General features: G+C 70.3%; 100 protein-coding genes, 2 tRNA genes and 1 riboswitch (2 of these 103 only partly in view). Of the genes, 57 read left to right on the plus strand and 45 right to left on the minus strand.

Annotated elements, in window-relative coordinates; translation table 11 throughout:
* Positions 1-260, plus strand: partial view of a bifunctional DNA primase/polymerase gene (locus ACFW47_RS09325; RefSeq protein ID WP_386305357.1) — the end only. 613 nt of this gene lie to the left of the window's left edge; 260 of the gene's 873 nt are visible here — the last part of the coding sequence; the start codon falls outside the window, past its left edge; the stop codon is at positions 258-260.
* A gap of 28 nt (positions 261-288) precedes the next feature.
* Here the strand turns inward: ACFW47_RS09325 and ACFW47_RS09330 are convergent, their stop codons facing one another.
* The 6 genes from ACFW47_RS09330 to ACFW47_RS09355 form a co-directional block, all read right to left on the minus strand.
* On the minus strand, positions 289-597 hold the full coding sequence (locus ACFW47_RS09330; RefSeq protein WP_386305359.1) for a hypothetical protein: 309 nt from the start codon (positions 595-597) through the stop codon (positions 289-291).
* Between the two features lie 39 nt (positions 598-636).
* Positions 637-1,314, minus strand: coding sequence for a DJ-1/PfpI family protein (locus ACFW47_RS09335; RefSeq protein WP_386305361.1), 678 nt, complete (start codon positions 1,312-1,314; stop codon positions 637-639).
* A gap of 184 nt (positions 1,315-1,498) precedes the next feature.
* A tRNA-Ser gene (locus tag ACFW47_RS09340) sits at positions 1,499-1,585 on the minus strand.
* A 135-nt stretch (positions 1,586-1,720) separates the two neighbouring features.
* The gene (locus ACFW47_RS09345) at positions 1,721-2,110 is read right to left on the minus strand and encodes a hypothetical protein (protein WP_386305363.1); all 390 of its coding nucleotides are present in this window, start codon (positions 2,108-2,110) and stop codon (positions 1,721-1,723) included.
* 102 nt (positions 2,111-2,212) lie between these two features.
* On the minus strand, positions 2,213-2,623 hold the full coding sequence (locus ACFW47_RS09350) for a VOC family protein (protein WP_386305365.1): 411 nt from the start codon (positions 2,621-2,623) through the stop codon (positions 2,213-2,215).
* A 150-nt stretch (positions 2,624-2,773) separates the two neighbouring features.
* On the minus strand, positions 2,774-4,315 hold the full coding sequence (locus ACFW47_RS09355) for a S1C family serine protease (protein WP_386305367.1): 1,542 nt from the start codon (positions 4,313-4,315) through the stop codon (positions 2,774-2,776).
* Positions 4,316-4,622: 307 nt separating this feature from the next.
* Here ACFW47_RS09355 and ACFW47_RS09360 point away from each other — a divergent pair, with 307 nt between their 5' ends.
* The 3 genes from ACFW47_RS09360 (at position 4,623) to ACFW47_RS09370 (ending at position 7,666) form a co-directional block, all read left to right on the plus strand.
* Positions 4,623-5,450 carry a glycerophosphodiester phosphodiesterase gene (locus tag ACFW47_RS09360; protein WP_386305369.1) on the plus strand — a complete coding sequence of 276 codons (828 nt, stop codon included), beginning with the start codon at positions 4,623-4,625 and terminating at the stop codon, positions 5,448-5,450.
* Positions 5,451-5,723: 273 nt separating this feature from the next.
* Positions 5,724-6,275 carry an ATP-binding protein gene (locus ACFW47_RS09365; RefSeq protein ID WP_383284860.1) on the plus strand — a complete coding sequence of 184 codons (552 nt, stop codon included), beginning with the start codon at positions 5,724-5,726 and terminating at the stop codon, positions 6,273-6,275.
* Positions 6,276-6,700: 425 nt separating this feature from the next.
* On the plus strand, positions 6,701-7,666 hold the full coding sequence (locus ACFW47_RS09370) for a DUF5926 family protein (RefSeq protein ID WP_386305371.1): 966 nt from the start codon (positions 6,701-6,703) through the stop codon (positions 7,664-7,666).
* Between the two features lie 246 nt (positions 7,667-7,912).
* Here the strand turns inward: ACFW47_RS09370 and ACFW47_RS09375 are convergent, their stop codons facing one another.
* Both ACFW47_RS09375 and ACFW47_RS09380 read right to left on the minus strand, forming a co-directional pair.
* Positions 7,913-8,725, minus strand: coding sequence for a hypothetical protein (locus ACFW47_RS09375; protein WP_386305373.1), 813 nt, complete (start codon positions 8,723-8,725; stop codon positions 7,913-7,915).
* Positions 8,726-8,781: 56 nt separating this feature from the next.
* A complete protein-coding gene (locus ACFW47_RS09380) occupies positions 8,782-9,447 on the minus strand; it encodes a bifunctional DNA primase/polymerase (RefSeq protein WP_386280271.1) in 666 nt (221 codons plus the stop codon).
* Positions 9,448-10,096: 649 nt separating this feature from the next.
* Between ACFW47_RS09380 and ACFW47_RS09385 the strand changes: the two genes are divergently transcribed.
* Positions 10,097-11,584, plus strand: a complete 1,488-nt coding sequence (locus ACFW47_RS09385; RefSeq protein WP_386305375.1) for a PP2C family protein-serine/threonine phosphatase — start codon at positions 10,097-10,099, stop codon at positions 11,582-11,584.
* 132 nt (positions 11,585-11,716) lie between these two features.
* Complete coding sequence (locus ACFW47_RS09390; RefSeq protein WP_386305377.1) at positions 11,717-13,201, plus strand: aminopeptidase P family protein; 1,485 nt, start codon at positions 11,717-11,719, stop codon at positions 13,199-13,201.
* Positions 13,202-13,267: 66 nt separating this feature from the next.
* Here ACFW47_RS09390 and ACFW47_RS09395 read toward each other — a convergent pair whose 3' ends face one another.
* The gene (locus ACFW47_RS09395) at positions 13,268-13,729 is read right to left on the minus strand and encodes an ATP-binding protein (RefSeq protein ID WP_386280265.1); all 462 of its coding nucleotides are present in this window, start codon (positions 13,727-13,729) and stop codon (positions 13,268-13,270) included.
* A 284-nt stretch (positions 13,730-14,013) separates the two neighbouring features.
* Between ACFW47_RS09395 and ACFW47_RS09400 the strand changes: the two genes are divergently transcribed.
* From ACFW47_RS09400 to ACFW47_RS09440, 9 genes are all read left to right on the plus strand, one after another.
* Entirely contained in the window at positions 14,014-14,853 is an 840-nt protein-coding gene (locus ACFW47_RS09400) for a hypothetical protein (RefSeq protein ID WP_386280263.1), read from the plus strand.
* Between the two features lie 136 nt (positions 14,854-14,989).
* Entirely contained in the window at positions 14,990-15,742 is a 753-nt protein-coding gene (locus ACFW47_RS09405; protein WP_386280261.1) for a YcnI family protein, read from the plus strand.
* 126 nt (positions 15,743-15,868) lie between these two features.
* Complete coding sequence (locus ACFW47_RS09410; RefSeq protein WP_386280259.1) at positions 15,869-16,519, plus strand: SCO family protein; 651 nt, start codon at positions 15,869-15,871, stop codon at positions 16,517-16,519.
* Entirely contained in the window at positions 16,516-17,025 is a 510-nt protein-coding gene (locus ACFW47_RS09415; RefSeq protein ID WP_386305379.1) for a copper chaperone PCu(A)C, read from the plus strand. Before ACFW47_RS09410 ends, ACFW47_RS09415 begins: the two co-directional genes overlap by 4 nt.
* 13 nt (positions 17,026-17,038) lie before the next feature.
* Complete coding sequence (locus ACFW47_RS09420; protein WP_386305381.1) at positions 17,039-19,009, plus strand: copper resistance CopC/CopD family protein; 1,971 nt, start codon at positions 17,039-17,041, stop codon at positions 19,007-19,009.
* An 8-nt stretch (positions 19,010-19,017) separates the two neighbouring features.
* On the plus strand, positions 19,018-20,340 hold the full coding sequence (efeB, locus tag ACFW47_RS09425; protein WP_386305383.1) for an iron uptake transporter deferrochelatase/peroxidase subunit: 1,323 nt from the start codon (positions 19,018-19,020) through the stop codon (positions 20,338-20,340).
* 80 nt (positions 20,341-20,420) lie between these two features.
* The gene (gene pheA, locus ACFW47_RS09430; RefSeq protein WP_386280249.1) at positions 20,421-21,353 is read left to right on the plus strand and encodes a prephenate dehydratase; all 933 of its coding nucleotides are present in this window, start codon (positions 20,421-20,423) and stop codon (positions 21,351-21,353) included.
* A gap of 570 nt (positions 21,354-21,923) precedes the next feature.
* The gene (gene serS, locus ACFW47_RS09435) at positions 21,924-23,201 is read left to right on the plus strand and encodes a serine--tRNA ligase (protein WP_386305385.1); all 1,278 of its coding nucleotides are present in this window, start codon (positions 21,924-21,926) and stop codon (positions 23,199-23,201) included.
* Positions 23,198-24,043 carry an HAD family hydrolase gene (locus ACFW47_RS09440; protein ID WP_386280245.1) on the plus strand — a complete coding sequence of 282 codons (846 nt, stop codon included), beginning with the start codon at positions 23,198-23,200 and terminating at the stop codon, positions 24,041-24,043. Before serS ends, ACFW47_RS09440 begins: the two co-directional genes overlap by 4 nt.
* A gap of 545 nt (positions 24,044-24,588) precedes the next feature.
* Here ACFW47_RS09440 and ACFW47_RS09445 read toward each other — a convergent pair.
* From ACFW47_RS09445 to ACFW47_RS09460, 4 genes are read right to left on the minus strand one after another with little or no spacing between them, the layout of a single operon-like run.
* Positions 24,589-25,308, minus strand: a complete 720-nt coding sequence (locus tag ACFW47_RS09445) for an ABC transporter permease subunit (protein ID WP_217248429.1) — start codon at positions 25,306-25,308, stop codon at positions 24,589-24,591.
* An 11-nt stretch (positions 25,309-25,319) separates the two neighbouring features.
* On the minus strand, positions 25,320-26,231 hold the full coding sequence (locus tag ACFW47_RS09450; RefSeq protein ID WP_073725991.1) for an ABC transporter ATP-binding protein: 912 nt from the start codon (positions 26,229-26,231) through the stop codon (positions 25,320-25,322).
* Positions 26,228-27,136, minus strand: coding sequence for an ABC transporter permease (locus tag ACFW47_RS09455; RefSeq protein WP_386280242.1), 909 nt, complete (start codon positions 27,134-27,136; stop codon positions 26,228-26,230). Before ACFW47_RS09455 ends, ACFW47_RS09450 begins: the two co-directional genes overlap by 4 nt.
* Positions 27,126-28,088 (minus strand): ABC transporter ATP-binding protein, encoded by a 963-nt coding sequence (locus ACFW47_RS09460; RefSeq protein WP_386280339.1) that lies wholly within the window; start codon positions 28,086-28,088, stop codon positions 27,126-27,128. Before ACFW47_RS09460 ends, ACFW47_RS09455 begins: the two co-directional genes overlap by 11 nt.
* Positions 28,089-28,301: 213 nt before the next feature.
* Between ACFW47_RS09460 and ACFW47_RS09465 the strand changes: the two genes are divergently transcribed.
* The 5 genes from ACFW47_RS09465 (at position 28,302) to ACFW47_RS09485 (ending at position 33,097) form a co-directional block, all read left to right on the plus strand.
* A complete protein-coding gene (locus ACFW47_RS09465; protein ID WP_386305387.1) occupies positions 28,302-30,053 on the plus strand; it encodes an SDR family oxidoreductase in 1,752 nt (583 codons plus the stop codon).
* Between the two features lie 122 nt (positions 30,054-30,175).
* Positions 30,176-30,739, plus strand: coding sequence for an RNA 2'-phosphotransferase (locus tag ACFW47_RS09470; protein WP_386305389.1), 564 nt, complete (start codon positions 30,176-30,178; stop codon positions 30,737-30,739).
* 6 nt (positions 30,740-30,745) lie between these two features.
* A complete protein-coding gene (locus tag ACFW47_RS09475; protein WP_386280236.1) occupies positions 30,746-31,204 on the plus strand; it encodes a hypothetical protein in 459 nt (152 codons plus the stop codon).
* A 51-nt stretch (positions 31,205-31,255) separates the two neighbouring features.
* The gene (locus tag ACFW47_RS09480) at positions 31,256-32,161 is read left to right on the plus strand and encodes an LLM class flavin-dependent oxidoreductase (protein ID WP_386280234.1); all 906 of its coding nucleotides are present in this window, start codon (positions 31,256-31,258) and stop codon (positions 32,159-32,161) included.
* A gap of 48 nt (positions 32,162-32,209) precedes the next feature.
* Positions 32,210-33,097 carry an HAD family hydrolase gene (locus tag ACFW47_RS09485; protein ID WP_386280232.1) on the plus strand — a complete coding sequence of 296 codons (888 nt, stop codon included), beginning with the start codon at positions 32,210-32,212 and terminating at the stop codon, positions 33,095-33,097.
* A 24-nt stretch (positions 33,098-33,121) separates the two neighbouring features.
* Here the strand turns inward: ACFW47_RS09485 and ACFW47_RS09490 are convergent, their stop codons facing one another.
* The 5 genes from ACFW47_RS09490 to ACFW47_RS09510 all read right to left on the minus strand — a co-directional run bounded on the left by ACFW47_RS09490 (position 33,122) and on the right by ACFW47_RS09510 (position 42,197).
* Positions 33,122-34,165 carry a peptidoglycan DD-metalloendopeptidase family protein gene (locus tag ACFW47_RS09490; protein ID WP_386305391.1) on the minus strand — a complete coding sequence of 348 codons (1,044 nt, stop codon included), beginning with the start codon at positions 34,163-34,165 and terminating at the stop codon, positions 33,122-33,124.
* Between the two features lie 122 nt (positions 34,166-34,287).
* Positions 34,288-35,970 carry a GAF domain-containing protein gene (locus tag ACFW47_RS09495; RefSeq protein WP_386305393.1) on the minus strand — a complete coding sequence of 561 codons (1,683 nt, stop codon included), beginning with the start codon at positions 35,968-35,970 and terminating at the stop codon, positions 34,288-34,290.
* A 114-nt stretch (positions 35,971-36,084) separates the two neighbouring features.
* The gene (gene cydD, locus ACFW47_RS09500) at positions 36,085-39,588 is read right to left on the minus strand and encodes a thiol reductant ABC exporter subunit CydD (RefSeq protein ID WP_386305395.1); all 3,504 of its coding nucleotides are present in this window, start codon (positions 39,586-39,588) and stop codon (positions 36,085-36,087) included.
* Positions 39,589-39,666: 78 nt separating this feature from the next.
* Positions 39,667-40,671 (minus strand): cytochrome d ubiquinol oxidase subunit II, encoded by a 1,005-nt coding sequence (gene cydB / locus ACFW47_RS09505; RefSeq protein ID WP_386280224.1) that lies wholly within the window; start codon positions 40,669-40,671, stop codon positions 39,667-39,669.
* Between the two features lie 20 nt (positions 40,672-40,691).
* Positions 40,692-42,197: a cytochrome ubiquinol oxidase subunit I gene (locus ACFW47_RS09510; protein WP_386305397.1), complete on the minus strand. Its 1,506-nt coding sequence runs from the start codon at positions 42,195-42,197 to the stop codon at positions 40,692-40,694.
* Positions 42,198-42,403: 206 nt separating this feature from the next.
* On the opposite strand from ACFW47_RS09510, the gene ACFW47_RS09515 reads away from it, so the two are divergent.
* The gene (locus ACFW47_RS09515; protein ID WP_386280220.1) at positions 42,404-42,778 is read left to right on the plus strand and encodes a cyclophilin-like fold protein; all 375 of its coding nucleotides are present in this window, start codon (positions 42,404-42,406) and stop codon (positions 42,776-42,778) included.
* Positions 42,779-42,831: 53 nt separating this feature from the next.
* Here ACFW47_RS09515 and hisC read toward each other — a convergent pair whose 3' ends face one another.
* Positions 42,832-43,911 (minus strand): histidinol-phosphate transaminase, encoded by a 1,080-nt coding sequence (gene hisC, locus ACFW47_RS09520; protein WP_386305398.1) that lies wholly within the window; start codon positions 43,909-43,911, stop codon positions 42,832-42,834.
* 401 nt (positions 43,912-44,312) lie between these two features.
* Between hisC and ACFW47_RS09525 the strand changes: the two genes are divergently transcribed.
* The 3 genes from ACFW47_RS09525 to ACFW47_RS09535 all read left to right on the plus strand — a co-directional run bounded on the left by ACFW47_RS09525 (position 44,313) and on the right by ACFW47_RS09535 (position 47,793).
* Positions 44,313-45,425 carry a LacI family DNA-binding transcriptional regulator gene (locus ACFW47_RS09525; protein ID WP_073726019.1) on the plus strand — a complete coding sequence of 371 codons (1,113 nt, stop codon included), beginning with the start codon at positions 44,313-44,315 and terminating at the stop codon, positions 45,423-45,425.
* Positions 45,426-45,637: 212 nt separating this feature from the next.
* Complete coding sequence (locus tag ACFW47_RS09530; protein ID WP_386280216.1) at positions 45,638-46,744, plus strand: metallophosphoesterase family protein; 1,107 nt, start codon at positions 45,638-45,640, stop codon at positions 46,742-46,744.
* A gap of 182 nt (positions 46,745-46,926) precedes the next feature.
* A complete protein-coding gene (locus ACFW47_RS09535) occupies positions 46,927-47,793 on the plus strand; it encodes a hypothetical protein (protein WP_386305400.1) in 867 nt (288 codons plus the stop codon).
* A gap of 61 nt (positions 47,794-47,854) precedes the next feature.
* On the opposite strand, the gene thiC is transcribed toward ACFW47_RS09535, so the two are convergent.
* Positions 47,855-49,666 (minus strand): phosphomethylpyrimidine synthase ThiC, encoded by a 1,812-nt coding sequence (gene thiC, locus ACFW47_RS09540; protein ID WP_386280212.1) that lies wholly within the window; start codon positions 49,664-49,666, stop codon positions 47,855-47,857.
* A riboswitch (TPP riboswitch) is annotated at positions 49,659-49,848 on the minus strand. It overlaps the preceding gene by 8 nt.
* 71 nt (positions 49,849-49,919) lie before the next feature.
* Here thiC and ACFW47_RS09545 point away from each other — a divergent pair.
* Positions 49,920-51,464, plus strand: coding sequence for a YibE/F family protein (locus ACFW47_RS09545; protein ID WP_386305402.1), 1,545 nt, complete (start codon positions 49,920-49,922; stop codon positions 51,462-51,464).
* Between the two features lie 64 nt (positions 51,465-51,528).
* Here the strand turns inward: ACFW47_RS09545 and ACFW47_RS09550 are convergent, their stop codons facing one another.
* The 4 genes from ACFW47_RS09550 to ACFW47_RS09565 all read right to left on the minus strand — a co-directional run bounded on the left by ACFW47_RS09550 (position 51,529) and on the right by ACFW47_RS09565 (position 53,811).
* On the minus strand, positions 51,529-51,966 hold the full coding sequence (locus tag ACFW47_RS09550) for an SsgA family sporulation/cell division regulator (RefSeq protein ID WP_386305404.1): 438 nt from the start codon (positions 51,964-51,966) through the stop codon (positions 51,529-51,531).
* 98 nt (positions 51,967-52,064) lie between these two features.
* A complete protein-coding gene (locus ACFW47_RS09555) occupies positions 52,065-52,808 on the minus strand; it encodes an IclR family transcriptional regulator (RefSeq protein WP_386280204.1) in 744 nt (247 codons plus the stop codon).
* 298 nt (positions 52,809-53,106) lie between these two features.
* Positions 53,107-53,319: a DUF5326 family protein gene (locus tag ACFW47_RS09560; RefSeq protein WP_030042262.1), complete on the minus strand. Its 213-nt coding sequence runs from the start codon at positions 53,317-53,319 to the stop codon at positions 53,107-53,109.
* Positions 53,320-53,493: 174 nt separating this feature from the next.
* Positions 53,494-53,811 (minus strand): cupin domain-containing protein, encoded by a 318-nt coding sequence (locus ACFW47_RS09565; protein WP_043382483.1) that lies wholly within the window; start codon positions 53,809-53,811, stop codon positions 53,494-53,496.
* Between the two features lie 59 nt (positions 53,812-53,870).
* Between ACFW47_RS09565 and ACFW47_RS09570 the strand changes: the two genes are divergently transcribed.
* The 6 genes from ACFW47_RS09570 (at position 53,871) to ACFW47_RS09595 (ending at position 58,562) form a co-directional block, all read left to right on the plus strand.
* The gene (locus ACFW47_RS09570; RefSeq protein ID WP_386280201.1) at positions 53,871-54,248 is read left to right on the plus strand and encodes a phage holin family protein; all 378 of its coding nucleotides are present in this window, start codon (positions 53,871-53,873) and stop codon (positions 54,246-54,248) included.
* 4 nt (positions 54,249-54,252) lie between these two features.
* Complete coding sequence (locus ACFW47_RS09575; protein ID WP_386305406.1) at positions 54,253-54,747, plus strand: low molecular weight protein-tyrosine-phosphatase; 495 nt, start codon at positions 54,253-54,255, stop codon at positions 54,745-54,747.
* Positions 54,744-55,922 (plus strand): cystathionine gamma-lyase, encoded by a 1,179-nt coding sequence (locus ACFW47_RS09580; protein ID WP_386305408.1) that lies wholly within the window; start codon positions 54,744-54,746, stop codon positions 55,920-55,922. Before ACFW47_RS09575 ends, ACFW47_RS09580 begins: the two co-directional genes overlap by 4 nt.
* 229 nt (positions 55,923-56,151) lie before the next feature.
* A complete protein-coding gene (locus ACFW47_RS09585; protein ID WP_386280194.1) occupies positions 56,152-57,057 on the plus strand; it encodes a LysR family transcriptional regulator in 906 nt (301 codons plus the stop codon).
* Positions 57,058-57,124: 67 nt separating this feature from the next.
* A complete protein-coding gene (locus ACFW47_RS09590) occupies positions 57,125-57,607 on the plus strand; it encodes an NUDIX domain-containing protein (protein WP_386280192.1) in 483 nt (160 codons plus the stop codon).
* Positions 57,608-57,695: 88 nt separating this feature from the next.
* On the plus strand, positions 57,696-58,562 hold the full coding sequence (locus ACFW47_RS09595) for a GNAT family N-acetyltransferase (RefSeq protein WP_386280190.1): 867 nt from the start codon (positions 57,696-57,698) through the stop codon (positions 58,560-58,562).
* Positions 58,563-58,633: 71 nt separating this feature from the next.
* Here the strand turns inward: ACFW47_RS09595 and ACFW47_RS09600 are convergent, their stop codons facing one another.
* Entirely contained in the window at positions 58,634-59,053 is a 420-nt protein-coding gene (locus tag ACFW47_RS09600) for a heme-binding protein (RefSeq protein WP_386280187.1), read from the minus strand.
* A 113-nt stretch (positions 59,054-59,166) separates the two neighbouring features.
* The gene (locus ACFW47_RS09605; RefSeq protein WP_386305410.1) at positions 59,167-60,378 is read right to left on the minus strand and encodes an MFS transporter; all 1,212 of its coding nucleotides are present in this window, start codon (positions 60,376-60,378) and stop codon (positions 59,167-59,169) included.
* 139 nt (positions 60,379-60,517) lie between these two features.
* On the opposite strand from ACFW47_RS09605, the gene ACFW47_RS09610 reads away from it, so the two are divergent.
* Both ACFW47_RS09610 and ACFW47_RS09615 read left to right on the plus strand, forming a co-directional pair.
* Positions 60,518-60,982 carry a MarR family winged helix-turn-helix transcriptional regulator gene (locus ACFW47_RS09610; RefSeq protein WP_386280182.1) on the plus strand — a complete coding sequence of 155 codons (465 nt, stop codon included), beginning with the start codon at positions 60,518-60,520 and terminating at the stop codon, positions 60,980-60,982.
* Positions 60,983-61,005: 23 nt separating this feature from the next.
* The gene (locus ACFW47_RS09615; protein ID WP_386280180.1) at positions 61,006-61,458 is read left to right on the plus strand and encodes a GNAT family N-acetyltransferase; all 453 of its coding nucleotides are present in this window, start codon (positions 61,006-61,008) and stop codon (positions 61,456-61,458) included.
* A gap of 56 nt (positions 61,459-61,514) precedes the next feature.
* Here the strand turns inward: ACFW47_RS09615 and ACFW47_RS09620 are convergent, their stop codons facing one another.
* Both ACFW47_RS09620 and dnaB read right to left on the minus strand, forming a co-directional pair.
* Complete coding sequence (locus ACFW47_RS09620) at positions 61,515-62,900, minus strand: serine hydrolase domain-containing protein (protein ID WP_386305412.1); 1,386 nt, start codon at positions 62,898-62,900, stop codon at positions 61,515-61,517.
* Between the two features lie 60 nt (positions 62,901-62,960).
* A complete protein-coding gene (dnaB, locus tag ACFW47_RS09625; protein ID WP_386280176.1) occupies positions 62,961-64,439 on the minus strand; it encodes a replicative DNA helicase in 1,479 nt (492 codons plus the stop codon).
* A 458-nt stretch (positions 64,440-64,897) separates the two neighbouring features.
* Between dnaB and ACFW47_RS09630 the strand changes: the two genes are divergently transcribed.
* Complete coding sequence (locus ACFW47_RS09630; RefSeq protein ID WP_386280174.1) at positions 64,898-66,235, plus strand: MATE family efflux transporter; 1,338 nt, start codon at positions 64,898-64,900, stop codon at positions 66,233-66,235.
* Positions 66,236-66,379: 144 nt separating this feature from the next.
* On the opposite strand, the gene rplI is transcribed toward ACFW47_RS09630, so the two are convergent.
* The 4 genes from rplI to rpsF all read right to left on the minus strand — a co-directional run bounded on the left by rplI (position 66,380) and on the right by rpsF (position 68,083).
* Entirely contained in the window at positions 66,380-66,826 is a 447-nt protein-coding gene (gene rplI / locus ACFW47_RS09635) for a 50S ribosomal protein L9 (RefSeq protein WP_003975023.1), read from the minus strand.
* 18 nt (positions 66,827-66,844) lie between these two features.
* On the minus strand, positions 66,845-67,081 hold the full coding sequence (rpsR, locus tag ACFW47_RS09640; RefSeq protein ID WP_003949403.1) for a 30S ribosomal protein S18: 237 nt from the start codon (positions 67,079-67,081) through the stop codon (positions 66,845-66,847).
* Between the two features lie 42 nt (positions 67,082-67,123).
* Positions 67,124-67,714 carry a single-stranded DNA-binding protein gene (locus ACFW47_RS09645; RefSeq protein WP_386280171.1) on the minus strand — a complete coding sequence of 197 codons (591 nt, stop codon included), beginning with the start codon at positions 67,712-67,714 and terminating at the stop codon, positions 67,124-67,126.
* Between the two features lie 78 nt (positions 67,715-67,792).
* A complete protein-coding gene (gene rpsF / locus ACFW47_RS09650; protein ID WP_003975025.1) occupies positions 67,793-68,083 on the minus strand; it encodes a 30S ribosomal protein S6 in 291 nt (96 codons plus the stop codon).
* Positions 68,084-68,358: 275 nt separating this feature from the next.
* On the opposite strand from rpsF, the gene ACFW47_RS09655 reads away from it, so the two are divergent.
* The 3 genes from ACFW47_RS09655 to ACFW47_RS09665 all read left to right on the plus strand — a co-directional run bounded on the left by ACFW47_RS09655 (position 68,359) and on the right by ACFW47_RS09665 (position 71,012).
* Positions 68,359-68,664: a hypothetical protein gene (locus tag ACFW47_RS09655; protein WP_019324684.1), complete on the plus strand. Its 306-nt coding sequence runs from the start codon at positions 68,359-68,361 to the stop codon at positions 68,662-68,664.
* Between the two features lie 137 nt (positions 68,665-68,801).
* A complete protein-coding gene (femX, locus tag ACFW47_RS09660) occupies positions 68,802-69,923 on the plus strand; it encodes a peptidoglycan bridge formation glycyltransferase FemX (protein WP_272586442.1) in 1,122 nt (373 codons plus the stop codon).
* Positions 69,924-69,980: 57 nt separating this feature from the next.
* Positions 69,981-71,012, plus strand: a complete 1,032-nt coding sequence (locus ACFW47_RS09665) for an alanine racemase (RefSeq protein ID WP_386280168.1) — start codon at positions 69,981-69,983, stop codon at positions 71,010-71,012.
* 48 nt (positions 71,013-71,060) lie between these two features.
* Here the strand turns inward: ACFW47_RS09665 and ACFW47_RS09670 are convergent, their stop codons facing one another.
* Positions 71,061-72,569 (minus strand): glycosyltransferase family 87 protein, encoded by a 1,509-nt coding sequence (locus tag ACFW47_RS09670; protein ID WP_386305414.1) that lies wholly within the window; start codon positions 72,567-72,569, stop codon positions 71,061-71,063.
* 120 nt (positions 72,570-72,689) lie between these two features.
* Entirely contained in the window at positions 72,690-75,068 is a 2,379-nt protein-coding gene (locus ACFW47_RS09675; RefSeq protein WP_386305415.1) for a transglycosylase domain-containing protein, read from the minus strand.
* Positions 75,069-75,732: 664 nt separating this feature from the next.
* Between ACFW47_RS09675 and ACFW47_RS09680 the strand changes: the two genes are divergently transcribed.
* The 4 genes from ACFW47_RS09680 to ACFW47_RS09695 all read left to right on the plus strand — a co-directional run bounded on the left by ACFW47_RS09680 (position 75,733) and on the right by ACFW47_RS09695 (position 79,492).
* On the plus strand, positions 75,733-76,410 hold the full coding sequence (locus ACFW47_RS09680; protein ID WP_019324689.1) for a PadR family transcriptional regulator: 678 nt from the start codon (positions 75,733-75,735) through the stop codon (positions 76,408-76,410).
* A gap of 44 nt (positions 76,411-76,454) precedes the next feature.
* Positions 76,455-77,537, plus strand: coding sequence for an inositol-3-phosphate synthase (locus tag ACFW47_RS09685; protein ID WP_382718246.1), 1,083 nt, complete (start codon positions 76,455-76,457; stop codon positions 77,535-77,537).
* Between the two features lie 78 nt (positions 77,538-77,615).
* The gene (locus ACFW47_RS09690; RefSeq protein ID WP_386280161.1) at positions 77,616-78,875 is read left to right on the plus strand and encodes an MFS transporter; all 1,260 of its coding nucleotides are present in this window, start codon (positions 77,616-77,618) and stop codon (positions 78,873-78,875) included.
* Between the two features lie 122 nt (positions 78,876-78,997).
* Positions 78,998-79,492: a hypothetical protein gene (locus ACFW47_RS09695; protein WP_386280159.1), complete on the plus strand. Its 495-nt coding sequence runs from the start codon at positions 78,998-79,000 to the stop codon at positions 79,490-79,492.
* A gap of 67 nt (positions 79,493-79,559) precedes the next feature.
* On the opposite strand, the gene ACFW47_RS09700 is transcribed toward ACFW47_RS09695, so the two are convergent.
* A complete protein-coding gene (locus ACFW47_RS09700; RefSeq protein ID WP_386305417.1) occupies positions 79,560-81,029 on the minus strand; it encodes a CCA tRNA nucleotidyltransferase in 1,470 nt (489 codons plus the stop codon).
* Positions 81,030-81,253: 224 nt separating this feature from the next.
* On the opposite strand from ACFW47_RS09700, the gene ACFW47_RS09705 reads away from it, so the two are divergent.
* The 7 genes from ACFW47_RS09705 to trxA all read left to right on the plus strand — a co-directional run bounded on the left by ACFW47_RS09705 (position 81,254) and on the right by trxA (position 91,091).
* Positions 81,254-83,650 carry a DUF6049 family protein gene (locus tag ACFW47_RS09705; RefSeq protein ID WP_386305418.1) on the plus strand — a complete coding sequence of 799 codons (2,397 nt, stop codon included), beginning with the start codon at positions 81,254-81,256 and terminating at the stop codon, positions 83,648-83,650.
* A 43-nt stretch (positions 83,651-83,693) separates the two neighbouring features.
* Positions 83,694-86,081 (plus strand): murein biosynthesis integral membrane protein MurJ, encoded by a 2,388-nt coding sequence (gene murJ, locus ACFW47_RS09710; protein WP_386280150.1) that lies wholly within the window; start codon positions 83,694-83,696, stop codon positions 86,079-86,081.
* 139 nt (positions 86,082-86,220) lie between these two features.
* Positions 86,221-87,936 carry a protein kinase family protein gene (locus ACFW47_RS09715; RefSeq protein ID WP_386280147.1) on the plus strand — a complete coding sequence of 572 codons (1,716 nt, stop codon included), beginning with the start codon at positions 86,221-86,223 and terminating at the stop codon, positions 87,934-87,936.
* A gap of 30 nt (positions 87,937-87,966) precedes the next feature.
* Positions 87,967-88,728, plus strand: coding sequence for an RNA polymerase sigma factor SigM (gene sigM, locus ACFW47_RS09720; protein ID WP_386305419.1), 762 nt, complete (start codon positions 87,967-87,969; stop codon positions 88,726-88,728).
* A 17-nt stretch (positions 88,729-88,745) separates the two neighbouring features.
* The gene (locus tag ACFW47_RS09725) at positions 88,746-89,597 is read left to right on the plus strand and encodes an anti-sigma factor family protein (RefSeq protein WP_386305659.1); all 852 of its coding nucleotides are present in this window, start codon (positions 88,746-88,748) and stop codon (positions 89,595-89,597) included.
* A 151-nt stretch (positions 89,598-89,748) separates the two neighbouring features.
* The gene (trxB, locus tag ACFW47_RS09730) at positions 89,749-90,717 is read left to right on the plus strand and encodes a thioredoxin-disulfide reductase (RefSeq protein WP_386280143.1); all 969 of its coding nucleotides are present in this window, start codon (positions 89,749-89,751) and stop codon (positions 90,715-90,717) included.
* A gap of 41 nt (positions 90,718-90,758) precedes the next feature.
* The gene (trxA, locus tag ACFW47_RS09735) at positions 90,759-91,091 is read left to right on the plus strand and encodes a thioredoxin (RefSeq protein ID WP_143641354.1); all 333 of its coding nucleotides are present in this window, start codon (positions 90,759-90,761) and stop codon (positions 91,089-91,091) included.
* 81 nt (positions 91,092-91,172) lie between these two features.
* Here the strand turns inward: trxA and ACFW47_RS09740 are convergent, their stop codons facing one another.
* The 9 genes from ACFW47_RS09740 to rpmH form a co-directional block, all read right to left on the minus strand.
* Positions 91,173-91,790 (minus strand): GNAT family N-acetyltransferase, encoded by a 618-nt coding sequence (locus ACFW47_RS09740; protein ID WP_386280141.1) that lies wholly within the window; start codon positions 91,788-91,790, stop codon positions 91,173-91,175.
* Positions 91,791-92,118: 328 nt separating this feature from the next.
* On the minus strand, positions 92,119-93,219 hold the full coding sequence (locus ACFW47_RS09745; RefSeq protein WP_386305421.1) for a ParB/RepB/Spo0J family partition protein: 1,101 nt from the start codon (positions 93,217-93,219) through the stop codon (positions 92,119-92,121).
* Positions 93,216-94,289, minus strand: coding sequence for a ParA family protein (locus tag ACFW47_RS09750; protein WP_272591281.1), 1,074 nt, complete (start codon positions 94,287-94,289; stop codon positions 93,216-93,218). The genes ACFW47_RS09745 and ACFW47_RS09750 overlap by 4 nt, the downstream gene beginning before the upstream one ends.
* Positions 94,290-94,537: 248 nt before the next feature.
* On the minus strand, positions 94,538-95,257 hold the full coding sequence (gene rsmG, locus ACFW47_RS09755; RefSeq protein ID WP_384478663.1) for a 16S rRNA (guanine(527)-N(7))-methyltransferase RsmG: 720 nt from the start codon (positions 95,255-95,257) through the stop codon (positions 94,538-94,540).
* 126 nt (positions 95,258-95,383) lie between these two features.
* On the minus strand, positions 95,384-95,896 hold the full coding sequence (locus ACFW47_RS09760) for a protein jag (RefSeq protein WP_386280134.1): 513 nt from the start codon (positions 95,894-95,896) through the stop codon (positions 95,384-95,386).
* Between the two features lie 15 nt (positions 95,897-95,911).
* The gene (gene yidC / locus ACFW47_RS09765; RefSeq protein ID WP_386280132.1) at positions 95,912-97,204 is read right to left on the minus strand and encodes a membrane protein insertase YidC; all 1,293 of its coding nucleotides are present in this window, start codon (positions 97,202-97,204) and stop codon (positions 95,912-95,914) included.
* Positions 97,205-97,207: 3 nt separating this feature from the next.
* The gene (gene yidD / locus ACFW47_RS09770) at positions 97,208-97,582 is read right to left on the minus strand and encodes a membrane protein insertion efficiency factor YidD (protein WP_073726111.1); all 375 of its coding nucleotides are present in this window, start codon (positions 97,580-97,582) and stop codon (positions 97,208-97,210) included.
* Entirely contained in the window at positions 97,579-97,950 is a 372-nt protein-coding gene (rnpA, locus tag ACFW47_RS09775; RefSeq protein WP_386280127.1) for a ribonuclease P protein component, read from the minus strand. Before rnpA ends, yidD begins: the two co-directional genes overlap by 4 nt.
* A gap of 20 nt (positions 97,951-97,970) precedes the next feature.
* Complete coding sequence (rpmH, locus tag ACFW47_RS09780) at positions 97,971-98,108, minus strand: 50S ribosomal protein L34 (RefSeq protein ID WP_003975051.1); 138 nt, start codon at positions 98,106-98,108, stop codon at positions 97,971-97,973.
* 376 nt (positions 98,109-98,484) lie between these two features.
* On the opposite strand from rpmH, the gene dnaA reads away from it, so the two are divergent.
* The 9 genes from dnaA to ACFW47_RS09825 all read left to right on the plus strand — a co-directional run bounded on the left by dnaA (position 98,485) and on the right by ACFW47_RS09825 (position 111,413).
* Positions 98,485-100,497, plus strand: a complete 2,013-nt coding sequence (gene dnaA / locus ACFW47_RS09785) for a chromosomal replication initiator protein DnaA (RefSeq protein WP_386305422.1) — start codon at positions 98,485-98,487, stop codon at positions 100,495-100,497.
* Between the two features lie 924 nt (positions 100,498-101,421).
* Entirely contained in the window at positions 101,422-102,552 is a 1,131-nt protein-coding gene (dnaN, locus tag ACFW47_RS09790) for a DNA polymerase III subunit beta (RefSeq protein WP_030971386.1), read from the plus strand.
* 210 nt (positions 102,553-102,762) lie between these two features.
* Positions 102,763-103,638, plus strand: coding sequence for a phosphogluconate dehydrogenase (NAD(+)-dependent, decarboxylating) (gene gnd / locus ACFW47_RS09795; RefSeq protein ID WP_386280122.1), 876 nt, complete (start codon positions 102,763-102,765; stop codon positions 103,636-103,638).
* Between the two features lie 30 nt (positions 103,639-103,668).
* The gene (recF, locus tag ACFW47_RS09800) at positions 103,669-104,790 is read left to right on the plus strand and encodes a DNA replication/repair protein RecF (protein ID WP_386280120.1); all 1,122 of its coding nucleotides are present in this window, start codon (positions 103,669-103,671) and stop codon (positions 104,788-104,790) included.
* Positions 104,787-105,350, plus strand: a complete 564-nt coding sequence (locus ACFW47_RS09805; RefSeq protein WP_386280118.1) for a DUF721 domain-containing protein — start codon at positions 104,787-104,789, stop codon at positions 105,348-105,350. Before recF ends, ACFW47_RS09805 begins: the two co-directional genes overlap by 4 nt.
* 447 nt (positions 105,351-105,797) lie before the next feature.
* Positions 105,798-107,858, plus strand: a complete 2,061-nt coding sequence (gyrB, locus tag ACFW47_RS09810) for a DNA topoisomerase (ATP-hydrolyzing) subunit B (protein WP_386280116.1) — start codon at positions 105,798-105,800, stop codon at positions 107,856-107,858.
* 42 nt (positions 107,859-107,900) lie between these two features.
* Entirely contained in the window at positions 107,901-110,495 is a 2,595-nt protein-coding gene (gene gyrA / locus ACFW47_RS09815; protein ID WP_386280113.1) for a DNA gyrase subunit A, read from the plus strand.
* 18 nt (positions 110,496-110,513) lie between these two features.
* The gene (locus ACFW47_RS09820) at positions 110,514-111,236 is read left to right on the plus strand and encodes a DUF3566 domain-containing protein (protein WP_386280110.1); all 723 of its coding nucleotides are present in this window, start codon (positions 110,514-110,516) and stop codon (positions 111,234-111,236) included.
* Between the two features lie 100 nt (positions 111,237-111,336).
* Positions 111,337-111,413, plus strand: a tRNA-Ile gene (locus ACFW47_RS09825).
* Between the two features lie 129 nt (positions 111,414-111,542).
* On the opposite strand, the gene ACFW47_RS09830 is transcribed toward ACFW47_RS09825, so the two are convergent.
* Positions 111,543-115,343, minus strand: partial view of a hypothetical protein gene (locus tag ACFW47_RS09830; protein WP_386305424.1) — the 3' portion only. Its footprint extends 447 nt past the window's final position; only the last 3,801 of its 4,248 coding nucleotides appear in the window; the start codon falls outside the window, past its right edge — the gene reads right to left on this strand; it ends in the stop codon at positions 111,543-111,545.

Raw genomic sequence — 115,343 nt, forward strand, 5'->3', positions numbered from 1 at the left:
CGCCCCGGCCGCGTCGGCACACTCCCGCCCACCCCGCGACCGACGCCCACGGCCGGGGACTCGTCCAGTTCGTCCTCGCCGCCCACGCGGGCCAGCGCAACACCCGCCTGTTCTGGGCGGCCTGCCGCGCCTACGAGAACGGCATCGGGGCCGCCTTGCTGGACCCCTTGGTCGAGGCGGCCCGCAGCACCGGCCTGACGGAACACGAAGCCCGCGCCACGATCGCCTCCGCGGCCCGCATGACGAGCCACCGCCCCTGACCGGTCACGGCGGTTTCCGGAGCACGGTTCAGTCCGTCCGAGTACGCGCCCCGGTGACCTTCGAGGCGGGCAGCCGGCCGGCCCGTGAAGTACCGGCCAGGCTGTCCCCGTCGACCGTCACGTCGAAGGCGAGGTTCAGCCGCAACGGCTTGGTGACGGCCTGCTTCCAGGTGAGCCGGTCGCCGTGGAGTACGACGTCACGCAGCGGTACTTCCTCCCCCGCCCCGTGGGCCGTCCCCACGAGGAGCCCGTCCTCGCGCCGCCGGAACTCGGCGACCGCCGCGATCCGGCCGATCGGGGTGGAGATGGACAGGTCCCAGGTGCCTTCGACGGACATGCTGTGCCTCTTCCTGACGGTGGGTGGTGGACCGCGACATCAGAACCCGACGGGCACGGGCCCCTCGGCCCTCCACACGGTGCCGCGGCGCTCGTGGGCGAACAGTTCCTCGACGGCCCGGGCGATCCGCGGGCCCACCTCGCGCTCCAGCAGGTACAGGCCCAGGTCGAGCCCCGAGGTGACACCGGCGCCGGTGACGAGGTCGCCGTCGTCGACGACACGGGCGTTCACCGCGTGGACGCCGGTGGCGTCGAGCATGTCGAGGCCCAGGTGGTGGGTGGTGGCGTAACGCCCCTCCAGCAGTCCGGCCATGGCGGGCACGAGCGACCCTCCGCACACGGCGGCGACGGTGACCTCGGGATTCTCCATCGCCACCGCCAGCAGCGCGGGCAACTCGGTGGCGAGGGTGCGGCCCAGCAGCACGGGGATCGTCTCGTCCCCCGCCCCCGTGTCCTCGCCCGGGACCTCGCCGGGCTCCCCGACACGACCCGACGCCCCGGGCAGCACGATCAGCCCCGCACGCCCGGGATCGAGCGCGGCCGTGGCCCGCAACGCCAGCCCGTTCGTACCGCTGACCACCTCCCGCGGCCCCTCGGCGGACACCAGCTCCACACTCACCGCACCGGGCGCGGCACTCCCGCCGGCAGACAACACCTCGAAGGGGGCGACGACATCGAGCGGGTCGAAACCGTCGAACAGAACGATCTGGGCATGCATGAGGGGCACCTCTCAAGTCCGAGAAACCCGGCCCGCACCACCTGCACCGGCCGCCCCTCGAACGTAACGACCGCCCCACCCGCCTCCCAGTGGCAAAAGCGACGCCTCTCAACGGGTTCGTGCCGCTAGCCCACACGACGTCGGCCCCCGACCGTCACGCCTGGTCAGGGGCCGTCAATCAGTGCGGTGGGTGTGGGATTTGAACCCACGGTGACATCGCTGCCACGACGGTTTTCAAGACCGTTCCCTTAGGCCGCTCGGGCAACCCACCCGCGCCCCGCGCCCACCAGGGACGGAGCAGGTACAGCGTACCGGCCCGGGGCGGCGCGCGGGGTTCGTGGTCCACACGGGGTCCGCCGGCTCGCTTCTGAGCCCGAGAACTGCCACGCCGACTGGGGATGGACGGTCAGGCGTCAGGGTCGACTTCGGGGTGGGTGAACCGCACGGGCTTGCCCAGCGACCGGGCGTAGGCGATTTCGGCACGGGTGCTGTCTCCGACGTAGTCGCCGACTACGAGCACCTCATCAGCGAGCCGGATCTTCGCCCGGTGCAGATCGCCGAGCCGCGCCTTCAGCGCCTCGGCCTCGCCAGGACCGGACCGGAGTTCGTGCGGCGACTTCATGTCAATGCCCGGTTTGACGACGATCCTTCCGGCTTCGGTCTCCCGCAGGTCGGCCTCGGCCATCTCGGTCATGAAGCGGGTGGAGCCGCAGATCACGACGATACGCGGGAGGCTCAACAGCTTCTTCGCGGCGGCGAGCTCCTCCTCGGGGGTGAGCGGTTGCGGGTACGGCACTGATGCCTCCTGGCGGTGTGCTCCGTCGCGGCCCCGACGACCAGGAGAACCTACGCGGTCACCGCACGCGCGAGGTATCGCGCGCCCGGCGAGCACCTGGCGCTACGCGTTCGACCAGCCCCGCTCGCAGAGCACGAGCCGGTAGCCGTCCGGGTCCTCGATCGTGACGCCCCACCGGTTCCAGTACGGGTTCGGAGACGGCACCCGCCTGCCGCCATGCTCCTCCAGGCGGGGGACCAGGTCATCGGGCACCGGACCGTCGACGTAGATCACCAGCAGGTCCTCCTCGGTGGGCCGGGGCTCGACGGGCCGGTCGGGCTCGCAGACCAGCTCCAGATGCCAGTCGGCGTCCGGCCAGCCCACCATCAGCAGGTCGTGCCCACCAGGCTCCGGCCCGCCCTCGCTCCGCCACACCACACCGAGCCCCAGCCCCCGCACCCAGAACCGCTCGGCCGCCCCCAAGTCCCGGGAAGGCCGGGCGATGCGGATGCGGCTGTGACCGTCGACGGGCATGGTGTCCTCTTCCTGAGCTGCCGAGTCCTGGGCTGACCATTCCTGCCCAGCAGCCTGGGAACCAGGCTCTCGCGCGACCACCGGCCGATCGCCCTGGGGGCACAGGCCCTAGTCCTGTGACCGGGAAGCACGGTGCCTCGCGGGGGTGGCTCAGTCGTCGCCGATCTTGGAGCCCAGGGTGAGTTCCGTGGTGCGTTCCTTGCCGCCGCGCTCGTAGGTGACCGTGACCTCGTCGCCGGGCTTGTGGGTCCAGATCTCGCCGATCAGGGTCGGGCCGCTGTCGATCACGCGGTCGCCGAGCTTGGTGATGACGTCGCCGGGCTTGAGGCCGGCGTCGTCCGCGGGACCGCCCGGCTCGACGGGCTCGGAGCCGTTCACGCCCTGCTCGGTGAGCTTCGCGCCGTTGGTCGTCTCCTCGAGGGAGACGGAGGCGCCGATCTTCGCGTACACCGGCTTGCCGGTCCTGATCAGCTGCTTGGCGACGAACTCGGCCTGGTTGACGGGGATGGCGAAGCCCAGGCCGATCGAACCGGCCTGGCCGGTGCCGAATCCGCCGTTGCTCGTGGACTGGATGGCGGAGTTGATGCCGATGACGTTGCCCTGCGCGTCGAGGAGGGGGCCGCCGGAGTTGCCCGGGTTGATCGACGCGTCGGTCTGGAGGGCGCTCATGTAGGACGCCTTGCTGCTGCCGCTGCCGTCGCTGGAGGCCACGGGGCGGTTCTTGGCGCTGATGATGCCGGTCGTCACCGTGTTGGACAGGCCGAAGGGGGCACCGATGGCGATCGTGGAGTCGCCGACCGCCACCTTGTCGGAGTTGCCGAGGGGGAGGGGCTTGAGGTCCGAGGGGGCGTTCTCGAGCTTGATGACCGCCACGTCGTAGCCCTGGGCGTGGCCGACCACCTGGGCCTCGTACTTCTTGCCGTTCGGGAAGGTCGCGCTGAGCTTGCCCCCGTCCACCGCCTCCGCCACCACGTGGTTGTTGGTGACGATGTGGCCCTGCTTGTCGAAGACGAACCCGGTGCCGGTGCCACCCTCGCCGTTGCTGCCCTCGGCCTGGATGGTGACCGTGCTGGGCAGCGCCTCGGCGGCCACGCCGGCGACCGTGCCCGCGTCGCGCTTGACGGAGCCGCCGGTGTCGGAGGCGGAGACCGTGGTGGAGCCGGACCCGTCGTTGTTCTTGGCCAGGGTGTAGCCGAGGCCGCCGCCCAGGCCGCCCGCCACCAGCGCGGCGACCAGGAGCCCGGCTACCAGACCGCCACGGCCCCGGCCCGCCCTCGGCGCGGGGGGCTGGTACGAGGCGCCCCAGCCGCCACCGCCGTAACCGCCGCCGCCGTAACCACCACTGCCGTGGCCCTCGCCGCCATGACCGTCACCGCCGCCTCCGCCGTAGGACGGGGTGCCCGGGGGCGGGGGCGGCGGCGGCCAGGAAGCGTCCGGAGCGCTGTGCGTCACGCCGGGTGCCTGGGACGCCGCCGGGTCGTGCGGAGCGGGAGCGGAGGACTGGTGAGGCGAGCCGGGTGCCTGGGCACCGGGCGCGGCGGCGGGCGCCTGGCCGTCCTGCGGCTGCGGTGCCGTCGGCGCGGGGGACGACGGCTGAGGGTCCGGCTGGGGGGAGGCTGCGGGAGAGTCCACCGGCACTGGAGGCGCGGACGGGGCCGGGGGTACCGCGGTGCCCTCGTTCTCGGTGCTCACAGCTTCTCTCCTCGTTCCACGGCTGTCTTCCGGTCCACGGGTCTTTCCCGGTCCACGGGCTGTCTCGTCACATCGGCCGGTCCCGGCACGCGCTCACGCGGGTGCCCCGCGGTCCGGCGCGGCGCGGATGTGCGATGTTTTCGTATGCCATCAGCTTTTCCCACGGGCCGTCAGAGCACCATAAGCGGTTGCTGTGGGTCCACGGACAGCCTTTACATGGGACATCCAAGACTAAACAGACGTACTGACAATGACCGCCGACGGCTCCGGTGGCACGTCTACCCGCGCGTGGTGGCACCATGACGCGGTGACCCACGCACGACAGCACCGGATCCAGGTCGTCGCCCACCGCGGCGCGTCCGAGGACGCTCCCGAGCACACCCTCGCCGCCTACCGGAAGGCGATCGAGGACGGGGCGGACGCCCTCGAGTGCGACGTGCGCCTGACCGCGGACGGACACCTAGTCTGCGTGCACGACTGGCGCGTCAACCGAACGTCCAACGGCCGCGGCGCGGTGTCGGCCCTGGAGCTCGCCGACCTGGCCGCCCTGGACTTCGGCGCCCGCAGGACCCGGGAGTTCTGGCGCACGCGCGACGAGCAGCCCGACTGGGAACACCGGCCCGAGGACCGGGAGGAGACCTCCGTACTGACCCTGGAGCGCCTGCTCCAGCTGGTGGCCGACGCGGGGCGACGGGTGGAGCTGGCCATCGAGACCAAGCACCCCACGCGCTGGGCGGGACAGGTGGAGGAGCGGCTGCTGCTGCTCCTGAAGCGGTTCGGCCTCGACGCCCCCGCCTCGGCCGCCGAGTCCCCGGTGCGCGTGATGAGCTTCTCGGCCCGCTCGCTGCACCGGGTGCGGGCCGCGTCGCCGACCCTGCCGACGGTCTACCTGATGCAGTTCGTCTCGCCCCGGCTGCGCGACGGCCGGCTGCCCGCCGGTGTCCGGATCGCGGGCCCCTCGATCCGGATCGTGCGCAACCACCCCGCCTACATCGAGCGCCTGAAGCGGGCCGGCCACCAGGTGCACGTGTGGACCGTGAACGAGACCGACGACGTCGATCTCTGTGCCGGCCTGGGAGTCGACGCCATCATCACCAACCGGCCGCGTGCGGTACTGGACCACCTCGGCCGCTGATGGGCCGCCGCTTCGCCGCCGCCTTCGTCGCCGCTGACTCGTCGCCGATTCGTCACTGATTCGTCCGGAAACCTTGACCCGGCGGGCTCTCTGGCCCATTCTCCGGTCTCGGCCACACCGACGAAATCCAGCCACACGATTACGGGGAGTGCTCCGGCGCGTTCGGTGCGTGTTCGACCGTGTCGAATGCGTCACTGGACGGAGACCGGCCGGTTTCCGGTTCAGGCCAGAAGGGCATCCACACCGTGGCGTGGGGCGAAGGAGGTCTCGGGGGTGGCGTTGGTGGTGGCACAGGAGGTGCCCACGTCGTCGAGCATGGCCGTTCCCCATGGCCCTGCGGGCGTGGGGAAGGCACGGCGCCGGATGCGCGAGCAGTTGCGCGGCGGCGGTGTGGCGGAATCGGTCATCGACGACGCCGTACTGGTCCTTTCGGAGCTTTTGAGCAACGCGTGCAAGCACGGCCGTCCACTGGGCGACGCCCTGGCGGGCGACGGCGACGTCCGCGCCGCGTGGCAGGTGGACGCGGCCGGACGGCTCCTCGTGGAGGTCACGGACGGCGGCGGCCCGACCCGCCCGGCGCCGGCGACCCCCTCGGTCACCGCGCACGGCGGCCGCGGGCTGAACATCATCACCGCGCTCGCGGACGACTGGGGCGTACGGGACGACGCCCGCGGTGAGGTCACGGTCTGGGTCGTCGTCCACGACGACGTGTACGACCCGGACGCCGGGCACCGGCGGGACGACTTCGCCACCCGCATCACGGCACCGGCGGTCTCGGAGATCCCCGGGCTGGACTTCGCGGACGCCTTCGACGACGTGGGCTGACCAGCGCCCGCGCGACGCACGGCGGACGGGGCACGGCGCACGGCGGACGACACACAGCGCACAGCGGACGGCGGACGGCGCACGGCGCACGGCGATGGTCGTCCCGGCGGCCCGCGCGCCCCGCTGCACACGGTCGGTCGGTCGGCCCGCGCGGCGGGTGGGCCGGCCGCCGGCGCGATTGCGGACGCGGCCGGTGGAAGACGCCCGGCGGCGGCCCGCCGTCCGCAAACGGCCCGCCGTCCACGGGCGACCCGTCGTCCACCGGGTCCAGCCGCCCATCAGGACCAGCCGCCACCCGGACCAGCCGCCCGCCGTCGGCCCGTTGTACACAAGCGGCCGGTTGTCCACAGGGTCCGTTCGACCGGAGTGGGAGCGGCTAGGCTCGCGGCCGTACGAGATTGAGCCGCAACCGGGAGACACCCACGATGGCCAAGAAGCGACCCCAGACGAAGGCCAAGCGGCCGCAGCTCACGGACGGTGAGATCCCGGTGGTCGGCGCCCGGGAGCCCTGCCCGTGCGGCAGCGGCCGCCGCTACAAGGCCTGCCACGGCCGTGCCGCCGCACACGCCACGACCGAGCTGGTGCAGCGCCCGTTCGAGGGGCTGCCCGGCGAGTGCGACTGGGTGGCCCTGCGCGAGCTGGTCCCGGCGGCCACGGCCGAGCTCACCCTGAAGGACGGCCTGCCCGAAGGCGTCCCGTCCGTCACGCTGGCCACGGTGCTGCCGATGGCCTGGCCCGCCCTGCGCCGTGACGACGGCTCCGTCCTGCTCGGCCTGCAGAACGACACGGCTTCCGGTGACATCAGCCGCGACCTCGCCGACACCCTCCAGCGGGCGCTGACCGCCCAGCCGGGCACCCCCGTGCAGGGTCGCCGCGCGCCGTCCGACGGGCCCCGGCTGCAGGACCTGCTCGCCCCCGAGGGCCCCTTCCAGCCCGAGGTGCACCCGGGCTTCGAGTTCTGGGTCCCGGACCCGGAGAACGCCACCCCTGAGGTGACCGCCTCCCTGGAGCGCGCCAACGCCGCGGCCATCCCGACCGTCCGGCTCGAGGGTGTGGACTGCGCCTACTGGTGCGAGACGCCGGACAAGAACCACCTGCGCTGGGTCATGCCGCACGAGGAGGAGCGGCTTCTGGACGCTCTCGCCCGGCTGCACGCGGCCGGCCGGTCCTCACTCGGCGAGGGCACCCGCCTCGTCGGCTCCTTCCGGGCGCACGGGCTCACCGTTCCGGTGTGGGACCTGCCGAGCGAGGTCACCGCGCAGGACATCGAGAAGCCGGCGGCCGAGTTCGCGGAGCGCCTCGCCGAGGCGCTGGCGGCGGACACCCCGCTAAGCCCGGACGAGCGCCGGGCACGCGGCGGCCTGACCAACCGGCAGGTCACCCTCAGCTGACCCCCACCGCCGCGGAGACCGTCCCGGCTGACCGACCGGTCAGCCGGGACTCCCGGCGCCTCACGCGTGACTCCAGTCACAACTCCCGGCCCGAACAGGCCAGTCGGTGACCGGAAAACACGAGATCGAATTTGCGAACCGCCGATCTCTTGTTACCGTTCGAGTAGCCCGGTTGCTGGTGCATCCCCCGTCGCCAGCAACCGGGTCTTTGCATGCGCCCGTCCGCCCACGCACCGCGATCGCCCGTCAACTCCCCGTCTTGGTCGTCGAGTTGCCCAGCCGGCCGTCGCCGCTCCTGACGCCCCCGTCGCTCCCGCCGCCCACGGCGCCACCGTTTCCGCTGCCCCCGTCGCCACGGTTGCTCCCGGTGCGCAGCAGCAGCGGCCCGTACCCGGCCCGCCCCGCGAACTCCGCGACCGCGGTGTACGCCTCCGGTCCGCCGCGCACGGGCTCCCTCGGCGTCTCGCAGGTGCCCGGCGCGTCCTCGGCGCCGACCTCGCAGCGCATCCGCACGCTGCGCCCGTCGGGCCCCAGAAGGCTCAGCACGGCTTCCAGCCGGTCACCGGTCGCGTTGCGGTAGTAGGCCCGGGCCCAGGTCTGCGTGCCGGTCCCGGTGCCCTGGGTAAGGACGCAGGTCTGGGCCTCGACGCCCTCCGGGGAGGTGAGTTCGGGTCCGCAGCGCACCGCGGTGGCCGGTCCTGCGGGCAGTGGGGAGCGGGCGGGCGCGACAGCCCCGGCCGAGCCCCGGTCGGCTCCTTCGCCGGCCTCGGGCGCCCTGCCGTCGCCGCCCCGCGAGAGGAGGGGGACGGTCGCCGGGGTCTCCCGCCGGTCGCCCGGCCCGTCATCCGACGGCCCCGCGGACGCCACCGCGAACGGCAGTACGACCGCACACACCACGACAGCGGCGAGTCCGTACAGCCGGACCCGCCGGCGGTCCGGCCCGCCCGGGCGCGGCCACGCGAGGCACGGCCCGGCCGCGCGGTGCTGCCCGGCGCCGCGGTACCGCCGAAAGGCGCGGTAGTGCCGGGCGACGCGGTGCTCCCCTGCATGAAGCGGCATGGGGCGGACGATAACGACGGCGGGCGGGCGTGCACTTCCGCGCGCGCCGGACACCCCTACAACTCGGGCGCGCTCACACCCGTACGAGTGAGGGCGTCGACCACCGCGTCCACCACGGCCTCCACGTCGGGCACCCAGGGTGAGGCGGAGCCGGGCAGCGGCGCCCGCTCCCAGCGGACGGCGCCCGGGCCGGTCTCGGACGGCGGCAGCGCGAGGTAGCCGCCCTCGCCGTGGAACCGCAGGGAACCGGGCACGAAGTCCTTGGCGTACAGCAGTTCGCCCAGCTGCTCCATGGAGTACGGCCGCACCAGCAGCGACCAGCGGGTGGGCGAGGCGACGACCGGGCCGAGCCGCATGCCGGCGCTGTCGAGCGCGGCCAGCGCGCGGGCGGCCGGCAGAGCGGGCAGGGAGACGGCGCAGGGGGCGCCGCCCCCGGTGGCCAGGACGATCGGCGCGGTGGGCCGGTTGCCCCACCACCAGCGCACCATGCGCGCGTCGGTGGTGGCCGCGAGGAGCCCGGGGTCGAAGGGATGCGCGCCGGGCACCGTGCACTCGGGGTCGGGACAGCCGCAGCGCGAGCGCGCCCGCGGGTCCGCCGCCACTCCCGGGAGTACGGGCCACTGCCATTGTGTCGCGTAGGTCAGGGCCGCACCGATGAGCTCAGGCCGCCCGTCGTCGTGCTGGGACAAGAGCCTGCGTCGCCTTCCGAGGATCTCGCGCATGAGCGCTCGTTCCTTTCCGTTGCACGCCTGGCAACACCGTGGTCACATCACCATGTGTCGATCTCTTCGCTGTGCGTAGCTGGTGGCGCATCACACCCCGCCGAGGGCCATCTTCCGCCGCCGAACGTCTCCGCCGAGGGCGAGGAGAAGCCCTGTGGGCCGAGCACTGACTGCGTCCGGGACGGTTCGTCCGCACTGCGTCCATCAAAAGCATGGGCGTGGCGCGGGGGTGGCGAAGTCTGGCGTTTTGCCGTCGCGCGTATTTCTCTCCGCCTCCGCCACGGGAGGATGGGGCACGGTCGTCGGTGGATAGGACGCCCGGGTCCGCCGCCAGGTTCCGAGTGGTCCCCAACCACCCCTGGCCTTCCCCGAGTACGTACCCATCACGACCGCTGTGACGCTCCGTAAAGCACCCCCAGTCGACCGCAACAAGGCTTCCTCTGGGGCAGTTTCAAGCCATTTTCTCTTTTCCGCAAGAGGTCGAGAAGGGAAACACTCACACCCCACGGACACCAGGAATCCCGGCAGGACAATGCTGGACATCTCCTTACGAGTGCGTGTACATGTGGAGACACTGCTAGCGGCGCAGAATGACATGGGGGTTTGCGATGCTTTTGAGCAGTAAGCGCCGGTCGGAAGGCCGGACGCCATGAACGCCCCGCACCCTGCGAAAGTGGCTGGAATCGATTCAACGGTTCCGGCCCCCGCACACACTGTCGCGTCCGCCGCCCCGGGCGCTTCCCCGGCCGCCCCGCAGAGCGCCACGGAGACCGCGGACGTCACGGACGACCCGGGCACTCCCTGCGCCCCCGGCGCCCTGCTCCAGGACCGGCTCGCCGGCTGGGTCTCGGACCTCACGACCCTGCACGAACTCACCGAGCGCCTGGTCCGTACGGACTCCCTGGCCGAAGGCCTTCAGGAACTGCTGCGCGCCGGAGCCGCCCTGGTGGGCGCCCGGCGCGGTCTCGTCACCCTGGAACCGGCCGACGGACTGGGTCCGGACACCACCGTCGGCCTGGGGCTCGCCCGCGCGGACCTCGGCCACATCGAGACGGTGCCCCGCGACGCCCTGCCCCACGGGCGGATTCTGGACGGGCTGCCGGTCGGCGCGGGCGGGCTCGCCGAGCCGGACCTGTTCGCCGAGGAGGGGCTCGACCCCCGCCATCGCGAGGTCGCCGCCCGCCTCGGCTACGCCGCCAGCTACGCACTGCCACTGTCTCTGGAAAGCGCAGGCAGCGCCGGGAGTACCGGGAGTACCGGCACCAGAGAGAGCACCCGAGGCACCGGGCGCCTCGGAGCCGCCGTCTGGCTGTACGACGAGCCCGCCGAGCCCGACGTACGACAGCGCCACCTCGCGGGCCTCTACACCCGGCACGCCGTACCGCACCTGGCCCGGCTGCTGGAAGTCGAGCGCACGCGCACGTCCATGGCGACGCTGGCCGAGGAACTGCTGCCCTCCCGCCTGCCCCGGGTGCCCGGCGTCCAGCTCGCCGCCCGGCACCGCAGCGGACCGCGCGGCGGCGGCGACTGGTACGACGCCCTGCCGCTGCCGGACGCCGCGCTCGGGCTCGCCGTCGGGTCCGTCACCGGGTCCGGGCCCAGCGCGGTCGCCGCGATGGGGCGGCTGCGCGCGTCCCTGCGGGCGTACGCCGTGATGGAGGGCGAGGACCCGGTCGCGGTCCTGTCCGACCTGGAACTGCTGCTGCGGCTCACCGAGCCCGCCCGTTCGGCCACCGCCCTGTTCGGTTACTGCGAGCCCGCGCTGCGCCGGATCACCCTGGCCGGCGCCGGACACAGCCCGCCGCTGCTGATCGGGCAGCGGCGCACGGAGTACGTCGAGACCTCCGTCTCCGCGCCGCTGGGCATGCTCGCCTGCTGGGAGGCACCGAGTGTGGAGGTGCAGGCCGAGCCGGGAGAGACGGTTCTGCTGTACACCGACGGACTGCTGCACCGCACCGGCGACCCGGCCGACCGCGCCTTCGCCCGGCTGCACGCGGCGGCGGCCGGTGTGCCGCGGGCCGCGCAGCAGGACCCGGACGCCGTCGCCGAGCACGTCCTGCGCACGGTGCTGCCGGGCGGGAAGGCCGAGGCGGACTCCGAGGAGGACGTGGTTCTGCTCGCGGTCCGGTTCGATTAACGGACGCCCACGCCGGGTCTGCGGCGGATAACGGACGGTAGCTCTTCCGTGTAACAGGCCCTTCGGCCCTGGGCCCCCTTCCGTACGACCGTACGATGGGGGTGGTCCAGTGCCGTACCTAGGAGGATGACCGTGGCGGAGGAGCTCACCCCGGAGAACCCGGAGATCTCGGAGAACCCGGAGGCCCCGGAGGAGTCCGAGGAGCCGATCAAGCAGCGCAAGAACGGCCTGTACCCGGGCGTGTCCGACGAGCTGGCCGAGAACATGAAGTCCGGCTGGGCCGACACCGAGCTGCACGACCTGGAGCCGATCGCCCAGGCCGCCGAGACCGCCGCCCGCCGCGCCGCACTGTCCGCCCGCTTCCCCGGCGAGCGCCTGGTGATCCCCGCGGGTAACCTGAAGACCCGCTCCAACGACACGGAGTACTCCTTCCGCGCCTCGGTCGAGTACGCGTACCTGACCGGCAACCAGACCGAGGACGGCGTCCTGGTCATGGAGCCCAAGGGCGACGGTCACGAGGCCACGATCTACCTCCTGCCCCGTTCGGACCGCGAGAACGGCGAGTTCTGGCTGGACGGCCAGGGCGAGCTGTGGGTCGGCCGCCGCCATTCCCTCGCCGAGGCCGAGAAGCTGCACGGCATCCCCGCCTCCGACGTGCGCGAGCTGGCCGGCGCCCTGCGCGAGGCCACCGGCCCCGTGCGCGTCGTGCGCGGCCACGACGCGGGCATCGAGGCGGCCCTGACCGACAAGGTCACCGCCGAACGCGACGAGGAGCTGCGCGTCTTCCTGTCCGAGGCCCGCCTGGTCAAGGACGAGTTCGAGATCGGCGAACTGCAGAAGGCCGTCGACTCCACCGTGCGCGGCTTCGAGGACGTCGTGAAGGTCCTCGACAAGGCGGAGGCGACCAGCGAGCGCTACATCGAGGGCACGTTCTTCCTCCGCGCGCGCGTGGAGGGCAACGACGTCGGCTACGGCTCCATCTGCGCCGCCGGCCCGCACGCCTGCACCCTGCACTGGGTCCGCAACGACGGTCCGGTCCGCTCCGGCGACCTGCTCCTGCTCGACGCGGGCGTGGAGACGCACACGTACTACACGGCGGACGTCACGCGCACGCTGCCGGTCAACGGCACGTACACCGAGCTGCAGAAGAAGATCTACGACGCCGTGTACGACGCCCAGGAGGCGGGCATCGCGGCGGTCAAGCCGGGCGCCAAGTACCGCGACTTCCACGACGCCGCCCAGCGCGTGCTGGCCGAGCGGCTCGTCGAGTGGGGCCTGGTCGAGGGGCCGGTCGAGCGCGTGCTGGAACTGGGTCTGCAGCGCCGCTGGACGCTGCACGGCACCGGTCACATGCTCGGCATGGACGTCCACGACTGCGCCGCCGCACGCGTGGAGACGTACGTCGACGGCACCCTGGAGCCCGGCATGGTCCTCACCGTCGAGCCGGGCCTGTACTTCCAGGCCGACGACCTGACCGTGCCCGAGGAGTACCGGGGCATCGGCGTCCGCATCGAGGACGACATCCTCGTCACCGCGGACGGCAACCGGAACCTGTCGGCCGGACTGCCGCGCCGGTCGGACGAGGTCGAGGAGTGGATGGCCGCGCTGAAGGGCTGACGCGACCGGCACACGAGCGACGGCCGGGCACCGCGAAGGTGCCCGGCCGTCGGCGTGCCGACGGGGTCACACCGCCACCAGCGGTGTGTCCTCCCGCCACTTGAGGATCTTGTCGAAGCTCACCACGGACCCGGACCGGCCCGGCGTGCTCCCGATGTGGACGTGGTCGGCGAGTTCACGGATGAGACACAGGCCCCGTCCGCTCTCCGCCTCGGCCGGCGGCGCGGGAGGCAGTACGCCCGCCCCCGCGTCACCGGTGGGAAAGCCCGGGCCGGTGTCGGCGACCTCGATACGGCACCGCTCGCCGTCGAGGTAGGCCGTGACGCGGTACGCCTCCGAAGGGCCGCCGGGATCGTCGTCGCCGCCGTGCTCGACGGCGTTGGCGCAGGCCTCGCTCAGGGCTACGGAGAGGTCGAAGGAGATGTCCGGGTCGACGCCCGCGGTCTCCATGGTGCCGATCAGCAGGCGTCGGGCCAGGGGCACGCTCGCAGCCTCGCGCCGCAGATGGAGTGACCACCAGATGCTCATGCTCCAGCCTCCCGGCCGCGGCTCGACATACCGTTACGTATTGCCCCCCGTACCCGGACGTAAGCGCACTGTCCGCGCCGGACCGCCCGAACGGCGGATGCGTGTCTGCCGCCGATCGGTGTATGTGGGGCGGCTCACGCCCCAAGAATGATCTTCCTGCTCCCTTCCGGCCGCTTCCTGTCCCTTCCGGTCCCTTCCCGCTCCTTTCCCCCTCTTCCGGTCGTACGGCATCTTGTGGACCTGCCGTACGGGGCGGGTGGCGCCAGTGCGATGATGAGGCCGCCATGACTGCCCCCCACCCGCCAACGGCGCGCTCCGGAAACGATCTCCGGATCCTGCGGGCCGCGGTGTTCGCCGCGGTCTGCGTCGTGCTGGCCGCGGCGGGGCACACCCTCGCCTCCTGCGCCGGCGTTCCGCTGTGGTCGCTGTGCGCGGGATTCCTCGGGGTGGTCCTGGTCGCCGCGCCCCTCGCCGGACGCGAGCGTTCTCTGCCCGGCATCGCGGTGCTGCTCACCGCCGGCCAGACCGCCCTGCACACCCTCTTCGGGCTGGGCCAGCACGGCACCACGGCGGTCACGGCCGCCGGCGCGGCCACGGGTGGTTCCGGCACGCCGTCCGACGCCTCACTGGTCCAGCAGGCCGCACGGCTGGTCTGCGGCACCACCGCGGCGGCGATCAGCCCGGCCGAGGCCCAGCGCATCCTCACCGACGCGCGGATCGCCCCGGCCGCCGGCGCCCGCTCCGGCGCCGCGCACCACCCCGCCGACGCACTGGCCGGTTCCTCGACCGCCCTGCTGCCGTCCCTGCCGATGCTGCTCGGTCACGTCCTCGCCGCCCTGGCAGCCGGCTGGCTGCTGCGCCGCGGGGACCTCGCCCTGGCGCGGCTGGTCGAACTGTCGGCGCAGTCGGCCCACTCGGTGGCCGAGGCGGCCTTCGTCCGCGCCCTGCGCGCGGCGCTCTCCCTGGTGCGCGCGCTGCACGCCGGTCTCGCCGGCACTCCCGGCAAGGGCCCGCGCCCGCCGCGTGCCGCCCCGCCGGTACCGCCCCGCCCGTGCGCCACCGCGCTGCAGCACACGGTGATCAGGCGCGGACCGCCCAGCGGCGCGTTCACCCTCGCCGCCTGACACGACGCGACCGCTTCCGGAGTACGGAGGGGCCGCCGTCGTGCGGCAAGCGCGCGTGCGCGCGCTCCTCCCGTCATCCGACACCCCGTCACCGGCTCCGGGCCGGTGACCCACTCGAAGCGGAGTGCTCCGTCCTATGAAGGCTTCCCGTATCGCCGCCGCCGGCGCCGTCTCCGGCATCGCCGTCCTCGCCCTGTCCGCCCCCGCCTTCGCGCACGTCAGCGTGCAGCCGGAGGGCACCGCCGCCAAGGGCGGCTACGCGACCGTCGGCTTCAAGGTCCCCAACGAGCGCGACAACGCCTCCACCACCAAGCTGGAGATCAACTTCCCCACCGACCACCCGCTGGCCTCCGTGATGCCGCAGCCGGTCCCCGGCTGGAAGGCGGAGGTCACCAAGGCCGAGCCGGCCAAGCCGCTGGAGTCGCACGGGCGGCAGATCACCGAGGTCGTCACCAAGGTGACCTGGACGGCCGACGGCAAGGGCATCGAGCCCGGCTACTTCCAGAAGTTCCCCGTCTCCCTCGGCGCACTGCCCGAGGACACCGACCAGCTGGTGTTCAAGGCGATCCAGACGTACTCCAACAAGGAGGTCGTGCGCTGGATCGAGGTGCCGCAGGAGGGACAGGAGGAGCCCGAGTCTCCGGCTCCCGTGCTGGAACTGACCGCCGCCGAGGACGACGCCCACGGCGCGTCGGGCGCCAAGGCCGGTGACGACACCGAGGCGGCCGCGCAGAACACGGCCGCCGACAGCTCCTCCTCGTCCGGCTCGGGCGACAGCAGCGACACCACCGCCCGCGTCCTCGGCACCGTCGGCATCGTCGTCGGCGTCGCGGGCGTCGCGTACGGAGTGCTGGCGGGTCGCCGGCGCGACTCCGGCGCGTCGGCGTAACCACGCCCGCGCCGGTGTGCCGGCGTGACCGCGCAGGCACACCATCTCGTCCGGTGCGCGCCGGGACCCCGTCGGTCGACGGACCCCGGCGCGCACCCGAGCACCTCACATCTGGGACATTTTCCTATGCGCAAGAAGACGTTCGCCGCGGCCGCGCTGCTCGCCGCCGCATCCCTGACCCTGTCCGCGTGCGGCGGCGGCACCGACAGCGACAAGCCCGTCACCGTCGTCTCCGAGGACACCGGCCAGCAGGCCGCCACCGTTCTCGACAAGCCCTTCGAGAAGCCCGACCTGGTCCTCACCGACACCCAGGGCAAGGAGTACGACCTCCGCGAGCAGACCGCCGGCAAGCCCACCCTGATCTACTTCGGCTACACCCACTGCCCCGACGTCTGCCCGCTGACCATGAACAACATCGCGGTCGCCAAGAAGCAGCTGTCCCAGGCCGAGCAGGACAAGCTCCGGATCGTGTTCGTCACCACCGACCCGGAGCGCGACACCCCGGCCGCGCTCGGCAAGTGGCTCAAGGGCATCGACCCGCAGATCGTCGGCCTCACCGGCAACTTCGACACCGTCCAGGCCGGCGCCCGCACCCTCGGCATCTCCATCGACCCGCCGACCAAGGACAAGGACGGCAAGATCGTCTCGACGCACGGCACCCAGGTCGTCGCCTTCTCCCCGAAGTCCGACGCCGGCTACGTGCTGTACGGCGAGGACGCCACCGTCGAGGACTACACCAAGGACCTCCCCAAGCTCATCAAGGGGGAGAACCCGTGAGGCGCACGAGGACCCCGAAGGGCCTGGGCGGCCGCCCCGCCCTCGCCGCCGTGGCGGTGGGCGGCGCGCTGGTCCTCGCGGGCTGCGGCGGTTCCGGCTCGGACTCGTCCGGCTCCGGTGCCGAACTCTCCGTCGGCGCCGCCTACATACCGCAGCCGGTCTCGGACTCGATGGCGGCGGGGTTCCTCACCATCACCAACAAGGGCGACGCCGAGGACGAACTGACCTCCGTGACGAGTGACGCCGGTGACGTCACCGTGCACGAGACCGTCGACGGGGCGATGAAGGAGGTCGACCGCCTCCCGATCCCCGCCCACGGTGAGCTCGTACTCGAAAGCGGCGGCAACCACCTGATGTTCGAGAAGCTGACGCAGCGGCTCGAACAGGGTGAGACGGTCTCCGTCGAACTGCGCTTCGCCCACTCCGACCCCGTCACGGTCAAGCTCCCCGTGAAGGCGGCCACCTACCGGCCCACCACCGGACACTCCGAACACACCGGACACTGAGGGAGGGACCACCTTGACGCAGACCATCGCCCCGCGCGTCCGGACCCTGGTGCTGCTGCTCCTGGCCGCGGCCTGCGCACTGCTCGCCGCCGCCGGACCGGCCTCCGCGCACGCCGCGCTCACCGGCAGCGATCCCCAGCAGGGGGCGGTGGTCGACAAGGCTCCGGCCCAGGTGTCGCTCACCTTCTCCGAGTCGGTCTCCCTGGACGACGACTCACTGCGCGTCCTGGATCCCAAGGGCAAGCGCGTCGACGAGGGCAGGCCCTCCGGCACCGGCGGCACGACCTACACCGTGAAACTGCACGCCGGACTCCCCGACGGCACGTACACGGTGACCTACCAGGTCGTCTCCGCCGACAGCCATCCCGTCGCCGGGGCCTACACCTTCTCCGTCGGCGCCCCGTCCGAGACCTCCGTCTCCGTCTACACCACCGACGCGGGCGGCGGGGTCGTCGGCTGGCTCTACGGACTCGGGCGGTACGTGTCCTATGCCGGGTTCATCGTCCTGGTGGGCGGCGCCGCCTTCGTCCTCGCCTGCTGGCCGCGCGGTTCCGGGGTACGGCCCGTGCAGCGGCTCGTCGTCTCCGGATGGCTCGCGCTGACCGCCGCCACCCTGGTGCTGCTCCTGCTGCGCGGCTCTTACACGAGCTCGGGGAAGTTCGGTGACGTCTTCGACCTGACCCTGCTCGGCGAGGTACTGCAGACCAAGTCCGGCGCGGCGCTGGTATCCCGGCTGCTCCTGCTCGCGGCAGCCGCCCTGTTCATCGCGGTCCTCTTCGGCGCCTACGACAAACGGGAGGGCGAGGAGAAGCGGGACCTCAGCTTCGGGCTCGCGATCGGCGGAACCGCCGTGGCGGCCGGCCTCGCGGCGACGTGGGCGATGTCCGAGCACGCGTCCGTCGGCCTCCAGGCGGGCATCGCCATGCCGGTCGACGTCGTCCACCTGCTCGCCGTCGCCGCATGGCTCGGCGGCCTCACCGCCCTGCTCGTCTCCCTCTACCGGGCGTCCGCCGAGACACCCGTCCCCACCCTCGCCGTACGCCGGTTCTCCCGCGTCGCCTTCGGCAGCGTGGTCGCGCTGGTGGCGACCGGCACCTACCAGTCCTGGCGTCAGCTCGGCTCCTGGACGGCCTTCACCGACACACGGTACGGACAGTTGCTCCTCGCCAAGATCGGGCTCGTGGCCGTACTGGTCGGCGTCGCGTACCTGTCGCGGCGGTGGACGGCACGGCTGGCGGAGACCGGACCGGCGGTGGTCCGGCAGCGGGAGGGGACCGCGGAGAAGGCGGGGGGCGCGGAGGAAGTGGTGGCGGCGAAGGGAGCGAGCACACCGGAGAAGACCGCCGTCGGCAAGGCGTCCGGCACGGCGAAGGCATCCGCCGCGGCAACCGGCTCCGGTGACTCCCGACGAGCCGCACAACTCGCGAGGCAGCGCGCCGCCATGGACGCCGCCCGGCAGAAGAAGCAACGCGACGCCGATCCCCAGCGCTTCGGACTACGGCGCTCCGTGCTCGCCGAGGCGGGGGTCGCCGTCGTCCTGCTCGCCGTGACCACCGTACTGACCCAGACCGAGCCGGGCCGGACCGAGGAGGAGGCCAAGGCCGCCAACCCGTCGTCCTCCGCCGCCGCGTCCGCCTCCTCCGGGGCGGTGACCCTGGACATGCCCTTCGACACCGGCGGCCAGAACGGCAAGGGCGTCGTACGGGTCGAGCTGGACCCCGCCCGCGTCGGCGCCAACGACCTGCACCTCTACGTCCAGCGCCCGGACGGCACCGCCGTCGACATCCCCGAGGTGAAGGTCGCCTTCACCCAGCAGGCCGAGGACATCGGGCCACTGCCCGTCGTCCCCGACCACATCACCACCGGACACTGGTCGGCGAGCGGAGTACAGATCCCGATGGCCGGCGACTGGGAGGTCGCCGTGACCGTACGGACCTCCGACATCGACCAGGTGACCGTCTCCAAGAACGCGCAGATCGGCTGAACCGCACCATGGCTGACCAGTCCAACCCGGAGACCCGCACCCCCGAGGCGAACCGTGACACGCCCGGCGGATCCGGGCCCGCCGACCCCACCTCCCACGAGGGCATCTCACGCCGGCGGCTGCTCGGCACCGCCGGTGCCACCGGGCTCGTACTCGGCGCGGCGGGCGCCGCCGCCGGCTACGCCGCCGCTCCCTCCTCCGCGGTCACCCCGCTCGCCTCGGTGGGCAGCGAGCAGGTGCTGTTTCACGTGAAACACCAGCCCGGCATCACCACGCCGATGCAGGCCCGCGGCCACCTCGTCGCCTTCGACCTGGCGGCGGGCGCCGGCCGCAAGGAGGCCGCGGCGCTGCTGCGCCGCTGGTCGGACACCGCGCGGCGGCTGATGGCGGGCGAACCGGCCGGACCCCATGACACGGACGTGGCCCGGGACGCGGGCCCCTCCTCCCTGACCGTCACCTTCGGGTTCGGGCACAGCTTCTTCGGCCGCACCGGCCTGGAGCAGCAGCGTCCGGCCGCCCTCGACCCGCTGCCCGACTTCTCCTCCGACCACCTCGACAAGAACCGCAGCGACGGCGACCTCTGGGTGCAGATCGGCGCCGACGACGCCCTGGTCGCCTTCCACGCCCTGCGCTCGATCCAGAAGGACGCCGGAGCGGCCGCCCGCGTCCGCTGGCAGATGAACGGCTTCAACCGCTCGCCGGGCGCCACCGCCCACCCCATGACGGCCCGCAACCTCATGGGCCAGGTCGACGGCACCCGCAACCCCAAGCCGACCGACGCCGACTTCGACCAGCGGATCTTCGTCCCCGACAACCCCCAGAAGGACGGGACGAACACGCCGTCGTGGATGGCGAACGGCTCCTACGCCGTCGTACGCCGCATCCGCATGCTCCTCGACGACTGGGAGAAGCTGTCGCTCAAGGCCCAGGAGGACGTCATCGGGCGCCGCAAGTCCGATGGGGCACCGCTGTCCGGGGGCACCGAGACGACCGAGATGGACCTGGAGAAGACGGACGGAGCGGGAAAGCTGGTCGTACCGATCAACGCCCACGCCCGGATCACCCGCCCCGACCAGAACGGCGGAGCCGCCATGGTCCGGCGCCCCTTCTCCTACCACGACGGCTTCGACGCCGACGGCACCCCGGACGCCGGGCTGCTCTTCATCTGCTGGCAGGCCGACCCGCTGCGCGGTTTTGTGCCGGTGCAGCGCAAGCTGGACCGGGGGGACGCCCTGTCGCCGTTCATCCGGCACGAGGCGAGCGGCCTGTTCGCCGTGCCGGGCGGGGCGGCGGAGGGAGAGTACGTGGGTCAGCGCCTGCTGGAGGGGTGAAACCGGCCGCGCTTCACCCCGGCGAGGGGCTTGTGCGAGGCCCGTCAGCCACCTTGCCCGGGGCCCATTAGGGTGAGGACATGCCAGCCAGTTACGCGTATCTCGGTCCCGAAGGCACCTTCACCGAAGTCGCCCTGCGCACACTTCCGGAGACGGCGACCCGGGAGCTGGTCCCTTACGTGTCCGTGCAGTCCGCACTCGACGCGGTGCGCACCGGCGAGGCCGAGGCCGCGTTCGTGCCGATCGAGAACTCCGTCGAGGGCGGCATCACCACCACCCTCGACGAACTGGTCGCCGGCCAGCCGCTGATGATCTACCGCGAGGTGCTGCTCTCCATCACCTTCGCGCTGCTGGTCCGCCCGGGCACCAAGCTCTCCGACATCAAGACGGTCACCGCCCACCCGGCGGCCCAGCCCCAGGTCCGCAACTGGCTCAAGGCCCACCTCCCGGACGCAGCCTGGGAATCGGCCGCCTCCAACGCGGACGGCGCCCGCCTGGTGCAGGAGGGCCGGTACGACGCGGCCTTCGCCGGCGAGTTCGCCGCGGGCCGCTATGGCCTCGAGGTGCTGGAGGCCGACATCCACGACGCGGAGAATGCCCAGACCCGCTTCGTACTGGTGGGCCGTCCGGCCCGGCCCGCCGCGCCGACCGGCGCGGACAAGACGTCCGTCGTGCTCTGGCAGCGCGACGATCACCCCGGCGGCCTGCGCGACCTGCTGGGCGAGTTCGCCACCCGGGGCGTCAACCTGATGCTGCTCCAGTCCCGGCCCACCGGCGCCGGCATCGGCAACTACTGCTTCTGCATCGATGCCGAGGGCCACATCTCCGACCGTCGGGTCGCCGACGCGCTGATGGGCCTCAAGCGGTCCTGCCTCCAGGTGCGCTACCTCGGGTCGTACCCGCGCGCAGAAGTCACGCCGGCGGACGTGGACGCGCTGCGGCCGGGCACCTCGGACGAGGAGTTCGTGGCGGCGGCGGACTGGGTGGCGCGCTGCCAGGACGGCCGCTTCTGACGGCTGGAATCGGCCAGTCGTCAGTCGTATCTGTCGATTTTCGTTGTCCACAGGAGTTATCCACAGGTCCTCTTCTCGACCTGAGGACAAGTCGACAACGAACCGCCATTCAGTCGACAAATCCCCCCACAGCCCCTCACTTCATCCACAGAGCCGCAGGTCACCCTTCGTCTACCTGTTCCTTGCCCGCCATACTCCGGAGTGATGCCGGGTGCCCCATTTTCACTCGAAAGTGGGCGCGTGGAGGGTTTGGACCACCCCCCTCCCGGAATTAGGAATGATCAGCTCCGAGAGTCCACAGATCTTTCGCACAGCCTGTGGATAACTTTTCCGGGCTGTGGATTCCGGCGGGCCGCGGACCCTCAAGTCCCGTTGTGCGTACGGAGATCCGGTCAACCCGCCGCTCGTCGGCTGGCTCGTTCCAGGGAACGAGCCGCATTTTATTGACGGTGCGGATCACAGGGCACCCGAGACGTACACAACGGGCAATATCCGCATAACGGAACGTGAGACCCGCGCTCGGCGATAGTGAGTCGAGACCCGTCACCGCACACCGGTAGCCTTGACCGCGTGATTGACCTTCGCCTGCTCCGTGAGGACCCCGACCGTGTGCGCGCGTCCCAGCGCGCCCGTGGAGAGGACGTCGCGCTCGTCGACTCCCTCCTCTCTGCCGACGAGCGGCGCAGGTCGTCCGGCGTGCGCTTCGACGAGCTGCGCGCCGAGCAGAAGGGCCTCGGCAAGCTCATCGGCAAGGCCACCGGGGACGAGAAGGCCGAGCTGCTGAAGCGGGCGAGCCAGCTCGCCGCCGACGTCAAGGCCGCCGACGCCGAGCGGGACAAGGCCGACGCCGAGACCCAGGAGCTGCTCCAGCGGCTCGGCAACCTCGTCCACCCCGACGTGCCCGTCGGCGGCGAGGAGGACTTCGTCACCCTGGAGACGCACGGCACGCACCGCGACTTCGCGGCCGAGGGCTTCGCGCCCCGCGACCACCTGGAGCTGGGCCAGCTGCTCGGCGCCATCGACGTCGAGCGCGGCGCCAAGGTCTCCGGTTCGCGTTTCTACTTCCTCACCGGTGCCGGCGCACTACTGGAGCTGGCCCTGGTCAACGCGGCCATCGCCCAGGCCACGGCGGCCGGCTTCACGCCGATGCTCACCCCGGCGCTGGTCCGCCCGCAGTCGATGGCCGGCACCGGCTTCCTCGGCCAGGCCGCGCAGGACGTCTACCACCTCGACAAGGACGACCTGTACCTGGTGGGCACGTCCGAGGTGCCGCTGGCGGCGTACCACATGGACGAGATCATCGACGCCGAGCGCCTGCCGCTGCGCTACGCCGGCTTCTCGCCGTGCTTCCGCCGGGAGGCGGGCTCGCACGGCAAGGACACGCGGGGCATCTTCCGCGTGCACCAGTTCGACAAGGTCGAGATGTTCTCCTACGTCCTCCCCGAGGACTCGCAGGCCGAGCACCAGCGCCTGCTGGAGTGGGAGAAGCAGTGGCTGACCTCCCTGGAGCTGCCGTTCCGGGTCATCGACGTCGCCTCGGCCGACCTGGGCTCCTCGGCATCGCGCAAGTACGACTGCGAGGCGTGGATCCCGACCCAGGGCAAGTACCGCGAGCTGACCTCGACCTCGGACTGCACCGAGTTCCAGTCCCGCCGGCTCTCGATCCGGGTCCGCGAGGACAAGAAGGTGCGCCCCCTGGCCACGCTCAACGGCACGCTGTGCGCGGTACCGCGCACGATCGTGGCGATCCTGGAGAACCACCAGCAGGCCGACGGGTCGGTGCGCGTACCCGAGGTGCTGCGCCCTTACCTGGGCGGCCGGGAGGTCCTGGAACCGGTGGCCAAGTGAGTGACACCGACTCCGTCACGGCCGCTTCCGGCGCAGGCGCCCCGGGCGCCTTCCCGTACCGGCTGATCGCCACCGATCTCGACGGCACGCTGCTGCGCGGTGACGACACCGTCTCGCAGCGGACCCGGGACGCGCTCGCCGCGGCCACCGCGGCGGGCGCCGCCCACATCGTGGTCACCGGCCGCGCGGTGCCGTGGACCCGGCACATCCTCGACGACCTCGGCTACGACGGCCTGGCCGTCTGCGGTCAGGGGGCGCAGGTCTACCACGCCGGGGAGCACCGCCTGCTGACCTCGGTCACGCTGGACCGCCAGCTGGCCGGGGTGGCGCTGGCCAAGATCGAGGCGGAGACCGGCCCGCTGTACCTCGCGGCGAGCCGTGACGGCCTGGACGGCGACGTCCTGGTCGGCCCGGGCTACTCGGTCGGGGGGAACCTGCCCGCGGTGCCGTTCACCGACGCGTCGGACCTCTGGTCGGCGCCGCTGAACAAGATCTACATCCAGCATCCGACCCTGTCGGACGACGAGCTGGCCGAGGCGGCCCGGCGCACCGCGGGCGGCTTCGTCACGGTGACCATGGCGGGTGCGGGCATCGTCGAGCTGCTGCCCCTGGGGCTGACCAAGGCCACCGGACTGTCGCTGGCGGCCCGGCGGCTCGGTCTGAAGGCAGCGGACACGATCGCCTTCGGCGACATGCCCAACGACGTCCCGATGTTCGGCTGGGCCGCCCGGGGCGTGGCGATGGCCAATGCCCACGAGGAGCTGAAGGCGGTGGCCGACGAGGTGACGTCCTCCAACGACGAGGACGGCATCGCGGTCGTGCTGGAGCGGCTGGCGGGCTGACGTCACTGGGCCGGACGCTGACGTCCCAGGTGCCCGTCTGCCCACCCGGCGCCGGTCCTCACGCACGGCCCGGACGGCACCGGCGTCCCCGTCGGGTGGCCCACGTCGTCGGCCTCGCGAGAGACGGCCCGGCGTGCTCGAAGCGGCCGCCCGATGCGCCGGTGCCGTCCGGCCTCGTGCATCCACCACAGTGCCGCTACGGAAAGCCGGGCGCCACCGATTAAAAGCGGACGCAGGGCGCGTTACCGCAGGCGCCGCCTGCGGCGTCGGCCCTTGCTGAAGAACCACCCGGCGGGCGGCTCGCGGACCGCCACGGTTGCGGTTCCGGTTGCTCCCGGTGCCGGCGTGCGGTGAGCATCCGGGCACCGGAACGGCGGACCAACCACCTCAGCGCGACGCTCACGGTGGTGACGGCCCCTGGGCCAGTCTCGTCCTGGACGAGGATTTCACGCGTGACGCCGCCCGCGTGCTGTCCGGCTCTCCCTCGCCTGTCTCGGCCCAGTGTGCCCGGGCCGAGGTCAAGGTGCCGTCAGGCCATGGCCCGGTCACTCCTCCCCGGCGAGTGTCAGCGACCGCAGCTTCTGTCCGGCGTACCAGGTGGCCAGCACGGTCACCGCGGCCAGCAGCACCGTCGCCGTCGGCAGGCCGACGTCGGAGGTGACCAGGTTCCCGTCGGCCACCTTCTGAGCCACCGCCAGCGACCACTGCTGGACGCTCAGCGTGCGGGCCCCGGGGACCAGGGAGCCGAACAGGGCCTCCCAGACGAGAGCGTAGACGAGCCCGAAGACCACCGCGTGCCGGGATACCGTGCCCAGCAGCAGGAACAGCGCCGCGTAGGCGATGGAAGCGACCAGCGCGGCGATCGTGTAGGCGACGGCGACCTGCTGGCCGTTGCCGTTGAGGATCAGGCCGGCGAGGAACGTGGGCACGGCGGAGAAGACCATCGTGACGGCGATGGCGACGATGAGCTTGGTGAAGATGATCGTCGGCCGCTTGATCGGCTTGGACAGCAGGTACACCACCGAGCCGTCGTCGATCTCCGGCCCGATGGCGCCGGTGCCGGCGATGACGCCGATGATCGGCACCATGGTGGCGAGCGCGAACCCGCCCAGGACGTCGGCCGCGGTCTGGTCGTCGGCACCGGCGAGGGCGCGTACCGCCACGGCGATGACGAGCAGCAGCAGGGGCAGCGCGCCGAGGATGAGGGCCCGGCGTCGGCCGAGCAGGGCCCGGTAGGTGAGCCGGGCGACTGTGGGGTCGTACATTGTTCGGCCTCCTACGCCGCGACGAGATACGAGAAGACGGACTCGAGGGACTCGTCGGACGGCGAGACCGTGAGCAGCCGGATGCCGTGGTCGCGGGCGACCTTGGGCAGCAGGGCCGTGAACCGGCCGAAGTCGACGGCCTGGATGCGCAGAGCGCCCTCGGCGAGGTCGACCTCGATGCCGGACGTCGACGGGTCGGCGATCAGCGCCGCGGCGAGCGCCCGGTCGTCGCTGGAACGCACCAGGTACCGGTGCGGCCGGTCGGTCATCAGGCGGCGGATCTTGCGGAAGTCGCCGCTGGCCGCGTGCCGGCCGGCGACGATCACCTCGATGTGCCAGGCGAGCTGTTCGACCTCTTCGAGGATGTGCGAGGAGAACAGCACCGTGCGGCCCTCGTCGCCCATGCGCCGCAGCAGGTCCATCAGCTGCATGCGCTGGCGCGGGTCCATGCCGTTGAACGGCTCGTCGAGCAGGAGCAGGGAGGGGTTGTGCACGAGGGCGCTGGCCATCTTGACGCGCTGCCGCATGCCCTTGGAGTACGTGGCGATCTTCCGGTCCTGCGCGTACTCCATCTGCACGGTGGCGAGCGCTTCCTGGGCCGCCTTGGCGCCCAGGCCGTGCAGTTCGGCGTTGGCGAGGACGAACTCTCGGCCGGTCAGGAAGTCGTACATCGCCTCGCGCTCGGGGACGATGCCGATGTGCTGGTAGATGGCTTCGTTTCGCCAGACCGGCTGTCCGTCGAGGGTGACGCTTCCGGTGGAGGGGGCCAGGAAGCCGCCCATCATGTTGATGAGGGTGGACTTGCCCGCGCCGTTGGGGCCGAGCAGGCCGGTGACTCCGGGGCCGATCGTCATGGTGACGTCGTTGACGGCGACCACGTTGCCGAACCAGCGGGAGACGTGGTCGATGCTGAGGGTGCTCACAGTCCCACCTTCTTGTAGCGGCGCAGCAGCAGGCCGTAGGCGCCGGCGATCATGCCGAGGGTGACGAGGACGTAGACCGCGCCCTCGGCGTTGCTCGGGCCGATCCCGCCGGGGAAGGCCGAGGTGGCGCCCAGGAAGGCGGACTGCACGCCGTCGATGAGGGTGATCGGCGAGAAGAGGCCGATCCAGGCGACGGCGCCGCTGCTGCCCTGGACGTCCGCGATGGCCTGGAGGGTGGAGACCGCGCCGTAGGTGATGGTCAGGACGGCGATGACAGCCGCGATGCCGAAGCCGCGGCGCGGGGTGACCGACGCGACGACCAGGCCGAGGCCTGCGAAGAGGAGCGAGAGCAGTGCCACGGAGACGAGTCCCTGTGCGAATCCCTTGGTCTGGTCCGCGAAGTCGAGTTTGGCGAGCAGCGCGCCCACGTAGAGCACGACGAGGGGTGCGGCGGTGAGGATGAACAGGGCCGACGCCAGCGACGCGTACTTGGCGCGGACGTAGTCGGCGGTCTCGATGGGCCGCGAGAAGTACAGCGGCACGGTCTTGAAGCGCAGGTCGCGGGAGACGGACTGGGGGGCCTGCGAGGCGACGTAGAGGCTGATGACGGCCTGGAGGACGATGGCGTAGCGGGTGTAGTCCAGCGGCAGCTCGTCCGCCTTGGTGGCGACGGCCACGGCGACCATGATGGCCGCGGGCAGGCACATCACCACGAACAGCAGCATCGGCAGGACCTTGGACTTGACCGAGCGGCCGAGGCCGTACGCACCACGCAGGGACTGCGAGTACAGCGAGCGACGGGCGTAGGCGCGGCCCAGGCGGGGGCCGTCGTAGTTGCGGTAGCCGATGTTGTGGATGCGGGTCTGGTCACCCGCCGCACTGGCTACGGGCTGCTCAGTTGCCATGGCCGACCGCCTCCTTCCGTTCTGCGTCGCTGTCCTTGAAGACCTCCGAGATGTGGTGCCGGCGCTGCTCCATGCGCACCAGGCCGAGGCCCAGGTCGGCGATGACGTCCCGGACCAGGTCGTAGGTGTCCTCGCCCGCCGCGGTGAGCAGCAGGACGTGGCCGGCGCCGGGCAGGCCGCTGCCGTCCTGGACGGTCACTCCGCGCGCGTGGAGCGCGTCGCGGACCGCGCGGGTGCCGTCGGGGTGTTCGTCGGTGTCGGTGACCTCGATCGCGAGGGTCGTCGTGGTCTGGGTGAAGTCCGTGGTGGAGCTGGAGCGCAGCAGCTTCCCGCCGTCGACGACGACGACGTGGTCGCAGGTGCGTTCCAGTTCGCCCAGCAGGTGTGAGGTGACCAGGACGGAGATGCCGAAGTCGGTGTGGATGCGGCGGATGAGGCCGAGCATCTCGTCGCGGCCGACCGGGTCGAGGCCGTTGGTCGGCTCGTCGAGGAAGACCAGCTGGGGGTCGTGGACCAGGGCCTGCGCGAGTTTCACGCGCTGCTTCATGCCCGTGGAGTAGCCGCCGATGGGCCGGTACCGCTCCTCGTACAGGCCCACGTGGCGCAGGGTGTCGGCCGTGCGCTCGCGGGCGGCGGTGGGCGGCAGGCCGGACATGCGCGCCATGTGGACGACGAACTCGGTGGCCGAGACGTCGGGTGGCAGGCAGTCGTGTTCCGGCATGTAGCCGACTCGCTCGCGGATGTCGGCACCCTTGGTGGCGACATCGAGTCCGAGCACTTCGGCCCGGCCCTCGGTGGCGGGAGACAGACCCAGCAGGATCTTGATCAGGGTGGACTTGCCGGCGCCGTTGGCACCGACGAGTCCGGTCACACCGGGTCCGACGTCCACGGAGAGCCGGTCGAGCGCGGTCACCCGGGGGAACCGCTTGCTCAGGCTTTCGGTCGCGATCACAGTCACATCCATGACAGTAGTGACGGGCGCCACTGAGGTCGTCAGACCGGAGAGCCGTCTTCGCGTCAGTCTCGAGTAGTACGGGCCCGTAAGGGATGCCATGCCTGAGAGCTACGGCACGAAGGGCACGGGGGTCGCTCCCCCGCGCTCTATTGACGGCGGGTCTAACAACTGGGAGATTCGGCGACGTCGCTGGGCGGAGGGGAGTCGACGGTGCTGGACGGTGCGCGGGAGCGCTGGGTGCGCTCGGACGGGGTCGAACTGTGCGTGGCCGAACTGGGTGACCCGGTCCGCCCCACGGTCGTACTGGTGCACGGCTACCCGGACAGCAAGGAGGTCTGGTCCGAGGTGGCCGCCCGTCTCGCCGGCCGCTTCCACGTGGTCCTCTACGACGTGCGGGGCCACGGCCGGTCCACCGCGCCGAGCCCTCTGCGCGGCGGGTTCACGCTGGAGAAGCTGACGGACGACTTCCTGGCCGTCGCGGACGCCGTCAGTCCGGACCGGCCCGTGCACCTGGTGGGCCACGACTGGGGCTCAGTGCAGTCGTGGGAGTTCGTCACCGTCGAGCGGACCAGGGGCCGCATCGCGTCCTTCACGTCGATGTCCGGGCCGTCGCTGGACCACTTCGGTCACTGGATCAACAAGCGCCTCAGGCGCCCCACCCCGCGCCGGGTCGGCCAGCTCCTCGGGCAGGGCGCCAAGTCCTGGTACGTGTACCTGCTGCACACACCGGTGCTGCCCGAACTGGCCTGGCGCGGCCCGCTCGGCAGACGCTGGCCGGACATCCTGCGGCGGGCCGAGAAGCTGCCCGACGGCGCCTACCCGACCGCCTCCCTCCCGACGGACGCGGCACAAGGAGCCTGGCTGTACCGGGACAACGTCCGGCCCCGGCTGCGCCGCCCGCGCGACGACGCCCACGCGCACGCCCCCGTTCAGCTCGTCACGCCGCTGGAGGACGCCTTCCTCTCCGAGCGGCTCCACGACGAGCTGGAGCTGTGGGTGCCGCACCTGACCCGTCGCACACTGCCCGCGAAGCACTGGGTGCCGCGGACCCGCCCGGACCGGCTGGCGGACTGGATCACGGAGTTCGTCACCGCTGTCGAGGGCGGCCGGCCCGGGGCCACGGCGAGCGGCCGGTACGCGGACCGTTTCGCCGGACAGCTGGTGCTGGTCACGGGCGCGGGAGGCGGCATCGGGCGGGCGACGTCGCTGGCCTTCGCCGAGGCCGGGGCGCGCGTGGTGGCCGTCGACCGGGACGCCGAGGCGGCCCTCCGCACCGCGGAACTGTCCAGGCTGATCGGTGCGACGGCCGCCTGGGCGGAGACGGCCGACGTCTCCGACGAGCAGGCCATGGAGGAACTGGCGGCCAAGGTCGCCGCCGAGTACGGCGTGGTGGACGTTCTGGTGAACAACGCCGGGATCGGCCTGTCGGGCTCCTTCTTCGACACCACCCCGCAGGACTGGAAGAAGGTCCTCGACGTCAACCTGTGGGGCGTGATCCACGGCTGCCGCCTGTTCGGCGGGCGGATGGCCGCACGCGGCCAGGGCGGCCACATCGTCAACATCGCGTCGGCGGCGGCCTTCCAGCCCTCCCGGGCGCTGCCCGCCTACGGCACGTCCAAGGCGGCCGTGCTGATGCTGAGCGAGTGCCTGCGCGCCGAGCTGGCCGGACAGGGGATCGGCGTCACGGCGATCTGCCCCGGCCTCGTCAACACCGGCATCACGTCGACGGCACACTTCGCGGGCGTCGACGCCGACGAGGAGAAACGGCGGCAGCGGCGCGCGGCCCGGCTGTACGGACTGCGCAACTACCCGCCGGAGAAGGTCGCCGACGCCGTCCTTGAGGCGGTGGCGCACGACAGAGCCGTGGTTCCGGTGACGCCGGAGGCGCGAGGAGCCCACCTCATGTCCCGTGCCTTTCCCGGGGTGTTGAGGAGGCTGGCCCGAGTAAGGCCGCCGCTCTAGTTTCCACAGACGATGCCAAACAGCCTGTGGATAACCGCACTTGACTGTGGATCAAACCTCCGAGTCAAAATCATTCGCGTGACGTGCGTCTCTCTCGGCAGGCTGATTTCATGCCACGAGACATGCCACGAGAAGCCACGGACGACAGACGCACCGTGAAGGTGTCCAAGTTCCTGTCGAAGCACCTTCGCCATCAGCCGGAGAGGCTGGGGCTCACACTCGATGAGGCCGGCTGGGTCGAGATCGACTCGCTCATCGCCGCGGCGGCCGCGCACGGCTTCCACTTCACGCGGGACGAGCTCGACCACGTCGTCGCCGACAACGACAAACGCCGCTTCGCCGTCGAGGGCACCCGTATCCGCGCCAGCCAGGGCCACAGCGTCGGGGTGGACCTGAGACTGCCCCCGGCGACCCCGCCGCCGTACCTTTACCACGGGACCGTCGCCCGGCACCTTGACTCCATCCGCGCCGAGGGACTGCGGCCGATGAACCGGCACGATGTACACCTGTCGCCCGACCGTGAGACGGCGACCCGGGTCGGCGCCCGCCGTGGCCGGCCGGTCGTGCTGTCGGTGGACGCCGCCCCCATGCACCGCGAGGGTCATGTCTTCCGGGTCAGCGCCAACGGAGTCTGGCTGACGAAAGCGGTACCGCCGCGGTACCTGCGTTTTCCCTCCCGGCCCTGATCCCGCATGATCGGTGCCATGGAGCAGCTGCCCACCACCCAGGCCGCCGTCACCGCCCTGCGCGCCGTCGCCGAGGAGTACGCGTTGGAGATCGAGGTCAGCGACGACATCGGCGCCGACCAGACCTCCCGCCACAGCGCCGCGGGCGTGGGCGTGGTCATCGACGCAGACGGCTCCCTCCCCCACGAGGCCTTCGTCGAATTCGGCGGGGTGCCCCGGGTGAGCGTCCGGCTCTTCCACGAGGGTGATGCTCTGATCGACGTCGAGGGCGTGGAGTGCCCGGACATCCCGCGCGACGACGTTCCCGCGTTCCTGCGCTCCGTCTTCGGCGGTCTGGCCTACGTCAAGGGCCGCCGCTTCCCTCCCGGCTACCGCCTGGTCGTGCCGCTGCCGGGCGACCGCACGCACAAAGAGTTCGTGCCGCTGATTCTCCTCACCCCGTGGTTGAGCAGCCGCGTACGGTGACGCCCGTGGATGTTTCACGTGAAACCCGGGTGGCCGCTTAGGCTCGGAGGCATGAGCCTGCGACTGAGCACCGTGATCCTTCCGTACCGCCGCTGGCACGAGGGCGGCCGTTCGGCCTGGACGCGCGCCGAGCAGCTCGGTTTCCACACCGCGTACACCTACGATCACCTGTCCTGGAGGAGCTTCCGGGACGGCCCGTGGTTCGGCGCCGTTCCGACACTTACGGCCGCCGCGGCCGTCACCGAGCGACTGCGCCTGGGCACCCTGGTGACCTCCCCGAACTTTCGGCACCCGGTGACGCTCGCCAAGGAGCTGATCTCCCTCGACGACATCTCCGGTGGTCGGGTCACCCTCGGCATAGGAGCCGGCGGCACCGGCTTCGACGCCACCGCGCTCGGCCAGGAGCCGTGGACACCGCGTGAGCGCGCCGACCGGTTCAACGAGTTCCTCCCCCTGCTGGACCGGCTGCTGACCGAGGACGCGGTGTCCTATGAGGGCGACTTCTACTCGGCCCACGAGGCCCGCAACATCCCGGGGTGTGTACAGCGGCCCCGGCTGCCGTTCGCGGTGGCCGCGACCGGGCCGCGCGGTCTGCGACTCGCCGCGCAGTACGGGCAGGCCTGGGTGACCACCGGTGACCCGAAGCTCTTCGAGCACGGCACCCCCGAGCAGTCCGACCGGGCCCTGCGGACGCAGGCCGACAAACTCGCCGACGCCTGTGCCGCCATCGGCCGGGAGGTGAGCGAGCTCGACAAGGTCCTGCTCACCGGCTTCACGCCGGACCGCAGTCGGCCGCTGGAATCCGTGGACGCCTTCGTCGACTTCGCCGGCCGCCACCGTGACCTGGGCTTCACCGAACTCGTCGTCCACTGGCCGATCCCGGACTCGGACTTCACGGCGGACGAGAAGGTCTTCGAGCGGATCGCCATGGAGACCCCGGCGCAGCTGCGGGCATGAGAGCCGTAGCTCACATGTGTGCGGAGTCGCGCACGGGCGTGCAGGCATATGCGGGACAATGACCGGGTGACCTCAGCGACCCGACAGCCCGAGCCCCCGGCCGCAGTAATCCGCCCGCGGCTCATCGCCACCGACCTCGACGGCACCCTGCTGCGGGACGACAAGTCGGTCTCGCCGCGCACGGTCGCCGCGCTGGCCGCCGCCGAGAAGGCAGGCATCGAGGTCTTCTTCGTCACCGGCCGCCCCGCCCGCTGGATGGACGTCGTCAGCGCCCACGTCCACGGGCACGGCCTCGCCATCTGCGGTAACGGGGCCGCCGTGGTCGACCTCCACGGCGGCCCCGGCACACACCGGTTCGTGAAGGTCCGGGAGCTGGCCCGGGAGAACGCGCTGGACGCCGTACGGCTGCTGCGCGAGGCGGCGCCCGGCACGGTGTACGCGGTCGAGCAGACCTATGGGTTCCACCAGGAGCCGGCGTACCCGAAACTGCACATGGAGGTTCCCGACGACCTCGTGCCCGCCGAGGAGATCCTGGCGCCGGGCGGTCGCGCCGCCGACGAGCCGGTCCTCAAGATTCTGGCCTTCCACCCCGAGCTGGACCCCGACGGCTTCCTCGCGCTGGCCCGCCTCGCCATCGGCGACCGCGCCAATGTCACCCGGTCCAGCCCCAGCGCCCTGCTGGAGATCAGCGGCCCGGACGTCTCCAAGGCCAGCACACTCGCCCTGTGCTGCGCCGAACGCGGCATCTCGCACGAGGAGGTCGTCGCCTTCGGCGACATGCCGAACGACGTCGAGATGCTCACCTGGGCGGGACGGTCGTACGCCATGGGCAACGCGCACCCGGACGTGGTCGCCGCCGCTTCGGGGCGGACGGTCGCCAACAACGAGGACGGGGTGGCCGTGGTCGTCGAACGGATCCTGGCGGACCTGCCCTAGCGTTCGCCGACCCCTCCCGGCGGGTCAGAGCGAGACCCCGCGCTCCGTCAGCCAGGGCACCGGGTCCACGGCCGACCCCATCTCGGGTGTCACCCGCACCTCGAAGTGCAGATGCGGGCCGGTGGAGTTGCCGGTACTGCCCGACTGCCCGACCCACTGGCCGGGCCGGACCCGGTCGCCCTGGTCGACGGCGACCGCGGCGAGATGGGCGTACTGCGTGTAGTAGCCGCCGGCGTGCTGGACCACGACCTGCATGCCGAAGGCCCCGCCGCAGGACACCTTCACCACCCGGCCCGCGCCGACCGAACGCACCGGTGTCCCGACCGGCACCGCGAAGTCCTGACCGGTGTGCCGGTTCGCCCAGCGTGCCCCGCCACTGCCGAAGGACGCCGACAGTGCGTACGTCTGCACTGGTGCGACCCAGGACCGGTCGGAGTCCGCGTCAGGCTGGTCGAGGCGGACCGCGCCGGGGCACGAACCGGCCGTGACCGAGGCGTCCGCCTCCCCCTCCAGGCGCGCCCGCGCCGCCTCCAGCTTGCCCTCGATCTCCTTCTTCAGCTCGGCCAGATCCGCGTTGCGCTGCTCCAGCTCCCGCCAGGCTGCCTGAGCCTTCGCCTCGTCGGCGGCGAGCCGGGCCTCGGCCCGCAGGCTCCGGCCGATGGCATTGTTCACGGCCACGTCGGCTCGGCTGAGTGCCTGCTGACCGCGCATCAGCTCGTCGGGGTCGTCGGCCAGGAGCATCTGTGCGGTGAGCGGCAGTCCTCCGCTGCCGCGGTACTGCGCACGGGCGATCCGGCCCAGATCCTCGTGCATGCCGTCGATCTTCCGCCGCTGCCGGTCGAGCCGCTTCTCGTACTCCAGGGCCTTCGACCGCTGTGCCTCGGCCTCACGCCGCCCGTCCTCGTACTGCCGGGTGGCCTTGGCCGCGTCCGCGTACAGCCGCGCCACCCGTGCGCCGGTGGCGGAGCCGCCGCCCTCGTCCCCGGCGTCCGTGGGGCGGGCGGCGAGCACGGCGAGCGCGCACAGCACCACCGGAACCAGCAGCGGACGACGGCGAGGTGAGCGCATGTCAGCGATCGTGGACCGAGCGGGGGCGCCGGGTCTCCTTCAGCTCGTACGAGTGGGGGACCCGTTGCTGCACACGGCGCAGTGCCGCTGCTGCACACGGGGCAACGCAGCGGCGACGGTGCTCAGTACGGGGCCTCCCACAGCACCGTCGTGCCGCTGCCGTCCCTACCGATGCCCGGACCGGTCCGGCTGGTGCCCCCGACGGTCTCGGCGCGGCGCTCGAGATTGCGCAGTCCGCTGCGCCGTCCGCCCTCGGGGATGCCGACACCGTCGTCCGCGACGGTCAGCCGCACCCCCGGGCGGCCGTCCGGAAGCGTCGCCGTGGCATCGACGATCACCTCGATCCGGGTGGCGCCGGCGTGCCGGAAGGCGTTGGACAGGGATTCGCGCAGCGCGGCGACGAGGTTCTTGCCGGTCAGGTCGCCGACGGCGGTGTCGACCGGGCCGACGAAGCGGTGGGAGGGCGAGAAGCCGAGCGGCACGGCGGCCATGGCGACCTCACGCAGCACGCGGGTGCGCAGTCCTTCGGGTGCCTCGGCGGGTTGCCGCAGCGCGAAGATCGCGGAGCGGATCTCCTGGATGGTGACGTCGAGCTCGTCGACGGCCCCGCCCACTCCGTCACGCACCTCGGGCACGAGCGCCCTGCGCTGCGCGCTCTCCAGCATCATTCCCGTGGCGAACAGTCGCTGGATGACGAGGTCGTGCAGGTCGCGCGCGATGCGGTCGCGGTCCTCGTAGACGGCGAGCCGTTCCCGGTCGCGCTGGGTGTCGGCCATCGTCAGGGCCAGCGCGGCCTGCGAGGCGAACCGGTCGCCGAGCGCGCGCTCCGTCCGCGTGAACGGGCGCTCACCTCGGGCGCGGGGCATGACGAGACCACCGAGGGCCCGCTCGTCCCTGCACAGGGGCAACACCATGATCGGTCCATAGTCACGCACGGGCCCCGCCGCCATGCGCGGGTCGGTGGCGGCATCGTCCACGAACACCGGGCGCCCGGCCAGCAGTTCGGCGACGACGCCGTTGTCCGGCGGGATGACCGTGCCAAGGGCGTTCGTGGCGTGCTGTGCGGCGACGGCCACGATCTCCAGGCCGCCCCCCTCGGCCGGCAGCAGCACGATTCCCGCCCGGGCTCCGGAGAGCCGACGGGCCTGTTCGGCGACGACCTGGAGGGCCTCGTCCATGTCCCCGCCGGAGAGCAGCGCGGTGGTCACGGCGACCGAGCCGTCGATCCAGCGCTCCCGCTGCTGGGCGGCCTCGTGCAGTCGCGCGTTGCCGATCGCGATGCCCGCCTCGGTGGCCAGGACCCGGACCATCGCGAGGTCGTAGTCGTTGAACGGCTCCCCGGTCGGTTTGTCGCTCACGTAGAGGTTGCCGAAGTTCTCGCCGTGCACGCGGATGGGGACGCCGAGGAAGCTGCGCATCGGCGGGTGGTGCTCGGGGAAACCGCAGGAGCGCGGGTCCTCGGTCAGATCCGTGAGCCGGACCGGGTCCGGGTCACGGATGAGGGCGCCGAGCAGGCCTTTGTGCCCGTCGGGCAGGCGGCCGATCCGCCGGGCGGTCGCCTCGTCGACGCCATGGTGCACGAACTCGGCGAGGCCGTCACCGTCCTCGTCGACGACGCCGATGGCCGCGTACCGGGCGCTCGCCAGGTCGGCCGCCGTCTCGCAGATCCGGTTCAGCGTGGAGTGCAGTTCCAGTCCACTGCCGACGGAACGCATCGCGTCCAGCAGCTTCGGCACCCGTGCCAGGAGCTCGGCCGAGGTGCCCTGGTGGGGCGGCTGCGGGCCGGGAAGCGGTGCAGGGGGCATGCCCCGAGCCTAATGAGACCCTTTTGTTCAGGAAAGTCGTATTTCCTGAGAGGGTCGTGAACTTTGGAAACGGTGGGCCTAGGCATCTCGCGGACGCCGGGCCCAGTCAGCCGGTCATCCCGCTCCCACCAGCAGTTCCGACGCCGCCTCACGCTCGGCCATGGTCCGCAGCGGACCCGGCACGGCGGCCAGCTCCGCGTAGGTCCCCCTCTGCACGGCCCGGCCCTCGTCCAGCACGATCACCTCGTCCACGGCCTCCAGACCGGCCAGCCTGTGCGTGATCAGGAGGGTGGTACGGCCCTCGGTGGCGGCCAGCAGATCGGCGGTGAGCGCGTCGGCGGTCGGCAGATCCAGGTGCTCGGCGGGCTCGTCCAGCACCAGGACCGGGAAGTCGGCGAGCAGCGCCCGGGCCAGGGCCAGCCGCTGGCGCTGACCGCCGGAGAGCCGTGCCCCGTGCTCCCCCACCAGCGTGTCCAGGCCCTCGGGCAGGCCGTCGGCCCACTCCAGCAGCCGGGCCCGCTCCAGCGCCTCCCGCAGTTCGCCCTCGGTGGCGTCCTTCCTGGCCAGTAGCAGGTTCTCCCGCACCGAGCTGTCGAAGAGGTGCGCGTCCTGGGCGCACAGTCCGACGAGGCGCCGTACGTCGTCACCTGCCAGGGCGCTGGCGTCCACGCCGGCCAGCGTGTAGGAGCCGGCGTCCGCGTCGAGGAACCTCAGCAGCACCTGGGCCAGGGTGGTCTTGCCGGACCCGGAAGGACCGACCACGGCGACGCGGCGGCCCTTCGCCAGTGTGAGGTCGAGCCGCGCCAGGGCGTCCCGGTCCTGCCCGGTGTACCGGGTGGCCAGCCCTTTGAGGACGACCGGGAACGGCGACGCGGGCGCCTGTCGGGGCGTCTCCGGCTCCCGTACCGGCTCGGGAGCGTCGAGCACCTCGTGCACGCGCTCTGCACTCCTGTGGACGCGCTGGCGGTACTGCACGGCCAGTGGCAGACCGAGTACGGCCTCGAAGGCGGCCAGCGGGGTGAGCACCACGACGGCCACGGCCACACCGGTGAGCCGGCCGTCGGCGGCCGCCTGGACACCGACGAGTGCGGCGCCCGCGACCGTCAGGCCGGAGATCAGGGCGGTGAGTCCGTCGCCCAGCGCGGTGGCGGTGGCGGCGCGCGAGGCGATCCGGGTGAGCGTGCCGTCGGCCCGGCGCGCCTCGGCGGCCCGTGCGGGCAGGGCGCCGGCGACGGTCAGCTCGGCGGTGCCGGTGAGCAGGTCGGTCACCCGGGTGGCGAGCACACCACGGGCGGGCGCCAGCCTGTGCTCGGCCCGCCGTGCCACAGAGCCGGTGATCAGCGGGACCCCCGCTCCGGCCGCCAGCAGGCCGACGGCGAGCACGGCGCCCGCCTCCGGCAGCAGCCAGGCGGTGAAGCCGACGGACGCGACGGAGACGACCACCGCGGAACCGGTGGGCAGCAGCCAGCGCAGCCAGTAGTCCTGCAGGGCATCGACATCGGAGACGAGCCGGGACAGGAGGTCACCCCGGCGGCTGCGGCGCAGTCCGGCGGGTGCCAACCGCTCCAGTCGCCGGTACACGGCGACGCGGGTGTCGGCCAGCATCCGCAGCACCGCGTCGTGGGACACCAGCCGCTCGGCGTAGCGGAACACGGCACGCCCGATTCCGAAGGCACGCGTCGCCGTCACGGCCACCATCAGGTAGAGCACCGGTGGCTGCTCGGACGCCCGCGAGATGAGGTACCCCGAGGTGGCCATCAGGCCGACGGCACTGCCCAGGGCCAGGCTGCTGAGCAACAGCGCGAGACCCAGCCGCCCGCGCCGGGCGGCTGACACGGCACGCACCCTGGCGAGGACTCCACCTCCGTTGTCCGCCTCGGTGACCGGGTCGTCGAGGGCCGCTCGGGCCGGGGCGTCAGCGGCCTCCGCCTGAGGCCGTGCGGCCGGTGTCGCGCCGTGGACGCCGTGGGCCGTGACGGCGCCGGTCGGCTCCTCCAGCCGCACCACCCGGTCGGCCACCTCCAGCAGGGCCGGCCGGTGCACGACCAGCAGCACCGTCCGTCCCGCCGCCAGCCTCCGCACCGCGGCCACGATCTCGGCCTCGGTGGCACCGTCCAGTGCGGCCGTCGGCTCGTCGAGCAACAGCACCGGCCGGTCGGCGAGGAACGCCCTGGCGAGCGCCAGCCGCTGCCGCTGTCCGGCGGACAGTCCGCTGCCGCCCTCGCCGAGCACCGTCGCCGCGCCCTCGGGCAGCGCGTCCACGAACGCCAGCGCATGCGCGTCCCGCAGCGCCCGTCGTACGGCGTCGTCGTCGGCATCGGGCCGCGCCAGCCGGACGTTCTCGGCGATGGTGCCCGCGTACAGGTGCGGGTGCTGCGGCACCCAGGCGACACGGGCGTGCCACTGTTCCAGGTCGAGGTCGGTGAGGTCGGCCCCCCCGACGCGGACTTGTCCGCCGGCCGGGCGCACGAAGCCGAGCAGGGTGTTGAGGAGCGTCGACTTGCCCGCTCCGCTCGGGCCGACCAGGGCGACCGTCTCTCCTGGCTCGACGGTGAAGTTCACGTCCGTCACGGCGTCCGTGGCACGTCCGGGGTAACGGACCGTCACGTCCTCGAACGCCAGGGGGCCGGCGGTCGGCACGGTGCCGGTCCCCGCGGCCGGTACCGGCCGCTCCAGCACCGAGAAGATCTCCTCCGCGGCGGCGAGGCCCTCTGCCGCCGCATGGTACTGGGCTCCGACCTGGCGGAGTGGCAGATACGCCTCGGGTGCGAGCACCAGCACGACCAGGCCGTCATAGAGGGCCATGTCCCCGTGGACGAGCCGCATGCCGATGGTGACGGCGACGAGCGCCACGGAGAGCGTGGCCAGAAGCTCCAGTGCGAAGGACGACAGGAAGGCGATCCGCAGGGTCCGCATGGTCGCCTGCCGGTACTCGCCGGTGATGCGCTTGATCGACTCGGCCTGCGCCTTGGCCCGCCCGAACACCTTCAGCGTCGGCAGCCCGGCGACCACGTCCAGGAAGTGCCCGGACAGCCGGGACAGCAGCCGCCACTGACGGTCCATCCGTGACTGCGTCGCCCAGCCGATCAGCACCATGAAGATCGGAATGAGCGGCAGGGTGCCGACGATGATGGCCGCCGAGACCCAGTCCTCGGTGACGATGCGGGCCAGCACCGCGACGGGGACGACCACCGCGAGCCCCAGCTGGGGCAGGTAGCGCGAGAAGTAGTCGTCGAGGGCGTCGACGCCTCGCGTGGCCAGGGCGACCAGCGACCCGGTCCGCTGCCCGCTCAACCACCCGGGGCCGAGCGCCGTGGCCCGCTCCAGCAGCCGGCCGCGCAGCTCCGACTTCACCGCCGCACTCGCTCGGTGCGCGGCCAGTTCGGTGAGCCAGCCGACCAGCGCGCGGCCACATGCCACGCCCACCAGGAGCAGCAGGGGAGTGCGGAGTTCTGCTGCCGTCATCTCCTGCTGGAAGGCGCCCACCACCACCTCGGCGATGAGCATCGCCTGGGCGACGAGCAGGCCCGCGCCGACGGCGCCGAGAATCACGACCGCCATCAGGAAAAGCCGAGTGGCGCGGGCGTACCGCAGCAGACGTGGGTCGATGGGTTTCACGTGAAACATGCCCTCCCGTCCAGAGAGGGTGTTTCACGTGAAACAGGAGGCTGTGCCACGTGAGACACCCCTTCGGACTCAGTGCGCGGGTTCGGCGATGTGCTGGGTACCGATCCGCTTGCGGAACACCCAGTACGTCCAGCCCTGGTAGAGCAGGACGACAGGTGTGGCGACCGCGGCCAGCCAGGTCATGATCTTCAGGGTGTAGGGGCTGGACGATGCGTTGGTGACGGTGAGGCTCCAGTCCGCGTCGAGCGTGGACGGCATGACGTTCGGGAAGAGCGTCAGGAAGAGCATCGCCACGGCTGCCACGATGGTGACCCCGGACAGGGCGAACGCCCATCCCTCACGCCCGGCCTGGTTCGCCACCAGCGCGACGACCAGGCCGGCCACGGCCACCACGAGGGCCGCCAGGCTCTTGCCGTCGCCGCTGGCGGCCTGCGTCCACAGCAGGAAGGCGAGGGCGAGCACCGCCGTGACGAGGCCGACGCGCAGGGCCAGCGTGCGGGCCCGCTCGCGGATGTCACCGACGGTCTTGAGCGCCGTGAACACCGTTCCGTGGAAGGTGAACAGTGTCAGGGTCACCAGGCCGCCCAGGAGGGCGTACGGGTTGAGCAGCTCCCAGACGGAGCCGACGTACTCCATGTCGCGGTCGATCTTCACGCCGCGGACGATGTTGCCGAAGGCCACACCCCACAGGAACGCCGGGATCAGCGAGGTCCAGAAGATCGCGGTCTCCCAGTTGCGCTGCCAGCGCTCCTCGGGCCGCTTCACGCGGTACTCGAAGGCGACACCGCGGACGATCAGGCAGACCAGGATGACCAGCAGCGGGAGGTAGAAGCCGGAGAACAGCGTGGCGTACCACTCCGGGAAGGCGGCGAAGGTGGCGCCGCCCGCCGTGAGCAGCCACACCTCGTTGCCGTCCCAGACCGGACCGATGGTGTTGATCAGCACCCGCTTCTCGGCCCGGCTCCGGGCGAGCAGCTTGGTGAGCACGCCGACCCCGAAGTCGAATCCCTCCAGGAAGAAGTAGCCGGTCCACAGGACCGCGATCAGAACGAACCAGACGTCGTGCAGTTCCATGACTGTGCAGCTCCCTCGGCCTAGTACGAGAAGGCCATCGGCTTGTCGGCGTCACGGAGGTCGCCGCCGATCTTCGTGGGCGGGTTGAGGTCGGCCTCGGTGAGCTCGGGCGGGCCGGCCTTGACGTACTTGGCGAGCAGCTTGACCTCGATGACGGCGAGGACGGCGTACAGCAGGGTGAAGACGGACATCGAGATGATGACCTCGGTCGTGGAGACACCGGGGGAGACCGCGTCGCGGGTCTGCATCACGCCGTAGACGACCCAGGGCTGACGGCCCATCTCGGTGAAGATCCAGCCCCAGGAGTTGGCGATCAGCGGGAACGCCATCGTCCAGAGCGCCAGCAGCCAGTACAGACGGGTGAACCTCGTGCCGAGCGGCTTGCGCAGCAGGACCAGGTGCGGAACCTCGTCCTCCCCGGTCCGCAGGGCGGGCGGCAGCAGGAACTTCTTCCGTGTCAGCCACAGGCCCAGCAGGCCGAGGGAGAAGGAGGCCATTCCGAAGCCGATCATCCATCGGAAGCCCCAGTAGGCGACGGGGACGATGGGCTTGTAGTCGCCGGGGCCGAACTTCTCCTGAAGGGCCTCATTGGTGTCGTTGATGCCGGGTACGTACGAGTCGAAGTCGCTGTGGGCGAGGAAGGACAGCAGCCCGGGGATCTCCAGGGCGACCTTGTTGTGACCCTCGTCGACGTCCCCGTAGGCGAAAACGGAGAAGGGAGCCGGCTCCTCACCGTCCCACAGCGCCTCGGCGGCGGCCATCTTCATCGGCTGCTGCTCGTACATGACCTTGCCGAGGGTGTCGCCGCTGACCGCGGTGAGGATGCCACCGACCGCCAGGGTGACGAGGCCGAGCCGGAGCGAGGTGCGCATCACCGGGATGTGCTTCTTGCGCATCAGGTGGAAGGCGGCGATGCCCACCATGAAGGCGCCGCCTGTCAGGAAGGCCGCCGAGAAGCTGTGGAAAACCTGGTTGAGAGTCGTGTTCTGGGTCAGAACGGCCCAGAAGTCGGTGAGTTCGGCCCGGCCCTTCTCCTCGTTGATCCGGTAGCCGACCGGGTGCTGCATCCAGGAGTTGGCCGCCAGGATGAAGTACGCCGACAGCAGGGTGCCGATCGACACCATCCAGATGCAGGCCAGGTGGATCTTCTTGGGCAGCTTGTCCCAGCCGAAGATCCACAGGCCGATGAAGGTCGACTCGAAGAAGAAGGCGATCAGCGCCTCGAAGGCGAGCGGAGCGCCGAAGACATCACCGACGAAGCGGGAGTAGTCGGACCAGTTCATGCCGAACTGGAACTCCTGCACGATGCCGGTGACGACACCCATGGCGATGTTGATCAGGAAGAGCTTGCCCCAGAACTTGGTGGCTCTGAGGTACTTCTCCTTCTCGGTACGGACCCAGGCGGTCTGCAGACCGGCCGTGAGGGCGGCCAGCGAGATCGTCAGGGGGACGAACAGGAAGTGGTAGACGGTCGTGATGCCGAACTGCCAGCGCGCCAGCGTCTCCGGCGCCAGAGCCATGTCCACGTCGTCACTCTCCTTGCATCGCCACTCGCCGTGGTCGGCGGTTTGTGCGTGTACGTCACACCTAACTCGGGCGCAATCAGGACACGCTTGTGAACGCGTTCACATTCACAAGCAATTATGACGTACAGCTTTTCGACACCGGAAGGGGGGTCCCTTGTGACGTCAACCCCTTGGCGGGAACTTCAACATCTTGTTGAATTCGCCGCATGAAGATACGGATCTCGTGGCCTGCGGGTCACCTCACCGCGACCCTCACCGACACCCCGAGCACACGGGCACTCCTCAAGGCCCTGCCGCTCACCGCCTCCGCCCACACCTGGGGCGAGGAGGTGTACTTCGACACAGGTGTGTCGGTTTCACGTGAAACGGACGCCCGGCAGGTCGTCGAGCCCGGCACGGTCGCCTTCTGGACCGACGGCGACGCCCTGGCGCTGCCGTACGGGCCGACGCCGATCTCGCGAGGAGACGAGTGCCGCCTCGCGAGTCCCTGCAATGTCCTGGGCCGCCTCGACGGCGACCCGCGCCTGCTGGCGACGGTGCGGGACGGCGACCCGGTGCGCGTCGAACGCGTCGACGCCTAGCAGCTGACGACGACGCGCTACGACGACCCCGCTGCGGGCGCGCCACAGCCGCCCTACAGCTCCTTGCGGAACTCCTGCGACACCTTCAGGAAGATGTCGTTCGCCTCGCTCTCACCGACCGTCACCCGCACACCCTCGCCGGGGAACGGCCGGATGACCACACCGGCCTGCTCGCACGCGTCCGCGAAGGCGACCGTGCGCTCCCCCAGTCGCAGCCACACGAAGTTCGCCTGGGTGTCCGGAACGGTCCACCCCTGCGCGCGCAGCGCGTCGACCACGCGCGTGCGCTCGCACACGAGCGACCCGACCCGCCCGATCAGCTCGTCCTCGGCCCGCAGCGACGCGATCGCCGCCTCCTGGGCGATGTGACTCACTCCGAAAGGCACCGCCGTCTTCCGCAGCGCGGCCGCGACCGGCTCGTGGGCGATCGCGAACCCGACCCGCAGGCCGGCGAGACCGTAGGCCTTGGAAAAGGTCCGCAGTACACAGACGTTGGGCCGCTCGCGGTACAACTCGCAGCCGTCCGGTACCTCGGGGTCGCGGATGAACTCGCGGTACGCCTCGTCGAGGACCACCAGCACATCGCTGGGCACCCGGTCCAGGAACCGCTCCAGCTCGGCCCGTCGCACCACCGTGCCGGTCGGGTTGTTGGGGTTGCAGACGAAGATCAGCCGGGTCCGGTCGGTGATCGCGGCCGCCATCGCGTCCAGGTCGTGCACGTCGCCCGGGGTGAGCGGCACCTTCACCGAGGTCGCGCCGCTGATCTGCGTGATGATCGGGTACGCCTCGAACGAGCGCCAGGCGTAGATCACCTCGTCGCCCGGGCCCGAGGTCGCCTGGATCAGCTGCTGGGCCACTCCGACCGAACCGGTGCCGGTGGCCAGGTGGGAGAGGGGGACGCCGAACCGGTCGGAGAGCTCGCTCATCAAGGACGTACAGGCCATGTCCGGGTACCGGTTGAACGACGAGGCCGCGGCCGTCACCGTCTCCATCACGCCCGGCAGGGGCGGGTACGGGTTCTCATTGGAGGACAGCTTGTAGGCCACCGGGCCATCGGCGGCGGCGGGCTTGCCCGGCTTGTAGGTGGGAATACCCTCCAGCTCGGCGCGCAGCTTGGGGCTCGTCTCGCTCACCGCAGTCCTCCTCATGACCACCACCGGCATCGAATACTTCTCACCTTAAGAGGATTCGGCGTCGCTGCGTATAGGTGAGGCCAGACCTCGTCCGTCACACCGGCATCAGTGGCATCAAGATACGAAGGCGCACGAATCGGGGGGCGCGCCGCACATATATCTACGCGCCGGTGGCTCGCGCCGTGGCGCGCATCCCTCGTGCAGGTGAGTTGAGACCTCTTCGCAACATCGGACACGCAGCAGGCCCTCCGTCGTCGGTACGTCAGGTACTGGGGAGGGCAACCCCATATGCCATTGTTTCGATGGCAGTTGACCTCTAACGATCTTGCAGAAACGTGACTGTCAATGCGTGCATATGCGTCCGCCCTACCCCGCCCCATGAGCCCTACTATCGGCTCGCCATGACAGCAGCAGGGAAGCACCAGGTGAGCCGCGCGGAAACCTCACGCCGAGGCAGCCGGCCGGGCCGGGCGGGCATCAGGGACGTGGCCGCCGCCGCCGGAGTGTCCATCACAACCGTCTCCGACGCCCTCAACGGCAAGGGCCGACTCCCGGATGCCACCCGGCGCCATGTGCGCGAGGTCGCGGACCGACTGGGCTACCGGCCCTCGGCCGCCGCCCGCACGCTCCGCACCGGCAAGTCCGGACTCATCGGCCTGACCGTGACGACGTACGGGGATGAACCTTTCACCTTCACCGAGTTCGCGTACTTCGCCGAGATGGCGCGCGCCGCCACGTCCGCCGCGCTCGCCCGGGGCTACGCGCTCGTCATCCTCCCGGCGACCTCCCGTCACGACGTGTGGTCCAACGTCGCGCTCGACGGCACGGTCGTCATCGACCCCTCCGACCACGACCCGGTCGTCAGCGAACTCGTACGCCAGGGTTTACCGGTCGTCTCCGACGGCCGCCCGGCCGGCACACTGCCCGTCACCGCCTGGGTCGACAACGACCACGAGGCCGCCGTACTCGGCATCCTCGACCACCTCGCCGACGCCGGCGCCCGCCGGATCGGCCTGCTCACCGGCACCACGACCGACACGTACACGCATTTGTCGACCACCGCCTACCTGCGCTGGTGCGAGCGCGTCGGCCAGGACCCCGTCTACGAGTCCTACCCGGCACACGATCCGTGCGCCGGTGCCGTCGCCGCCGACCGGCTGCTGGCCCGCCCCGACCGGCCCGACGCCGTCTACGGACTGTTCGACCCGAACGGCACCGACCTGCTCGCCGCCGCCCGCCGCTACGGACTGCGCGTCCCGGAGGACCTGCTGCTGGTCTGCTGCAGCGAGTCCACCGTGTACGCCAGTACCGAGCCGCCCATCACGACGTTGTCGCTGAAGCCCCGCCGCATCGGTACGGCGGTGATCCAGGTCCTGATCGACGCCATCGAAGGGCTCGCCCAGGACCAGCCGGTCGAGCAGGTGATACCGACCGAGTTGATCGTGCGTACGTCCTCGCAGCGCCGCCCGCCCCGGACGACGGTCAGCCCGCCGCGGTCACCCGAGCGCGAGTAGGGCCGCCGCCCGGCGCGTCCGGAGCATGGTCGCGCCGCCGTCGCGGACGGGCGAAGCCGGGCCCAATCGGGGCGAAAGCCACGGTGAACCGGAGTCCTGTTCTGATTCACCACCCCTGGGTCATCACACAGCGCGATCCGCATTCCTATGATGGGCCCACACACCGCGGGCCGCTGCGACCAGGCAGTCCGAAGCGGTGCAGATGCGGCGCGATGGTGGAGGGGTCGATGACTCAGGGGGCCGGTCAGGGACCCGAGGTGCAGCGGACGGCGACGGTGCGCGACTTCCGGGTGCCCGCGTACGTCCACGAGGCCGCTCCGTACGCCGCCCCCGGACCGCAGGCGAGCGAGGCCGCTCCGCCGCCCGAGGAAGGGTACGAGGAGGCCCTTCCGGAGGGGTACACGCCCACCCAGCGGGATCTGCCCGTCATCCGTCGGGGTGACACGGTCCAGGTGACCGTCGACCCGGAGCCGGTCCAAGTGGCACCTCCTGCCACGGGGCAGGGCCCGCTGTTCGTGGTCGGCGACGTGCACGGCTACCTCGACGAGCTGGTGGCCGCCCTGCAGGAGAAGGGCCTCATCGACGAGGACGGCCAGTGGTGCGCCGGCACCACACGGCTGTGGTTCCTCGGCGACTTCACCGACCGCGGTCCCGACGGCATCGGCGTCATCGACCTCGTGATGCGGCTGTCCGCAGAGGCCGCCGCGGCCGGTGGCTACTGCAAGGCGCTGATGGGCAACCACGAGTTGCTGCTGCTGGGCGCCAAGCGGTTCGGCGACACGCCCGTCAACTCCGGCGCGGGCACCGCCACCTTCCAGGCGGCCTGGCTGCTGAACGGCGGCCAGAAGACCGACATGGACCGCCTGCAGGACCACCACCTGCAGTGGATGGCCCGACTCGACGCCATGGAAGAGGTCGACGGCCATCTCCTGGTCCACTCGGACGCCACCACGTACCTCGACTACGGCCGTTCCATCGAGGAGGTCAACGACACCGTCCGCGAGACGCTCACGCGCAACGACGCGGAAGAGGTGTGGGACCTGTTCCGCAAGTTCACCAAGCGCTTCTCCTTCCGCGACGAGGGCGGCGCCGACGCCGTGCGCTCCTTGCTGGACACGTACGGCGGCACCCGGATCGTTCACGGCCACAGCCCCATCCCCTATCTGCTGGGCGAGGTCGGCTCAGAGGACGGCGAGGACGACACCCGTACCGCGGTCGAAGGACCTCACGTCTACGCGGACGGGCTGGCCATCGCGATGGACGGCGGCGTGACCATGGCCGGAAAGCTGCTGGTCCAGCAACTTCCGCTCGCTTCCTGACCGTTCACCGGACGGACCTTTCGGCGGCAGCCCCCTCACAGGTCGGCACCCAATTTCTGGAAACCCCCTGTCACCCTCCACCGTCGCCGCTCTACCATCGGCTTATCCGTAGCAGGCTCCCCTCCGTTTCTGCCCGACGGCTCGTTGGCATGCGAGCCCCAAGCCCTACGGAGCATCGGGGGATGCACATGAACAGCGTTCCGCAGCATCTGTCGAACGAGGACCGCCAGGAATACGAGCGGATCCTCGACGAGGCGCTGCGCTCCGCACCACACCGCCCGGAGCTGGCCACTGTCGGACAGCGGCTCAACTCCGAACAACTGCGCACCATGGCACTCAACGCCACCGCCCTCATCACCGCGGCGGCCACCACCGAGTACCAGCACTACGTCAAGGTCCGTGAGCAGCTGCGCCACCCGGCGCCGTCCGCCAAGGAACCGGCCACGCGCGGTTCGGGCTCCGAGGAGCAGGGCCCGGGCGCGGCAGGGCTCGCCGCCACTATGGGCGAGGTCGCGGAGGCGACCGGCGCGGGGGCCGTGGCCGTCGTCGCCGTCCTGGCGCCCGTCCTGGCCGGCACCGCCGCGGCGATCTTCCTGCTCGTCGGTTACCTCCTGAAGGTGCTCGACCCGGGGCAGACCTTCGCGCAGACCATGCTCACCACCGGGTGGGTGTTCGGCGCCGTGACCGCGGTCGCGATCCTCGTCGCCGCGGTGGGTCTGCTGCTCACCGCGCTGCGCAACCGCCCCTTCGCCGAGTCCGGCTTCTACGGCGAACTCGACGAGGAAGTGGTCCGGGCCAGGGACGCCTGGCACGAAGCCCTGCTGGAGCGGGGCATCCTGCCGTTCCTGCGGGAGGCACTCGCCGATCCGGGCACCGCGGCGCTGGGCACGGGACCGGCGGCGCCGACGAGCCGCATGCCGCACCTCGGCTACGGCCGTCCGGGCTTCACGAGCCCCGGTGAGGGCACCGCCACCGGCCCGCGTCCGAGCTACTCGAGCCCGGACTACAGCAGCCCGGACTTCGGCGGCCCGGAACACCGGTCCGAGTAGTCACCGCCCGGGCGCCGTACCCCCTCGCCTTCGGGGGTACGGGGCACCGGGCCGGGTGACGTCAGTCGGCGATCGGCAGGTACACCCTGTTCCCGCTCGCCGCGAACTCCCTCGACTTCTGGAGCATCCCCTCGGCGACCTCCTCGGGAGACGCTCCCTCGGCTGCCGCACCACCGAATCGCTCCGTGATGCTCTGGCTGATCTTCATGGAGCAGAACTTCGGCCCGCACATCGAGCAGAAGTGAGCCGTCTTGGCAGGCTCGGCCGGCAGTGTCTCGTCGTGGAACTCCCGCGCCGTGTCCGGGTCGAGGGCCAGGTTGAACTGGTCCTCCCACCGGAACTCGAAACGGGCGTCCGACAGCGCGTCGTCCCACTCCTGGGCGCCTGGGTGCCCCTTGGCGAGGTCGGCGGCATGGGCGGCGATCTTGTAGGTGATGACGCCGGTCTTGACGTCGTCACGGTTGGGCAGGCCCAGGTGCTCCTTGGGTGTGACGTAGCAGAGCATGGCCGTACCCCACCAGGCGATCATCGCTGCACCGATGCCGGAGGTGATGTGGTCGTAGGCCGGCGCGACGTCGGTCGTCAGCGGGCCGAGCGTATAGAACGGAGCTTCATCGCAGATCTCCTGCTGAAGGTCGATGTTCTCCTTGATCTTGTGCATCGGGACGTGGCCCGGGCCCTCGATCATGGTCTGTACGTTGTGACGCTTGGCGATCGTGTTGAGTTCCCCGAGCGTGCGCAACTCCGCGAACTGCGCCTCGTCGTTGGCGTCCGCGATGGAACCCGGCCGCAGGCCGTCACCGAGCGAGTAGGTGACGTCATAGGCGGCGAGGATCTCGCAGAGCTCCTCGAAGTTCTCGTACAGGAAGGACTCCTTGTGGTGCGCCAGGCACCACGCCGCCATGATCGACCCGCCGCGCGAGACGATGCCGGTCTTGCGGTTCGCGGTCAGCGGTACGTACGCCAGGCGCACCCCGGCGTGAACCGTCATGTAGTCCACGCCCTGCTCGGCCTGTTCGATGACCGTGTCCTTGTAGATCTCCCAGGTCAGCTCCTCGGCCCGGCCGTCGACCTTCTCCAGGGCCTGGTAGAGCGGCACGGTCCCGATGGGGACGGGGGAGTTGCGCAGTACCCATTCACGCGTGGTGTGGATGTTGCGGCCGGTGGACAGGTCCATGACCGTGTCGGCGCCCCACCGGGTCGCCCAGGTCATCTTCTCGACCTCTTCCTCGATGGAGGACGTCACCGCCGAGTTGCCGATGTTGGCATTGACCTTCACCAGGAACCGCTTGCCGATGATCATCGGCTCGATCTCCGGGTGGTTGACGTTGGCGGGCAGCACGGCACGGCCCGCCGCGATCTCCTCGCGGACCACCTCCGGCGCCACGTTCTCCCGGATGGCCACGTACTCCATCTCGGGCGTGATCTCTCCCCGGCGTGCGTACGCGAGTTGCGTGACCGCGCTGCCGTCCCGGCCGCGCCGCGGCTGGCGCGGACGCCCGGGGAAGACGGCATCGAGGTTGCGCAGACCGCCACGCGGCGAGGTGTGCTTGATTCCGTCGTCCTCGGGACGGACGGGACGGCCCGCGTACTCCTCCGTGTCACCGCGGGCGATGATCCAGTTCTCCCGCAGCGGCGGCAGCCCCCGTCGGACATCGGTGTCGAGGAGCGGATCGGTGTACGGGCCCGAGGTGTCGTAGAGCGTGACCGACTTCCCGTTGGTGAGGTGCACCTGACGGACCGGCACCCGCAGGTCGGGGCGCGAGCCCTCGACGTACGCCTTGTGCCAGCCGATGGACTTCCCGGCCTCCGCGGTCTCCTCCTGGACGGAGTTCTGAGTGGAGGCAGGCGTGCGTGCGTCCTTGATGGTCATGAGACCTACTCCCTACGCCGGCATTACCCGGTAACAGGTTCGGCGGTCGACGCAGCGGTTTCCGTCCGCGGACGTTTCGTGGGCAACGTCACTCGACTTCGGTGACGTTTCCCGTGAAACATCGCTGGGACGGAGGTCAGCGCCCTCTCAGCCCGGTGCTCCGAGCTCCCGCGTGTACAAAGGTGCCTCCACGCTAGCGTCAATTCGGGCGCGGTGAACAGAGGGCCCCCCTCGTTCTTGCGATGATCGGTCGGTGACCACACCGCAGCATCCCCCCTTCCCGCCGCACGAACCCCGCCGCGGACCGGGCACCGACCACGGCGACAGCCACGGAGCCGGTCCGGTTTCACCCGGTCCTCACGGCGCGGGCGGAGACCGCCATGACGCAGGGGGCGGGCACGGCCCCGGCGGCGGGCAGGGCCCTGGCGGCGGGCACGGTGCCGGAGGCCACGGTTCGGGCGGCGGTGGAGGCGGGGGCGGCGGACACGGCCACTCGCACGCGCACAGTCACGGTCCGGCGGCGCCCGTCTCCCGGCATCTGCGGAAGGTCATCGCCGCGGTCCTCATCCCGTTCGCCGCGGCCGTGCTGATCGGGCTCGCGGTGCTGTGGCCGGGAGGAGCCCCGCCGCACGAACGCACCGGGGTCGGCTTCGACCGGCAGACGCAGCAGGCCACGGTCACCAAGGTGGTTGAGCTGAGCTGCCAGTCCGTGAACGCGTCGGGCGTCCCCCCGACCGGCGACACCTCCACCGCCGAGGGTTCCTCCGCGGTGCAGCAGGCGAACGGCGACTGCAAGCGGGCCACGATCCGCGTCGACAGCGGCGACGACAAGGGCCGCACCTTCACCGAGATCGTGCAGCCGGACCAGTCACGGCAGCTGCACGAAGGCCAGAAGGTCGTGGTCGCCTACGAGCCCTCCGCGCCCGAAGACCTGCAGTACTCGGTGACCGACATCAACCGCCGGGTCCCGATGGCGCTGCTCGCCGGCATCTTCGCCCTCGCGGTCGTGGTCGTCGGACGTCTACGCGGCCTCATGGCGCTGATCTCCCTGGCCGTCAGCTTCCTGCTGCTGAACTTCTTCATCCTGCCCGCCATCCTGCAGGGCTCGAACCCGCTGCTCGTGGCGGTGATCGGCTCCAGTGCCATCATGCTGATCGCCCTGTACCTGTGCCACGGCCTGTCGGCCCGCACGTCCGTGGCGGTACTGGGCACGCTCATCTCCCTGGTGCTGATCGGCGTGCTCGGGTCGCTGTTCATCGGCTGGGCCGCGCTCACCGGCAACACGGACGACAACACGGGCCTCATCCACGGCCTGTATCCGACGATCGACATGAGCGGCCTGCTGCTGGCCGGAGTCATCATCGGTTCGCTCGGTGTCCTCGACGACGTGACGGTCACCCAGACGTCGGCGGTCTGGGAACTGCACGAGGCCAATCCGACGCTGGGCCGGCGCGGGCTGTACCGGGCCGGAATCCGTATCGGTCGCGACCACATCGCCTCGGTCGTCAACACTCTGGTCCTCGCCTACGCGGGCGCCGCCCTTCCGCTGCTGCTGCTGTTCTCCATTGCGCAGAGCGGGGTGGGCACGGTCGCCAACAGCGAGTTGGTCGCGGAGGAGATCGTGCGCACACTGGTCGGCTCGATCGGCCTGGTGGCGTCCGTTCCGGTCACCACGGCCCTCGCGGCCCTCGTCGTGTCGGCCGACCGGCCCGCCGACCGCCCTGCGGCACAGGCCCCGGGAGCGGCACCGGGTTCGGCGTCCGTACGCGGCGGGCGGGGTCGGCGCCGCAAGCGCTGAGCCACCGGAGGGACCGCCCCGGTGAAGCGTTTACGGCACGGGAAGGGGTTCCTGCCGTAACGGTTCAGCCCGCGCTCTGTTCCTCCGCCAGGATGCGGTCCAGGGCCTCGTCGAGGTGGGCGTCGAAGTCGGCGAGCGCACCCTCCTGGCCCAGCGGCACCAGCTTGTCGGTCCGGTCCAGGAACGCCACCAGGGGAGCCGCCGATGACCGGAAGAGCGCCTGGTCGGTCCCGACCTGAAGACGGATCAGTACCTCGGCCAGCGGCTCGGGGTCGACGGGAGCGATGCGCACATCGCCGTCACCGCACGGCCGGCCCACCCCGTCCACCAGCAGCTCCCGGCCGAAGGCCCAGGTCACCGGCGCGTCCCCGGGCAGATGGAAGGTCAGTCGCACGGCATAGGGATCACAGGTCTCGTAGCGCAGCTCCACCGGGATGCGGAACGAGAGCTCCTCGGACACGAGAAAGCTCATCATGACCTCTGCCTGTACGGACTCGCCCATCGCACACCCGTCATTCGCCGTCGACTGTCCGGGAATCAAACCTCTAACACTGGTGGCATCTTGCTCAACGTACACACCAGATCACAAGGAGTGAGTTTTCAGATACTGATAGAGATCGCCAGTGACCCCAGTAACCGCCCCACCTCGTCCTGCAACCGCTGCGCCGCGGGCAGCAGCCGGTCGGCCTGCTGGAGGGGCAGGGAAATGGCCATGGTGGCGGCCGTGGTGCCGACGGTGATCGGGATCGCCGCGCACACCGTCCCCAGGGCGTACTCCTGGCGTTCGACCACCGGAGTCATCCGCCGCATGCGCTCCAGCCGCTTCAGCAGGGCATTGCCATCACGCACCGTGTACGGCGTGACGGGTCGCACGGGGTACCTGTCCAGGTGGTCACGGCGGGCGTCCTCGTCCAGCTGCGACAGCAGGCACTGCCCGATGGCGTGCGCGTGTGCGGTCTCCCGGAAGTCCGCCCATTCCTCCACGGCCGGGTTGCCCGGGGTGTCGGAGACGCACATGATTTCGATCTCGCCGTCCCGGTACATGGCGTAGTACACGGGGACGCCGATCGCGTCGCGCCAGCGCGCCAATGCGTCGATCACCGTGCTGCGACGTTTCTGCTGGGCGCCTCGGCCGCTCAGCCGCTCGGCGGCCTCGCCGAGGAAGAACAGCCCCTTCTCGCGGCGCAGATAGCCCTCGTGCACCAAGGTGCGCAGCAGGTGGTACGCCGTGGGCAGCGCCAGCCCGGTCTCCCGGGCCAGTTGCTTGGCGGGGGCTCCGTACGTGTGCCCGGCGACGCACTCCAGAAGCCGCATCGCCCGCTGAACGGATCCGATGAGCGTCACGGAGGGCGGGTCCGCGGAGGAGGTGGGGGGCGTTCGGGGCGTCGAGTGTGGCTGCACGGGCAATGCGTGCAGCGGAACAAATGCGGTGTCGGCCGTGGCCAAGGGTCACTCCCGGAACGCGAGGGGGCAGCCCCGTGCGGGGAACACGGGTGGGGGTGTACGCCGCTCGCGGGGTCACCCCCGCGTCGAGTTCCGGACTCTAATCGCCGGTCACCGCTCACCGGCGAACCGTCCGGGAAACTTCCCTCGCGCGAGGGAACCGGTGATTCCTGTTACCGCCTCCGGTGTCCCACAGTCCTCACCAGTCGCTGCGTGAGGATGAACTCGACATGAACTTGCGCACCACGTAGATCAGTCCGCCGACGAGCGCGACGAAGACCAGCAGCTTGAACAGCAGTCCGATCACGAAGCCGACCACGCTGGCGATCAGCCCGCCGAACACGACCAGGGCGATGACCGGCACCGCGACCCACTTCACCCACCACGGCAACCCCGTGAAGATCTCTCGCATCGCCCTCGTCCTTACCTCTCCGCCCGTTCGAGCGCCGGGTCCTTCGACGGCCCGGGAGCCCGCTGGGAATTCCGAATGTCCTGCACTCGATGCTAGGGCCGCGCGTGCCCCGGCAGCGGCCCCGCATCCCCTGTCTCCCCCTGACCGATCCCCTAGGGAACCCCGATGCGCGGCTCAGCTCTCGGGAGGGGAGAAGACCACCAGAACCCGCAGGTCCTCGCTGATGTGGTGGAACTTGTGGGCGACCCCGGCCGGCACGTAGACCACGCTGCCGCGCGCGACCTGGGTGGTCTCCATGCCCACGGTGATCGCGGCCCGGCCGCTCACCACGAAGTACACCTCGTCCTGCGCGTGCGGCTGCTGCGGGTCGGACGTTCCCGCGTCGAGGGCGTACAGACCGACCGACATGTTCCGCTCGCGCAGGAACTGCAGGTAGGCACCGTCGTTGGCGGCGCGCTCCGCCTCGAGTTCGTCCAGCCGGAATGCCTTCATCGCCTCGTCCGCCCCTGCCTCACCGTTCGTTTCCGGTCGTGTCTGCCACGATCAGACACATGAAGAATTTCCTAGTCAAGACGATCGCCAACGCGGCCGCCCTGGCGGTCGCCGTGTGGCTGCTCGACAAGATCACGCTGACCGGGGGAAGCACCGGCGAGAAGACGCTCACGCTGATTGTCGTCGCCCTGGTGTTCGGCCTGGTCAACATGCTGGTCAAGCCGATCGTGCAGGTGCTGACCTTCCCGCTGTTCATCCTGACCCTCGGCCTGTTCACGCTGGTGGTCAACGCGCTGATGCTGTTGCTCACGTCGTGGCTGGCCGACAAGCTCGACCTGAGCTTCCACGTCGACGGGTTCTGGACCGCCGTCCTGGGCGGCCTGATCATCTCGATCGTCTCCTGGGCCCTCAACGCGTTCCTGCCCGACAAGGACTGATCACGTGACCTACCGCGTCTGCTTCGTGTGCACGGGCAACATCTGCCGCTCCCCGATGGCCGAGGCCGTCTTCCACGCGCGCGTGGCGGACGCAGGACTGGACGGCCTGGTCGAGGCCGACAGCGCCGGCACCGGCGGCTGGCACGAGGGCGAGGGCGCCGACCCCCGCACGGTGAACGTCCTCACGGAGAACGGCTACACGCTCGACCACACGGCCCGGCAGTTCCAGCCGTCCTGGTTCGCCCACCTCGACCTCGTCGTCGCCCTGGACGCCGGCCACCTGCGGGCGCTGCGCCGCCTGGCGCCCACGGAGCAGGACGCGGACAAGGTACGGCTGCTGCGCTCCTACGACCCCGCCGCCGACCCTGGCGACCTCGACGTACCCGATCCCTACTACGGGGGCGTGGACGGCTTCCAGGAGTGCCTTGAGATGGTGGAGGCGGCGAGCGGCGGACTGCTCGCCGCGGTACGCGAGCGGGTGAGAGGACGGGTGGCATGAGCGATTCCGCTACCAGCGACAGGGACGGTACGGGAGCGGAGGGGCCCTTTCCCGGCACCGGCGACGGCACCCGCGCCGTACGGGCCGGGCTGCCGGAGCCCGTCAAGCACGAGCCGACGCTGCCCGGCCCCGTGTTCGCCGCCCACTTCCACCTGCCGGGAGAGCCGACCGGTCCGTACACCTACGGACGCGACGAGAACCCGACCTGGACCCACCTCGAGCGCGCCATCGGCGAACTGGAGGCGCCGGGGCAGGACGACGTCGAGACACTCGTGTTCGCCTCGGGCATGGCCGCGATCTCCTCGGTGCTCTTCTCACAGCTGCGCGCCGGGGACGCGGCAGTCCTGCCCGACGACGGTTACCAGGCGCTGCCGCTGGCCCGAGCCCAACTGGAGGCGTACGGCATCGAGGTGCGCACCGCGCCGACCGGCGGGGACGCCCAGCTGGACGTCCTGGACGGGGCGAGGCTGCTGTGGATCGAGACGCCCTCCAACCCGGGGCTGGACGTCTGCGACGTCCGGCGGCTCGCGGAGGCGGCCCACGCACACGGCGCCCTGGTCGCCGTCGACAACACGCTCGCCACGCCTCTCGGCCAGCGCCCGCTGGACCTCGGCGCCGACTTCTCGGTGGCCAGCGGCACCAAGCAGCTCACCGGGCACGGCGATGTCCTGCTGGGCTACGTGTCAGGCCGCGACCGGGAGGCGATGGCCGCCGTACGGCGTTGGCGCAAGATCGTCGGCGCGATCCCCGGGCCCATGGAGGCCTGGCTCGCGCACCGCTCGATCGCCACCCTCCAGCTGCGCGTGGACCGGCAGAACGCCACCGCGCTCAAGGTGGCCGAGGCGCTCGGCGCGCGGTCAGAGGTCACCGGCCTGCGCTACCCGGGGCTGCCCGACGACCCCTCGCACAAGATCGCCGCACAGCAGATGCGGCGCTACGGGTGCGTGGTCTCCTTCACACTGCCCACGCGCGCGCGTGCCGATCGTTTCCTCGACGCGCTGCGGCTCGTGGAAGGTGCGACCAGCTTCGGTGGCGTACGGTCCACGGCCGAGCGGCGCGGACGCTGGGGCGGCGACGCGGTACCGGAGGGCTTCATCCGCCTCTCGGTCGGGGCCGAGGACCCCGAGGACCTGGTGGCGGACCTGCTGCGCGCGCTCGACGAATCGGCGGGCTGACCGGCACCGCGCGGATTCCTCGCCGACCGGCCGAGCACGCCGGGCGGTCCGAGCCTCCCCCCTCGTGGCTCGGACCGCCCTCCGGTTCTCGCGCGCGAAGAACCGCGCGACTCAGGCTAGTTGACTCTGTGTCAGTGTCCAATCACAGTAGCGACAGCGACCTATCGACATATTTATAGTTGAGCGTGGCCGGAAGGCCGGTGGAGAACAGAAGAGGGGGACGGCTTCCGTGGATCTGGCCTTGCTGCGCACGTTCGTGACCGTGCACCGGGCCGGTTCCTTCACGCGCGCGGCGGCCCTGCTCGGCCTCTCCCAGCCGGCCGTCACCTCCCAGATCCGCACGCTGGAAAGGCAGCTCGGGCGCCCTCTGTTCCTGCGGCAGGCCCGCGGCGTGACTCCGACGACCATCGGTGACGAGCTCGCCCACAAGGCCGCGCCCCACCTCGACGCCCTGGTGGAAATAGCCGAGACCGGGCTCGATGACGACTCCTCCCTGCGGACCCTGCATCTGGCCGGTCCCCCGGAGTTCACCGCCGAGCGGGCACTGCCCGCGCTCACGGAGCTCACCGGCGAGGACGGACAGGGCTTCGCCCTGCGCGCCTCGTTCGGGAACGCCGAGGAGGCCCTGGAGGGGCTGGCCGCCGGGCATCACGATCTGGCCATCGGTACGGCCCGCCCGCGCGGGGCGCTGCTCACGGCCACTCCGCTCTGCGACGAGGAGCACGTCCTGGTCGCCGCTCCCCACTGGGCGGAGCGGGCCGGCCCCGAGCAGGTCCGCCGCACCGCCGCACCCGACCTGGAGCACATCCCCGTGGTCGAGGTGCACGAGTCGCTGCCCTTCGTCGCCCGCTACTGGGCGTCCGTCTTCGACGCCCGCCCGGCAGCCCCGGCCACCGTCGTCGCCCCAGACCTGCGTGCGGTGCTCGCCTGTACGGTCGCCGGCGCCGGACTCGCCGTACTGCCCCGCTACCTGTGCGCCGAAGCGCTGGAGCGCGGTGAGGCTGTCACCCTGCATGACCCCGCGGTGCCGCCTCTGCGGACGTATTTCCTGGTGGTGCGTACCGGCACGCTCGCGATGCCACACATCGCACGGGCCCATGAGTGGCTGCTGCGCGCGGCTGCCGACTGGAGCTGAGCCGTCGGTCAGGGGCGGTTGACGCCCTCGATGTTTCACGTGGAACCAGCCGGGCCACATTTCTCCCATGACCGTCCGACCCGTGGTCAAGCGCACCGCCCGTGCCGTTCTCCTGGACGACGGCGCCCTGATTCTGATCAAGCGCACCAAGCCCGGCGTCGATCCCTACTGGGTCACTCCCGGAGGCGGGGTCGAGCCAGGCGACACCACCGTCGTGGACGCCCTGCACCGCGAGGTGCACGAGGAACTGGGAGCCAAGATCACCGACGTGGTCCCGTGTTTCGTGGACACGGTGGAACACATCGGCGAAGACGATGGGGCGACCGGCGTGAAGGTGCAGCACTTCTTCGTCTGCCGCCTGGAGTCCATGGACCCGTCCCTGCGACACGGCCCCGAGGTCGAGGAGCCGGCCGGTGAGTACGAGATCGTCCGGGTGCCTTTCACCAGGGTCGGGATCGCCTCCGTGCACCTCGTACCGCTCTCGCTCCGGCACTATCTGGACGGCAACATCGAGGGCGTGCGCGCCTTGCTCGCTCCCGACCTCGGCTGACCCCGGCCGTCGTGCGGGTGGCCAAAAGCTCGCGCGTTCCGCGGAAAGTGGTGGACGCCGGCGGCTGCCGTCGTACAGCCTGACCTGCGTGTCGACACCTTCCCTCGCCTCGCTCCCGATCCGCCGTCTGACCCTCCGCGACCTCACCGCCTGCGCCGACCTGTCCGAGGACCGGGGGTGGCCCCGTGAGGAACACAAGTGGTCGTTCCTCCTCACAGCCGGGAACGCCTACGGCATCGACGACCCCGGCGGCGGCCTCGTCAGCGCGTGCACCGTCACCGAGTACGGTCCGCACGGACGCCCCTGTCTCGCCGCCATCGGCATGGTGCTGGTCGCGGAGCGTCACGCCCGCCAGGGTGTCGGGCGCCGGCTGATGCGTCACGTCGTCAACGCGCTGGGCACCACCCCGCTGACGCTGCACGCCACCCCGAACGGCCGGCCCCTGTACGAGGAGCTCGGTTTCAAGACCACCGGCCGGGCGGAGATGGTGCGGGGGCATTTCGTGCCCGCCGGGAGCGAGCCCGCGGTCCTTACGCGCGCGGCCACGGCCGAGGACCTCGCCGCGATCGTCCGGCTCGACGAGGAGGTGTTCGGCACCGACCGCACCCACATCATCACTCGCTTGCCCGCCTTCGCCGATCAACTCCGGGTCGCGGAGGAGGGCGGACGGCTCATCGGATACGCCGCCGCCTGGCCCAACATGGAAACCCACGTCGTGGGCCCGCTGATCGCCCGTGACACCGAGACGGCCAAGGCACTGCTGGCCTCCCTCGCCGCCCGCACCGACCGCCCATTGCGCACGGACATCGACGTACGGCACGAAGAGCTGCTGGCCTGGGCGAAGCGGCATGGTCTCTCCTCCCTCACCACCAACGCGGTCATGACGTACGGCATCACGGAGCTGCCCGGGGACTGGCAGCGGCGGTTCGCTCCCCTGACGGTGGCGGCGGGCTGATCCGTTCCGTGCGGCGAGGCCGGTCCCCGGTGACGTTCCGGGAACCGGCCTCGTGCGGTCGGCGGCTGCCGTCAGCCGAGCCCCGCCACGGCGGCCGCGGCGAAGGCGTGGTCCTGCTCGGGCGCTCCGCCGCCGACCCCGATCGCGCCGATCAGCCGGCCGTCGCGGTGCACGGGCACGCCGCCCGCGATGAACAGCAGCGGCCGGTCGAGCGCGGTGGGCAGCGTGTGAAAGAGGCCCCCGGGCTGGACGGCGTCGACGAGGTCGGCGGTGGGTGAGTCCAGCTGGAGCGCCGTGTAGGCCTTGCGGGTGCTGGTCTCCCCGGAGATCAGCACGGCCCGGTCGTCGCGCCGGAAGGCCAGGAGGTGACCACCCGCGTCGAGGACGGTGACGCTGACGGTGACCCCCGCCGCCTCGGCGGCGCGGTGGGCGGCGGTGACGAGGGCTTCGGCATCCTCGATGGTCAGCGGGGCGACAGCGGTGGTGGTCATGTGCGGTTCTCCTTGGTGGTGCTGAGTGGTACGTGCCTCGGTGGTCTCGAGGCCGGGGTGGCCGCAGGGGCGCGGGAACGGCCCTGGCCCCGCGATCCGGCGGCCGGGATCGTTCAGCGGTGTACGGCGGGGGTCCGCTGTTCGGCGGGGACGGAGCCCGCGACGACGGCGCCGGCGGCGGACTCGCGCCGCTCGAGGGCGGCCGAGAGGAGGGCGAGGAGCAGGGCGTCCGCGGCGAGCGCGGCACCGACCCAGTTCGGGGCGGTGTAGCCGAAGCCGGCGGCGATGACGACGCCGCCGAGCCAGGCGGAGAGCGCGTTGCCGAGGTTGAAGGCGCCGATGTTGACCGCCGATGCCAGCGTCGGCGCGCCGTGCGCATGGTCCAGGACGCGCTTCTGCAGCGGCGGGACGGTGGCGAAGCCGAGGGCGCCGATCAGGAAGACGGTCACGGCCGACGCGGTCTTGTCGTGTGCGGTGAGCGTGAAGAGGGCGAGGACGACGGCGAGCGCGCCCAGGGAGATGTACAGCAGGGGCATCAGGGCGCGGTCGGCGAACCTGCCGCCGACGAGGTTGCCTCCGACCATGCCGAGGCCGAAGAGGACCAGCAGCCAGGTGACCGAACCGTCGGCGAAGCCCGCGACGTGGGTCATCATCGGCGCGATGTAGGTGATGGCCGCGAAGACACCCCCGAAGCCGAGCACCGTCATGGCCATTGCGAGCAGGACCTGGACGTTCCCGAACGCGGCCAGTTCGTGCCGCAGGCTCACGCCCTCCGCCTTGGGCATGTCGGGGACAAGCTTTGCGACACCGGCCAGGCCGACGACGCCGAGAGCGGCGACGACCGCGAAGGTGACGCGCCAGCCGGCGGACTGTCCGATGAGCGTGCCCAGTGGCACGCCGACGACATTGGCGACGGTCAGCCCGGTGAACATCATCGCGATCGCGCCGGCCCTCTTGTGCGGAGCGACCAGGTCGGCCGCGACGACCGAGCCGATGCCGAAGAAGGCTCCGTGGGCAAGGGAGGCGACGACACGACCGACCAGCATGACGGAGAAGGCGGGGGCGAGGGCGGAGAGCAGGTTGCCGACGATGAACAGGCCCATCAGCAGCATCAGCATCCGCTTGCGCGGGACCTTGGTGCCCAGCACGGTCATCAGCGGGGCACCGAACATCACGCCGAGCGCGTACCCGGTCACCAGGAAGCCGGCGGTGGGGATGGAGACCCCGTAGTCGTTCGCGACCTCGGGCAACAAGCCCATGATCACAAACTCGGTGGTTCCGATACCGAAGGCCCCGATCGCGAGGGCCAGAAGCGCGAGAGGCATGGAGGGGATACCTTCCCAGTGGATTGCAGGAGCGCTTTACGTGCGCCAACAATAATTGCAGACGCGGGTTAATTGCAAACGCTGGCAATCGCGCTACTGGTCTACCCTGGTCTCAGCGGCTCCGGGACGGAGGAAACACATGACAGCGACGGATCCCGCGCTCACCGCCCTCTCCCAGGGCTGGTGCGCCCTCTCCCTGCTGCACGGGAGGATCGAGGCCCACATCGAGCGCGCCCTGCAGGCCGGACACGACCTGAGCGTCCGCGAGTACTCCCTGCTCGAGGTGCTCAGTCGGCAGCACGAGGGCGACGGCGGGCATCTGCAGATGAAGCAGGTCGCGGACGCCGTGGTCCTCAGCCAGAGCGCCACCACGCGCCTGGTCACCCGGCTCGAGGACCGGGGGCTGCTCGAGCGCTACCTATGTCCCACCGACCGCCGCGGCATCTACACCAACGTCACCGCGACCGGCCTGAAGCTGCTGGACGAGGCACGACCCACCAATGACACCGCCCTGCGCGAGGCTCTCGACGAAGCCGCCAAGAACCCCGACCTGGCTCCGCTGGTCCGGGTCGTCGAGACGCTCAAAACACCAGTGCCCGCCTGACCTTCCCTGCGTAGGGTGCGGCCATGGCAGATCTTGAGATACGGCCCACCGCCGAGGACGACCTCCCCGCGATCGTCGCGATGCTCGCCGACGACCCCCTGGGCGCCCGGCGCGAGTCGCCCGACGACCTGAGCCCGTACCTGACCGCGTTCGAACGGCTCAGCGCCGACCCGAACCAGCACGTGGTCGTCGCCGTCCGCGACGGCCGGGTGGTCGGCACGTTGCAGCTGACGATCGTGCCCGGACTGTCCCGGCGCGGCGCCACCCGGTCGATCATCGAAGGTGTGCGGGTCCACGCCGACGAACGCGGTGGCGGCCTGGGCACGCAGCTCATCGAGTGGGCCGTCGACGAGTCCCGCCGGCAGGGATGCCAACTGGTGCAGCTCACCTCCGACAAGACCCGCACCGACGCGCACCGCTTCTACGAGCGTCTCGGTTTCTCGGCCTCGCACACCGGCTTCAAGCTTCAGCTCTGAGAAGGGTGGCTCTGTTTCACGTGAAACAGAGCCACCCGCCGAGGCGTGCGAGTTGCCTAGCCGATCCCGCGCCACCCCTCCGGGTCCACCCCTCCCGGCACAGGCGCACCCTCGTCATACGGCTGGCGCGTGAACACGAACGACCCGAGGTCCAGGTGACTCACGGTCCCGTCCGGCCGTCGCACGGCTCGCAGCGACTCCCCGGCGTAGTACCCCTCCAGCCCGGTCCACGTACCGTCACCGTTCGCCCGGAAGCGCGAACGGCGGCCGGCGCCCGACAACGGCTCCAGCGAGACCCCCCGGTCGGACGTCAACCTCAGGGCGAAGGCATGCGTGCCCCAGTACCACTGGCCGGCCAGCTCCAGGACGGATGTGTCGACGTCCGGAAGCGGGCGCCACGGTTCAGGGATCCTGGGCTCCGCCTCGGCGACGACGCGCACGAGATCGGCGCCGACTCCGGCCAGCAGCGGCCCGGACGTGCAGTTGGCCAGCACCACTGCGGCGACATCGTCCTCCACGCTGATCGTGAGGTTGGCCAGGAAGCCTGGAAGCGACCCGGAGTGCCCCACGAGCAGCCGTCCGTCCCGATGCTGGATCTGCAGCCCCAGACCGTACGCCGCCCCGTCCGCGACATCCGCGGCCTCCATCGGCGCCGCCGGCCCTCGCATCTCCCTCACGGACTCATAGCTCAGCACCCTGTCGTCCCCCTTCGCCAGGAAGGCCGCGAACCGGGCCAGGTCCCCGGTGGTGGACCAGAGCTGACCGGCCGGGGCCATCCGCCCGAGATCCTCGGCGGGCTCCGCCAGCATCACGTCCGCCCATGGATGCACCGCCCAGCCGCCGGCATACGGCGCCTGGGGATGCCCGGCCGTCCGGTTCAGCCCCAGTGGCTTGAGCACCTCCTCCCGCAGCACCTCCTCCCACGAAGCACCGCGTACCTTCTCCACCAGAGCGCCGAGCACCGTGTACCCGGGGTTCGAGTAGTGGTGCCGACGGCCCACCGGGTGAAGGAGCGGCTGCTTGCCCAGCACATCGTCGAGCTCGGGCCGCAGCGAGCCCGGCATCCGCTCCCACCACGGCGCGGGCGACTCGGCGGCCAGACCGCCGGAGTGGGCCAGCAACTCGGCGATCGTGGCCTCTCCCGCCCCCGTACCCGACAGGTGCTTCTCCAGCGGATCGCCGAGATCGAGCGCGCCCTCGTCACGCAGCCGAAGCACGAGCACAGCGGTGAACGTCTTGGTGATCGAGCCGATCCGGTACTGCACGTTCTCGTCCGGTCCGTGACCGTCCACCGAAGTCCGCGCACCGTGCCAGACGGTTCGGCCGTCCCGGACGACCGCGGCGACGAGCGACGGTGCACGCCCCTCCGTCTGGGCCACGGCGATCCGGTGCAAAAGGGCCCGGCGAGTTGCGGGAAGCAGCTCTTCCTGAGGTGTCGTCATGCCCCCCAGTCCACCCGTCAGGGCCTCACACGTCGAACCGATTTCCGCGCGCCGCGGGGATCAGGTCTGCGCCATGTCCACGAAGCGCGAGTAGTGGCCCTGGAAGGCGACGGTGATCGTGGCCGTCGGACCGTTACGGTGCTTGGCCACGATCAGGTCGGCCTCGCCCGCGCGCGGCGACTCCTTCTCGTAGGCGTCCTCACGGTGCAGCAGGATGACCATGTCGGCGTCCTGCTCGATGGAACCGGACTCACGCAGGTCGGAGACCATCGGCTTCTTGTCGGTGCGCTGCTCGGGGCCACGGTTCAGCTGGGAGAGCGCGATCACGGGGATCTCCAGCTCCTTGGCCAGGAGCTTCAGGTTGCGGGACATGTCCGAGACCTCCTGCTGACGGCTCTCGGCACGCTTGGATCCGCCTGACTGCATCAGCTGGAGGTAGTCGATGACGACCAGCTTGAGGTCGTTGCGCTGTTTGAGCCGACGGCACTTGGCGCGGATCTCCATCATCGACAGGTTCGGGGAGTCGTCGATGTAGAGCGGGGCAGCCGAGACGTCCGGCATCCGGCGGGCCAGGCGGGTCCAGTCGTCATCCGTCATGGTGCCGGACCGCATGTGGTGGAGCGCGACGCGGGCCTCGGCGGACAGCAGACGCATGGCGATCTCGTTGCGCCCCATCTCGAGCGAGAAGATGACGCTCGGAAGGTTGTTCTTGATCGACGCCGCCCGCGCGAAGTCCAGCGCCAATGTGGACTTACCCATCGCGGGACGCGCCGCGATGACGATCATCTGGCCCGGGTGCAGACCGTTGGTCAGGGAGTCGAAGTCCGTGAACCCCGTCGGCACACCGGTCATCTCACCGCTGCGCGAGCCGATCGCCTCGATCTCGTCGAGCGCGCCCTCCATGATGTCGCCGAGCGGCAGATAGTCCTCGCTGGTGCGCTGCTCGGTGACGGCGTAGATCTCGGCCTGGGCACGGTTGACGATCTCGTCGACGTCGTCGTCGGCCGCGTATCCCATCTGGGTGATCCGCGTACCGGCCTCCACCAGGCGGCGCAGCACGGCCCTCTCGTGCACGATCTCCGCGTAGTAGGCGGCGTTCGCGGCCGTCGGCACGGTCTGGACGAGGGTGTGCAGATAGGAGGCGCCACCGACCTTGTTGATCTCACCGCGCTTGGTGAGTTCGGCAGCGATCGTGATGGGGTCGGCCGGCTCCCCCTTGGCATAGACGTCGAGGATGGCCTGGTAGACCGTCTCGTGAGCCGGCTTGTAGAAGTCGTGGCCCTTGAGGATCTCCACGACGTCGGCGATGGCGTCCTTGGACAGGAGCATGCCACCGAGGACGGACTGCTCGGCGTCCAGGTCCTGCGGCGGGACCCGCTCGAACGACGGCCCGCCACCGTCCCAGCCAGCGCTGTCCGGACCGCGCTCGTGCTGTTCGTCGCGGCCGCGGCCGCTGTCTCCCCGGCGGCGGGAAGCGGGCAGACGATCACTGGGACCGCTGTCGGCCCACGGGTCGTCCAAGGGCTCGGAAATGCTCACCGAGCCACCTCCTCCTGTCCGCCGAGCGGACCTCGCCGTGCCCTCATTTCTACGGCACGACACTGACAAATAAGACGCCCAACTCCGGTTGTGGCGCGTCGGTTTTGTGAGGGTTCACAAGTCGGCGGACGGAGCAGGCGCCGGACAACCGTAGGCCCCTCGGCAGCGTCAGCCAATCTGGTTATCCACAGGCCATGTGGACGACGGGCCAGATGCTGTGGAGAACTCCCCGAAACCTGTGCACGACCCGGTGGACAGCCCTGTGAACAAGCCCTCGCCTCTCCTGAGGAAACGCCGCTGAACTGCGTCTTTACCGTCCACGCCCTGTGCAGAAGAAAAACTTTCCCACTCAGATCAAGATCGCCCCGAACAGTGCCGGGCAACCCACGGGACCAGACGAGAGGTAAGGGTCACAAAAGCTTTGCATCGCTTACCTGTGGACGATTAGATTGGTGCTCATGACACAGGCTTCCGAGCGCTCCCGGACCGTCCGGCGCCGGCACGACCGAGAGATCATCGCGCTGGCCGTCCCGGCCTTCGGCGCGCTCGTCGCCGAGCCCCTCTTCGTCATGGCGGACAGTGCGATCGTCGGCCATCTCGGCACCGCACAACTCGCCGGACTCGGCATCGCCTCCGCGCTGCTGACGACGGCCGTCAGCGTATTCGTCTTCCTCGCCTACGCAACGACGGCGGCCGTATCCCGCCGAGTCGGCGCGGGCGATCTGCAATCCGCGATCCGTCAGGGCATGGACGGCATCTGGCTGGCACTCCTGCTCGGCGCCGCAGTCATCGCCGTCGTCCTGCCCACCGCCCCCTCCCTCGTGCAGCTCTTCGGCGCCTCCGACACCGCGGCTCCGTACGCCATCACGTACCTGCGGATCTCCGCCCTCGGCATCCCCGCCATGCTCGTCGTGCTGGCCGCGACCGGTGTCCTGCGAGGACTGCAGAACACCCGGACCCCGCTCTACGTGGCCGTGGCCGGCTTCGTCACCAACGCCGTCCTCAACGTCGTACTCGTCTACGGCGCCGGTCTCGGCATCGCCGGCTCCGCCTGGGGCACCGTCATCGCCCAGTGCGGCATGGCAGCGGTGTACCTCTGGGTGGTGATCCGTGGAGCACACCGGCACGGTGCCTCCCTGCGACCGGACATCGCCGGCATCAAGACTTCAGCCCAGGCAGGAGTCCCGCTGCTCGTTCGCACCCTCTCGCTGCGGGCCATCCTCATGATCGCCACGGCTGTGGCGGCTCGCCTCGGCGACGCCGACATCGCGGCCCACCAGATCATCCTGTCACTGTGGAGCCTGCTCGCCTTCGCCCTCGACGCGATCGCCATCGCAGGACAGGCCATCATCGGACGCTACCTGGGGGCCGGTGACACCCAAGGTGCCCGCGATGCCTGCCGCAGGATGGTCGAGTGGGGTGTAGCGGTCGGAGTAGTCCTGGGTCTGCTCGTGGTGCTGTCCCGCCCGGCATTCCTGCCCCTCTTCACCGGCGACTCCGCGGTCAAGGACGCCGCCCTGCCCGCACTGGTGATCGTGGCCGTGTCGCAGCCGGTCTGCGGAGTGGTCTACGTCCTGGACGGCGTCCTGATGGGGGCCGGAGACGGCCCCTATCTCGCCTGGGCCATGCTGCTCACTCTGGCCGTCTTCACTCCGGCGGCACTGCTGGTCCCGACGCTCGGCGGCGGCCTCACCGCGCTGTGGGCGGCCATGACGCTCATGATGGCGATGCGCCTGGTGACGCTGTGGGCCCGTACACGGTCGGGCCGCTGGGTCGTCACGGGTGCGACGCGCTGAGCGTTCCACGCGAGTGCCGTGTTTCACGTGAAACACGGCGCTTGAAATGTACGGGGCCTACCGAAGACGGGACTAGGGAAGATGGGGCCGCACCCCCCGTTCGGGAGATGCGGCCCCATCTCATCGCTTCAGCCGGAGCGAGGCTCAGGCAGCGACGACCTCGATGCTGACCTTGGCGTCAACCTCGGGGTGCAGACGCACGGACGTCTCGTGAGCGCCCAGGGTCTTGATCGGCGAGCCCAGCTCGATGCGGCGCTTGTCGACCTCGGGACCACCGGCGGCCTTGATCGCCGAAGCGACGTCGGCCGGGGTGACGGAACCGAAGAGACGACCGGCGTCGCCGGAGCGGACGGCCAGACGGACCTTCACACCCTCGAGCTGGGCCTTGACCTGGTTGGCCTGCTCGATGGTCTGGATCTCGTGGATCTTGCGAGCACGACGGATCTGCTCGACGTCCTTCTCGCCACCCTTGGTCCAGCGGATAGCGAACTTCCGCGGGATCAGGTAGTTGCGAGCGTAACCGTCCTTGACGTCGACGACGTCGCCCGCGGCACCGAGGCCGGAGACCTCGTGGGTGAGGATGATCTTCATGAGTCGGTCACCCTTCCCTTATCGCGCGGTGGAGGTGTAGGGCAGCAGCGCCATCTCACGGCTGTTCTTCACGGCCGTGGCGACGTCACGCTGGTGCTGGGTGCAGTTGCCGGTCACGCGGCGGGCACGGATCTTGCCGCGGTCGGAGATGAACTTCCGCAGCATGTTCGTGTCCTTGTAGTCCACGTACGTGACCTTGTCCTTGCAGAACGCGCAGACCTTCTTCTTCGGCTTGCGCACAGGCGGCTTAGCCATGATGTTTCTCCTGTGTGATCAAGAAGTGTGGGTGGAGCCCGCCTAGAAGGGGGGCTCGTCCGAGTAGCCGCCACCGCCGCCGGAGCCGCCGCCCCAGCCGCCGCCACCCTGGCCACCGCCCTGCTGGCCGCCGGCGGGAGCGCCGGTCGCCCAGGGGTCGTCGGCCGGAGTGCCGCCGCCCTGCTGGCCGCCGCCGGGGCCGCCGCCCCAGCCGCCGCCACCCTGGCCGCCACCGCCGCCGTAACCGCCCTGGCCACCGCGCCCCTGGCCCGAGGTCTTGGTGACCTTGGCCGTGGCGCTGCGCAGGCTGGCGCCGACCTCGTCGACGTCCAGCTCGTAGACCGTGCGCTTGACGCCCTCACGGTCCTCGTACGACCGCTGCTTCAGCCGGCCCTGCACGATGACGCGCATGCCTCGCTGGAGCGACTCGGCGACGTTCTCCGCCGCCTGACGCCAGACCGAGCAGGTCAGGAAGAGGCTCTCGCCGTCCTTCCACTCGTTCGTCTGGCGGTCGAAGGTGCGGGGGGTCGACGCGACACGGAACTTCGCGACGGCCGCACCGGACGGGGTGAAGCGCAGCTCGGGGTCGTCGACAAGATTGCCGACGACCGTGATGACGGTCTCGCCTGCCATGGGGGAACCTCTCGGCGGGTTTGCTCTGGCTGCTTGGTTGCTGCTACTCGGATCCCGGGATCAGCTGAGCGGGAAGGCTCAGTGCATCTCGGGACGGAGGACCTTGGTCCGGAGGACCGACTCGTTCAGGTTCATCTGGCGGTCGAGCTCCTTGACGACCGCAGGCTCGGCCTGCAGGTCGATGACCGAGTAGATGCCCTCGGGCTTCTTCTTGATCTCGTACGAGAGACGACGACGGCCCCAGGTGTCGACCTTCTCGACCTTTCCGCCGCCGTCACGGACGACAGAGAGGAAGTTCTCGATCAGCGGGGAGACAGAGCGCTCCTCGAGATCGGGGTCGAGGATGACCATCACCTCGTAGTGACGCATGTGGAACCCACCTCCTTTGGACTCAGCGGCCACGGTCGTTCCGTGGCAGGAGGGTTGCGATGCGTTGGCACCGGCATCAACGAGTAAACCAGGACCCACTGACAATCGGGCTTCGTCCGAGGAGACGCCCGGCCGTGGACGGCAGGAGACACCAGTGCAGAAGGTACAGAGTACCCGCCCACCGGCTTGCGGTTGAAATCCGGCGGTGAGGGGACACAATCGGTACTCAGCGGATGTGAGGGCCACGACACACTGCCTTCGGCAGGAGGTTCCCCATGGCACAGATCATGCGACCCGCCAAGCCCCGGACCGGTCTGCTGGCCACCGACGGCAAACCGCACCCCCTCCAGGACACCCTGCTGGCCGTGGGCCTCGTCCTGGCCGTGCTCGCCCTGGCCACCGCGAGTTTCCGCGGGCTCCACGTCCTGACCTCATGGGCGGGGCTGCTGGGCGTCCTGACCGCCGGATACGGCCAGCTCATCTCGGTGACGACGCGTGAGCGATTCGGCCTGGTACTGGCGCTCGGGGGCTCCGCGCTCGGTCTGTTCTTCGGCATCAACCACGGTGGGTTCTTCGGCTGATCCCGGTCGCCGCCCGGCCACCGCGGACCCCCTTGTACCCGTACGCCGGACGGGGCGCTCACAGGGCGCAGTAGGCTTCGCGCGAGAGCCGGAGCCCCTGTACCCATGGGGACACACCAGCCCGAGGAGCGCCCCGAATGAGCCTGACCCTGAGGACCATCAGTCGCGAGCAGCATCTGGCCTACATCCAGAGTCTGCCGGCGGCGAGTCACATGCAGGTCCCGGCCTGGGCGGACGTGAAGGCGGAATGGCGCTCAGAGAACCTCGGCTGGTTCGACGACCGGACCGGTCAGCTGGTCGGCGTGGGCCTGGTCCTCTACCGGCAGCTCCCCAAGATCAAGCGCTACCTCGCCTACCTCCCCGAGGGCCCGGTCATCAACTGGTACGCGCCGAACCTCCAGGACTGGATGGAGCCGATGCTGGCGCACCTGAAGCAGCAGGGCGCCTTCTCGGTGAAGATGGGCCCGCCGGTGATCATCCGGCGCTGGGACGCCGCGTCCATCAAGAAGGGCATCCAGGACCCCGACGTCAAGCGCCTGCGCGACATAGAGGCCGACCACATCGAGCCGCGCGCCTTCGAGGTGGCCGACAAGCTGCGCCGCATGGGCTGGCAGCAGGGTGAGGACGGCGGCGCCGGCTTCGGCGACGTGCAGCCCCGCTACGTCTTCCAGGTGCCGCTGGCCAACCGCTCCCTGGAAGAGGTCCACAAGAACTTCAACCAACTGTGGCGCCGCAACATCAAGAAGGCCGAGAAGGCCGGCGTCGAGGTCGTCCAGGGCGGCTACCACGATCTTGAGGAGTGGCAGCGCCTGTACGAGATCACGGCCGTGCGCGACCACTTCCGGCCGCGCCCGCTGTCGTACTTCCAGCGCATGTGGGCGGCCCTCAACAACGAGGACCCCAACCGCATGCGGCTGTACTTCGCCCGGCACAACGGGGTGAATCTCTCGGCGGCGACGATGCTGGTCGTCGGCGGTCACGTCTGGTACTCCTACGGCGCCTCCGACAACATCGGCCGCGAGGTCCGGCCCTCGAACGCCATGCAGTGGGCGATGCTCCGTGACGCCTACGCGCTGGGCGCCACCGTCTACGACCTGCGCGGCATCTCCGACTCCCTGGACGAGAGCGACCATCTCTTCGGCCTGATCCAGTTCAAGGTCGGCACGGGCGGGCAGGCGGCCGAGTACCTCGGCGAGTGGGACTTCCCCCTGAACAAGCTGCTCCACAAGGCGCTCGACATCTACATGTCGCGCCGCTGACCCCTCTCATCCCCACCCGCACCTCTGACAGCCACGAGAAAGGTTCCAGGTCCGGCCATGGCGCTCACCCTCTACGTCGACACCGCGCGCTGGCGGGCGCATCACAAGCACGTGCAGGAGCAGTTCCCCGGGCTGGTCCCGGTCTGCAAGGGCAATGGCTACGGCTTCGGGCACGAGCGGCTGGCGGAGGAGGCCACGCGGCTGGGCTCGGACGTGCTGGCCGTCGGCACCACGTACGAGGCCGCCCGGATCAAGGACTTCTTCGGCGGCGACCTGCTGGTGCTGACGCCGTACCGGCGCGGTGAGGAGCCGGTGCCGCTGCCCGACCGGGTCGTGCGCTCGGTGTCGTCCGTGGACGGCGTGTACGGCCTCGTGGGCGCGCGTGTGGTCATCGAGGTGATGTCCTCGATGAAACGGCACGGCATCAGCGAGCAGGACCTGCCGCAGCTGCACGCCGCCATAGAGAACGTCCGGCTGGAGGGCTTCGCCATCCACCTGCCGCTGGACCGCACCGACGGATCGGACGCCGTCGAGGAGGTCATCGGCTGGATGGACCGCCTGCGTGCGGCGCGCCTTCCGCTGCACACGATGTTCGTCAGCCACCTCAAGGCGGACGAGCTGGCCCGGCTCCAGCAGCAGTTCCCGCAGACCCGTTTCCGGGCCCGGATCGGCACCCGGCTGTGGCTGGGGGATCACGAGGCCACCGAGTACCGCGGTGCGGTCCTGGACGTCACCCGCGTCGCCAAGGGGGAGCGTTTCGGGTACCGGCAGCAGAAGGCGGCCTCCGACGGATTCCTGGTGGTCGTGGCGGGCGGTACGTCGCACGGCGTGGGCCTGGAGGCGCCGAAGGCGCTGCACGGCGTCATGCCGCGCGCCAAGGGCGTCGCCCGGGCCGGCCTCGCGACGGTGAACCGGAATCTCTCGCCGTTCGTCTGGGGCGGCAAGCAGCGCTGGTTCGCGGAGCCGCCGCACATGCAGGTCTCCATCCTGTTCGTGCCCTCGGACGCGCCGGAGCCCACGGTCGGCGACGAGCTGGTGGCCCATCTGCGGCACACCACCACGCAGTTCGACCGGCTTCTCGACCGCTAGCGAAAAGGCCGTACACGGGCGTCCGTGTACGGCCTTCCCGGCGTTCGCTCACGGCGAACCGCCCGTCTGCCTGCTCACTCCCCACTGCACCTGGGGCCCCTCGAAGTGAGCGGCGTGCTGCCCGGTATGAGCCGCGGGTCCCAGGACGAAGACGTCCTGCGCGCCGTCGAGCACCCCGCCCGAGGGGTCGTCGTCGCCCGTGCGGCGGACCGGGTCCCGTTCCGGCATCAGGATGTCGCGCACGACCATCACGCACAGGAACAGCGTTCCCAGCAGGTGCGCGCCGATGGCCCAGTGGTAGCCGTCCGTCGGCAGACCCTTGTGGGCGTCGCCGCTGGTCGTGTAGGCGAGGTACATCCAGATGCCCAGGAAGTACGCGACCTCGCACGCCTGCCAGATCAGGAAGTCACGCCACTTCGGCCGGGCCAGCGCGGCGAGCGGCACCAGCCAGAGCACGTACTGCGGTGAGTAGACCTTGTTGGTGAGGATGAACGCCGCGACGATCAGGAAGGCGAGCTGGGCGAACCGGGGGCGCCGGGGTGCCGTGAGGGTGAGCGCCGCGATGGCGCCGCAGCACAGCAGCATCAGGAGCGTGGCCAAGGTGTTGACGGTCTCGGTGCTGGGCGGGTTGTCGGAGTTGTGGGCCAGGATCAGCCAGAAGGAGCCGAAGTCGACCCCCCGCTCCTGGCTGAACGTGTAGAACTTCGACCAGCCCTCGAACGCGAAGAGCATCACCGGCAGGTTCACCACCAGCCAGGCGACCGCCGCGCTTCCCAGAGCCTTGCCGAACTCCCGCCATCTTCCGGCACGCCAGCACAGCACCAGCAGCGGCCCCAGGATCAGGAACGGGTAGAGCTTGGCAGCCGTGGCCAGGCCCAGCAGGACGCCGAAGGCCACCGGGCGCCTCCGCGACCACATGAGGAGGGCGACGGACGTCAGGGCGACCGCCAGCAAGTCCCAGTTGATGGTGGCGGTCAGCGCGAAGGCGGGCGCGAGGGCGACCAGCAGTCCGTCCCAGGGCCGCCGGGCGTGGGTGCGGGTCACGCAGACGGCGATGACGGCCGCGCACACCATGAGCATCCCGGCGTTGACCATCCAGTACCACTGCTCCTGGTGCTGGATGGAGCCGCTGCCGGGGGTGAGCCAGGACGCGACCTCCATGAACACGCCGGTCAGCACCGGGTACTCGAGGTACTCCATGTCGCCGGGGAGCTTGTCGAAGTACGGCACCAGGCCGTCGACGAACCCGCGTCCCTGGTACAGGTGCGGGATGTCCGAGTAGCACGCGTGCGTGTACTGGGAACTGGCACCGAAGAACCAGGCTCCGTTGTAGCAGGGCGCCTTCTGGACCAGGCCGAGGGCGAACATACCGATCGCCACGAGAGCGATCACCCGCACAGGCGTCCACCAGGACGTCCCGACAAGGGCACGCCGCCCGACCGGGCCGCCGATCAGCTCACTACCGGCCGCGGCGACCGCGTCCTCCCGGGTCGGCCGCACCGAATCCGGCTCGCGCACGCTCGCTGGCGTCGATTCTGCACTGGGCATGGGGCACATCCTGCCGTACGTGTCTGGGAAACGGCCGGGGCCGCCGCGCCCTGGCGGGTGCGGCGGCCCCGTTTCACGTGAAACGTGCGGGCGTTTCACGTGAAACGCTCATGCGGTGCTCTTCTGGGACTAGCCGTTCGGTCCGGCGAAGAGGCCACCGTTCTGATTTCCTCTGCTGTCGTCCTCTTCGCCTGTCGGACTGGGAGATGTCGAGGGGGACGGACTGGTGTCCGCGCCTCCCGCATCATTGCCGGCGCTGTCATTGCCGCCGTTGTTCCCGGTGTCGCAGTCCCACTCCCAGATACCACAGGTGTCACTCGGTGAGGGCGAGGGACTGGTCGTCTCGCTCTGGCTCGGCGACGCAGACGGCGACGGACTCGTCTCCTCCTCGCTCTGAGAGGGCGAAGGAGTCGGGCTCGGCGGCGGGGCGTCGTTGACGACCTCCCCGATGGGCTCCGGCTTCGGGAACTTCTGCGGCTTGGTGCCCTTCAGCGCGTCCTCCATGTAGTCCTTCCAGATGATGGAGGGGAAGGACGCACCGTGGATCTGCTTCTGGCCACCCGTTCCGTACATCTCCAGGAACGTACGGTTCTTGATGGTCTCGTCGTCCGGGTAGCGGAACATGCTGATGGCGGTCGACAGCTGCGGGGTGTAGCCGACGAACCACGCGGACTTGTTTCCGTCGGTGGTACCGGTCTTGCCGGCCACCTCACGACCGGGCAGCTGAGCGTTCGAACCCGTACCGTCCTCGACGACGGTCTTCAGGACATCGGTCACGTTGTCCGCGACCTGCGCGGTGAATGCCTGCTTGGTCTCGACCTTGTGCGTGAAGATCGTGCCGTCCTTGCTCGTCACCTTGGTGACCGAGAAGGGATCACGCTGTTTGCCGCTCTCCGCGAAGGTGGCGTACGAACCCGCCATACGGATCGCGCTGGGGTCGGAGATGCCGAGAGAGAAGGACGGGTAGGACGTACCCGCCAGACTGTCCTTGAGGAGTCCGGAGTCGACGGCGGCCTCCTCCACCTTGTCGAGGCCGACATCCATGCCGAGCTGCACGTAGGCCGAGTTGACCGACTCCCGCATGGCCTCTCTGAGGTCGATCATGTAGTCGGGTGCCTCACCGACCGACAGCTCACCGTCGTTCTCCTGGAGCCACTGCTCGCCCTTCTCGTTCTTCCAGACCGTCCCGTCGTATTCCTTGACCTTGAAGTCGTTCTCGCCGCTGTAGAGACTCCGCGGCGAGACGACGGTTCGTTCGTCCTGCGCCTGGGTCGGGGGGCCTTCGGGGTCCCGGACACCCCACTTCATCGCCGCCGCGAGCACATAGGGCTTGAACGTCGAACCGACCTGGGCACCGGTCACGTCCGCGTTGTTGGTGAAGTGCTTGGTCGCGTCCTCACCGCCGTAGATGGCCCTGATCGCCCCGGTCTCGGGGTCGACGGACGCCCCGCCGAACTGGACGTGTGTGTCCTTCTCAGGCCGCTTCTTCGGGTCGATGTTCTCCTTGTAAACCTTCTGGACCGCCTTCTCGAGGTCCTCGACCTTCTTCTTGTCGAAGGTCGTGTAGATCGAGTAGCCGCCCTTCTCCAGCTGTTGCTCCGTCACCACTCCGTTCTTGACCACGGAGGACTTGGCGAGCCTGACGAGGTAGCCGATCTGCCCGCCCAGCTGCGAGTTCGACTGCGGGTTCTTCACCTCGGGGAGATCGGGGAACTTTGCCCTGTCCTCCTGGCTCAGATGCCCGTACTCGACCATCTTGTCGAGCGTGTCCTGCATCTGCCGCTGAGCCCGCTCACGGTTGGCCTCCGGAGTCGCGGCCGGGTCGATCGAGGTCGCTCCCGCGGGGTCGTAGTAGGTGGCGCCCTTGAGCGTCGCCGCCAGGAAGGCGCACTGGCCGGGGTTGAGGTCGACCGCATCCACGTTGAAGTAGGCACGGGCCGCCGCCTGGATACCGTAGGCGCCACGGCCGTAGTACGCCGAGTTCAGGTAGCCCTCGAGGATCTTGTCCTTCGGCTCCTCGGCGCCGACCTTGATCGAGACGAAGATCTCCTTGACCTTGCGGGAGATGGTCTGCGACTGGTCGTTCAGCATCGCGTTCTTCACGTACTGCTGGGTGATGGTGGAACCACCCTGGGTGTCGCCACCCCTGGCCATGTTGAACACGGCACGGGCGATGCCCTTGGGGTCGATGCCGCTGTCGGAGTAGAAGGTCTTGTTCTCCTGGGAGATGACGGCGTTGCGCATCGCCTCGGGAATCTGCGGGAGGCTCACGATCTGGCGGTTTCGCTCACCGCCCGTGGCGACCATCTGCGAGCCGTCGGCCCAGTAATAGACGTTGTTCTGCGCCGTAGCGGTCTTGTCCAGGTCGGGAACCTGCACCATGGCGTAGGCGAGGCCCGCGGCAGCCACTCCGGTGCCGAAGAAGCCGATGAACAGCCCGGCGACGAGCTTCCAGGAGGGCACCCATCGGCGCCACCCGTCCTTGTCGTGGCGCGGGTAGTCGATCAACCGCTTCTTGCCGGTCGCGGCCGCGCGGCCCCGCCCGGGTCCTGCCGCGCCGCCGGAAGCGGCCCGCCGGCCGCCGCGACCGGGCTCGGCCGCTCTGCGTCGGCCGCCTCCGCTGCGCTGTGCCGCGCGCCTGGCTTCGGCGCGGCTCCCGTACGGACGCTCCTCGCCCTCATGGCCGTACGAGCCGGACGGAGACCCTGTGGCGCCCCGCGGTGCCGCGCGGCGGCCGGAGGACGAGCCGGACTGGCCGCGTCGGGCCGCGGCACGTCCGCCTCCCTGCGGCTGCGGCGGTTTGCGACGGTGCTCGCTCATCGAACGACTACTCCTCGGGCAGGCGCACCTTTGCGCGCCTGGTAAAGGCGGCTGGTTTCCGGTCCCCCCGAAGTACGGATGCGGTCCCTACCGCATTCACCCGTACTGCACCGGGGACAGGGACGCCCCCAGGCGTCACTCGGTTCCCGGTGGTCTGCATGGCGCACAGACTACGCACCGCCAAAACCCCCGAGCCCCGAAGTTCATCTCAAATCAGGCAACTTGCTCGTGATGAAACCCTGATGTGATCCCGTTCACCGATCCCCCTCTTGTCGCGCACGGAAGCTCGTTCTATCGTGCTGATGTATCGAGTCGATACATCAGCGCGGCATAAGGGCGAGAGGAGGCGACGATGAGCCGGCGTTCCGGCATCCTTGAGTTCGCCGTACTCGGCCTGCTCCGCGAATCCCCGATGCACGGCTACGAGCTGCGCAAACGACTCAACACATCACTGGGTGTGTTCCGGGCGTTCAGCTACGGGACGCTCTACCCCTGCCTCAAGACGCTGGTCGCCAACGGCTGGTTGATCGAGGAGCCGGGGAACGTCGGCGAGGCCGCGGCCTCCCTCACGGGGCGGCGCGCCAAGATCGTCTACCGGTTGACGGCCGACGGCAAGGAACACTTCGAGCAGCTCCTCTCACAGACCGGCCCGGACGCGTACGAGGACGAGACCTTCGCCGCTCGCTTCGCGTTCTTCGGCCAGACGTCGCGTGACGTGCGCATGCGCGTTCTCGAGGGCCGGCGCAGCCGGCTGGAGGAGCGCCTGGAGAAGATGCGGGCCTCCCTGGCCCGCACCCGGGAGCGACTCGACGACTACACGCTCGAGCTCCAGCGCCACGGAATGGAGTCCGTGGAGCGCGAGGTGCGCTGGCTGAACGAGCTCATCGAGAGCGAGCGGGCGGGGCGGGACCTGAGGGGCTCCGCCGCGGAGGGGACCGCTCAACAGGACACGACATCTGGAGCGACGGGCGGCCTGCCCCGGCCCGGGGACGACCCCCGGCCGGATACGCCCGGCGACACCGCCACGTGAGCGCCCAGTCAGGGCCTCACTCGTACACACAGGGAGCAACCGGAATGGGTTCGGTTCGCGTAGCCATCGTCGGCGTGGGCAACTGCGCCGCATCGCTGGTGCAGGGCGTCGAGTACTACAAGGACGCCGACCCGGCGTCCAAGGTCCCGGGCCTGATGCACGTCCAGTTCGGCGACTACCACGTCCGTGACATCGAGTTCGTCGCCGCCTTCGACGTGGACGCCAAGAAGGTCGGCCTGGACCTGGCGGACGCCATCGGCGCCTCCGAGAACAACACCATCAAGATCTGCGACGTGCCGAACAGCGGCGTCCAGGTCCAGCGCGGTCACACTCTCGACGGTCTCGGCAAGTACTACCGCGAGACCATCGAGGAGTCCGCCGAGGAGCCGGCCGACATCGTCCAGGTGCTCAAGGACAAGCAGGTCGACGTCCTCGTCTGCTATCTGCCCGTCGGCTCCGAGGACGCGGCGAAGTACTACGCCCAGTGCGCCATCGACGCCAAGGTCGCCTTCGTCAACGCCCTCCCGGTCTTCATCGCCGGCACCAAGGAGTGGGCGGACAAGTTCACCGAGGCGGGCGTCCCGATCGTCGGCGACGACATCAAGTCGCAGGTCGGCGCCACCATCACGCACCGCGTCATGGCGAAGCTGTTCGAGGACCGGGGCGTAGTCCTGGACCGCACGATGCAGCTGAACGTCGGCGGCAACATGGACTTCAAGAACATGCTCGAGCGCGACCGCCTCGAGTCGAAGAAGATCTCCAAGACGCAGGCCGTCACCTCGCAGATCCCCGACCGGGACATGGGCGAGAAGAACGTCCACATCGGCCCGTCGGACTACGTCGCGTGGCTCGACGACCGCAAGTGGGCCTACGTCCGTCTCGAGGGCCGCGCCTTCGGTGACGTCCCGCTGAACCTGGAGTACAAGCTCGAGGTCTGGGACTCCCCGAACTCCGCGGGTGTCATCATCGACGCCCTGCGCGCCGCGAAAATCGCCAAGGACCGCGGCATCGGCGGTCCGATCCTGTCGGCGTCGAGCTACTTCATGAAGTCCCCGCCGGTCCAGTACTTCGACGACGAGGCACGCGCCAACGTCGAGAAGTTCATCGCCGGTGAGGTCGAGCGCTGACGAGCGCCGGCTCCGGCACGTCGGAGGTCCCCGGGTCACGTGACCCGGGGACCTTTCCCGTATGTGAGGCTGTGCCCCATGGCCGTCGTCCGTGACCTGCGCGTCCTGCTGCGCCTGAAGGGATTCAGGCGCCTGCTCGCCGTGCGCCTGCTCTCCCAGGGCGCCGACGGCGTCTACCAGGTCGCGCTCGCCTCCTACGTCGTCTTCTCCCCGGAGAAGCAGACCTCGCCCGCCGCGATCGCCTCCGCGATGGCGGTCCTGCTGCTCCCCTACTCCCTGGTGGGCCCTTTCGCCGGCGCCCTCCTGGACCGCTGGCGCCGCCGGCAGGTCTTCCTCTACGGCAACCTGCTGCGCGCCGTGCTGGCCTCGCTGACGGCGGTCCTGATGATCGCCTCCGTGCCGGACTGGCTCTTCTACGTCTCCGCGCTCTGCGTCACCGCCGTCAACCGCTTCGTCCTCGCGGGTCTGTCCGCGGCACTGCCGCGCGTGGTCGACGCCGAGCGCCTGGTGATCGCCAACTCTCTCTCCCCGACCGCCGGCACCCTTGCCGCCACGGCGGGCGGCGGCCTCGCCTTCGTCGTACGCCTCGTGGTGGCGGACTCCGACGCCGCCGTGGTGCTGCTGGGCGCCGCCCTGTACCTCTGCGGGGCACTGGCGTCCCTGCGCATCGCCGTGGACCTGCTCGGGCCGGACCGTACGCAGGCGCCGCGCCTGGCGTCGACGCTCGCCGTCACCGCCCGCGACCTGGTGGCGGGGGCACGCCATCTCGCCGCGCCCGCGCGCCGGGAGGCGGCCTGGTCTCTCGCGGGCATGACGCTGATGCGGTTCTGCTACGGCGCACTGCTGGTCATGCTGCTGATGCTGTGCCGGTACGCCCTGACCTCGGACACGGACGACGGGCTGGCCCTGCTCGGGCTCGCGCTGGGTGTCTCCGGCGCGGGATTCTTCGCCGCGGCCGTGGTCACGCCCTGGGCGGCGGGCCGGCTCGGGCCCGGCCGCTGGATGGCCGTGTGCGCGGGTGCCGCCACGGTGCTGGTACCGGTGCTCGGGCTGCCGTTCGCCACCGTGCCGCTGCTCGTCGCGGCGTTCGTCCTCGGACTGACGACCCAGGGGGCGAAGATCGCCACGGACACGGTGGTGCAGTCCTCGGTCGACGACGCCTTCCGTGGCCGGATCTTTTCCGTCTACGACGTCCTGTTCAACGTCGCCTTCGTCGGCGCCGCCGGGGTGGCCGCGCTGATGCTGCCCCCGGACGGCCGCTCGGTCACGCTGATCGTGACAGTCGCCGTGATCTACGGAGCGGTTGCTGCGGCTATGACCCGGTTTGAGCGCCAGTAAGTGTCACATCAGTGCCACGAAGCCCCACTGGGCTACAGAGTTGTCAGTGGGGAGCGATAGCTTACGTGCGTCTTATTCGCGACATGTTCGCGACACGCACCTATCTCTTCAGGGGGAACCCAGTGACCACTCCGCCGCCCCAGGGCAACCCGTTCGCGCAGGGCCAGCCGACCGCTCCGCAGCAGACCCAGGGCATGAACCCGTACGCGCAGGGCCAGCAGGGCTTCCCCCAGCAGGCCGGCCAGCCGGGATTCCCCCCGCCCGGCGCGCCCGTTCCCCCGCCCTCCCGCTCCAACCGGTTCAAGAAGAAGCTGCTGAGCATCGTCGGCGTGATCGTGGTGGCCGCCGCGATCGGCGGGGTGAAGTGGTACCTGGGACAGTCGGACGCCGAGACCACCGCGGTGGGTGACTGCATGCACAACGAGGGCACGCAGCTCGAGCCGGAGCTCAAAACGGTCGACTGCTCCGCTAGTGACGCGGAGTACGAGGTGGTCGAGAAGTTCGACAACACCAGCGACGACAGCAAGTGCGAGGCGGTCAAGGAGGCGACGATCGCCTACTACCAGACGGGCAGCAGCAGCCACAAAGTGGTCCTCTGCCTCAAGGAAGTGAAGTAAGGCCCGCAACCGGGCGCGAAGAGCGGGGTCATGTTTCACGTGAAACATGACCCCGCTCTTCGCATGATCACCCCTGCTGCGCTGCCCACCACTCCTTGAGCGCACCCACCGCGGCGTCGTGCTCCATCGGCCCGTTCTCCAGGCGCAGCTCCAGCAGGTGCTTGTACGCCTGTCCCACGGCCGGCCCGGGTCGGATGCCGAGGATCTCCATGATCTGGTTGCCGTCCAGGTCCGGACGGATCGCGTCCAGCTCCTCCTGCTCCTGAAGCTGAGCGATCCGCTCCTCAAGCCCGTCGTAGGCACGGGAGAGCGCCGAGGCCTTGCGCTTGTTGCGGGTCGTGCAGTCCGAGCGGGTCAGCTTGTGCAGCCGGTCCAACAGCGGGCCGGCGTCCCGGACGTACCGGCGGACCGCGGAGTCCGTCCACTCGCCGGTGCCGTAGCCGTGGAACCGCAGGTGCAGCTCGACCAGGCGCGAGACGTCTTTCACCAGCTCGTTGGAGTACTTGAGCGCGGTCATGCGCTTCTTCGTCATCTTCGCCCCGACCACTTCGTGGTGGTGGAACGAGACACGCCCGTCCTTCTCGAAGCGGCGCGTGCGCGGCTTGCCGATGTCGTGCAGCAGGGCGGCCAGCCGGAGGGTGAGGTCGGGACCCTCGGTCTCCAGTGCCATCGCCTGTTCCAGAACGATCAGCGTGTGGTCGTAGACGTCCTTGTGCCGGTGGTGCTCGTCCCGCTCCAGACGCAGGGCCGGCAACTCGGGAAGGACGTGCTCGGCCAGCCCGGTCTCCACCAGCAGGGACAGGCCCTTGCGGGGGTGGGGGGAGAGGATGAGCTTGTTCAGCTCGTCCCGGACCCGCTCGGCCGAGACGATGTCGATGCGCCCGGCCATGTCCGTCATGGCCTTCACGACCTCGGGCGCCACCTCGAAGTCGAGCTGCGCGGCGAACCGGGCGGCGCGCATCATCCGGAGCGGGTCGTCCGAGAACGACTCCTCGGGCGTGCCGGGGGTGCGCAGGACTCGGGCCGCGAGGTCTTCGAGCCCGCCGTGCGGGTCGATGAACTCCTTCTCCGGGAGCGCGACCGCCATCGCGTTCACCGTGAAGTCGCGCCGGACCAGATCGTCGTCGATGGAGTCGCCGTACGCCACCTCCGGTTTGCGCGAGGTGCGGTCGTACGCCTCCGACCGGTAGGTGGTCACCTCGATCTGCCAATTGCGATCAGCGTCTCCGACGCGGGCGGCCTTCTGAGCCCCGACCGTGCCGAAGGCGATCCCGACGTCCCAGACCGCGTCCGCCCAGGGCTTCATGATCTTCAGTACGTCCTGCGGGCGGGCGTCGGTCGTGAAGTCCAGATCATTGCCGAGCCGGCCGAGCAACGCGTCCCGGACGGAGCCGCCGACCAGGGCGAGGGAGAACCCGGCCTCCTGGAAGCGGCGGGCGAGGTCGTCGGCGACCGGGGCGACCCGCAGCAGTTCGCTCACCGCTCGGCGCTGCTCCTGGCTGGGGACACTGGGGTTGGCTTCGTTGGCGTTCGGCACAACAGAAAAGGGTACGTGGCTCGCGCGGAACCCCGCGCCCCCATTGATCGCGTACCGAACACCCCCATCAGCACCCCTCCCTATATAGGCGCACATACGGGACGGCCGCGACCGGCGGCGGATCTTGTGGTGTACGTCGCGGCACTTACCCTCAGCGCGCATCGTTACCATGCGTGGACGCACATTCCGACGACCACTGACGAAGACGAGGGACGGGCGAGCGCGTGGCCGAGGCGGCAGACTTCCAGGGGACCAGTCCCTCACCTGCCCGCCGGTGGCTGCGGCGCACCACGGCACTGGTCGCGGGCGCGCCCCTGCTGGCCGGCCTGGTCCAGCTGCCGGCCGCGAGCCCGGCCCTCGCCGCCGGTCAGCTCTCCGCGAAGGCCGACGGTGACGCGGGCTCCGTGGCCGTCGCCGTGGACTCACTCACTCCCTCGGCACCCACCGACGGTGACACGGTGACCGTGTCCGGCACCGTGACCAACAACGGCGAGCAGACCGTCACCGACGCCCACGTGGGTCTGCGGCTGGGGCCCGAGATCAACACCCGCTCGTCCGTCGACGCGATCGCCAAGGACGCCGCCGGCCTCCAGGGGTCCGTTCCCCCGGAGATCGACGACAAGTACACGGAGAAGTTCTCCAAGCTCGCCCCCGGCGTCGCCGAGCACTTCAACATCTCCGTCCCGGTCGACGACCTGGACCTCGGAGACGACGGAGTCTACGAATTCGCCGTGTCCCTCTCCGGTGAGACCTCCGCCCAGCCCTGGGAGCAGGTCCTCGGCATCCAGCGCACCTTCCTGCCCTGGCAGCCCGGCAAGGCCGGCACCACGACGAAGACGACGGCGCTGTGGCCGCTCGTCTCCACCACGCACATGGCCGCCGAGACCGGGCCGAACGAGGAACAGACACCGGTGTTCCTCAACGACGACCTGGCCAAGGAGATCTCCCCCGGGGGACGCCTCAACCAGATGGTGACGCTCGGCAAGGACCTCGACGTCACCTGGGTCGTCGACCCCGACCTGCTGGCGTCCGTCGACGCGATGACGGGCAACTACAGCGTCCGCGACGGGGACAAGACGGTGGCCGGCACCCACCAGGACGTGGCCAAGCAGTGGCTCGCCGACCTCCAGGACGCGGTGGCCGACGAGGAGGTGATCTCGCTTCCCTTCGCCGATCCGGACCTGGCCTCCCTGGCCCACAACGGCACCGACGTCACCGGCTCCCTGAGCCAGCTCAAGAGCGCCACGGACGTCATCCACAACACGGTCGATCCCATCCTGCACGTGAAGCCGAGCACCGACTTCGCCTGGCCCGTGGCCGGCGCGGTCGACCGCTCCATCGTCAAGGTCGCCACCTCGGCGGGCGCCGACAAGGTGATCGCCCGCAGCGACAGCCTCCAGGAGACCAGCGGCCTGCCGTACACGCCCTCCGCGGCCCGCCCCGTCGGCGGCGGCACGACGGCCGTCGTCGCGGACGCCCGGCTGTCCACGGCGTTCGAGGGCGACCTGACCGACGCCTCCGCGTCCACGCTCGCGGTCCAGCGGTTCCTCGCCCAGAGCCTGTCCCTGAACCTCCAGACCGGCAAGCAGCGCAGCGTCGTCATCGCCCCGCAGCGGATGCCCACCGGCAGCCAGGCCCGCGCGATGGCCGAGGCATTGCGCGCGCTGCAGGACGGCACCTGGTCCGAGCCCCAGAAGCTGTCGGCGGCCGCCGCGGCCAAGCCGGACCCGGACGCCACCACGAAGGTCCCGAGTGCCTCCGCCTACCCCGCGTCCCTGCGCAAGCAGGAGCTGCCCCGGTCGGCATTCGTGCAGATCGCGCGCACACAGGACGCGCTCGACAACTTCAAGGTCGTCCTGTCCGACCCGTCCCGGGTGGCGACCCCCTTCGGACGCGCACTGAACCGGGAGATGTCCGCGTCCTGGCGCGGCCGGGCCGACGAGGCGGAGTCCTTCCGCACCGGGGTCAAGTCGTACCTCGACGGGCTGACCGGCCGGGTCAGACTGATCGACAAGTCGGAGACGAAGCTCTCCGGCCGCAGTGCCACGATCCCCGTGACGGTGCAGAACAACCTGGTGCAGGACGTCGGGCCCCTGGTCCTGCGGCTCACCTCCACCAACCCGACCCGCCTGGAGATCGACGGCGCCGATTACGAGGAGCAGCCGATCTCGGTCTCCGGCGGCCACAGCCAGTCGGTGAAGTTCACCACGTCGGCCAACGCCAACGGCCGGGCCACGGTGATCGCCCAGCTGTACACGATGGACGGGCGCGCGTACGGCGCCCCCGTCACCTTCGACGTGAAGGTCACCGAGATCACGGCAACCGTGATGCTCGTCATCGGCGGCGGCGTCCTGCTGCTCGTCCTGGCCGGCTTCCGGATGTACACCCAGCGCAAGCGGGCGGCGGCCCGCGACGCCGAGAAGGCCGAGGCCGGTGGCACGGAGACCGCCGAGGACGCCGAGGACGGTCCGGAGAACCCGGAAGGCCCCGGCGAGCGTCTCGACGAGGAGTCCGACGCACGCCCCCGGGCAGGCGACCCGGAGCAGCCGAGTGACCCGACACCGGACACCGCAGCGGAAAACGCCGACCCGTCCGGCACGGGTGAGAGAGTGGACCGTTGAGGATGTCGTGGCCGTGGGCCCGGGACGATGAGGTGGGGTAACCATGAACGCGCCGTACGACGGTGACCGCGGTGGGACCGCGGACGGCTCGGGTCACCCCGAGGGTCCGCCGTCCGACCCCGGACAGACACCGCCGCAGCCGCACGCGGACATGTACCTCCAGGACGCCTACGACCAGGATCCCTACCGGGCGCACGACCTTTCCGCCCAGGACCCGGTCTCCGAGGCGCTCTACGACCGCGCCGCGCACCCGCCACCGCCGCCGGGCGCCCACCCGCCCCAGCAGCCGCTGTACTCCCAGCCCTCCCAGTCGCCCTACGCCCCCGACCCTCGCGTCTGGGCCCAGACCCCGGCCCCCGAACCGGAGGGCCCCACCCAGTACCTGCCGTACGGCGACGACCCGCGCACCACTCAGTTCGTCGGCGTCGACGACCTGGTCACCCAGGCGGGCGAGCAGCGCCACGAACCGGACGCGTTCGCCCACCTGTTCCGCGACCAGCAGCAGGGCGGCGGCCACCCCTCGTACGACAACCACGCCTCCGTCCCCGCCCCCGCCCCGGCACCGGGCCCCTACGGAGGCGGCCCCGGGCAGCAGCCGGGCCAGTACGGCGACACCCAGGGGCACACTCCATACGAAAACGCTCCGGCACCCGGGCCGTACGGCGCGCAGCCGCCGGCGTACGGGCAGCAGCACGCGGCGCCCGCTCCGGGCCAGTACGCGGTGGCTCCCACCCCGGAAGCGGCCGAGGCTCCTCTCCAGGAGCCCGAGCCCGCCCCCGCGGCCGTCGCGCCCAAGAAGGGCGGTCGTGCGGGCGGGCTGCTGAAGTCGAGCGCGCTGATGGCGGCGGGCACGATGGTGTCGCGGCTGACCGGGTTCATCCGGTCGGCGCTGATCGTCTCGGCACTGGGCGTCGGTCTGCTCGGTGACACCTTCCAGGTCGCCTACCAGCTGCCGACCATGATCTACATCCTGACCGTCGGTGGCGGTCTGAACTCGGTCTTCGTACCGCAGCTCGTGCGGGCCATGAAGGACGACGAGGACGGTGGCGAGGCCTACGCCAACCGCCTGCTGACCCTCGTCATGGTGGCGCTCGGCGTCCTTACCGTGATCACGGTCTTCGCCGCGCCCCTGCTGATCCGGCTTCTGTCCAACCCCGTGGCCAGTGACCCGGCCGCGAACGAGGTCGGCATCACCTTCGTCCGCTACTTCCTGCCCTCGATCTTCTTCATGGGCCTCCACGTGGTGATGGGGCAGATCCTCAACGCCCGCGGCAGGTTCGGCGCGATGATGTGGACCCCGGTCCTGAACAACATCGTCATCATCGTGACCCTGGCGATGTTCATCTGGGTGTACGGCACCGCGGAGACCTCCGGGATGAAGGTCACGAGCATCCCGCCGGAGGGCGAGCGACTGCTCGGCATCGGTGTCCTGCTGGGCCTCATCGTGCAGGCCCTCGCGATGATCCCCTACCTGCGGGAAACGGGCTTCCGGCTCCGGCTGCGCTTCGACTGGAAGGGCCACGGACTCGGCAAGGCGGTCACCCTCGCCAAGTGGACCGTCCTGTTCGTCCTCGCCAACCAGGCGGGCGCCATGATCGTCATCCAGCTCTCCACGGCCGCCGGCAAGGCGTCGCCCGTCGACGGCACGGGCTTCGCCGCCTACGCCAACGCGCAGCTGATCTGGGGTCTGCCACAGGCCATCATCACCGTCTCCCTGATGGCCGCCCTGCTGCCCCGCATCTCCCGCTCGGCCTCCGAGGAGGACGGCGGTGCGGTCCGGGACGACATCTCCCAGGGCCTGCGCACCACGGCCGTCGCGATCGTCCCCGTCTCCTTCGGTTTCGTCGCCCTCGGCATCCCGATGTGCACCCTCATGTTCGGCTCCTCGGGCACGAGTGAAGCCACCAACATGGGCTACATGCTGATGGCCTTCGGCCTCGGCCTCATCCCGTACTCCGTCCAGTACGTCGTCCTGCGCGCCTTCTACGCCTACGAGGACACCCGGACGCCCTTCTACAACACGGTCATCGTGGCCGTGGTCAACGCCGCCGCCTCGGCGCTGTGTTTCCTCCTCCTGCCTTCGCGCTGGGCCGTCGTCGGCATGGCCGCCTCCTACGGACTGGCCTACGTGACCGGTGTCGGTGTCGCCTGGCGCAGGCTGCGCAAGCGGCTCGGCGGCGACCTCGACGGCGCACGGGTGCTGCGGACGTACGCCCGGCTCTGCATCGCATCCGTGCCGGCCGCGCTGCTCAGCGGGGCGGCCTGCTACGCGATCAGCCGTGCGCTCGGCCAGGACGTCGTGGGATCGTTCGCCGCGCTGCTGGCCGGCGGTGTGCTGCTGTTCGGCGTCTTCTTCGTCGCCGCCCGCCGCATGCGCATCGAGGAAGTCAACTCGCTGGTCGGCATGGTGCGCGGACGCCTGGGACGCTGAGAGGCGGGGTAGGCGCACAACCATCGTTCACCGCCGTGTGTCGTGCATAGCGGCGGACTGTGGGCACAATTGGGTTCGGCGTCGGACCGCGCGCATCGGGAGCCGGTCGGCGCGCATGGAATGGGGAGGCAGAACGACGGTGGCGGAACGGAGCACAGCTGCCGTCGACGTGGCAGACAACAGCGGTGACGAGCCGCTGACCGCACAGGCGGACCAGTCCACGGCCGACGGGGTGGCCAACAACCGGGAGCGGGACACGGACAGCGACGAGGCACAGGGGAGCCCGACGAGCGAGGATTCCGGCAAGGCCTCGCCTCCCGAACTGCACAGCGGGCACAAACTCGCCAGACGCTACCGCCTCGAGGAGTGCGTCACCCGTCTGGACGGCTTCAGCAGTTGGCGGGCCGTCGACGAGAAGCTCCGCCGCGCCGTCGGAGTACACGTCCTCCCGGCGGACCACTCCCGTGCCCGTTCCGTGCTGGCCGCGGCGCGCTCCTCCGCCCTGCTCGGCGACCCCCGTTTCGTCCAGGTCCTCGACGCCGTCGAGGACAACGACCTGGTCTACGTCGTCCACGAATGGCTCCCCGACGCCACCGAGATGACCGCGCTGCTCGCCTCCGGCCCGCTGGAGGTGTACGACGCCTACCAGATGGTCAGCCAGGTCGCGTCCGCGATGGCGGCGGCCCACCGTGAGGGCCTCGCCCATCTTCGTCTGAGCCCCAACGCGGTGCTGCGGACCTCGACGGGTCAGTGGCGGATCCGCGGCCTCGCCGTCAACGCCGCCCTGCGCGGCATCAGTTCCGAAACCCCTCAGCGCACCGATACGGAGGCCATCGGTGCCCTGCTGTACGCGGCGCTCACCCAGCGCTGGCCCTACGAGACCGACGCCCACGGTCTGGCGGGTCTGCCGAAGGACATCGGGCTGATTCCGCCCGACCAGGTGCGCGCGGGTGTCCACCGCGGCCTGTCCGAACTCACCATGCGGGCGCTCGTCAACGACGGCGCCACCGCCTCCCGCCACGAGTCCCCGTGCACCACGCCGGAGGAGCTGGTGAAGGCGATCGGCGAGATGCCCCGCATCCGTCCGCCGGAGCCCGCGTACACGGCCCCGCCCGAGTACCAGCGCACCGCCTACCAGCAGGGCGCCTATGGCCGCCCGGCACCGCGTCCCGGCGCCACCCAGCCCGTGCCGACGCCGCCGCCACCTCTGCAGAGCCGTACCGGCAAGGCGCTGAAGTGGAGCGTCTCCGCCCTGCTCATCGCGGCGCTCGGCCTGGGCAGCTGGCAGCTCGCCGACGCGCTCATGGAGCGGGGTGGCAAGGCCGACGACCAGAACCAGACGCAGACGACGGACGGCGACGACAAGAACGACGAGCAGTCCCGGCCGGCCAAGCCGATCGCGGTCCAGGGAGCTCAGGAGTTCGTCGTCAAGGGCGACGCGCAGCACCCGGGCGACGTCGGCAAGACCTACGACGGCGACAGCGCGACCCTCTGGCGGACCAACAGCTTCTACGAGGGGCCGGTCATCGGACCGTTCAAGCCGGGCGTCGGCATCGTCTACGACCTCGGCTCGTCCAAGGAACTGTCAACGGCGGACGTAGGGCTGTTCTACGGCGGCGACCACACGACGGTGGAGCTGTACGCCGCGGACTCCTTGCAGCCCTCGTCGATCGACGCGATGCGGAAGATCGGCACGGTCACCACAAACGGGACCGACGCCACGGTCAAGCTCACCAAGCCGGTGAAGACGCAGTACGTCCTCGTGTGGCTCACCGCTCTGCCCCACGCACCCGGCGACAAGTACAGCGACCCCGGGTACAAGCAGGCCATCACCGACGTGACGTTCAAGGGCTGAGAGCCCGGCGGTTGAAGGGGAGGGGGTCCGATGGCAGACGGCACCGCCTACGGCGACGTCAGCGATCAGGACCTCCTCGCCCGCCACGTCGAGGGCGACCCCGCCGCTTTCGGAGAACTCGTCCGCCGTCACCGCGACCGTCTCTGGGCCGTGGCCCTGCGGACGCTGGGGGACCGCGAGGAGGCGGCCGACGCCGTCCAGGACGCCCTCGTCTCCGCCTACCGGGCCGCCCACACCTTCCGTGGCCAGGCGGCCGTCACGACCTGGCTGCACCGGATCACGGTGAACGCCTGCCTGGACCGCGCCCGCAAGGCCGCCTCCCGGAAGACCGCTCCGGTCGACGACACCGAGCGCCTGGAGCAGCTCCTGGAGCCGCACGAGTCGGCGTCGGCCCCCGCCGAACGCAACGACCTGCACCGTCAGCTCCTGGAGGCCCTGGACACCCTGCCGGCCGATCAGCGGGCGGCGCTCGTCCTGGTCGACATGCAGGGCTACCCCGTCGCGGAGGCCGCCCGGGTCCTGGACGTGCCGACCGGGACGATCAAGAGCAGGTGCGCCCGGGGCAGGGCCAGACTTCTGCCGCTGCTGACCCACCTGCGCCCGGACGGCAGCGGCGAGGACGCGAAGCCCCCAGGGGACACGAAGGCCGGCCAGGGCAGGAAGGCCGGCGATGAACGGAACCGGACTCAGGGGACATCCGTCCCACCGGCAGCGGGACCGCGCCGTGCGGGTCCGCCGGACGCAGGGCCGAGCGATTCAGCCGCAGTGAAGGGCGGAGGTGGACGAGCGTGACGTCGTCGACGACAGACATGACCGGGCACCCGGACGTCGCCGAGATCTCCGACCTCGCCGAGGGACTGCTCCCTCCGTCACGGAACACCGACGTCCAACGGCACCTGGAGACCTGTGAGCTCTGCACGGACGTCTACACATCACTGGAGGAGATCCAGGGACTGCTCGGCACACTGCCGGGGCCGGAGCGCATGCCGGACGACGTCGCGGCCCGTATCGACGGAGCCCTCGCCGCGGAGGCACCGCTGAGCGCAACCGCCACCGACGACGGCGCGCGTGTTTCACGTGAAACACCGGCACCCACGAACCGCCCCGCCGGGAACGCCCGCACCTCCTCCACCGGCCCTGGGCGCAAGGAGCGCCGGCGAGGGGGACGCCGCAGGATCGCCGTACTCGGCGCCGTGGCCGCCGCAGCCACCCTCGGACTCGGCTCCGTCGTCGTCTCCTCCCTCACCGGTGGCGACCCGGCCGACGACACCGCCCACGGGGGGCAGACGGCGCTCGCGGACACCTTCTCCGAGGGGAAGCTCAAGGAACAGGTCGCCGGCCTCATCGCCGACGAGCAGGACACCCGGAACGCGCCTCGTACGCCGCGCAGCTTCGGCATGGAATCCGAGACCGGCGCCGAGAACCATGTCTTCAAGCAGCCGACGGTTCCCGAATGTGTCCAGCGGGGCATCGGCCGGGGCGACGCGGCACTCGCCACGAAGGAAGGCGTCTACAAGGGCAAGGAAGCACTCCTCGTGGTCCTGCCCGACGCCGCCAACGACAGCCGGGTCACCGCCTACATCGTCGAGTCGGCATGTGTGGGCCAGCCCAGCGTCAGCAAGGCCAAGGTGCTGCTGAAGCACTCCTACGCGCGCTCCTGAAAGCACGCTCAGCCCTCGCCCGGCGCGTGTCTGCCGTGTGCCCGGACACAGCGGGAATGCGCGCCCCTTAGGATCCGTTGGGTGGGGTGAGGGCTCCGAGAGAAGCTCCACCCGGCCCTGAAGACGCAGTCCAGAGACGAGGAATGAAGCCGTGAGCGACGTCCGAAACGTGATCATCATCGGCTCCGGGCCCGCCGGCTACACGGCGGCGCTCTACACCGCGCGCGCGTCGCTGAAGCCGCTGGTGTTCGAGGGCGCCGTCACTGCGGGCGGCGCCCTGATGAACACCACCGAGGTGGAGAACTTCCCGGGCTTCCAGGACGGCATCATGGGCCCCGAGCTCATGGACAACATGCGCGCCCAGGCGGAGCGCTTCGGCGCCGAGCTGATCCCGGACGACGTCGTGGCCGTCGACCTGACCGGCGAGATCAAGACCGTCACCGACACCGCGGGCACGGTCCACCAGGCGAAGGCCGTCATCGTCACCACCGGTTCCCAGCACCGCAAGCTCGGTCTGCCGAACGAGGACGCCCTCTCCGGCCGTGGCGTCTCGTGGTGCGCGACCTGCGACGGCTTCTTCTTCAAGGACCAGGACATCGCCGTGATCGGCGGCGGTGACACCGCGATGGAGGAGGCCACGTTCCTCTCCCGCTTCGCCAAGTCCGTGACGATCGTCCACCGCCGTGACACCCTGCGCGCCTCAAAGGCGATGCAGGAGCGCGCCTTCGCCGACCCCAAGATCACGTTCGTCTGGGACAGCGAGGTCGCCGAGGTCCAGGGCGACCAGAAGCTGTCGGGCCTGAAGCTGCGCAACGTCAAGTCTGGTGAACTCTCGGACCTGCCGGTGACCGGCCTGTTCATCGCGATCGGCCACGACCCGCGCACCGAGCTCTTCAAGGGCCAGCTCGACCTGGACCCGGAGGGCTACCTGAAGGTCGAGTCCCCGTCGACCCGCACCAACCTCACCGGTGTCTTCGCCGCCGGTGACGTGGTCGACCACACCTACCGCCAGGCCATCACCGCCGCCGGTACCGGGTGCTCCGCCGCGCTCGACGCGGAGCGCTTCCTCGCCGCGCTCACCGACGAGGACAAGGCAGAGCCCGAGAAGACCGCTGTCTGACCCCCACCCACTCCACGCACCAACCAGTTAAGGAGCCCGCCGTGGCCGGCACCCTGAAGCACGTGACCGACGACTCGTTCGAGCAGGACGTTCTCAAGAGCGACAAGCCCGTCCTGGTGGACTTCTGGGCCGCCTGGTGCGGTCCCTGCCGCCAGATCGCGCCGTCCCTCGAGGCGATCGCCGCCGAGTACGGCGACAAGATCGAGGTCGTCAAGCTCAACATTGACGAGAACCCGGGTACGGCCGCCAAGTACGGCGTCATGTCCATCCCGACCCTGAACGTCTACCAGGGCGGCGAGGTCGCCAAGACCATCGTCGGCGCCAAGCCGAAGGCCGCGATCGTTCGCGACCTCGAGGACTTCATCGCCGAGTGATGTTTCACGTGAAACACGAAGGGGCCGACCCGGACGGGTCGGCCCCTTCGTTCTGCTCCCATGCCCGGCACGGTGACTTCGCTACAAGGGCCGCAGCGCGGGTTCCTTCTGAACGGCGCCCAGCAGTCGGTCCAGAGCCATCTCCACGTCTTCCTTCCAGGAGAGCGTGGAGCGCAGATCCAGACGCAGCCGCGGATGGCTGGGATGCGGGCGCACCGTCTTGAAGCCGACGGCCAGCAGGTGGTCGGCAGGCAGCACACAGGCCGGTTCCTTCCAGCGGGCGTCCCCGAACGCCTCGATCGCCTTGAAACCTCGGCGCAGCAGATCCTTGGCAACCGTCTGCACCATCACCCGGCCCAGCCCCTGCCCCTGATAGCCGGGCACCACGAACGCGGTCATCAACTGCACGGCGTCCGACGAGACGGGGCTGGTGGGGAAGGCCGTCGACCGCGGCACATACGCGGGCGGCGCATAGAGCACGAAGCCCACCGGCACGTCGTCGACGTAGACCACCCGTCCGCACGACCCCCAGTCCAGCAGGACGGCGGAGATCCAGGATTCCTTCTCCAGAGCAGGCGTGCCCGCCTTCACCGCGGCTTCGCCGCTGACGGGGTCCAGCTCCCAGAAGACGCACGAGCGACAGCGCTGGGGAAGGTCCTGAAGGTTGTCCAGCGTGAGCGGTACGAGCCGGCGCCCCATGAAGGCTGTTCCTCGCTTCCTTCGCCCGCCGCGTCTCGGGCGGCTGTCAGAGCGCTCCGCTCCCTGAGCAGGCTGCCGATGAAGCCACCGACCGCGCCCAGCCCCAAGCCCGCGCTCACCAGTCCGGTACGGCTCATCGTTCGCATGGCCCCTGCCTTCCTCTCAGAGGTGCTGCCAGGTGCTTGCGCCATCCCGATCGCATCGTATCCACGAAGCGCTGCCCTCGGCACCGGCGGATAGCAAAGGGCGGGTCGTGTTCCGGTACGCACCGGACACGACCCGCCCTGTCGGCAGAGGAGCCCTGCTCAGCGGGCCCCTGCCGCGCCTCTCAGGAGTCGAGCTCTTCGGCCTCGCCGTCCGAGAGGCTCTTCTGCAGCACAGGCCCCTCACCGGGAGCGAGGCTCCCAAGGATGCGCTCAAGATCCTCCATGGAGGCGAACTCCACGGTGATCTTTCCCTTCTTCTGGCCCAGGTCGACCTTCACCCGCGTTTCGAAGCGATCCGAGAGCCGTGTCGCCAGATCGGACAGCGCCGGGGAGACCAGGGACCCGGCCCGAGGTCCCTTGGCCCGCTGGGGCTTCTGCGGCCGGGAGCCCATGAGGGTCACGATCTCCTCGACCGCCCGGACCGAGAGGCCTTCGGCAACAATCCGGTGGGCCAGCCGCTCCTGCTCCTCCGAATCCTCGACGGAGAGGAGCGCCCGCGCATGACCGGCGGAAAGCACCCCGGCAGCCACCCGGTTCTGGACCTTCGGGGAGAGTTTCAGCAGACGCAGCGTGTTCGAGACCTGCGGCCGGGAACGCCCGATGCGGTCGGCCAGCTGGTCATGCGTGCAGTTGAAGTCCTTGAGCAGCTGATCGTAGGCGGCTGCCTCTTCGAGTGGGTTCAGCTGGGCCCGGTGCAGGTTCTCCAGCAGCGCGTCCAGGAGGAGCTTCTCGTCCTCTGTGGCACGCACGATCGCCGGGATCGCCTCCAGGCCGGCGTCACGGCAGGCCCGCCAGCGACGTTCACCCATGATCAGTTCGTAGCGCGCCGGTCCCACCTGTCGCACGACGACCGGCTGGAGGAGGCCCACTTCCTTGATGGAGGTGACCAGCTCCGCCAACGCGTCACTGTCGAAGACCACACGCGGCTGCTGCGGGTTCGGTGTGATGGCATCGAGCGGGATCTCCGCGAAGTGCGCGCCCAGCGGAGGCCGAAGAGACTCCGAGTCTCCCGAAGCAGCCGACTCCTCTGTTTCACGTGGAACAGGCGGCAGCGTGGTCACCTTGGCCGCGGCCACACCACGCTCATGGGGCAGCAGAGGCATCGCAGCCGGGGACGCGGGAGCCGCATTCCCCAGCGCCGCTGAAGCCACCGACTTCTCCGTCGGAGCATTGGGGATCAGTGCGCCCAGACCTCGGCCCAGCCCCCTCCGTCGCTCACTCACTGGATCCCCTCCACCATGTTCGGGTCATTCTGTGCTCCGATGTGGGCGTGCGTCCCGTCGTAGCTGACGCCCACGCCCTTGAGCGCGATCTCTCGCGCCGCCTCCAGATAGGAGAGGGCTCCGCTCGATCCTGGATCGTAGGTCAGGACCGTCTGTCCGTAGCTGGGGGCCTCGGAGATGCGGACCGAGCGGGGAATGCTCGTCCGCAGTACCTCGTCGCCGAAGTGACTGCGCACCTCGTCGGCGACCTGGGACGCGAGCCGCGTCCGGCCGTCGTACATGGTGAGCAGGATCGTCGACACATGCAGCGTGGGGTTGAGGTGCCCCCGCACCAGATCGACGTTGCGCAGCAGCTGCCCCAGGCCTTCCAGCGCGTAGTACTCGCACTGGATCGGGATCAGCACCTCCTGGCCGGCGACCAGCGCGTTGACCGTCAGCAGACCGAGCGAGGGCGGGCAGTCGATGAGGATGTAGTCCAGCGGCTGCTCGTACGCCTGGATCGCCCGCTGAAGCCGGCTCTCTCGCGCTACCAGGGACACCAGCTCGATCTCCGCACCGGCGAGATCGATCGTGGCGGGCGCGCAGAAGAGACCTTCGACGTCGGGGACCGGCTGGACCACCTCCGAGAGTGGCCTGCTCTCGACCAGGACGTCATAGATGGACGGAACCTCGGCGTGGTGATCGATCCCCAGAGCGGTGGAGGCATTGCCCTGCGGATCCAGGTCGACGACCAGGACCCGCGCCCCGTGCAGCGCGAGCGACGCGGCAAGGTTGACGGTCGTCGTCGTCTTGCCCACACCGCCCTTCTGGTTGGCGACCACCATGACCCTGGTCTGCTCGGGCCTCGGCAGGCCCTCGCCGGCGCGGCCCAGAGCCTCCACCGCCAGTTGGGCAGCACGACCGATCGGAGTGTCGTCCATCGGCGGCGGTGTTTCACGTGAAACATCCGCCCCCGTCGACTCGGTACGGGGACCGGGGACCGGATCGGTCATCGGTCCCGCGATATTGGCGTCGGACCGCAAGGATTCACTCTCCTCGACTTCAGGCTCGCAATGAACAGAGCCTCCCATGTCTTCGGGGTCATGAACCAGTGAGGCCTGTTGTTCTGTGGAGAAATCCACCTCTGTGGACAACTCCGTACCCTCTCCGAGCGACCCGAGAGGCTTTCGGTCACGGGGGTCGGCCGCAGCGCGGCCGCGACTGATGATGCCGTGCAGCAGTGAGCGACGTTTCACGTGAAACACGATGCAGCGCCGCCGAGGCCGATCAGCCGCGACACTCCGGCACGCGTAGGCAGGGCAGCTTGTGTGGAGTACGGCTATCCGCGGCGCCGCCGCGCACGGCCGGTCCGCGCCGCCTTGGCCCGCTTGGCGGCGAAACGCACTCCACCGGGACTCTCCCCGACTTCGACCCGCACCACGGTGGACATGGGATCCACGACTCCCTCACCCACATGCAGGATGGAGGTCTCCACCGCACCCAGCTTGCTGAGCGCCGTGGCCGCGGCCTTCAGCTCCTCCTCGGCCGTGTCGCCCTTGAGGGCGAGCATCTCGCCGTACGGGCGCAGCAGCGGGACCCCCCAGGTGGCCAGACGGTCCAGCGGAGCAACGGCACGGGCCGTCACCACATGCACCGGCGGCAACTTGCCCATGACCTCCTCGGCCCGGCCACGCACCACGGTCACATGGTCCAGGCCCAGAAGCTCCACGACCTCGGTCAGGAAATTGGTGCGCCGCAGCAGGGGCTCCAGAAGAGTGATCTTCAGGTCGTCCCGGACGAGCGCCAGCGGGATCCCGGGCAGGCCGGCGCCCGAACCGACATCGCACACTGTCACGCCCTCGGGCACGACCTCCGAAAGCACGGCGCAGTTCAGCAGATGCCGCTCCCACAGACGGGGTACTTCACGCGGACCGATCAGGCCACGCTTCACCCCCGCCTCAGCGAGCAACTCGGCGTAGCGGACAGCGTCCGCGTAGCGAGCACCGAACACGTCGCGTGCCTGCTCGGGAACAGGGGGAAGCTCCGCTGCCTCCGACACGAGGGGACCGCCCTTCCGTACGACACCGGCGCACCAGACGCCGCTGCCAGAACCACCAGAACTATCAGGCTGACAAAATTCGGCCCCGTCTGCGCAACAGACGGGGCCGGAGAACGTGGGGACCGATCAGGCGGGAAGCACGACGACGAAGCGCTCCGGCTCCTCGCCCTCGGACTCGCTGCGCAGGCCCGCGGCCTTGACCGCGTCGTGCACGACCTTGCGCTCGAACGGCGTCATCGCCTTCATCCGCACCGGCTCGCCGCTGCTCTTGGCCTCGGCCGCGGCCTTCGCGCCCAGCTCGGACAGCTCGGCCCGCTTGTTGGCCCGGTAGCCCGCGATGTCGAGCATCAGACGGCTGCGGTCGCCGGTCTCCCGGTGCACGGCCAGACGCGTGAGCTCCTGGAGAGCCTCCAGCACCTCGCCGTCCCGGCCGACCAGCTTCTGCAGGTCCCGGCTGTTGCTGTCGCTGATGATCGAGACGGAGGCGCGGTCGGCCTCGACGTCCATGTCGATGTCGCCGTCGAGGTCGGCGATGTCGAGCAGACCCTCCAGGTAGTCCGCGGCGATCTCGCCCTCGTTCTCGAGACGAGTCAGGGTGTCTGCGCCCTCGGCAGCGGCGGAGGTGGTGCCTTCCGTCACGGGATGGACTCCTTCTTACTTCTTCGACGGGGACTTGGGCCGCTGCGGGCCCTTGCGCTGTCCGGACTGGGCCTTGCTGCGGCCACCGCCGCCGGGCTTCTGCGCGGGCTTCTTGGCGGTGCCGGCGGACTTGCCACCCTGCTGGCCGCCTTCCGGCTCGCCGGACTTGCTGAGAGAGGTCTTGGCCTCCGGCTCACCGGCCGACTCACCGGCCTGCTTGGCGGCCTGCCGCTGCGCCTTGGTCTGCCGCTTGGGCTGCTGTCGCCTGGGCGCCGCGGTGGTACCGGTCGCGCCGTCCTCGCTCTGGGCGGCGGGGGTCTCACCCTTCACCACGGTGCCGTCGGCCTGGGCCGCGAGGCCCGCCTTGTTCAGACCGTTGATGAACTTGCGCTCGAACTCGTTGCGGTCCCGGCCCTTGGCGACGATGGCCTTGACGATGGACCGCTGACCGCGACCGCGCGTCTTGCCGGTGTCCGTGACGTGCTTGAGCAGGCGCTCCAGGTAGGCGGCCTGGGCCTTGGAACCCGGGGTCGGGTTGTTGCGGATGACGTACATCTGCTGGCCCATGGTCCACACGTTCGTGGTCAGCCAGTAGACGAGGACACCGACGGGGAAGTTGATGCCGAAGACGGCGAACATGACCGGGAAGACGTACATCAGCATCTTCTGCTGCTGCATGAACGGCGTCTTCACCGTGGTGTCGACGTTCTTGGTCATCAGCTGGCGCTGAGTGAAGAACTGCGACGCCGACATCAGCACGATCATGATCGCGGTGACGATCCGGACGTCCGTCAGCGAGGACCCGAGGGCCTCCACCTTGGCGGAGCCGTCGGTGAACTTCGCGGCCAGCGGAGCACCGAAGATGTGCGCCTTCTGGGCGCTCTCGAGAAGACGCTCGTTGATCACGCCGATGGTGTCGTTCGACGCGATCGAGTTGAGCACGTGGTACAGGGCGAAGAAGAACGGCGACTGCGCCAGGATGGGAAGGCACGAGGAGAGCGGGTTGGTACCCGTCTCCTTGTACAGCTTCATCATCTCTTCGGACTGGCGCTGCTTGTCGTTCTTGTAGCGCTCCTGGATCTTCTTCATCTCCGGCTGGAGCGTCTGCATCCCACGCGTCGCCTTGATCTGCTTCACGAAGAGCGGGATCAGGCAGATGCGGATGAGGATCACCAGGGACACGATGGACAGGCCCCAGGCCCATCCGGTGTCAGGGCCGAAGATGGCGCCGTACACCTTGTGGAACTGGACGATGACCCAGGAGACAGGTGTCGTGATGAAACTGAAGAGGCTGGCAATCGTGTCCACTAATCATGCTCCTTGGGCATGGGACGGGGTCTCTGCGGCCGGACTCGAAGGACTGGACGGACTCGTCGGAGAAGTCTGTCCCTCGTTGGCCGGTTCGGCGGCGGAGGTCCCGCCCTTGCGTGCACGCCAGGCGTCACGCAGCATTTCGTGCCACCGCGGGCGTTTGCGCGGCGGAACATGGTCCACTCCACCCAGCGACCACGGATTGCACCGCAGGATGCGCCAAGCGGTGAGCACCGTGCCTTTGAGAGCACCGTGTCGGTCGATGGCCGTGTAGCCGTAGTGGGAACACGACGGGTAGTACTTGCACACCGGCCCCAGCAGAGGACTGATCGTCCACTGGTACAGCTTGATCAGAGCCAGCAGCGGGTACTTCATCGCGCGCCCCCTCCCAGTAGCCGCTCCAGGGCGGCGTCCAGGTCTCGGGCCAGCTGTGCATGGTCGGCGTCGCCCGCACCGGGCAGCGCTCGTACGACTACCAGGCTACCGGGGGGCAACAGGTCGATCCGGTCGCGCATCAGATGGCGAAGCCTGCGCTTCACCTTGTTGCGCACCACCGCACCACCCACGGCTTTGCTCACGACGAAACCCGCACGTGTCGGGGGAGCGCTCTCCCCAGGCGCGTGCGGGTCCGTGGCACCGCTTCGAAGGTGGACGACCAGGGCCGGGCGTCCGGCCCGGCGGCCTCGTCGTACCGCGGTCGCGAAGTCCTCGCGCCGCCTCAGCCGGTTCTCGGTGGGCAGCACGACGTCATGACCTGACCGGATCAGGCGGACAGACGGGCGCGACCCTTGCTGCGGCGGGTCGCGAGAATCGCGCGGCCGGCACGGGTGCGCATACGCAGCCGGAAGCCGTGGGTCTTGGCGCGACGACGGTTGTTCGGCTGGAAGGTGCGCTTGCTCACTCGGGGGCTCCAGAAAGAATCGGGGTTGGCGGGGTGCCGTCCTGGCTGTCACCGTGCGCCCACGAGTAGCTCGCGTTACGCCCGAGTGCACCGCTTTTCGATCACCTTGGACGTGACCTGTGCCCATCGGAGGCAGGCGGCAGCAGCCATCGACAACTCGACCTGGTCACGGTACGTGGGACTGCGCCATTCGGTCAAACCAGCGGTGACCGGGAGACACTTGTCCACAGGCTGGGGACAACAACTTGAACCCTACCGGCCACGCTGACTACCGTGACTGGACTCCGATTCGTTCCCTTATCCCTGCCCCACCCGAGTTTCATCCCGACCCGTCCCCGAATCACACCTTCGAGGGACTCATGAGAGAGCGTGCCCTGTGGCTGACGTACCTGCCGATCTTGCCGCAGTGTGGCCACGCGTACTGGAGCAACTCCTCGGGGAGGGCCGCGGGCAAGGCGTCGAGTCCAAGGACGAGCACTGGATCCGGCGCTGCCAGCCCCTCGCGCTGGTCGCCGACACCGCCCTGCTCGCCGTACCGAACGAATTTGCGAAGGGCGTACTGGAGGGCCGCCTCGCCCCGGTCGTCAGCGAGACGCTGAGCCGCGAATGCGGCCGCCCCATCCGTATCGCGATCACCGTCGACGACACCGCCGGCGAACCCGCACCCGCCACGTCCGCGCCCGCCCCGCAGGCACCCCCCGCCCGCCCCCAGCCCCGCTACGAGGAGCCCGAGCTCCCCGCGCCCGGCCACGGCCAGGGCGGCCGCGACGACTACGAGGGATACGGCCGCCGCCGCGGCGACCAGCTCCCCACCGCCCGCCCCGCCTACCCGCAGGAGTACCAGCGCCCCGAGCCCGGCTCCTGGCCCCGCCCCACGCAGCAGGACGACTACGGCTGGCAGCAGCAGCGCCTGGGCTTCCCCGAGCGGGACCCGTACGCCTCGCCGCCCCAGGAGGGCTACGACCAGGAGCCGTACCCCCAGGACTCGTACGGACAGAACTACCGTCCGCAGTCGCCGGAACGCCCGTCGTACGACTCGCAGCACGGCGACTACAAGCGGGGTGACTACGACCGCAGCGGCGACTACGAGCCGCGCGACTACGAACAGTCCCGCGGCGACCACGGCCAGTCACGTACCGACTACGAGCAGCAGCGCGGCGACTATGACCAGCAACGGCCGGAGTACGACCAGCAGCGGGGCGACTACGACCAGCGCGGCCCCCGCCGTGACCTGCCCGAGCCGCCGTCCGGCTCCGGACACGTGCACCGCGGCGGCCCCGTCGGCCCCGGTCCCGCCACCGGCGCCCCCGGCCCCCTGGCCGCCCAGCCGGCGCCGGCGGCGGGACCCGGCGAGCCGACCGCACGCCTGAACCCGAAGTACCTCTTCGACACCTTTGTCATCGGAGCCTCCAACCGCTTCGCCCACGCCGCGGCCGTCGCCGTCGCCGAAGCACCCGCCAAGGCCTACAACCCGCTCTTCATCTACGGCGAGTCGGGACTCGGCAAGACCCACCTCCTGCACGCGATCGGGCACTACGCCCGCAGCCTCTACCCCGGCACGCGCGTGCGGTACGTGAGCTCGGAAGAGTTCACCAACGAGTTCATCAACTCCATCCGCGACGGCAAGGGCGACAGCTTCCGCAAGCGGTACCGCGAGATGGACATCCTGCTCGTCGACGACATCCAGTTCCTGGCCGACAAGGAGTCGACGCAGGAGGAGTTCTTCCACACCTTCAACACCCTCCACAACGCCAACAAGCAGATCGTGCTCTCCAGCGACCGGCCGCCCAAGCAGCTGGTCACCCTGGAGGACCGGCTGCGGAACCGTTTCGAGTGGGGCCTGATCACCGACGTCCAGCCGCCCGAGCTGGAGACGCGCATCGCGATCCTGCGCAAGAAGGCGGTGCAGGAGCAGCTCAACGCCCCGCCCGAGGTACTGGAGTTCATCGCCTCCCGGATCTCGCGCAACATCCGCGAGCTGGAGGGCGCGCTGATCCGGGTGACGGCGTTCGCGTCGCTCAACCGGCAGCCGGTCGACCTGGGCCTCACCGAGATCGTCCTCAAGGACCTGATCCCCGGCGGGGAGGACTCGACGCCGGAGATCACCTCGACGGCCATCATGAGCGAGACCGCCGACTACTTCGGCCTCACGGTGGAGGACCTGTGCGGCAGCTCGCGCGGCCGCCAGCTGGTGACCGCGCGGCAGATCGCCATGTACCTGTGCCGCGAGCTGACGGACCTGTCCCTGCCGAAGATCGGCGCCCTGTTCGGCGGCCGGGACCACACCACGGTGATGCACGCCGACCGCAAGATCCGCAATCTGATGGCCGAGCGGCGCTCCATCTACAACCAGGTGACCGAGCTGACCAACCGCATCAAGAACGGCTGAGCGCGGCCGGCACCGGCTCCTCGAAGGCGTCCTGGACACCCCCGGGGCGCCTTTTCCGTGCCCGGGGACGGCCTCCGCGACGCCCCCGACGCGTCACCCCCGGGACGCCGACGGGTCTGCGCCCGGTCACCGCGGCGACTCCGCTGTTCGATTACCTGCCGGGTTACGGCCGCTCTCCACAGATTCGGTCACTTTTTTCCGTCCACACCTTGGGGACTGGGAAGTTGTCCCGATCCTGTCCACAGGCCAGGCTGTTGAGGAACCATCAGGCCAGGTCAGGTGGCTGTGGATTCGTGGACGAACGATCTCCACAGGCTGTGGACGACGAGTCGGTCCACAAGCTGTGCACCGAGTTGTCCACGGACAACCCACAGGCTGCGGCCGGTTGTCCCCAGCGATCACCGGCTTCTCCACATGTCTGTCCACTGTTCGGCAACGCAACGCGCCCTCTCACCGCGTCGAGTGAAAGGCGTCACACAGAGGTGCCGAGGTGGGCTGTGGGAAACACGGGCAAAGCTGGGGACGGATCTGGGGAGAAGTCGCCCCTCCCTGTGCACGGAGTGTGCAGAACTTTCTGTTCTCCACAGATACGCCCGGTTGTCCACCGGCTCCGCCCACAGGACCCGTGGACAAAATTCCTGGCCTGACCTGGGCAAACGAGGTTATCCACGGTATCCACAGGCCCTACTACTACTCCCGACTAGAGAGAGAGCGGAATTCGTTTCGAAGCGGGACCTGTGCACAACTCGCCCTCTCGGGCCCGACCGCCCCTCGGCACGACTTGACCCCGAAGGGCACCTACTGTCAGTGGGGTGCGTCAGACTGTTCTCCGGTGTCCTGCCCCGAACGGGGGCCGACGACACCGAGTCAGACGACGAAGCCAGGCAGGGCGAGAAGCGCCGGCAACAGCAGGAGGCGGCAACAGTGAAGATCCGGGTGGAACGCGACGTACTCGCGGAGGCAGTGGCCTGGGCGGCTCGCAGTCTCCCGGCCCGTCCGCCGGCGCCGGTCCTCGCGGGCCTGCTGCTGAAGGCCGAGGAGGGGCAGCTGAGCCTGTCCAGCTTCGACTACGAGGTCTCCGCGCGGGTGTCGGTGGAGGCCGAGATCGAGGAGGAGGGCACGGTCCTCGTCTCCGGCCGCCTGCTCGCCGACATCTCCCGCGCCCTCCCCAACCGGCCGGTGGAGATCTCCACAGACGGTGTACGGGCGACGGTGGTCTGCGGCTCCTCGCGGTTCACCCTCCACACCCTGCCGGTGGAGGAGTACCCGGCGCTGCCGCAGATGCCGGAGGCCACGGGCACGGTTCCCGGCGAGGTCTTCGCCGCGGCCGTGCAGCAGGTGGCGATCGCCGCGGGCCGCGACGACACACTGCCGGTGCTCACCGGTGTGCGCATCGAGATCGAGGGCGACTCGGTGACGCTGGCCTCCACCGACCGGTACCGCTTCGCGGTCCGCGAGTTCCTGTGGAAGCCGGAGAACCCGGAGGTCTCCGCGGTCGCCCTGGTGCCCGCCAAGACGCTCCAGGACACCGCCAAGGCGCTGACCAGCGGCGACCAGGTGATCCTGGCGCTGTCCGGCTCGGGCGCGGGCGAGGGCCTGATCGGTTTCGAGGGGGCCGGCCGCCGCACGACGACGCGTCTGCTGGAGGGCGACCTCCCGAAGTACAAGACGCTCTTCCCGACGGAGTTCAACAGCGTCGCCGTGATCGAGACCGCCCCCTTCGTGGAGGCCGTCAAGCGTGTGGCCCTGGTCGCCGAGCGCAACACCCCGGTGCGGCTCAGCTTCGAGCAGGGCGTGCTGATCCTGGAGGCAGGTTCCAGCGACGACGCACAGGCTGTGGAAAGGGTTGACGCACAGCTGGAGGGTGACGACATCTCGATCGCCTTCAACCCGACGTTCCTGCTGGACGGCCTGAGCGCCATCGACTCCCCGGTGGCCCAGCTCTCGTTCACGACGTCCACGAAGCCGGCGTTGCTCAGCGGCAAGCCGGCCCTGGACGCCGAGGCGGACGAGGCCTACAAGTACCTGATCATGCCGGTGCGGCTGAGCGGCTGAGCGGCTGAGGACCCGCGCCGGGTTGTCCACAGGCTGAGGACGGACTCGCGACGTATCCGCAGGTGAGGGCGTACGTATGAGCGCGTACGCCCACAGCTGTGCACGGACGTCCGGGTTTAGGCTCGGGGCGGGTACGAAAGTGCCGCGGCACGCATCCGGCCGGCCCGGACGTGCCGTCCCGCCACCTCGCACACCTAAGGAACGCAACTGATGGAGCTCGGTCTCGTCGGCCTCGGCAAGATGGGCGGCAACATGCGCGAGCGGATCCGCCGCGCGGGCCACACCGTCGTCGGATACGACCGCAATCCCGACCTCGCCGACGTCCACAGCCTGGAAGAGCTGGTGGGCAAGCTCGAGGGCCCGCGCGTGGTCTGGGTGATGGTCCCGGCCGGTGAGGCCACCCAGGCCACCATCGACCGGCTCGGCGAGCTGCTGGAGCCCGGTGACGTCGTCGTGGACGGCGGCAACTCCCGCTGGACGGACGACGAGAAGCACGCCGAGGAGCTCGCCGCCAAGGGCATAGGCTTCGTCGACTGCGGCGTCTCCGGCGGCGTGTGGGGCCTGGAGAACGGCTACGCGCTGATGTACGGCGGCGACGCGGAGAACGTGGCCAGGGTGCAGCCGGTCTTCGACGCCCTGAAGCCGGAGGGCGACTTCGGCGCCGTGCACGCCGGCAGGGTCGGCGCGGGCCACTTCGCGAAGATGGTCCACAACGGCATCGAGTACGCGATGATGCAGGCCTACGCCGAGGGCTGGGAGCTGCTGGAGAAGGTCGACTCGGTGGACAACGTCCGCGAGGTCTTCCGGTCCTGGCAGGAGGGCACGGTGATCCGCTCCTGGCTGCTGGACCTGGCCGTCAACGCCCTCGACGACGACGAGCACCTGGAGGGCCTGCGCGGTTTCGCACAGGACTCCGGTGAGGGACGCTGGACCGTGGAGGCCGCGATCGACAACGCGGTGCCGCTGCCGGCGATCACCGCGTCGCTGTTCGCGCGGTTCGCGTCCCGGCAGGACGACTCGCCGCAGATGAAGATGATCGCCGCGCTGCGCAACCAGTTCGGCGGACACGCGGTCGAGAAGAAGTAACCGAAAGGCTGGGGAGGTCGGCGCACGACCATGCACGTCACGCATCTGTCGCTGGCCGACTTCCGTTCGTACGCCCGGGTCGAGGTCCCGCTGGACCCGGGCGTCACGGCCTTCGTCGGGCCGAACGGGCAGGGCAAGACCAATCTCGTCGAGGCGGTCGGCTATCTCGCCACTCTCGGCAGCCACCGGGTCTCCTCCGACGCCCCCCTGGTCCGCATGGGCGCCGAGCGTGCCGTGATCCGTGCTCAGGTCCGGCAGGGCGAGCGGCAGCAGCTGATCGAGCTGGAGCTGAACCCGGGCAAGGCGAACCGCGCCCGCATCAACAGGTCCTCGCAGGTCAGGCCGCGTGATGTGCTCGGCATCGTCCGTACCGTGCTGTTCGCGCCCGAGGACCTCGCCCTGGTCAAGGGCGACCCCGGGGAGCGGCGCCGCTTCCTGGACGAGCTGATCACCGCCCGCTCCCCGCGGATGGCCGGGGTGCGTTCCGACTACGACCGCGTGCTCAAGCAGCGCAACACCCTGCTGAAGTCGGCCGCGCTGGCCCGTCGGCACGGCGGGCGCACGATGGACTTGTCGACGCTGGACGTCTGGGACCAGCACCTCGCGCGCGCGGGCGCCGAGCTGCTGGCGCAGCGCCTCGACCTGATCGCCGCCGTGCAGCCGCTGGCGGACAAGGCGTACGAGCAGCTGGCGCCGGGCGGCGGTCCCGTCGCGCTGGAGTACAAGCCGTCGGCGCCGGGTGAGGCGCACACGCGTGAGGATCTGTACGAGCAGCTGATGGGCGCGCTCGCCGAGGCCCGCAAGCAGGAGATCGAGCGGGGCGTCACTCTGGTGGGGCCCCACCGGGACGACCTGCTGCTGAAGCTCGGGTCGTTGCCGGCCAAGGGCTACGCGTCCCACGGGGAGTCCTGGTCGTACGCGCTGGCGCTGCGCCTGGCGTCGTTCGATCTGTTGCGGGCGGAGGGCAATGAGCCCGTTCTCGTCCTGGACGACGTGTTCGCCGAGTTGGACGCGCGGCGCCGTGAGCGGCTGGCGGAGCTGGTGGCGCCCGGCGAGCAGGTGCTGGTGACGGCCGCGGTCGACGACGACGTGCCGGGTGTGCTGGCGGGTGCGCGGTTCTCGGTCGCGGAGGGGACGGTGGATCGCGTATGAGCGCGGACGGACCGGCCCCTGGAGGGACTCCCGGCGCGGGCGGCGAAGGACCCGAGCCGTCGGGTGTCGACCTCGCCCGCGTCGCGCTCAGGGCGGCGCGCGAGGCGGCACGCGCGCGTGGGGACGCCGCACAGCAGAAGAAGCAGGCGCGGCGCGGTGGGCTGCGTTCCGGTGCGCGCGCCGACGGGCGTGACCCCATGGCGCTCGGGTCGGCGATCAACCGTCTGATCACCGAGCGCGGCTGGGAGACGCCGGCCGCGGTGGGCGGTGTGATGGGGCGGTGGCCGCAGATCGTCGGTGAGGACGTGGCGAAGCACTGTGTGCCGGAGCGGTACGACGAGGACGAGCGGGTGCTGGTCGTCCGCTGCGACTCGACGGCCTGGGCGACGAATCTGCGGTTGCTGGCGCCGACGCTGGTGGCCCGTCTCAACGAGGATCTCGGGCACGGGTCGGTGCGGATGATCAAGGTGCTCGGTCCCGGGGGTCCCGCGGGCGCCGGTCGTCGGTACGGCCCGTTGCGCGCGCCCGGCAGCCGGGGCCCAGGGGACACCTACGGGTGACCCCTGTGGGGGGCCGGCGAGGGTTCTGGCACCCCGTCAGGGATGGGTGATGTACCTCACATAATTGGGCGTCAGCGGGCGGTGTGGCCCTTCGGCGTCCGCTTCGTCGTGCCACCGCACACGGTTGCGAATCACGATCTGACTCCCAAGTAGCCAAGGGTTGACGTCCGGAAGCGCTGAGTGCCGTCGTGAGCCTCTTGAGGCCCCCATCCGCATATCGGGAGTCGGACGCGCCCGGTTCAGGGCGGCACATGCGGACTCAGGTACCGGCAAACCCCCATCAGTGTCAGTGCTACCGGTAGAATGGAAGACAATCCCGCCCCGATCGTGGGGACCGTCCGGGACTAGCTGAGCAACGCTGATCAAGGCTTACCAACGCAACATGCCGCAGCCGCTCCGGCAACCTGCCGACGAGCCCGGCTCGTGCTGTGCCAGAAAGGGCGCTTCGTGGCCGATTCCGGCAACCCCAACGAGAACAACCCGTCCACCGACACCGGCGTGCCCGATGTGGTGAGCACCTCGGGCGACGAGGCCGCCGCCTCGTACGACGCCAGTGCCATCACCGTCCTCGAGGGTCTGGACGCGGTCCGCAAGCGACCCGGTATGTACATCGGCTCGACCGGTGAACGCGGTCTGCACCACCTGGTGCAGGAGGTCGTGGACAACTCCGTCGACGAGGCGCTGGCCGGTCACGCGGACACGATCGACGTCACGATCCTCGCCGACGGCGGCGTCCGGGTCGTCGACAACGGCCGCGGCATCCCGGTGGGCATCGTCCCCTCCGAGGGGAAGCCGGCCGTCGAGGTCGTGCTGACCGTGCTGCACGCGGGCGGCAAGTTCGGCGGCGGCGGCTACGCGGTCTCCGGTGGTCTGCACGGCGTGGGTGTCTCCGTCGTCAACGCCCTTTCCACGCGGGTCGCGGTGGAGGTCAAGACCGACGGCTACCGCTGGACGCAGGAGTACAAGCTGGGTGTCCCCACGGCGGCGCTCGCCCGGCACGAGGCCACCGAGGAGACCGGCACGTCGGTCACCTTCTGGGCCGACGGCGACATCTTCGAGACGACCGAGTACTCCTTCGAGACGCTGTCCCGGCGCTTCCAGGAGATGGCCTTCCTCAACAAGGGCCTGCGGATCAACCTCACCGACGAGCGCGAGTCGGCGATGGCGACCGCCGGTGCGGACGAGGCGGGCGAGGACGAGAAGCACGAGGTCAAGAGCGTCTCGTACCACTACGAGGGCGGCATCGTCGACTTCGTGAAGTACCTCAACTCCCGCAAGGGAGAGCTGGTGCACCCCACGGTGATCGACCTCGAGGCCGAGGACAAGGACAAGAACCTGTCCCTCGAGATCGCCATGCAGTGGAACGGCGGCTACACCGAGGGTGTCTACTCCTTCGCCAACATCATCCACACCCACGAGGGCGGTACGCACGAGGAGGGCTTCCGCGCGGCGCTGACCTCGCTGATCAACAAGTACGCGCGCGACAAGAAGCTGCTGCGCGAGAAGGACGACAACCTCACGGGTGACGACATCCGCGAGGGTCTGACCGCGATCATCTCGGTGAAGCTGAGCGAGCCGCAGTTCGAGGGCCAGACGAAGACGAAGCTGGGCAACACCGAGGTGAAGACCTTCGTCCAGAAGATCGTCTACGAGCACCTGACCGACTGGCTCGACCGCAATCCGAACGAGGCCGCGGACATCATCCGCAAGGGCATCCAGGCGGCCTACGCGCGCGTCGCGGCCCGCAAGGCGCGGGACCTGACGCGCCGCAAGGGCCTGCTGGAGACGGCGTCGCTGCCGGGCAAGCTGTCCGACTGCCAGTCGAACGACCCGACGAAGTGCGAGATCTTCATCGTCGAGGGCGACTCCGCCGGCGGCTCGGCCAAGTCCGGCCGCAACCCGCAGTACCAGGCGATCCTCCCGATCCGCGGCAAGATCCTCAACGTCGAGAAGGCGCGCATCGACCGGATCCTGCAGAACCAGGAGATCCAGGCGATGATCTCCGCGTTCGGCACGGGCGTGCACGAGGACTTCGACATCGAGAAGCTCCGCTATCACAAGATCATCCTGATGGCGGACGCCGACGTCGACGGCCAGCACATCAACACCCTGCTGCTGACCTTCCTGTTCCGCTTCATGCGGCCACTGGTCGAGGCCGGGCACGTGTACCTGTCGCGTCCGCCGCTCTACAAGATCAAGTGGGGCCGGGACGACTTCGAGTACGCGTACTCCGACCGCGAGCGCGACGCGCTGATCGAGATGGGCCGAGGCGCCGGCAAGCGCATCCGCGAGGATTCCGTGCAGCGCTTCAAGGGCCTCGGCGAGATGAACGCCGAGGAGCTGCGGATCACGACCATGGACCAGGAGCACCGCGTCCTCGGCCAGGTCACCCTCGACGACGCCGCGCAGGCCGACGACCTGTTCTCGGTGCTGATGGGCGAAGACGTCGAGGCCCGGCGCGCGTTCATCCAGCGCAACGCCAAGGACGTCCGCTTCCTCGACATCTGAGTCGGTCTCAGCTGACCGCACCTGGAAGGACCTTCACCAGCAATGACCGACGAGAACACCCCTGTGACGACGCCCGAGGGTGACGCCCTCGCCATGCGTGTCGAGCCCGTCGGGCTCGAGACGGAGATGCAGCGCTCGTACCTCGACTACGCGATGTCCGTCATCGTCTCGCGTGCGCTGCCCGACGTCCGCGACGGCCTCAAGCCCGTGCACCGGCGCGTGCTGTACGCGATGTACGACGGCGGCTACCGGCCCGAGCGCGGCTTCTACAAGTGCGCCCGCGTCGTCGGCGACGTCATGGGCAACTACCACCCGCACGGCGACTCCTCCATCTACGACGCCCTGGTCCGCCTCGCCCAGCCCTGGTCGATGCGGATGCCGCTCGTCGACTCCAACGGCAACTTCGGGTCGCCGGGCAACGACCCGGCGGCGGCCATGCGCTACACCGAGTGCAAGATGGCGCCGCTGTCGATGGAGATGGTCCGCGACATCGACGAGGAGACCGTCGACTTCACGGACAACTACGACGGCCGCTCCCAGGAGCCGACGGTCCTGCCGGCCCGCTTCCCGAACCTGCTGATCAACGGCTCGGCGGGCATCGCGGTCGGCATGGCGACCAACATCCCGCCGCACAACCTGCGCGAGGTCGCGGCCGGCGCCCAGTGGTACCTGGAGAACTACGAGGCCTCCCACGAGGAGCTGCTGGACGCGCTGCTGGAGCGCATCAAGGGCCCCGACTTCCCGACCGGCGCCCTGGTGGTGGGCCGCAAGGGCATCGAGGAGGCCTACCGCACCGGGCGCGGTTCGATCACGATGCGCGCGGTCGTCGAGGTCGAGGAGATCCAGAACCGCCAGTGCCTGGTGGTCACGGAGCTGCCCTACCAGGTCAACCCGGACAACCTCGCGCAGAAGATCGCCGACCTGGTGAAGGACGGCAAGATCGGCGGCATCGCGGACGTCCGCGACGAGACGTCCTCGCGCACCGGCCAGCGCCTGGTGATCGTCCTCAAGCGGGACGCGGTCGCGAAGGTCGTGCTGAACAACCTGTACAAGCACACCGACCTGCAGACCAACTTCGGCGCCAACATGCTGGCCCTGGTCGACGGTGTGCCGCGCACCCTCTCCCTGGACGCGTTCATCCGCCACTGGGTGAACCACCAGATCGAGGTCATCGTCCGGCGGACGAAGTTCCGCCTGCGCAAGGCCGAGGAGCGGGCGCACATCCTGCGCGGTCTGCTGAAGGCACTGGACGCCATCGACGAGGTCATCGCGCTGATCCGGCGCAGCGACACCGTCGAGATCGCCCGCGGCGGCCTGATGGACCTCCTGGTGATCGACGAGATCCAGGCCAACGCGATCCTGGAGATGCAGCTGCGCCGCCTGGCGGCCCTGGAGCGGCAGAAGATCGTCCAGGAGCACGACGAGCTCCAGGCGAAGATCAACGAGTACAACGAGATCCTGGCCTCCCCGGTCCGTCAGCGCGGCATCGTCAGCGCGGAACTGACGGCGCTGGTCGAGAAGTACGGCGACGACCGCAAGACGAAGCTGATCCCCTACGAGGGCGACATGTCCATCGAGGACCTGATCGCCGAGGAGGACATCGTCGTCACGGTCACCCGGGGCGGCTACATCAAGCGCACCAAGACCGACGACTACCGCGCCCAGAAGCGTGGCGGCAAGGGCGTGCGCGGCACGAAGCTCAAGGAAGACGACATCGTCAACCACTTCTTCGTGTCCACCACGCACCACTGGCTGCTGTTCTTCACCAACAAGGGCCGGGTCTACCGGGCGAAGGCCTACGAGCTGCCCGACGCCGGCCGGGACGCGCGCGGTCAGCACGTGGCGAACCTGCTGGCCTTCCAGCCGGACGAGTCCATCGCCGAGATCCTGGCGATCCGCGACTACGAGGCGGTGCCCTACCTGGTCCTGGCCACCAAGGCGGGCCTGGTGAAGAAGACGCCGCTGAAGGACTACGACTCGCCGCGCTCGGGTGGTGTCATCGCGATCAACCTGCGTGAGCAGGCGGACGGCAGCGACGACGAACTGATCGGAGCGGAACTCGTCTCGGCCGATGACGATCTGCTGCTGATCAGCAAGAAGGCGCAGTCGATCCGGTTCACCGCCTCGGACGACACGCTGCGTCCGATGGGCCGTGCCACCTCGGGCGTCAAGGGCATGAGTTTCCGCGAAGGGGACGAACTGCTCTCGATGAATGTTGTTCGAGCCGGTACGTTCGTGTTCACTGCCACCGACGGCGGTTACGCGAAGCGGACCTCCGTCGACGAGTACCGCGTCCAGGGCCGCGGCGGCCTGGGCATCAAGGCTGCCAAGATCGTCGAGGACCGCGGGTCGCTCGTGGGCGCGCTGGTGGTCGAGGAGCACGACGAGATCCTCGCCATCACACTCTCGGGCGGTGTGATTCGTACGCGAGTCAGCGGGGTCAGGGAGACGGGCCGTGACACCATGGGCGTCCAACTGATCAATCTGGGCAAGCGCGATGCCGTGGTCGGCATCGCACGCAACGCCGAGGCGGGACGCGAGGCGGAGGAGGTCGACGGCGACGTGGTCGTCGACGAGACCGCCGAGGGTGCCGCGACCACCGGCACGGACGAGGGTGAGGCGCCCTCGGCCGAGTAGCACGAGGAGAGAGTCATCGTGAGCGGAGCCACGGGCGCCGGATCGGCCGGTACCTCCAGGGGTACGGAAACGGACGGGGGCGGCCGTGGCTCCGCCACGCGTGCGGCGGATCCGCACACGACTCAACTGCGCAAGATCGAAGACGGAGCGACCGACTCGCACTCGGGCAGCTCGTCCAAGACGCATTCCCAGGGGGGAACTGTGACGGACACCCGGGGCCAGCAGACCCAGCAGGCGGCCTCGCCGCTGCCGGGGGAACGGCAGCCCCAGCAGCCCGGCGGCCCGTACCACCCGCCGCAGGCCTACCAGACCCAGGGCGGCAACGCCGCCGCCGTGCGCCGCCCGCGCACCGGCGCCCGCACCACGCCCCGCGTCCGCAAGGCGCGCCTGCGCGTGGCCAAGGCGGACCCGTGGTCGGTGATGAAGGTCAGCTTCCTGCTCTCCATCGCGCTCGGCATCTGCACGATCGTCGCGTCCGCCGTGCTGTGGATGGTCATGGACGCCATGGGCGTCTTCTCGACCGTCGGCGGCACGATCTCCGAGGCGACCGGCTCCAACGAGTCCAACGGCTTCGACCTGCAGTCCTTCCTGTCGCTGCCCAACGTGCTGCTGTTCACGACGGTCATCGCGGTCATCGACGTCGTCCTCGCCACCGCCCTGGCCACGCTCGGCGCGTTCATCTACAACCTGTCGGCCGGCTTCGTGGGCGGTGTGGAGCTGACGCTCGCCGAGGACGAGTGATCGTCGCCCACCGGCCCCGCGCCAACCGATTTTGGGACTGCCCGCCTCGTGCGCTAATCTTCAGGAGTCAGCGCGCGGGACACACACCGCAGAGCGCGGCGGGGCTATAGCTCAGTTGGTTAGAGCGCATCCCTGATAAGGATGAGGCCACAGGTTCAAATCCTGTTAGCCCCACCAGCACAAAGACCCCCAGCCGGATTCGGCTGGGGGTCTTCTGCGTGCGGACCCGGCCGTCGGCGACGGGGGATGCGCCGACGGCCGGGCTGTGGGTCAGGCTAACAAGGGCGGCCGGGGCGCGGGAAGGATTCACCGCTCGCACGGTGGTTCGTACGAGAGGCGGGGCAGGTACTCGTGCCACTTCTCCTCGGTCAGCACGCCCCGGGTCGCCGAGCAGATGCGGTCGATGGCGTCGTCCACATCCAGGTTCCACAGGCGGACGCTGTCCGTGCCGCTCGACACCCCGAGCATGTGACGCACCGGGCTGAAGGACAGGAAGCCGCCCGTCTTGGCGTTGGGGCTCATCGCCTCCCCGATCGGAGCGGCTTCGGCGGGTGAGCCGGTGTCCCAGAGGCGGACCGTGTTGTCGTTGGCGCCGCTGGCCAGGGTGGCGCCGTCCCGGCTGAACGTCAGCGTCACCACCGAGTCGGTGTGACCGGTCAGCGGCTCGCCGGCCGGCGCGGGGCGGTTCGGGTCGGTGACGCCCCAGAGGCGGACCGTGCCGTCGTCGCTGCCGCTGGCCAGCGTGTGGCCGTCCGGGCTGTAGGCGAGGGTGTTGACGGGGCCGAGGTGGTCCGTCAGGGGCGCGCCGAGGCCGGTGGCGTGCGCGGCGTCGGTGACGTCCCACAGCCGGACGGTGTCGTCCGCGCCGCCGCTGGCCAGCGTGCGGCCGTCCGGGCTGAAGACCAGGGTGTTGACGTAGCCGGTGTGGCCGGTGAGCGGCTCGCCGCGCGGGCGGGGCCGGGACGGGTCCTCCGTGTTCCACAGCTGGATGCTGCGGTCGTCCTGAGCGGTGGCGACAGTACGGCCGTCCGGGCTGAAGGCCAGGGTGTCGGGGCCCGCGTAACGGGTGCGCAGCACGACCGGGGGGCCGTGGGCGGTGGGCCGGGACGGTGCGGTGACGTCCCACAGCTGCATGGCGCGGCTGCCCGTCAGCACGGCGAGGGTGCCGCCGTCCGGGGAGAACACCAGGGAGCGGATGTCGCCCTCGCCCGGTCTGAAGGGCTCGCTCACGGGCACGGGCCGGGCGGGATCGCTGACGTCCCACAGCCGGACCCGCCCGTCGCGGGCGGCGGTGGCCAGCACGTGTCCGTCCGGGCGGAACGCCGCGATGCGGCCGATCATGTCCGAGGTGGGCAGGGACCACAGGCGGACCTTGCTGTCGCCGCTGCCGGTGGCAAGGGTGTGGCCGTCCGGGCTGAATCCGAGGGCGTACATCTCCCCGCTGCTGCCCGCCAGCGGCACGCCGATCTGCGAGGGATAGGCCGGGTCGCTGACGTTCCACAGGCTCGCCGTGCTGTCCGCGCTGCTCGCGGCGAGCATGTCGCCGTCGGGGCTGAAGGCCACGGACCAGACGGGCCCGGTGTGCCCGGTCAGCGGTGAGCCGATGCGCGCCGCGTCGTGCGGGTCGGTGACGTCCCACAGCCGTAGGGTGTCGTCCGCGCTGCCGCTGGCGAGGGTCCTGCCGTCGGGGCTGAAGGCAACGGAGTGGATCAGACCGGAGTGCCCGGTCAGCGGCGAGCCGATCCGGGACGCTTCGTGCGGGTCGGCGACGTCCCACAGGTGGACCGTCTCGTCGTCGCCGCCGGCCGCCAGCGTCCGCCCGTCGGGGCTGAACGCCACCGAACGCACCGCCGCTCCGGCCCCCGTCAGGGTGTCCAGTGCCCCGGGCCGGCCCGGGTCGGTCACGTCCCACAGCCGTACGGCGTGGTCGTCGTGGGCGGAGGCGAGGGTGCGCCCGTCCGGGCTGAAGGCGAGCAGGTAGACGGTGCCGCCGTGGCCGGGCAGCGGCTCGCCGAGCGGGCGCGGGTCGCCCGGGTCCGACACGTCCCACAGCCGGATCGTGCCGTCGTCCGAGGCGCTGGCCAGCGTGCGGCCGTCCGGGCTGAACACCGCGGTGCTCACCCAGCTGGTGTGACCGGTGAGGGGCTTGCCCAGGGGTTCGGGGCGGGCGGGGTCGGTCACGTCCCACAGCCGTACGGTGCGGTCGTAGCTGGCCGTCGCCAGGGTGCGGCCGTCCGGGCTGAAGGACGTCAGGTAGACGGCGCCGGTGTGGCCGAGGAGCGGTGTGGCCAGGGGTGCGTTCACGATCGATATCAGGCGGTTGCGCACGTCCGCGTCGTCCGGACGCAGGCGGTGGGCCGCCAGGTCGAGCTGGGCCGACAGCGACGGGTCCGTGTACTGGACGCGGTCCGCCTCGGCGACCACCTGCTCGAACACCGCGTCGTTGCGCTGCTGCCAGGCGAGCACCGCCGAACCGACCGCGAGCAGCGCCAGGACGACCAGGGACGACACCGCGGCACGTCTGATCACGACGGTGCGTCTGCGCAGCCTGACCGCGGCGGCCAGGAAGTCCACCGCGCCGCGGGTCAGGAAGGTGCCGTCGGCGGACTCCGCCCAGCCGCGGGCCTGTTCGAGCCGGGAACCCCGGTAGAGCAGGGAGGTGTCGCGGTCCGACTCCTCCCAGGCTCGGCCGTCCTCCTCCAGCCGCTGCCGCAGCAGGTTCCCGGCCCGGTCCTCGTCGATCCAGTCGCGCAGGCGCGGCCAGGCGTGCAGCAGCGCCTCGTGGGTGATCTCCACGGTGTCGGCGTCGAGGGTCACCAGCCGGGCGCGGACCAGCGCCTCCAGGGACTCCTCGGTCTTGCCGGGGTCCCGGGACTCCTCCGCCAGCCGGCGCCGGGTGCCCCGCCTGCGGGTTGCCTGGGTGTCCTCGCTCACCCGGACCAGCCGGAGCAGCAGCAGCCGCGCGGCCGTGCGGGCCGCCGGGTCCAGGTCCGACCAGGCCCGCTCGGCGGTCGCCGCCACCGCCCCCTGGATGCCGCCGGCCGCGCGGTAGCCCGCCAGCGTCAGCCGGCCCGCCTTGCGGCGCTGCCAGGTGGCGAGCAGGGCGTGGGACAGCAGCGGCAGCACGCCCGCGTCGTGCGCGCCGCCCGGGCCGTCGGTGCCGACCTCCCGGGCGATCAGCTCGGCCAGTCCCGGTTCGAGCTCCATGCCCACGGCCCTGGCCGGGCCGGTCACCGCCTCGCGCAGTTCCGCGGTGGTCAGCGGTCCGAGCACCATGTGCCGGTGCTGCAGCGCGTCGGCCAGCTCCGGGTGGCGCAGGCAGCGCTCGTAGAAGTCGGCGCGCACGCCGAGGACGACCAGCACGGGGGCCGGGTCGTCCGGGCCGCCGGGCGTGCAGGCGGCCTGGAGGATCCGGATGAACGCGCGCCGCTCCCACTCGTCGGCGCAGAGGGTGAAGACCTCCTCGAACTGGTCCACGATCAGGACGGGGCGCGCCGGATCGGCCGGGCGGCCCTGTCTGGCCGGGCGGACCGGGCGGGCTGGACTTGCCGACACATCTGAGGCATCTGAGGCATCTGAGGAGACCGAAGACGCCGATGCTGGCGAGGTGCTTGAGGTGTCCGATGCGGTCGAGGTAGGTGAGGCAGGGGAGGAGGTCCCCGAGGTGGTCGGTGTGCTTGAGGTGCCTGGCGTGGTGGTGGCCGCCGATGTGCCCGACGTGGTCGGCCGCTCCGCCGCCTCCGGCCCGTCGCAGGCGGCCCAGGCCGCGAAGGCCTTCCGGGTCGCACGCGCGAACCCCGGGTCACCCGGTTCCGTCGGCCGCGCCCGGTCGGCGGCGGCCACGGACGCGAGACCGGGTATGCGGCGGCACAGTTCCCCCAGCGGACCGGCTCCCGGCACGAGCTGGACCACCTCCCTCGGCGGTCCCGTGTTGCCGTCCGGCCCGCCGTCGCGCAGCGCGGGCACCAGGCCCGCGTTGAGGAGGGAGGACTTCCCCGCCCCCGAGGCGCCCACGAGCATCACCAGGCCGCCGGTGTCCTCGGCCGCGCGGAGCTGGGCGACGAGGGCGGCCGTGCTCCGCTCCCGCCCGAAGAACCAGCCGGCGTC

Source organism: Streptomyces sp. NPDC058796, from assembly GCF_042745235.1.
Taxonomy (GTDB): Bacteria; Actinomycetota; Actinomycetes; order Streptomycetales; family Streptomycetaceae; genus Streptomyces.

Excerpts from the sequence above, each read along its gene's own strand:
- rplI (WP_003975023.1), bottom strand. The coding sequence starts at position 66,826 with ATGAAGATCATCCTCACCCACGAGGTCTCCGGCCTCGGTGCCGCGGGC.
- ACFW47_RS09445 (WP_217248429.1), bottom strand. The coding sequence starts at position 25,308 with ATGTACGACCCCACAGTCGCCCGGCTCACCTACCGGGCCCTGCTCGGC.
- ACFW47_RS09615 (WP_386280180.1), top strand. The coding sequence starts at position 61,006 with ATGGCAGATCTTGAGATACGGCCCACCGCCGAGGACGACCTCCCCGCG.
- efeB (WP_386305383.1), top strand. The coding sequence starts at position 19,018 with ATGGCTGACCAGTCCAACCCGGAGACCCGCACCCCCGAGGCGAACCGT.
- ACFW47_RS09535 (WP_386305400.1), top strand. The coding sequence starts at position 46,927 with ATGCACATGAACAGCGTTCCGCAGCATCTGTCGAACGAGGACCGCCAG.
- ACFW47_RS09375 (WP_386305373.1), bottom strand. The coding sequence starts at position 8,725 with ATGCCGCTTCATGCAGGGGAGCACCGCGTCGCCCGGCACTACCGCGCC.
- ACFW47_RS09515 (WP_386280220.1), top strand. The coding sequence starts at position 42,404 with ATGAAGATACGGATCTCGTGGCCTGCGGGTCACCTCACCGCGACCCTC.
- ACFW47_RS09525 (WP_073726019.1), top strand. The coding sequence starts at position 44,313 with ATGACAGCAGCAGGGAAGCACCAGGTGAGCCGCGCGGAAACCTCACGC.
- recF (WP_386280120.1), top strand. The coding sequence starts at position 103,669 with ATGCACGTCACGCATCTGTCGCTGGCCGACTTCCGTTCGTACGCCCGG.
- ACFW47_RS09400 (WP_386280263.1), top strand. The coding sequence starts at position 14,014 with ATGACTGCCCCCCACCCGCCAACGGCGCGCTCCGGAAACGATCTCCGG.
- ACFW47_RS09475 (WP_386280236.1), top strand. The coding sequence starts at position 30,746 with ATGATCGGTGCCATGGAGCAGCTGCCCACCACCCAGGCCGCCGTCACC.
- cydB (WP_386280224.1), bottom strand. The coding sequence starts at position 40,671 with ATGGAACTGCACGACGTCTGGTTCGTTCTGATCGCGGTCCTGTGGACC.
- ACFW47_RS09380 (WP_386280271.1), bottom strand. The coding sequence starts at position 9,447 with ATGCGCGAGATCCTCGGAAGGCGACGCAGGCTCTTGTCCCAGCACGAC.
- gnd (WP_386280122.1), top strand. The coding sequence starts at position 102,763 with ATGGAGCTCGGTCTCGTCGGCCTCGGCAAGATGGGCGGCAACATGCGC.
- thiC (WP_386280212.1), bottom strand. The coding sequence starts at position 49,666 with ATGACCATCAAGGACGCACGCACGCCTGCCTCCACTCAGAACTCCGTC.
- yidD (WP_073726111.1), bottom strand. The coding sequence starts at position 97,582 with ATGAAGTACCCGCTGCTGGCTCTGATCAAGCTGTACCAGTGGACGATC.
- ACFW47_RS09385 (WP_386305375.1), top strand. The coding sequence starts at position 10,097 with ATGAACGCCCCGCACCCTGCGAAAGTGGCTGGAATCGATTCAACGGTT.
- ACFW47_RS09335 (WP_386305361.1), bottom strand. The coding sequence starts at position 1,314 with ATGCATGCCCAGATCGTTCTGTTCGACGGTTTCGACCCGCTCGATGTC.
- ACFW47_RS09370 (WP_386305371.1), top strand. The coding sequence starts at position 6,701 with ATGGCCAAGAAGCGACCCCAGACGAAGGCCAAGCGGCCGCAGCTCACG.
- ACFW47_RS09455 (WP_386280242.1), bottom strand. The coding sequence starts at position 27,136 with ATGGCAACTGAGCAGCCCGTAGCCAGTGCGGCGGGTGACCAGACCCGC.
- ACFW47_RS09620 (WP_386305412.1), bottom strand. The coding sequence starts at position 62,900 with ATGACGACACCTCAGGAAGAGCTGCTTCCCGCAACTCGCCGGGCCCTT.
- ACFW47_RS09330 (WP_386305359.1), bottom strand. The coding sequence starts at position 597 with ATGTCCGTCGAAGGCACCTGGGACCTGTCCATCTCCACCCCGATCGGC.
- ACFW47_RS09605 (WP_386305410.1), bottom strand. The coding sequence starts at position 60,378 with ATGCCTCTCGCGCTTCTGGCCCTCGCGATCGGGGCCTTCGGTATCGGA.
- gyrA (WP_386280113.1), top strand. The coding sequence starts at position 107,901 with ATGACCGACGAGAACACCCCTGTGACGACGCCCGAGGGTGACGCCCTC.
- rpsF (WP_003975025.1), bottom strand. The coding sequence starts at position 68,083 with ATGCGTCACTACGAGGTGATGGTCATCCTCGACCCCGATCTCGAGGAG.
- ACFW47_RS09580 (WP_386305408.1), top strand. The coding sequence starts at position 54,744 with ATGAGCGATTCCGCTACCAGCGACAGGGACGGTACGGGAGCGGAGGGG.
- rpsR (WP_003949403.1), bottom strand. The coding sequence starts at position 67,081 with ATGGCTAAGCCGCCTGTGCGCAAGCCGAAGAAGAAGGTCTGCGCGTTC.
- ACFW47_RS09645 (WP_386280171.1), bottom strand. The coding sequence starts at position 67,714 with ATGGCAGGCGAGACCGTCATCACGGTCGTCGGCAATCTTGTCGACGAC.
- ACFW47_RS09405 (WP_386280261.1), top strand. The coding sequence starts at position 14,990 with ATGAAGGCTTCCCGTATCGCCGCCGCCGGCGCCGTCTCCGGCATCGCC.
- femX (WP_272586442.1), top strand. The coding sequence starts at position 68,802 with ATGAGCCTGACCCTGAGGACCATCAGTCGCGAGCAGCATCTGGCCTAC.
- ACFW47_RS09740 (WP_386280141.1), bottom strand. The coding sequence starts at position 91,790 with ATGGGGCGCCGGCTCGTACCGCTCACGCTGGACAACCTTCAGGACCTT.
- ACFW47_RS09410 (WP_386280259.1), top strand. The coding sequence starts at position 15,869 with ATGCGCAAGAAGACGTTCGCCGCGGCCGCGCTGCTCGCCGCCGCATCC.
- ACFW47_RS09480 (WP_386280234.1), top strand. The coding sequence starts at position 31,256 with ATGAGCCTGCGACTGAGCACCGTGATCCTTCCGTACCGCCGCTGGCAC.
- ACFW47_RS09750 (WP_272591281.1), bottom strand. The coding sequence starts at position 94,289 with ATGGGAGGCTCTGTTCATTGCGAGCCTGAAGTCGAGGAGAGTGAATCC.
- ACFW47_RS09690 (WP_386280161.1), top strand. The coding sequence starts at position 77,616 with ATGGCCGTCGTCCGTGACCTGCGCGTCCTGCTGCGCCTGAAGGGATTC.
- sigM (WP_386305419.1), top strand. The coding sequence starts at position 87,967 with ATGGCAGACGGCACCGCCTACGGCGACGTCAGCGATCAGGACCTCCTC.
- ACFW47_RS09630 (WP_386280174.1), top strand. The coding sequence starts at position 64,898 with ATGACACAGGCTTCCGAGCGCTCCCGGACCGTCCGGCGCCGGCACGAC.
- pheA (WP_386280249.1), top strand. The coding sequence starts at position 20,421 with ATGCCAGCCAGTTACGCGTATCTCGGTCCCGAAGGCACCTTCACCGAA.
- ACFW47_RS09530 (WP_386280216.1), top strand. The coding sequence starts at position 45,638 with ATGGTGGAGGGGTCGATGACTCAGGGGGCCGGTCAGGGACCCGAGGTG.
- ACFW47_RS09685 (WP_382718246.1), top strand. The coding sequence starts at position 76,455 with ATGGGTTCGGTTCGCGTAGCCATCGTCGGCGTGGGCAACTGCGCCGCA.
- ACFW47_RS09550 (WP_386305404.1), bottom strand. The coding sequence starts at position 51,966 with ATGGGCGAGTCCGTACAGGCAGAGGTCATGATGAGCTTTCTCGTGTCC.
- ACFW47_RS09570 (WP_386280201.1), top strand. The coding sequence starts at position 53,871 with ATGAAGAATTTCCTAGTCAAGACGATCGCCAACGCGGCCGCCCTGGCG.
- ACFW47_RS09565 (WP_043382483.1), bottom strand. The coding sequence starts at position 53,811 with ATGAAGGCATTCCGGCTGGACGAACTCGAGGCGGAGCGCGCCGCCAAC.
- ACFW47_RS09395 (WP_386280265.1), bottom strand. The coding sequence starts at position 13,729 with ATGAGCATCTGGTGGTCACTCCATCTGCGGCGCGAGGCTGCGAGCGTG.
- ACFW47_RS09350 (WP_386305365.1), bottom strand. The coding sequence starts at position 2,623 with ATGCCCGTCGACGGTCACAGCCGCATCCGCATCGCCCGGCCTTCCCGG.
- ACFW47_RS09495 (WP_386305393.1), bottom strand. The coding sequence starts at position 35,970 with ATGCCCCCTGCACCGCTTCCCGGCCCGCAGCCGCCCCACCAGGGCACC.
- ACFW47_RS09665 (WP_386280168.1), top strand. The coding sequence starts at position 69,981 with ATGGCGCTCACCCTCTACGTCGACACCGCGCGCTGGCGGGCGCATCAC.
- ACFW47_RS09670 (WP_386305414.1), bottom strand. The coding sequence starts at position 72,569 with ATGTGCCCCATGCCCAGTGCAGAATCGACGCCAGCGAGCGTGCGCGAG.
- ACFW47_RS09610 (WP_386280182.1), top strand. The coding sequence starts at position 60,518 with ATGACAGCGACGGATCCCGCGCTCACCGCCCTCTCCCAGGGCTGGTGC.
- ACFW47_RS09490 (WP_386305391.1), bottom strand. The coding sequence starts at position 34,165 with ATGCGCTCACCTCGCCGTCGTCCGCTGCTGGTTCCGGTGGTGCTGTGC.
- murJ (WP_386280150.1), top strand. The coding sequence starts at position 83,694 with ATGAACGCGCCGTACGACGGTGACCGCGGTGGGACCGCGGACGGCTCG.
- ACFW47_RS09470 (WP_386305389.1), top strand. The coding sequence starts at position 30,176 with ATGCCACGAGAAGCCACGGACGACAGACGCACCGTGAAGGTGTCCAAG.
- ACFW47_RS09590 (WP_386280192.1), top strand. The coding sequence starts at position 57,125 with ATGACCGTCCGACCCGTGGTCAAGCGCACCGCCCGTGCCGTTCTCCTG.
- ACFW47_RS09560 (WP_030042262.1), bottom strand. The coding sequence starts at position 53,319 with ATGCGAGAGATCTTCACGGGGTTGCCGTGGTGGGTGAAGTGGGTCGCG.
- ACFW47_RS09600 (WP_386280187.1), bottom strand. The coding sequence starts at position 59,053 with ATGACCACCACCGCTGTCGCCCCGCTGACCATCGAGGATGCCGAAGCC.
- ACFW47_RS09725 (WP_386305659.1), top strand. The coding sequence starts at position 88,746 with ATGACCGGGCACCCGGACGTCGCCGAGATCTCCGACCTCGCCGAGGGA.
- ACFW47_RS09805 (WP_386280118.1), top strand. The coding sequence starts at position 104,787 with ATGAGCGCGGACGGACCGGCCCCTGGAGGGACTCCCGGCGCGGGCGGC.
- ACFW47_RS09655 (WP_019324684.1), top strand. The coding sequence starts at position 68,359 with ATGGCACAGATCATGCGACCCGCCAAGCCCCGGACCGGTCTGCTGGCC.
- ACFW47_RS09485 (WP_386280232.1), top strand. The coding sequence starts at position 32,210 with ATGCGGGACAATGACCGGGTGACCTCAGCGACCCGACAGCCCGAGCCC.
- ACFW47_RS09680 (WP_019324689.1), top strand. The coding sequence starts at position 75,733 with ATGAGCCGGCGTTCCGGCATCCTTGAGTTCGCCGTACTCGGCCTGCTC.